This is a genomic window from Mesorhizobium sp. M1006 (assembly GCF_040318825.1).
In the GTDB taxonomy this organism is placed as follows: domain Bacteria; phylum Pseudomonadota; class Alphaproteobacteria; order Rhizobiales; family Rhizobiaceae; genus Mesorhizobium.
Genome location: NZ_JAMYMZ010000021.1, coordinates 1 through 104,005 on the forward strand (window position 1 = coordinate 1; position 104,005 = coordinate 104,005).

At 63.6% G+C, this 104,005-nt stretch carries 110 protein-coding genes and 1 pseudogene; 42 read left to right on the plus strand and 69 right to left on the minus strand.

Translation table 11 applies throughout. From position 1 onward, the window contains the following. Positions 1–154 precede the first annotated feature (154 nt). The 5 genes from NKH60_RS20215 to NKH60_RS20235 all read right to left on the minus strand — a co-directional run bounded on the left by NKH60_RS20215 (position 155) and on the right by NKH60_RS20235 (position 5,877). On the minus strand, positions 155–1,093 hold the full coding sequence (locus NKH60_RS20215; RefSeq protein WP_352470775.1) for an ABC transporter substrate-binding protein: 939 nt from the start codon (positions 1,091–1,093) through the stop codon (positions 155–157). Between the two features lie 86 nt (positions 1,094–1,179). Further along, positions 1,180–2,157 (minus strand): ABC transporter permease subunit, encoded by a 978-nt coding sequence (locus NKH60_RS20220; protein WP_502894527.1) that lies wholly within the window; start codon positions 2,155–2,157, stop codon positions 1,180–1,182. Between the two features lie 20 nt (positions 2,158–2,177). After that, positions 2,178–3,722 (minus strand): sugar ABC transporter ATP-binding protein, encoded by a 1,545-nt coding sequence (locus NKH60_RS20225; protein ID WP_352873116.1) that lies wholly within the window; start codon positions 3,720–3,722, stop codon positions 2,178–2,180. Continuing rightward, positions 3,719–5,098, minus strand: a complete 1,380-nt coding sequence (locus NKH60_RS20230; protein ID WP_352832408.1) for an FGGY-family carbohydrate kinase — start codon at positions 5,096–5,098, stop codon at positions 3,719–3,721. The genes NKH60_RS20225 and NKH60_RS20230 overlap by 4 nt, the downstream gene beginning before the upstream one ends. Then, the gene (locus NKH60_RS20235) at positions 5,095–5,877 is read right to left on the minus strand and encodes a DeoR/GlpR family DNA-binding transcription regulator (RefSeq protein WP_023680486.1); all 783 of its coding nucleotides are present in this window, start codon (positions 5,875–5,877) and stop codon (positions 5,095–5,097) included. Before NKH60_RS20235 ends, NKH60_RS20230 begins: the two co-directional genes overlap by 4 nt. A gap of 228 nt (positions 5,878–6,105) precedes the next feature. On the opposite strand from NKH60_RS20235, the gene NKH60_RS20240 reads away from it, so the two are divergent. The 3 genes from NKH60_RS20240 to NKH60_RS20250 are packed head-to-tail and all read left to right on the plus strand — an operon-like array spanning position 6,106 to position 9,285. Further along, entirely contained in the window at positions 6,106–7,149 is a 1,044-nt protein-coding gene (locus tag NKH60_RS20240) for a class II aldolase/adducin family protein (RefSeq protein ID WP_352615432.1), read from the plus strand. A gap of 1 nt (position 7,150) precedes the next feature. Then, positions 7,151–8,437: an FGGY-family carbohydrate kinase gene (locus NKH60_RS20245; RefSeq protein ID WP_352832405.1), complete on the plus strand. Its 1,287-nt coding sequence runs from the start codon at positions 7,151–7,153 to the stop codon at positions 8,435–8,437. Then, entirely contained in the window at positions 8,434–9,285 is an 852-nt protein-coding gene (locus NKH60_RS20250) for a TIGR01459 family HAD-type hydrolase (protein WP_352540845.1), read from the plus strand. The genes NKH60_RS20245 and NKH60_RS20250 overlap by 4 nt, the downstream gene beginning before the upstream one ends. A 12-nt stretch (positions 9,286–9,297) precedes the next feature. Here NKH60_RS20250 and NKH60_RS20255 read toward each other — a convergent pair whose 3' ends face one another. The 6 genes from NKH60_RS20255 to tesB form a co-directional block, all read right to left on the minus strand. Beyond that, positions 9,298–10,104, minus strand: coding sequence for an exodeoxyribonuclease III (locus tag NKH60_RS20255; protein WP_352873119.1), 807 nt, complete (start codon positions 10,102–10,104; stop codon positions 9,298–9,300). Between the two features lie 134 nt (positions 10,105–10,238). Further along, complete coding sequence (locus tag NKH60_RS20260; RefSeq protein WP_031213172.1) at positions 10,239–10,922, minus strand: outer membrane lipoprotein carrier protein LolA; 684 nt, start codon at positions 10,920–10,922, stop codon at positions 10,239–10,241. A 132-nt stretch (positions 10,923–11,054) separates the two neighbouring features. Further along, the gene (locus NKH60_RS20265) at positions 11,055–13,712 is read right to left on the minus strand and encodes an FtsK/SpoIIIE family DNA translocase (RefSeq protein ID WP_352540844.1); all 2,658 of its coding nucleotides are present in this window, start codon (positions 13,710–13,712) and stop codon (positions 11,055–11,057) included. 343 nt (positions 13,713–14,055) lie between these two features. Then, positions 14,056–15,378 (minus strand): ammonium transporter, encoded by a 1,323-nt coding sequence (locus NKH60_RS20270; protein ID WP_502893763.1) that lies wholly within the window; start codon positions 15,376–15,378, stop codon positions 14,056–14,058. 49 nt (positions 15,379–15,427) lie between these two features. Continuing rightward, a complete protein-coding gene (locus NKH60_RS20275) occupies positions 15,428–15,766 on the minus strand; it encodes a P-II family nitrogen regulator (protein ID WP_023679755.1) in 339 nt (112 codons plus the stop codon). Between the two features lie 219 nt (positions 15,767–15,985). Beyond that, complete coding sequence (gene tesB / locus NKH60_RS20280; RefSeq protein WP_031212697.1) at positions 15,986–16,861, minus strand: acyl-CoA thioesterase II; 876 nt, start codon at positions 16,859–16,861, stop codon at positions 15,986–15,988. Between the two features lie 100 nt (positions 16,862–16,961). Between tesB and NKH60_RS20285 the strand changes: the two genes are divergently transcribed. Then, positions 16,962–18,206 (plus strand): ubiquinone biosynthesis hydroxylase, encoded by a 1,245-nt coding sequence (locus tag NKH60_RS20285; protein ID WP_352818429.1) that lies wholly within the window; start codon positions 16,962–16,964, stop codon positions 18,204–18,206. Between the two features lie 136 nt (positions 18,207–18,342). Here NKH60_RS20285 and NKH60_RS20290 read toward each other — a convergent pair whose 3' ends face one another. The 3 genes from NKH60_RS20290 to NKH60_RS20300 form a co-directional block, all read right to left on the minus strand. After that, positions 18,343–18,870 carry a hypothetical protein gene (locus NKH60_RS20290; RefSeq protein WP_352818400.1) on the minus strand — a complete coding sequence of 176 codons (528 nt, stop codon included), beginning with the start codon at positions 18,868–18,870 and terminating at the stop codon, positions 18,343–18,345. A gap of 143 nt (positions 18,871–19,013) precedes the next feature. Next, on the minus strand, positions 19,014–19,370 hold the full coding sequence (locus NKH60_RS20295) for a YciI family protein (RefSeq protein WP_352470787.1): 357 nt from the start codon (positions 19,368–19,370) through the stop codon (positions 19,014–19,016). A gap of 2 nt (positions 19,371–19,372) precedes the next feature. After that, on the minus strand, positions 19,373–19,612 hold the full coding sequence (locus tag NKH60_RS20300) for a hypothetical protein (protein WP_352450153.1): 240 nt from the start codon (positions 19,610–19,612) through the stop codon (positions 19,373–19,375). Between the two features lie 222 nt (positions 19,613–19,834). On the opposite strand from NKH60_RS20300, the gene NKH60_RS20305 reads away from it, so the two are divergent. After that, positions 19,835–20,260, plus strand: a complete 426-nt coding sequence (locus NKH60_RS20305) for an OsmC family protein (RefSeq protein ID WP_352470788.1) — start codon at positions 19,835–19,837, stop codon at positions 20,258–20,260. Between the two features lie 47 nt (positions 20,261–20,307). On the opposite strand, the gene NKH60_RS20310 is transcribed toward NKH60_RS20305, so the two are convergent. The 7 genes from NKH60_RS20310 to NKH60_RS20340 form a co-directional block, all read right to left on the minus strand. Next, positions 20,308–20,949: a YceH family protein gene (locus NKH60_RS20310; RefSeq protein ID WP_352470789.1), complete on the minus strand. Its 642-nt coding sequence runs from the start codon at positions 20,947–20,949 to the stop codon at positions 20,308–20,310. Positions 20,950–21,200: 251 nt separating this feature from the next. After that, positions 21,201–21,980 carry a succinate dehydrogenase iron-sulfur subunit gene (locus tag NKH60_RS20315; protein ID WP_292663232.1) on the minus strand — a complete coding sequence of 260 codons (780 nt, stop codon included), beginning with the start codon at positions 21,978–21,980 and terminating at the stop codon, positions 21,201–21,203. Then, positions 21,980–22,420, minus strand: coding sequence for a DUF3052 family protein (locus NKH60_RS20320; RefSeq protein ID WP_352470790.1), 441 nt, complete (start codon positions 22,418–22,420; stop codon positions 21,980–21,982). The genes NKH60_RS20315 and NKH60_RS20320 overlap by 1 nt, the downstream gene beginning before the upstream one ends. Position 22,421: 1 nt before the next feature. After that, a complete protein-coding gene (gene sdhA / locus NKH60_RS20325) occupies positions 22,422–24,260 on the minus strand; it encodes a succinate dehydrogenase flavoprotein subunit (protein ID WP_352873124.1) in 1,839 nt (612 codons plus the stop codon). Between the two features lie 4 nt (positions 24,261–24,264). Further along, a complete protein-coding gene (sdhD, locus tag NKH60_RS20330) occupies positions 24,265–24,660 on the minus strand; it encodes a succinate dehydrogenase, hydrophobic membrane anchor protein (protein WP_292663226.1) in 396 nt (131 codons plus the stop codon). A 1-nt stretch (position 24,661) separates the two neighbouring features. After that, entirely contained in the window at positions 24,662–25,081 is a 420-nt protein-coding gene (gene sdhC / locus NKH60_RS20335; protein ID WP_292663224.1) for a succinate dehydrogenase, cytochrome b556 subunit, read from the minus strand. A 242-nt stretch (positions 25,082–25,323) separates the two neighbouring features. Continuing rightward, positions 25,324–25,704 (minus strand): hypothetical protein, encoded by a 381-nt coding sequence (locus NKH60_RS20340; protein ID WP_352470792.1) that lies wholly within the window; start codon positions 25,702–25,704, stop codon positions 25,324–25,326. 256 nt (positions 25,705–25,960) lie between these two features. On the opposite strand from NKH60_RS20340, the gene NKH60_RS20345 reads away from it, so the two are divergent. Next, complete coding sequence (locus NKH60_RS20345; protein ID WP_352873129.1) at positions 25,961–26,320, plus strand: hypothetical protein; 360 nt, start codon at positions 25,961–25,963, stop codon at positions 26,318–26,320. On the opposite strand, the gene NKH60_RS20350 is transcribed toward NKH60_RS20345, so the two are convergent. Together NKH60_RS20350 and NKH60_RS20355 are read right to left on the minus strand one after the other, a co-directional pair. Continuing rightward, positions 26,304–27,524: a GGDEF domain-containing protein gene (locus NKH60_RS20350; RefSeq protein WP_352470793.1), complete on the minus strand. Its 1,221-nt coding sequence runs from the start codon at positions 27,522–27,524 to the stop codon at positions 26,304–26,306. The genes NKH60_RS20345 and NKH60_RS20350 overlap by 17 nt on opposite strands. A 75-nt stretch (positions 27,525–27,599) precedes the next feature. Continuing rightward, the gene (locus NKH60_RS20355; RefSeq protein ID WP_352832390.1) at positions 27,600–28,796 is read right to left on the minus strand and encodes a GGDEF domain-containing protein; all 1,197 of its coding nucleotides are present in this window, start codon (positions 28,794–28,796) and stop codon (positions 27,600–27,602) included. 161 nt (positions 28,797–28,957) lie between these two features. Here NKH60_RS20355 and NKH60_RS20360 point away from each other — a divergent pair, with 161 nt between their 5' ends. Then, positions 28,958–29,269 (plus strand): hypothetical protein, encoded by a 312-nt coding sequence (locus NKH60_RS20360; protein WP_023679773.1) that lies wholly within the window; start codon positions 28,958–28,960, stop codon positions 29,267–29,269. 58 nt (positions 29,270–29,327) lie between these two features. Here the strand turns inward: NKH60_RS20360 and leuC are convergent, their stop codons facing one another. From leuC to rplS, 5 genes are all read right to left on the minus strand, one after another. After that, the gene (leuC, locus tag NKH60_RS20365; RefSeq protein ID WP_352470795.1) at positions 29,328–30,737 is read right to left on the minus strand and encodes a 3-isopropylmalate dehydratase large subunit; all 1,410 of its coding nucleotides are present in this window, start codon (positions 30,735–30,737) and stop codon (positions 29,328–29,330) included. 249 nt (positions 30,738–30,986) lie between these two features. Continuing rightward, entirely contained in the window at positions 30,987–31,622 is a 636-nt protein-coding gene (locus NKH60_RS20370) for a class I SAM-dependent DNA methyltransferase (RefSeq protein ID WP_352817296.1), read from the minus strand. A gap of 52 nt (positions 31,623–31,674) precedes the next feature. Further along, complete coding sequence (locus NKH60_RS20375; protein ID WP_352540836.1) at positions 31,675–32,490, minus strand: amino acid ABC transporter permease; 816 nt, start codon at positions 32,488–32,490, stop codon at positions 31,675–31,677. Between the two features lie 266 nt (positions 32,491–32,756). Next, positions 32,757–33,554: a transporter substrate-binding domain-containing protein gene (locus tag NKH60_RS20380; protein WP_031212709.1), complete on the minus strand. Its 798-nt coding sequence runs from the start codon at positions 33,552–33,554 to the stop codon at positions 32,757–32,759. Positions 33,555–33,816: 262 nt separating this feature from the next. After that, positions 33,817–34,356 carry a 50S ribosomal protein L19 gene (gene rplS, locus NKH60_RS20385; protein WP_254817835.1) on the minus strand — a complete coding sequence of 180 codons (540 nt, stop codon included), beginning with the start codon at positions 34,354–34,356 and terminating at the stop codon, positions 33,817–33,819. Between the two features lie 366 nt (positions 34,357–34,722). Here rplS and NKH60_RS20390 point away from each other — a divergent pair, with 366 nt between their 5' ends. Further along, entirely contained in the window at positions 34,723–35,475 is a 753-nt protein-coding gene (locus NKH60_RS20390; protein ID WP_023679781.1) for a sulfite exporter TauE/SafE family protein, read from the plus strand. Here NKH60_RS20390 and trmD read toward each other — a convergent pair. After that, positions 35,457–36,155 carry a tRNA (guanosine(37)-N1)-methyltransferase TrmD gene (gene trmD, locus NKH60_RS20395; protein ID WP_352540835.1) on the minus strand — a complete coding sequence of 233 codons (699 nt, stop codon included), beginning with the start codon at positions 36,153–36,155 and terminating at the stop codon, positions 35,457–35,459. The two genes, NKH60_RS20390 and trmD, sit on opposite strands and share 19 nt — an antisense overlap. Then, entirely contained in the window at positions 36,152–36,751 is a 600-nt protein-coding gene (rimM, locus tag NKH60_RS20400; protein ID WP_352540834.1) for a ribosome maturation factor RimM, read from the minus strand. The genes trmD and rimM overlap by 4 nt, the downstream gene beginning before the upstream one ends. Positions 36,752–36,866: 115 nt before the next feature. Here rimM and NKH60_RS20405 point away from each other — a divergent pair, with 115 nt between their 5' ends. Together NKH60_RS20405 and NKH60_RS20410 are read left to right on the plus strand one after the other, a co-directional pair. Then, a complete protein-coding gene (locus NKH60_RS20405; RefSeq protein ID WP_352540833.1) occupies positions 36,867–37,805 on the plus strand; it encodes a tyrosine recombinase XerC in 939 nt (312 codons plus the stop codon). 85 nt (positions 37,806–37,890) lie between these two features. Continuing rightward, positions 37,891–38,958, plus strand: coding sequence for a TraB/GumN family protein (locus NKH60_RS20410; protein WP_352832385.1), 1,068 nt, complete (start codon positions 37,891–37,893; stop codon positions 38,956–38,958). Positions 38,959–39,879: 921 nt separating this feature from the next. Here NKH60_RS20410 and lpdA read toward each other — a convergent pair. The 11 genes from lpdA to mdh form a co-directional block, all read right to left on the minus strand. After that, positions 39,880–41,286 (minus strand): dihydrolipoyl dehydrogenase, encoded by a 1,407-nt coding sequence (lpdA, locus tag NKH60_RS20415; RefSeq protein ID WP_352850294.1) that lies wholly within the window; start codon positions 41,284–41,286, stop codon positions 39,880–39,882. 19 nt (positions 41,287–41,305) lie between these two features. Next, on the minus strand, positions 41,306–42,061 hold the full coding sequence (locus tag NKH60_RS20420; RefSeq protein WP_352470803.1) for an SDR family oxidoreductase: 756 nt from the start codon (positions 42,059–42,061) through the stop codon (positions 41,306–41,308). Then, complete coding sequence (locus tag NKH60_RS20425) at positions 42,058–42,510, minus strand: hypothetical protein (protein WP_352832430.1); 453 nt, start codon at positions 42,508–42,510, stop codon at positions 42,058–42,060. Before NKH60_RS20425 ends, NKH60_RS20420 begins: the two co-directional genes overlap by 4 nt. 65 nt (positions 42,511–42,575) lie before the next feature. Continuing rightward, positions 42,576–43,157 (minus strand): hypothetical protein, encoded by a 582-nt coding sequence (locus NKH60_RS20430; protein ID WP_352832380.1) that lies wholly within the window; start codon positions 43,155–43,157, stop codon positions 42,576–42,578. Positions 43,158–43,166: 9 nt separating this feature from the next. After that, on the minus strand, positions 43,167–44,468 hold the full coding sequence (gene odhB, locus NKH60_RS20435; RefSeq protein ID WP_352470805.1) for a 2-oxoglutarate dehydrogenase complex dihydrolipoyllysine-residue succinyltransferase: 1,302 nt from the start codon (positions 44,466–44,468) through the stop codon (positions 43,167–43,169). 29 nt (positions 44,469–44,497) lie between these two features. After that, complete coding sequence (locus NKH60_RS20440; protein ID WP_352615459.1) at positions 44,498–47,485, minus strand: 2-oxoglutarate dehydrogenase E1 component; 2,988 nt, start codon at positions 47,483–47,485, stop codon at positions 44,498–44,500. Positions 47,486–47,610: 125 nt separating this feature from the next. Continuing rightward, positions 47,611–48,513: a succinate--CoA ligase subunit alpha gene (gene sucD, locus NKH60_RS20445; RefSeq protein WP_352832377.1), complete on the minus strand. Its 903-nt coding sequence runs from the start codon at positions 48,511–48,513 to the stop codon at positions 47,611–47,613. A gap of 12 nt (positions 48,514–48,525) precedes the next feature. Next, entirely contained in the window at positions 48,526–49,023 is a 498-nt protein-coding gene (locus NKH60_RS20450; protein WP_352832376.1) for a DUF1579 family protein, read from the minus strand. 2 nt (positions 49,024–49,025) lie between these two features. Next, entirely contained in the window at positions 49,026–49,397 is a 372-nt protein-coding gene (locus NKH60_RS20455) for a cupin domain-containing protein (protein ID WP_352540826.1), read from the minus strand. 261 nt (positions 49,398–49,658) lie between these two features. Continuing rightward, complete coding sequence (gene sucC, locus NKH60_RS20460; RefSeq protein ID WP_352832374.1) at positions 49,659–50,852, minus strand: ADP-forming succinate--CoA ligase subunit beta; 1,194 nt, start codon at positions 50,850–50,852, stop codon at positions 49,659–49,661. A 41-nt stretch (positions 50,853–50,893) separates the two neighbouring features. Next, positions 50,894–51,862, minus strand: coding sequence for a malate dehydrogenase (gene mdh, locus NKH60_RS20465; protein WP_352456335.1), 969 nt, complete (start codon positions 51,860–51,862; stop codon positions 50,894–50,896). A 232-nt stretch (positions 51,863–52,094) separates the two neighbouring features. Between mdh and NKH60_RS20470 the strand changes: the two genes are divergently transcribed. Beyond that, complete coding sequence (locus NKH60_RS20470) at positions 52,095–52,520, plus strand: GNAT family N-acetyltransferase (RefSeq protein ID WP_352832371.1); 426 nt, start codon at positions 52,095–52,097, stop codon at positions 52,518–52,520. Between the two features lie 34 nt (positions 52,521–52,554). Here the strand turns inward: NKH60_RS20470 and zapE are convergent, their stop codons facing one another. Together zapE and NKH60_RS20480 are read right to left on the minus strand one after the other, a co-directional pair. After that, a complete protein-coding gene (gene zapE / locus NKH60_RS20475) occupies positions 52,555–53,757 on the minus strand; it encodes a cell division protein ZapE (RefSeq protein WP_352832368.1) in 1,203 nt (400 codons plus the stop codon). 142 nt (positions 53,758–53,899) lie between these two features. After that, positions 53,900–54,439: a protease inhibitor Inh/omp19 family protein gene (locus tag NKH60_RS20480; RefSeq protein ID WP_352450179.1), complete on the minus strand. Its 540-nt coding sequence runs from the start codon at positions 54,437–54,439 to the stop codon at positions 53,900–53,902. A gap of 305 nt (positions 54,440–54,744) precedes the next feature. Here NKH60_RS20480 and NKH60_RS20485 point away from each other — a divergent pair, with 305 nt between their 5' ends. The 8 genes from NKH60_RS20485 (at position 54,745) to NKH60_RS20520 (ending at position 61,851) form a co-directional block, all read left to right on the plus strand. Continuing rightward, positions 54,745–55,755 (plus strand): MBL fold metallo-hydrolase, encoded by a 1,011-nt coding sequence (locus NKH60_RS20485; protein ID WP_352832366.1) that lies wholly within the window; start codon positions 54,745–54,747, stop codon positions 55,753–55,755. A 70-nt stretch (positions 55,756–55,825) separates the two neighbouring features. Further along, positions 55,826–55,987: a DUF1328 family protein gene (locus NKH60_RS20490; RefSeq protein WP_031195454.1), complete on the plus strand. Its 162-nt coding sequence runs from the start codon at positions 55,826–55,828 to the stop codon at positions 55,985–55,987. A gap of 74 nt (positions 55,988–56,061) precedes the next feature. Then, positions 56,062–56,946 (plus strand): diaminopimelate epimerase, encoded by an 885-nt coding sequence (gene dapF, locus NKH60_RS20495; RefSeq protein ID WP_352832365.1) that lies wholly within the window; start codon positions 56,062–56,064, stop codon positions 56,944–56,946. Further along, entirely contained in the window at positions 56,946–58,247 is a 1,302-nt protein-coding gene (mtaB, locus tag NKH60_RS20500; RefSeq protein ID WP_352850296.1) for a tRNA (N(6)-L-threonylcarbamoyladenosine(37)-C(2))-methylthiotransferase MtaB, read from the plus strand. The genes dapF and mtaB overlap by 1 nt, the downstream gene beginning before the upstream one ends. A gap of 11 nt (positions 58,248–58,258) precedes the next feature. Further along, positions 58,259–59,842, plus strand: coding sequence for a signal recognition particle-docking protein FtsY (gene ftsY / locus NKH60_RS20505; protein WP_352873138.1), 1,584 nt, complete (start codon positions 58,259–58,261; stop codon positions 59,840–59,842). Positions 59,843–59,902: 60 nt separating this feature from the next. Further along, positions 59,903–60,568 carry a septation protein A gene (locus NKH60_RS20510; protein ID WP_352493215.1) on the plus strand — a complete coding sequence of 222 codons (666 nt, stop codon included), beginning with the start codon at positions 59,903–59,905 and terminating at the stop codon, positions 60,566–60,568. 88 nt (positions 60,569–60,656) lie between these two features. After that, positions 60,657–61,277: a pyridoxamine 5'-phosphate oxidase family protein gene (locus tag NKH60_RS20515; protein WP_352685342.1), complete on the plus strand. Its 621-nt coding sequence runs from the start codon at positions 60,657–60,659 to the stop codon at positions 61,275–61,277. A 40-nt stretch (positions 61,278–61,317) separates the two neighbouring features. Continuing rightward, a complete protein-coding gene (locus tag NKH60_RS20520; protein ID WP_352767671.1) occupies positions 61,318–61,851 on the plus strand; it encodes an NADPH-dependent FMN reductase in 534 nt (177 codons plus the stop codon). A 107-nt stretch (positions 61,852–61,958) separates the two neighbouring features. Here NKH60_RS20520 and NKH60_RS20525 read toward each other — a convergent pair whose 3' ends face one another. Both NKH60_RS20525 and NKH60_RS20530 read right to left on the minus strand, forming a co-directional pair. Next, the gene (locus NKH60_RS20525; RefSeq protein ID WP_352540817.1) at positions 61,959–62,168 is read right to left on the minus strand and encodes a tautomerase family protein; all 210 of its coding nucleotides are present in this window, start codon (positions 62,166–62,168) and stop codon (positions 61,959–61,961) included. Between the two features lie 32 nt (positions 62,169–62,200). Beyond that, a complete protein-coding gene (locus NKH60_RS20530) occupies positions 62,201–63,118 on the minus strand; it encodes an SMP-30/gluconolactonase/LRE family protein (protein WP_352767356.1) in 918 nt (305 codons plus the stop codon). Positions 63,119–63,382: 264 nt separating this feature from the next. On the opposite strand from NKH60_RS20530, the gene NKH60_RS20535 reads away from it, so the two are divergent. Further along, complete coding sequence (locus NKH60_RS20535) at positions 63,383–63,550, plus strand: hypothetical protein (RefSeq protein ID WP_023721879.1); 168 nt, start codon at positions 63,383–63,385, stop codon at positions 63,548–63,550. Positions 63,551–63,566: 16 nt separating this feature from the next. Here NKH60_RS20535 and NKH60_RS20540 read toward each other — a convergent pair whose 3' ends face one another. The 6 genes from NKH60_RS20540 to ccmA form a co-directional block, all read right to left on the minus strand. Continuing rightward, positions 63,567–64,610, minus strand: a complete 1,044-nt coding sequence (locus tag NKH60_RS20540) for a DUF2332 domain-containing protein (protein ID WP_352491646.1) — start codon at positions 64,608–64,610, stop codon at positions 63,567–63,569. A 15-nt stretch (positions 64,611–64,625) separates the two neighbouring features. Continuing rightward, positions 64,626–65,201, minus strand: a complete 576-nt coding sequence (locus NKH60_RS20545; RefSeq protein ID WP_352491647.1) for a DsbE family thiol:disulfide interchange protein — start codon at positions 65,199–65,201, stop codon at positions 64,626–64,628. After that, the gene (gene ccmD / locus NKH60_RS20550; RefSeq protein WP_352456348.1) at positions 65,198–65,365 is read right to left on the minus strand and encodes a heme exporter protein CcmD; all 168 of its coding nucleotides are present in this window, start codon (positions 65,363–65,365) and stop codon (positions 65,198–65,200) included. The genes NKH60_RS20545 and ccmD overlap by 4 nt, the downstream gene beginning before the upstream one ends. A gap of 102 nt (positions 65,366–65,467) precedes the next feature. Further along, complete coding sequence (locus NKH60_RS20555; protein WP_352832358.1) at positions 65,468–65,845, minus strand: Imm50 family immunity protein; 378 nt, start codon at positions 65,843–65,845, stop codon at positions 65,468–65,470. Next, entirely contained in the window at positions 65,845–66,510 is a 666-nt protein-coding gene (ccmB, locus tag NKH60_RS20560; protein WP_352470824.1) for a heme exporter protein CcmB, read from the minus strand. The genes NKH60_RS20555 and ccmB overlap by 1 nt, the downstream gene beginning before the upstream one ends. A gap of 196 nt (positions 66,511–66,706) precedes the next feature. Continuing rightward, a complete protein-coding gene (gene ccmA / locus NKH60_RS20565) occupies positions 66,707–67,315 on the minus strand; it encodes a heme ABC exporter ATP-binding protein CcmA (RefSeq protein WP_352832355.1) in 609 nt (202 codons plus the stop codon). Positions 67,316–67,597: 282 nt separating this feature from the next. On the opposite strand from ccmA, the gene acnA reads away from it, so the two are divergent. Beyond that, positions 67,598–70,288: an aconitate hydratase AcnA gene (gene acnA, locus NKH60_RS20570; RefSeq protein ID WP_352832352.1), complete on the plus strand. Its 2,691-nt coding sequence runs from the start codon at positions 67,598–67,600 to the stop codon at positions 70,286–70,288. Positions 70,289–70,357: 69 nt separating this feature from the next. Here acnA and NKH60_RS20575 read toward each other — a convergent pair whose 3' ends face one another. Next, on the minus strand, positions 70,358–71,038 hold the full coding sequence (locus tag NKH60_RS20575) for a ceramidase domain-containing protein (RefSeq protein WP_352470827.1): 681 nt from the start codon (positions 71,036–71,038) through the stop codon (positions 70,358–70,360). A 175-nt stretch (positions 71,039–71,213) separates the two neighbouring features. Here NKH60_RS20575 and NKH60_RS20580 point away from each other — a divergent pair, with 175 nt between their 5' ends. Beyond that, positions 71,214–71,963 (plus strand): DUF1223 domain-containing protein, encoded by a 750-nt coding sequence (locus NKH60_RS20580; protein WP_352470828.1) that lies wholly within the window; start codon positions 71,214–71,216, stop codon positions 71,961–71,963. 580 nt (positions 71,964–72,543) lie between these two features. Continuing rightward, positions 72,544–72,930 carry a DUF2794 domain-containing protein gene (locus NKH60_RS20585; RefSeq protein WP_031212724.1) on the plus strand — a complete coding sequence of 129 codons (387 nt, stop codon included), beginning with the start codon at positions 72,544–72,546 and terminating at the stop codon, positions 72,928–72,930. Between the two features lie 4 nt (positions 72,931–72,934). Here the strand turns inward: NKH60_RS20585 and NKH60_RS20590 are convergent, their stop codons facing one another. From NKH60_RS20590 to NKH60_RS20605, 4 genes are all read right to left on the minus strand, one after another. Continuing rightward, a complete protein-coding gene (locus NKH60_RS20590) occupies positions 72,935–73,504 on the minus strand; it encodes a GNAT family N-acetyltransferase (RefSeq protein WP_352832349.1) in 570 nt (189 codons plus the stop codon). Between the two features lie 110 nt (positions 73,505–73,614). After that, the gene (locus tag NKH60_RS20595; protein WP_254817871.1) at positions 73,615–74,394 is read right to left on the minus strand and encodes a Bax inhibitor-1/YccA family protein; all 780 of its coding nucleotides are present in this window, start codon (positions 74,392–74,394) and stop codon (positions 73,615–73,617) included. 219 nt (positions 74,395–74,613) lie between these two features. Further along, positions 74,614–77,163, minus strand: a complete 2,550-nt coding sequence (locus NKH60_RS20600; protein WP_352832428.1) for an ABC transporter permease — start codon at positions 77,161–77,163, stop codon at positions 74,614–74,616. Further along, positions 77,163–77,873 carry an ABC transporter ATP-binding protein gene (locus tag NKH60_RS20605; RefSeq protein ID WP_352832346.1) on the minus strand — a complete coding sequence of 237 codons (711 nt, stop codon included), beginning with the start codon at positions 77,871–77,873 and terminating at the stop codon, positions 77,163–77,165. The genes NKH60_RS20600 and NKH60_RS20605 overlap by 1 nt, the downstream gene beginning before the upstream one ends. A gap of 107 nt (positions 77,874–77,980) precedes the next feature. On the opposite strand from NKH60_RS20605, the gene NKH60_RS20610 reads away from it, so the two are divergent. The 4 genes from NKH60_RS20610 (at position 77,981) to NKH60_RS20625 (ending at position 80,116) form a co-directional block, all read left to right on the plus strand. Next, the gene (locus tag NKH60_RS20610) at positions 77,981–78,625 is read left to right on the plus strand and encodes an arylesterase (RefSeq protein ID WP_352450197.1); all 645 of its coding nucleotides are present in this window, start codon (positions 77,981–77,983) and stop codon (positions 78,623–78,625) included. A gap of 136 nt (positions 78,626–78,761) precedes the next feature. Continuing rightward, positions 78,762–79,358, plus strand: a complete 597-nt coding sequence (gene thpR, locus NKH60_RS20615) for an RNA 2',3'-cyclic phosphodiesterase (RefSeq protein ID WP_352832344.1) — start codon at positions 78,762–78,764, stop codon at positions 79,356–79,358. A 6-nt stretch (positions 79,359–79,364) separates the two neighbouring features. Further along, positions 79,365–79,661: a 4a-hydroxytetrahydrobiopterin dehydratase gene (locus NKH60_RS20620; RefSeq protein WP_352470832.1), complete on the plus strand. Its 297-nt coding sequence runs from the start codon at positions 79,365–79,367 to the stop codon at positions 79,659–79,661. A gap of 92 nt (positions 79,662–79,753) precedes the next feature. Then, entirely contained in the window at positions 79,754–80,116 is a 363-nt protein-coding gene (locus NKH60_RS20625) for a YkvA family protein (RefSeq protein WP_031212728.1), read from the plus strand. 45 nt (positions 80,117–80,161) lie between these two features. Here NKH60_RS20625 and NKH60_RS20630 read toward each other — a convergent pair whose 3' ends face one another. Next, entirely contained in the window at positions 80,162–80,770 is a 609-nt protein-coding gene (locus tag NKH60_RS20630) for a methyltransferase family protein (protein WP_352832341.1), read from the minus strand. A gap of 360 nt (positions 80,771–81,130) precedes the next feature. Here NKH60_RS20630 and NKH60_RS20635 point away from each other — a divergent pair, with 360 nt between their 5' ends. From NKH60_RS20635 to NKH60_RS20650, 4 genes are all read left to right on the plus strand, one after another. Further along, the gene (locus NKH60_RS20635) at positions 81,131–81,637 is read left to right on the plus strand and encodes an invasion associated locus B family protein (RefSeq protein WP_352832338.1); all 507 of its coding nucleotides are present in this window, start codon (positions 81,131–81,133) and stop codon (positions 81,635–81,637) included. Positions 81,638–81,904: 267 nt separating this feature from the next. Further along, positions 81,905–83,137: a dual-specificity RNA methyltransferase RlmN gene (gene rlmN / locus NKH60_RS20640; protein ID WP_352767342.1), complete on the plus strand. Its 1,233-nt coding sequence runs from the start codon at positions 81,905–81,907 to the stop codon at positions 83,135–83,137. Continuing rightward, a complete protein-coding gene (locus NKH60_RS20645) occupies positions 83,134–83,559 on the plus strand; it encodes a hypothetical protein (RefSeq protein WP_352470834.1) in 426 nt (141 codons plus the stop codon). Before rlmN ends, NKH60_RS20645 begins: the two co-directional genes overlap by 4 nt. Next, positions 83,556–84,035: a hypothetical protein gene (locus NKH60_RS20650; protein ID WP_352540808.1), complete on the plus strand. Its 480-nt coding sequence runs from the start codon at positions 83,556–83,558 to the stop codon at positions 84,033–84,035. Before NKH60_RS20645 ends, NKH60_RS20650 begins: the two co-directional genes overlap by 4 nt. Here the strand turns inward: NKH60_RS20650 and NKH60_RS20655 are convergent. After that, positions 84,007–84,648, minus strand: coding sequence for a LysE family translocator (locus tag NKH60_RS20655; RefSeq protein ID WP_023679833.1), 642 nt, complete (start codon positions 84,646–84,648; stop codon positions 84,007–84,009). The genes NKH60_RS20650 and NKH60_RS20655 overlap by 29 nt on opposite strands. A gap of 168 nt (positions 84,649–84,816) precedes the next feature. Here NKH60_RS20655 and NKH60_RS20660 point away from each other — a divergent pair, with 168 nt between their 5' ends. Continuing rightward, the gene (locus tag NKH60_RS20660) at positions 84,817–86,040 is read left to right on the plus strand and encodes an argininosuccinate synthase (protein ID WP_352770308.1); all 1,224 of its coding nucleotides are present in this window, start codon (positions 84,817–84,819) and stop codon (positions 86,038–86,040) included. Positions 86,041–86,965: 925 nt separating this feature from the next. On the opposite strand, the pseudogene NKH60_RS20665 reads toward NKH60_RS20660, so the two are convergent. The 3 genes and pseudogenes from NKH60_RS20665 to NKH60_RS20675 all read right to left on the minus strand — a co-directional run bounded on the left by NKH60_RS20665 (position 86,966) and on the right by NKH60_RS20675 (position 89,134). Then, positions 86,966–87,721: pseudogene (locus NKH60_RS20665) on the minus strand (IS5 family transposase). 76 nt (positions 87,722–87,797) lie between these two features. Further along, on the minus strand, positions 87,798–88,220 hold the full coding sequence (locus NKH60_RS20670) for a DUF4279 domain-containing protein (protein ID WP_352832335.1): 423 nt from the start codon (positions 88,218–88,220) through the stop codon (positions 87,798–87,800). A gap of 113 nt (positions 88,221–88,333) precedes the next feature. Then, a complete protein-coding gene (locus tag NKH60_RS20675; RefSeq protein WP_352470839.1) occupies positions 88,334–89,134 on the minus strand; it encodes a lytic murein transglycosylase in 801 nt (266 codons plus the stop codon). Between the two features lie 185 nt (positions 89,135–89,319). On the opposite strand from NKH60_RS20675, the gene NKH60_RS20680 reads away from it, so the two are divergent. The 7 genes from NKH60_RS20680 (at position 89,320) to rpsP (ending at position 95,347) form a co-directional block, all read left to right on the plus strand. Then, on the plus strand, positions 89,320–89,556 hold the full coding sequence (locus tag NKH60_RS20680) for a hypothetical protein (protein ID WP_352832332.1): 237 nt from the start codon (positions 89,320–89,322) through the stop codon (positions 89,554–89,556). A 90-nt stretch (positions 89,557–89,646) separates the two neighbouring features. Next, positions 89,647–90,741, plus strand: a complete 1,095-nt coding sequence (locus NKH60_RS20685; protein WP_352832331.1) for a zinc-binding metallopeptidase family protein — start codon at positions 89,647–89,649, stop codon at positions 90,739–90,741. 63 nt (positions 90,742–90,804) lie between these two features. Continuing rightward, positions 90,805–91,407 carry a DUF1236 domain-containing protein gene (locus NKH60_RS20690; RefSeq protein WP_292664090.1) on the plus strand — a complete coding sequence of 201 codons (603 nt, stop codon included), beginning with the start codon at positions 90,805–90,807 and terminating at the stop codon, positions 91,405–91,407. 147 nt (positions 91,408–91,554) lie between these two features. Beyond that, positions 91,555–92,523: a CPBP family intramembrane glutamic endopeptidase gene (locus NKH60_RS20695; protein WP_352832330.1), complete on the plus strand. Its 969-nt coding sequence runs from the start codon at positions 91,555–91,557 to the stop codon at positions 92,521–92,523. Positions 92,524–92,932: 409 nt separating this feature from the next. Next, a complete protein-coding gene (gene ffh, locus NKH60_RS20700) occupies positions 92,933–94,561 on the plus strand; it encodes a signal recognition particle protein (protein WP_352541973.1) in 1,629 nt (542 codons plus the stop codon). A 7-nt stretch (positions 94,562–94,568) separates the two neighbouring features. Beyond that, positions 94,569–94,895 (plus strand): chorismate mutase, encoded by a 327-nt coding sequence (locus NKH60_RS20705; RefSeq protein WP_352450211.1) that lies wholly within the window; start codon positions 94,569–94,571, stop codon positions 94,893–94,895. Positions 94,896–94,945: 50 nt separating this feature from the next. Then, entirely contained in the window at positions 94,946–95,347 is a 402-nt protein-coding gene (gene rpsP / locus NKH60_RS20710; protein ID WP_352450212.1) for a 30S ribosomal protein S16, read from the plus strand. A 72-nt stretch (positions 95,348–95,419) separates the two neighbouring features. Here the strand turns inward: rpsP and NKH60_RS20715 are convergent, their stop codons facing one another. Next, positions 95,420–95,683: a YMGG-like glycine zipper-containing protein gene (locus NKH60_RS20715; RefSeq protein WP_023680734.1), complete on the minus strand. Its 264-nt coding sequence runs from the start codon at positions 95,681–95,683 to the stop codon at positions 95,420–95,422. A 191-nt stretch (positions 95,684–95,874) separates the two neighbouring features. Then, positions 95,875–96,285: a DoxX family protein gene (locus NKH60_RS20720; protein ID WP_023680735.1), complete on the minus strand. Its 411-nt coding sequence runs from the start codon at positions 96,283–96,285 to the stop codon at positions 95,875–95,877. A gap of 259 nt (positions 96,286–96,544) precedes the next feature. On the opposite strand from NKH60_RS20720, the gene NKH60_RS20725 reads away from it, so the two are divergent. Beyond that, a complete protein-coding gene (locus NKH60_RS20725) occupies positions 96,545–96,952 on the plus strand; it encodes an ACT domain-containing protein (protein ID WP_352817223.1) in 408 nt (135 codons plus the stop codon). Positions 96,953–97,234: 282 nt separating this feature from the next. Here NKH60_RS20725 and NKH60_RS20730 read toward each other — a convergent pair whose 3' ends face one another. Continuing rightward, positions 97,235–98,269, minus strand: coding sequence for an aspartate-semialdehyde dehydrogenase (locus tag NKH60_RS20730; protein ID WP_023680535.1), 1,035 nt, complete (start codon positions 98,267–98,269; stop codon positions 97,235–97,237). A 106-nt stretch (positions 98,270–98,375) separates the two neighbouring features. After that, positions 98,376–98,525, minus strand: coding sequence for a hypothetical protein (locus NKH60_RS20735; protein WP_352450216.1), 150 nt, complete (start codon positions 98,523–98,525; stop codon positions 98,376–98,378). Between the two features lie 202 nt (positions 98,526–98,727). Between NKH60_RS20735 and NKH60_RS20740 the strand changes: the two genes are divergently transcribed. Then, the gene (locus NKH60_RS20740; RefSeq protein WP_352832323.1) at positions 98,728–100,560 is read left to right on the plus strand and encodes a DEAD/DEAH box helicase; all 1,833 of its coding nucleotides are present in this window, start codon (positions 98,728–98,730) and stop codon (positions 100,558–100,560) included. Positions 100,561–100,648: 88 nt separating this feature from the next. After that, entirely contained in the window at positions 100,649–101,365 is a 717-nt protein-coding gene (locus NKH60_RS20745; RefSeq protein WP_352832321.1) for a DUF805 domain-containing protein, read from the plus strand. 20 nt (positions 101,366–101,385) lie between these two features. Here NKH60_RS20745 and NKH60_RS20750 read toward each other — a convergent pair whose 3' ends face one another. The 4 genes from NKH60_RS20750 to NKH60_RS20765 form a co-directional block, all read right to left on the minus strand. Beyond that, positions 101,386–101,742, minus strand: coding sequence for a hypothetical protein (locus tag NKH60_RS20750; protein ID WP_352832318.1), 357 nt, complete (start codon positions 101,740–101,742; stop codon positions 101,386–101,388). 7 nt (positions 101,743–101,749) lie between these two features. Continuing rightward, complete coding sequence (leuB, locus tag NKH60_RS20755; protein ID WP_352541965.1) at positions 101,750–102,853, minus strand: 3-isopropylmalate dehydrogenase; 1,104 nt, start codon at positions 102,851–102,853, stop codon at positions 101,750–101,752. 136 nt (positions 102,854–102,989) lie between these two features. After that, on the minus strand, positions 102,990–103,343 hold the full coding sequence (locus tag NKH60_RS20760) for a VOC family protein (RefSeq protein ID WP_352470852.1): 354 nt from the start codon (positions 103,341–103,343) through the stop codon (positions 102,990–102,992). 48 nt (positions 103,344–103,391) lie between these two features. Continuing rightward, positions 103,392–103,775, minus strand: a complete 384-nt coding sequence (locus tag NKH60_RS20765) for a RidA family protein (RefSeq protein ID WP_352450222.1) — start codon at positions 103,773–103,775, stop codon at positions 103,392–103,394. Positions 103,776–104,005 lie beyond the last annotated feature (230 nt).

Sequence of the window (104,005 nt, forward strand, 5' to 3'; positions counted from 1 at the left end):
CCGCCCCCCCACCCACATTATGTTGCTCTCCGCCCCCCCTCAATCGTCGCCTGGTTTTAACCCCCCCCCCCCAACCCCCATGGGTTTTGCCCAACCCCGCCCACCAAAAACCCGGGGGCCCCCGCCCCCCCCCCCCCCACCAGGCTTGGGAGGCTTAGCGAGCCGCGGTCCAGCCCTTGTAATCCTTCAAATTGTCGGCCGTGATCAGCTTCGGGTCGAGCAGCACCGTCGGCTCGGCCGGCTTCTTGCCGGCAAGCAGGTCAGCCGCCATCGTCAGCGACTGGCCGGCCATCACATAGGGATCCTGCGAGGCCGAGGCCTTGATCATCGACGTGCCGGAGGCGAGTTCCTTCTCGATATCGGGTGCACCGTCGACCGCGGTGAAGATGAACTCCGAGCGGTTGAGCTGCTTGGCCGCAAGCTGGGCGCCGATCGCCGTCGGATCGTTGATCGCGAAGACCGCGTCGATCTTGTCGAAACGCGTCAGCAGCGACTGGAACACTTTCAGGCCGCCGTCACGCGAGCCTTCGGCGTTCTGGTCGTCGGAAAGGATCTTGATGTCGGGGTGCTTTGCCAGCACGTCCTTGCAGCCCTTGACCCGCTCCAGGATCGACGACGAGGCCGGGCCATTGAGGATGACATAGTCGCCCTTGCCGCCGGTATTATCGACCAGATACTGGCAGGCCTCTTCGCCGGCCTTGACGTTGTTGGTCATCACGGTGACGTCGGCGCCGGGCGCCGAAACGTCGAAAGCGGCAACGACAATGCCGGCCGCCTGCGCCTTCTTCACCGCCGGCGCGATCGCCTTGGCATCGACTGCGTTGAGCATGATGACGTCGACACCGGCAGCGATGAAGGAATCGACCTGCGATACCTGCTTGTTGAGATCGTAGTCGGCCGATACCGAGGTCACCTGCACATTCGGGTTGATCTTCTTGGCCGCGTCCTCGATGCCCTTGATGGTGGCGACGAAGAACGGGTTGCCGAGCAGTCCGACCGAGATGCCGACTTTGTTCAGATCCTTTGCCGATGCCGGCGCGATGACGGCGGCCGCAAGGGCGACGCCGCAGAGCAGTTTAGCGATGGTCTTCATTGTTTTATTTTCCTCCTGATGCCCCGCGCCTCTCACCGTGCGTTACACATGAAACCGGCTCGTTGGATGCCGGCGACTAAGGGCCATCACGTTCTTGCTCCTGCCTGGAGCCGGTAACGGTCGAGGGCGACCGCCACGATGATGACCAATCCCTTGATGATGTACTGCCAGATGTCCGAAACACCGGCGAGGATGAGCCCGTTGGACAGCACGGCGATGATCAGGCCGCCGATCAGCGTGCCCCAGATCGAGCCGACACCGCCGACGAAACTGGTGCCGCCGAGGATGACTGCGGCAATGGCGTCGAGTTCGTAGGACTGGCCGAGCTGAAGCCCGTTGGCGGCATAGAGCCGGGCCGCCGACATGGCGCCGCCAAGGCCGGCCAGAAGGCCGGAAACGCCGTAGACGAAGAGCAGCACCAGCGGCACCTTGATGCCGGTCAGCCTGGCGGCCTCGGCGTTGCCGCCGACGGCGTAGATCCAGGTGCCGAGCACGGTGCGCTTGAGCACCAGCCAGGACAGGACGACGACCGCCAGCGCGATGATTACCAGCCACGGAATGCCGAACAGCGAACCGTTGCCGATGAAGTCGAACGGCAGGTCCGCGTTGAACACCGTCGTGTCCTGGCCGAGCAGGCGGGCGACGCCGCGCACGGCGGTCAGCGATCCCAGCGTGACGATGAAGGGCGGCAGCTTGATATAGGCGATCAGCAGCCCGTTGATGACGCCGAAACCGAGCCCGACGAGAATGGCCGCGGGCACCCCCAGCAGTCCCCAATCGGGCACCAGCGACACCATCACTGCCACCATCGCCGAGGCGGCAAGGATCGAGCCGACGGACAGGTCGATGCCGCCGGTCAGGATGACGAAGGTCATGCCGGCGGCCAGCACGATGTTGATCGACGATTGCTGCATGACGATCAGCAGATTGGTCTGGGTGAAAAAGCGCGGATTGATGAACTGGAAGCCGACCGCCAGCAGGATCAGGATCGGCAGCATGCCGAGTGCGGCAATGGCGGTACGCCACCTCGTACTCCTGCCGACCGCCCGGTCGTCCGCTTTCATCGTGTCGGCCACCTTGTCGGTCATCGCTGAGCCGCTCCCGTTGCAAGTTCCATGATCGCTTCCTGCCGCAGCGGCTCGCCCTCCGACGCCGTCACCTCGCCGGCAATGGTGCCGTCGCGCATCACCAGCACGCGGTCGGCGATGCCGATCACCTCCGGCAGTTCGCTGGAGATCATCAGGATGGCGATGCCTTTCTTGGCCAGGTTGTCGATCAGCCGATAGATTTCCGACTTGGCCCCGACATCGACGCCGCGGGTCGGCTCATCGAGGATGACGACCTGCGGCTCGGTTTCCAGCAGGCGGGCGAGCAGCACCTTCTGCTGGTTGCCGCCCGACAGCGAGCCGGCATTGGCCTGCACCGAGTTGGTGCGGATGGAGAGGTCTGACACCGCCTTGGCGGCGCGCTTTTCGGCAGCCGTGAAGTCGCGCAAACCGCCGGCCTTCGCGTCCTTTGCCAGCACGCCCATGCTGATATTGTCGGAGATCGACATGTCGAGAAACAGGCCAAGTTGCTTGCGGTCCTCGGTCAGGTAGGCAATGCCGGCATCGAGCGCCTCGCTCGGCGAACCGATGGATATCGGTTTGCCGCCGAGCTCCAGCGTGCCTGATGTGTGCCTGTCGGCGCCGAAGATCAGCCGTGGCAGTTCGGTGCGGCCCGAGCCGACCAGGCCGGCCAGTGCCAGCACCTCGCCCTTGTGGAGGTCGAAGGAACAATTGTTTATGAGATTGCCGCCCGACATGCCGCGCACCGACAGCGCGATGGCGCGCTTGCTGTCCGGCGGACGGTGATCCTTCTTGTAGAACGTCGACAGATCGCGCCCGACCATCATCGATACCAGGCGCGAGGCGTTCAGGTCGGCGCGGTCGAGCGTGCCGACATAGCCGCTGTCGCGTAGCACGCTGACGCGGTCGGCGAGCTGGTAGACCTCTTCCATGCGGTGGCTGATGTAGATGATGGCGATGCCTTGCGACTTCAGCGTCGCAATCACCTCGAACAGCCGGTCGGTCTCACGCGAGGTCAGCGACGTGGTCGGCTCGTCCATGACGATGATGCGCGCATTGGTCGACAGCGCGCGGGCGATTTCCACCAGCTGTCGCTCGCCGAGCGACAGGCTTGCGACCGGAGTGCGCGCCGAGAAGGTCACGCCGAGCCGCGCGATGATCTCGCTGGCGCGCCGATTGCACTGCTCGCGGTCGACAACGCCGAACCGTCGCGGCTCGTTGCCGAGAAAAATGTTCTGCGCTACCGACAGATTAGGCGCCAGCGACAGCTCCTGATAGATGACCGCAATGCCGGCGGCGCGCGCCTTGATCGGGTCGCCCGTCGCGGCCGGCACGCCGTCGATCAGGATTTCGCCGCCGGGGTCCGGCCGGTAGGCGCCGGACAGCACCTTCATCAGCGTCGACTTGCCGGCACCGTTTTCGCCCATCAGCGCGTGCAGCTCGCCGGCGTGAACGGTCAGCGACACATCGTGCAAGGCGCGGATCGCAGCGAACGTCTTGGAGATGTGGCGCATCTCCAGCACCGGCTGGCGCACCGTCTCGATCCGGGCGGCGGCGCTCATCGCGCACCTCCTGCAGCTGCGCTGGCCACAGCCCGGTCGGCGGCAAGGCCGCGCCAGTCGTTGCGATAGCCGGCAAGGCCGCTGAAACTTGCCGCATGCACCGCCTCCGGCGCTTCGGTGGCAAACTCGCGTCCGACGCTTTCGAAGGCAAGTGCGGCAGCACCGGTGGCGCTGCCCTCCAGCGTTGCGCCCTGCAGGAAAGCCTGCCCGGGCCGCAACTGCGCCAGCAACGCGGCAAGCAGCCCGCCATTGTTCAGGCCGCCGTCGACGATCACTGTGTTGTCCGAATGGATCAACTCGAGGCACAGATCGACCATCAGCGCGACATAGAGCAGCGCCATGGCCGCGCGTTCCTCGGCATTGGGCGTACGCCCGACCAGTTCGCCGCGGCGGTGCGGCATCGGGCCGCCGGGCGCGAAGCTCGGCAGCGCCATAATGCCGGCGTCGATCACCCGTTGTATCGATGACGGCGCGATTGCGCCCTGCCAGCCAGCGCTGATCGTGGCGAATTCGCGCCCACCCATGAAGCGGACGGTTGGCACCGGGCCGCCATCGACATCGACATTGACCAGCATGTCGCGCTCGCCGTCGAGTGCGTCGAGCGGGCAGTCGGGATTGAGCACGACCACCCAGGTGCCGGTCGAGACCACGGTCACCGGCCCGAGCTGCTGCCGGCGGTAGGCATGGAGCGCGGCATTGCTGTCGTGGACGCCATTATGGATGGCGACTGGCTTCGCGGCCTGGCCGAAGCGCTGCTCGCCGATCACCGCGCCGGCGCGCTCGAAGGCGGGCATCTGGCCGCGCCAGCCCTCGGCATCGACCAGCGAGCTGAAATCGCGTTTGCGCGGCGCCCATAAATGCGAGTGGCAGCCAAGATACGACACTTCCGATACCGGCCGGCCGCCAAACCGCCAGCTCCAATATTGGGGATAGCCGAGGATCGATTTCGCTGCGGCGAAGGCACCGGGCTCCACCTCCTTCAGCCACAACATGTGGCGGCCGTAGTTGAAGCCAAGCGGCAGGCGCGGCGAAAAGGTCTCGGCAAAATCCGGAATGCGGCGGTCGATCTGCGCGGCGATTTCAGCTGGCGGTTCCTGCTCGTAATCGAGGATCGGATGCGTCAGCACGGCTTCGTCGACCAACGCGAAGGTGCAGCCATGGCCGGATACCATCAGCCCTTCCACGCCATGCATGTCGACTGCATTATCGATGGCGCGAGCCGCCCAGTCGTGCAGCGCTGGCTCGTCGAGCACGCTGAAGCCGCCTTTTCGGATCCAGCTCGGCTGGCTGCGGCGCTCGTCGAGTATCTGTCCGTCCTGGCCGAAGACGAACAGCTTCGAATTGGTCTTGCCGAAATCGAGGACGGCGATGTTCACTGGGCGCCTCCCGAGGAAGCCGCGATCCGCACCATGACGCCGGCATCTTCGAGCATGCGGGCATCTGTCTCGGACAGGCCGTCATCGGTGACCAGCGTGCCGATCCGCGACAGCGGCAGTGCCACATTGCGCGCGTGGATAGACAGTTTTCGGCTGTCGGCCAGCACGACGATCTGGTCGGCGCAGAGGCTGAGCTCGACGATCGAGCGGACCAGCAGCGGGTGCGATTCCAGAAGGCCTTCCTGGCCGATGCCTTGCGCGCCGAGAAAGAACTTCGAGGCGTAGAACGGCACCGTCTGCGTCAGCGAATGGATGATGCCCGGCTCGCGGTGCAGTTCGCCGCCGGCGACGGTGAGGCTGCAATGGCCGTGGTCGCTGAGATAGGCCGCGAGCGGCATCGAGTTGGTGTAGAGCCGGATGTTGCGGTCGGCGAGCTTGACGCCGAGATGGAAGCAGGTCGAACCGCCATGCACGATGACCGCGTCACCGTCGCGCACCATGGTGGCGGCGAGAGCGGCGATCTGCCGCTTCGCCTCGACGGCGAGGTCGCGGTTCTCGTCATAGGGCCTGGCATAGGCGACGCCGGCTTGCGAAGCGCCATCGAGCGCCGAGATGCCGCCATAGACCTTGCGCGCTTCGCCGGCCTCGTCGATCTTGTCGATGTCGCGCCGCACCGTCGCCGCCGATACGCCAAGCCGCTCCTGCAGCTCGCGCACCGATGCGAAAGGCCGGTCCCGCAAAAGCTCGACAATCTGACGCTGGCGGCCGGAGTCGCTCAACCCTTACCTCCCAATGCGCTTGCCTCCCAAGCATTTTGCACGGCATTGCCGTTTTGCATGGCAATTGGTGCAACTTACTCAACGGCCCTCGGATTGCAAGCCTGATTTGACGCGATAACATCACTGTTGACGTAACTTGCTCGCATCTGCGATACCAGCATGGGTCTTCGTCCCGGCACCGGGACGTCCAAAGCCGTGGCCACGCGGCCGGATTGTAGAGGAATTTCGATGACGATCAGTGCGGATGCGCAGGAACTGGCAGCGCTGCGGTCGCTTTCGGCCGCTATCGGCAGCGACGCGCATCTGACCCAGGCCGCCGGCGGCAACACCTCGCTGAAAGCCGGCGACACGCTCTGGATCAAGGCCTCCGGCACCTGGCTGAAGGACGCGCTCATCGCCGACATCATGGTGCCGGTCGGCATCCCGCCATTGCTCGACGCCATCGAACGGCGCGACCCGGCCGCCGAACAGCCGCAGGCCTTCACTGTCGACGCCCTCAGCGCGCGCGGCTTGCGCCCGTCGATCGAGACCACCGTGCATGCGCTGATGCCGCAGCGCATCGTTCTGCATGTTCACTGCGTCGAGACCATTTCGCTGGCCGTGCAGGCCGACTGCGAGGCCGAGGCCGCCAGGCGGCTCAACGGCCATCAATGGGCGTATATTCCCTATCGCCGGCCGGGACTGCCGCTCGCGCAGGGTATCGCCGAGCGCCTTCGGCCAGGCGTGGATATCCTGATCCTCGGCAATCACGGCCTGGTCGTTGCAGCCGAGACCGTCGCCGCGGCCGACATGCTGCTGCGGCGCGTGACACGACTGTTGGCGCGGCCGCCGCGCCAGGTGGCGGAACCGGACATCGCGGCATTGACGGCGCGCGCCGGCGACAGCGACTACAGATTGCCGGCGGACGTTGAGGCGCATGCGGTGGCGATCGACCCCGAAAGCTGCCGCATGGCTTTGGGTGGCAGCCTCTACCCCGACCACGTCATCTTTCTCGGCGAAGGCTCGGTCGTGGCGAGACCGGACGAGGGTGTGAAGCGCGTCATCGAGCGCTGCGGCGCCGCACCCGTGGCGATCCTGTTTCCTGGACTCGGCGTGTTGATGCGCGGCGACGCCGGCGCCGGTGCCGACGCCATGCAGCGCTGCCTTTCCGACGTGACGGCGCGGATCGATGTCTCGGCGAAGCTGAATTATCTGACAGCGGCGGAGAATGACGAGCTGATCAACTGGGACGCCGAAAAATATCGCCAGAAACTCAATGCCGGAGGCAGCTGACATGTCGCGTTCGTCTGGCCCGCTTGCCATCGGCATCGACATCGGCACATCCGGCGCGCGCGCCGTCGCCATGCGTCCGGACTTTTCCGTTGCCGCGCATTCCGCTATTGCCCTCGAGCGATTTGGGCCGAACGGCCGTGACCCCGCAATATGGTGGGAGGCGGTCGGCGCGACTTTGGCGGAACTGCTCAAATGTATCGATCGCGCGGCAGTGCGCTCGATCGCCGTCGACGGTACGTCGGGCACGCTGCTGCCGGTCGACGGCGCCGGGCGGCCGCTGGCCGAACCGCTGATGTACAACGACAAGGTCGCTGACGACACTATTCTGACAGCAATAGCCGGCGCGGCACCGGCAACGAGCGCTGCACTCGGGGCAACCTCCGGTCTCGCCAAGGCGCTGTCTTTCCAGCACCTGCCCGGCGTCGCCACTGTGCTGCACCAGGCAGACTGGATCGCCGGACAGTTTTCCGGCCATTTCGATGTCAGCGACGAGAACAACGCCCTGAAGACCGGCTACGACGTCGAGGCCCGGCGCTGGCCGGACTGGATCGCGGCGACCGGCGTGCGCATGGAATTCCTGCCCCGCGTCGTGCGGCCGGGCGATGTCACGGACACGCTCACCGCCAGCGCCGCGAAAATGTTCGGCCTGCCGCGCGACGTGGTCGTGGTCGCCGGCACGACCGATGGCTGTGCGTCGTTCCTGGCAACCGGCGCGACGGCGGCGGGCGACGGCGTCACTGTGCTCGGCTCGTCGCTGACCATCAAGATCCTCTTCGACCGGCCGATCTCGGCGCCGCAATTCGGCATCTACAGCCATCGGCTGGGTGACACCTACCTGGCGGGCGGCGCCTCGAACTCCGGCGGCAAGGTGCTGGCCCAGCATTTCCCCGTCGCCCGCATTGTCGAACTCAGCAAAAAAATCGACCCGGCGACGAAGACCGGCCTCGATTATTACCCGCTGCCGGCGCCGGGCGAACGCTTCCCCATAGCCGATCCGGCGCTGCCGCCGCGCCTCGAGCCGCGGCCCGCCGACGACGCCGACTATCTGAAAGCGATGTTCGAGGGTATTGCGGCGATCGAAGCGCTCGGCTATCGCCGGCTTGCCGAACTCGGCGCCCCCCGACTGACATCGGTCAGGAGCGTCGGCGGCGGTGCGGCCAATCCGGCCTGGACAGCGATCCGGCAGCGCAAGCTTGGCGTCGCTCTCGTGCCGGCTCTTTCGGAGGAGGCCGCTGCCGGCACGGCGCGGCTGGCGCTGATGGGCGCAAGCGCAGCGGGGCTTTTATGACGGCCAAGGCAATTCAACACCTCGACGGCATCGCCGCGCTGACCGACCGCTATCAGGTGTTCCTGCTCGACCAATTTGGTGTGCTGCACGACGGCACCAGCGCCTATCCAGGTGCTGTCGAAGCGTTGTCGGCACTCAAGCGCGCCGGCAAGACCATCGTACTGATCTCGAATTCCGGCAAGCGGGCGCAACCCAATGAGCACCGCCTGCTGAAGCTCGGCTTCGAACCGGGAAGCTGGGACCACTTTGTCTCCTCCGGCGAGGTGGCATGGCGCTCTTTCCACCAAATGGCAGCATCCGGAGCCCTGCGCCCGCAGACAAAATGCCTGCTGATCCGCCGCGACAATGACCGTTCGGCTGTCGACGGCCTGCCCTTCGTCCTGGCCAAGGACGGCGACGATGCCGAACTGGTGCTGATTTCCGCCAGCGAGGGCGATCGCTACGACCTCGACCATTATCGCCGGCTTCTTGGTCCGGCGGCGGCGCGGCGGGTGCCATGCTTCTGCACCAATCCCGACAAGATCATGCTGACTGCCGTCGGCCCTCGCTTCGGCGCCGGCCGGCTCGCCGATCTCTATGAGAGCCTCGGCGGCAGCGTGTCGCGCATTGGCAAGCCCAATCCGCAGATATTCGAGGCAGCGCTGGCACTGGCGGGCCACCCGGAGCGCGACAGCGTGGTCTGCGTCGGCGACAGCGTCGAGCACGACATCGCCGGCGGCAACGGCGTCGGTGTCGCGACGACGCTGGTCCTGTCGGGCATATTGGCGGGGGCGCCTGACCTGGAGGACGTTTTCGCCACGCTGAATGCCCGTCCCGACTACATCGCGGATAGCTTCAGGTTTCGCTGAGGCGAGACAAAGCTAATCCAGGTTGAAACGCCCGATCACCGGCACATGGTCCGAGGGCCGTTCCCAGCCGCGCGCCGGCCGCAGGATTTCATAGCCGGCAAAATGCGGCACCAGGTTTGGCGACGACCAGACATGGTCGAGGCGGCGGCCGCGATTTGAGGCCTGCCAATCCTGGGCGCGATAGCTCCACCAGGTGTAGAGTTTCTCCTCGTAAGGCACATTGAGCCGCATCAGGTCGATCCAGTCGCCGGCGAGCCGCATTGCCTCGAAGTTTTCTGTCTCGACCGGCGTATGGCTGACGACATTGAGGAGCTGCTTGTGCGACCAGACATCGTGCTCGAGCGGCGCGATGTTGAGGTCGCCGACCAGGATCGAGCCGGAGTGCTCGTCATGCTCGGCCCGCACGGCGTTCATCTCGGCAACGAAATCGAGCTTGTGCTTGAACTTGCGGTTGACGGCCGGGTCGGGCTCGTCGCCGCCGGCCGGAACGTAGAAATTGTGCAGCAGGATCGTTTTGCCGCCGGCGTTGACGGTGACCGACAGATGCCGGCTGTCGTCGATCTCGCAGAAGCGGCGCTTTTCGACCACCTCGATCGGCCGCCGCGCTATGGTGGCAACGCCGTGATAGCCCTTCTGGCCATGGAAGGCGATGTGCTCGTAGCCGAGCTTGCGGAACGCCTTCTCCGGAAACAATTCGTCCGGAACCTTGGTTTCCTGCAGGCAGAGCACGTCCGGCGCCAGCACGACCACCAGGCGCTCGACGATCGGCATGCGCAGCCGGACGGAGTTGATGTTCCAGGTAGCGACGGAAAACGGCATGTGGGGTTCCGGACAACGCAAGATCCGCCGGATGGCTCCGACGGAAGTCAATCGCGGAAACTACTGCCAGCCGCGCACCGCAAAAACAAGCCGCCCGCACCAACGCGGAAAAACCATCCCGCAGCAGTAGGAAGTTACCGCGTCTTGGTGTTCAGCTCGCGGTTCGCCGTATAGTCGATGGCGAAGGTGTCGGGGGCGAAGCTGACGCCCTCCTTGGTGTTGAAGATCATCACCGTCGTGTCCTTGCCTTGCGCATCGGTGATGGTCCACTGCCGCAATTCATAAGATTTCGGATCGAACATCATGGTGATCTTCGAATTGCCGAACACCGATTTGTCGGCAAGCTGGATGGTGGTGAGATCGTCCTCTTCCTTGACGCTTCTGACGCGCCCGCCTGACAGATCGATCTTGTCGTCGAGCAGCAGCTTCAGCGGCGTCTTCGACAGCGGATAGAGGTCGGACGTCCGCAGCTTCTTGTTGAGGATGACCACCGACTTGCCGTCGGAAATCACCCTGAAATTCGAGGCGCCGTCATAATTGAAGCGGATCTTGCCCGGCCGTTCCAGAAAGAACTTGCCGCCGGTCTGCTCGCCCTTGGGTCCGAACTGCACGAACTCGCCGCTCATCGATTTGACCGAGGAGAAATGATCGGCGATCTTCTGCGCCGTCGCCGGAACCGCTGCTTGCGCCGACGCCAGCAGCTGGAAGCCGGGCACGAGGTTGGCGGCCGCCGCACCGGCCAGGACCAGGCCGAGGCCGAGCACCTGCCGGCGGGTTGGGGCGAAATCCCTGCTTGGGGCGAGAGTTGCGTTTTTCATGCCGGTCACCATCATCTGATTGCTTGCTCGTTATATTGGTCTGGCCCCCCAGTTGGGCTTAAGTTTGGCGGCCGCACGGCGCCCGTCGTTGCAACGCGCCAAAAGGTTCAAAGTTGCCGGCGCGGACGCGCTCTAGAACTTGTCGTCCTCCGTCGGCACCAGGATTTCGCGTTTTCCGGCATGGTTGGCCGGGCCGACAATGCCTTCCTTCTCCATCTTCTCGATGATCGAGGCGGCGCGATTGTAGCCGATGCCGAGCCGGCGCTGGATGTAGCTGGTAGAGGCCTTGCCGTCGCGCAGCACCACCGCGACCGCCTGGTCGTAGGGATCGTCGGAATCCTCGAAATTACCGCCGTCGCCGCCGCCACTGCCTTTGCCCGTCGGCTCATCGTCATCCTTGTCGTCGTCCTCGGTGATGGCGTCGAGATATTCCGGCACTCCCTGCAATTTCAGATGCGCGACAATCTTCTCCACCTCGTCGTCGGAGACGAAGGGACCGTGCACGCGCTGGATGCGGCCGCCGCCGGCCATGTAGAGCATGTCGCCCATGCCGAGCAGCTGTTCGGCGCCCTGTTCGCCCAGGATGGTGCGGCTGTCGATCTTCGATGTCACCTGGAAGGAGATGCGGGTCGGGAAATTCGCCTTGATGGTGCCGGTGATGACGTCGACCGATGGCCGCTGCGTCGCCATGATGACATGGATGCCGGCGGCGCGCGCCATCTGCGCCAGGCGCTGCACCGCGCCTTCGATGTCCTTGCCGGCGACCATCATCAGATCGGCCATCTCGTCGATGATGACGACGATGTAGGGCATCGGCTCGAGGTCGAGGTTCTCCGTCTCGTAGATCGCCTCGCCGGTTTGGCGGTCGAAGCCGGTCTGCACGGTGCGCGAGATCCTTTCGCCCTTTTTCTCAGCCTGCTGCACGCGCGCGTTGAAGCCGTCGATGTTGCGGACGCCGACCTTGGACATCTTGCGGTAGCGGTCCTCCATCTCCCGCACGGTCCATTTCAGCGCCACCACCGCCTTCTTCGGATCGGTGACGACCGGCGTCAGAAGATGCGGAATGCCGTCATAGACCGAGAGCTCCAGCATCTTTGGATCGATCATGATCAGCCGGCAGTCCTGCGGCGTCAGCCGGTAGAGCAGCGACAGGATCATGGTGTTGATGGCGACGGACTTGCCCGAGCCGGTGGTGCCGGCGACCAGCACGTGCGGCATCTTGGCGATGTCGACGATCACCGCCTCGCCATTGATGGTCTTGCCCAGCGCCAGCGCCAGCTTGGCCTTGGTGGTTTCGAAATCGCGGCTGGCCATGATCTCGCGCAAATAGACCGTCTCGCGCCTGGCGTTCGGCAATTCGATGCCGATCGCGTTGCGGCCGGGCACCACGGCGACACGGCAGGCGATGGCGCTCATCGAGCGGGCGATGTCGTCGGACAGGCCGATGACCCGCGACGATTTGATGCCGGGCGCCGGTTCCAGCTCGTAGAGCGTGACGACCGGACCCGGACGCACATGGATGATTTCGCCCTTGACGCCGAAATCCTCCAGCACGCCCTCAAGCAGGCGGGCGTTCTGCTCCAGCGCATCCTTGGACAGGCTGGCGTCGCGCACCACGTTCTTTGGTTCCGACAGGAAGTGCAGCGACGGCATCTCGAATTTTTCCGAGCCGATCAGCGAAGTCTGCGCCTCGCGCTGGACGCGGGCGCCGGGGGCCGGCCGCGGCGCCGGCGCCTCGACGCGTGTCGCCGCGTCGGAACGGAAGTTCTGCACCCTGGCCGTTGGCGCGGCGCGGCGCTGGCCGGCCGGCTCGGGCGCGAAATCCATGTCGTCGTCATTGTCGTCGTTATCGAAGACGTCGGCATCGTCAGGGTCGATCGAGGCACTGCGGTCGTTGACCATGGCGGCGAAGAATTCCGGCTCGACGCGGGCGCGCCCGCCCGGGCTCATCCGCGCCTCGGCGAACTCGGCCGATTCGACCCGTTCGGCCGCCCGCCGCCAGGCGCTGGGGCGCGGTTCCATCTCCGGCTCGAAATCGTCGCGCTCGCGCCGGCGCGCGGCGCGGCGGCGCAGATAGGCCCGCAGCGACAGCCACCAGTGGGTGATGGCGCCAAGCGCCAATATACCTTCGTCGCCCTCGTCCTCTTCATTGTCGAAAAGCAGGTCGTCCTGCGGATCGGGCACTGCGGGCTGTTCGAGGACGGCAAAGCCGTTCTTGCGCGAAATCAGCGCCGAGCCATACAAGAATACCCACAGCGCCGGCGCTGCCAGGAGCACGGCGAGCACGCTGGCGACGAGGCCGGTCGGATAGCCGCCGATGACCAGGCCCGGGATATTGAGCACCATGTCGCCGAAGACGCCGCCGAGGCCGGTCGGCAGCGGCCAGGTCTTGGGCGGCACCACGCAGCCGGCAATTGCCGCGCCAAGCAGCGAAAACCCGAACCAGGCCAGTGCCCGTTTCGGCAGCCGGTCGACGCCGCGCGCGGTAAACAGCAGAAATCCCCAGATCACCGCCGGCACCAGCGCCGCAACGGCGGCAAGTCCGAAGAACTGCATGGCAATGTCGGAAAAGACGGCGCCGGCATAACCCATTGCATTGGTGACGATATTGTCGGTGGCGTGCGAAAAGCTCGGATCGGCGACGTTCCAGGTGGCAAGGGCGGCGACGCCGAAACCAACCAGAGCAAACAGCCCGGCACCGACCAGCCGCCCGACCTGGCGCCTCGCGAACGACCGGATGCCGTGCTCCGTATCGGCCAGCGCAAGCGGTGCTGAAGCCCCTGAACGCATGCTTTTCCTCGTCTGTCGTTGCCCGGCCGGGCGCGGACGCGCAACACGGCAGATTCGGCTGTCAGACTAGCGGCGGGAAGGTTAAGGGCGCATTAACCATGGGCATTCTGCGTCACCGGAACGGGCGACCGCCACCACAGTTCGGAGCGTTGCGGCCGCTGTTTCACGCCGCCGGCGGATCGAGCCACCTTGATCAAGCGATTGTATGATCGAGCCATAACGGCCGCCTGCACACAAAAAAGAGGCCCGGAAGGTTTCCGGGCCTCAAGGCGTGAGCCCTTTCGGGAGCATCACGACGGGATCTTCCCGGCACCGGCAAAACGCCGGTGCCAGCCGATAAACCTCACGGCACCACTTCGCCGTGCTGGCTGATGTCGAGGCCTTCGACCTCTTCCTGGGTGGAAGGACGCAGGCCGACCAGCGCCTTGACGATATAGAGGATCACGAAGCTCGCGATCGCCGTCCACAGGATGGTGAAGACGATACCGTAGAGCTGCTTGCCGACAGAGGCACCCGAGCCAAGGCTGTTGATCGCCGGATCGGCGAGCACGCCGGTCAGCAATGCACCGATGATGCCGCCGATGCCGTGCACGCCGAATGCATCGAGCGAGTCGTCATAGCCGAACGCGTGCTTGAGCTTGACGGCCGAGACGTAGCAGAGCACGCCGGCGACGATGCCGACGATGAAGGCGCCGGTCGGATTGACGAAACCGGAAGCCGGCGTCACCGCGACCAGGCCGGCGACGGCGCCCGAGATGATGCCAAGCACGCTCGGCTTCTTGGCGACGATCCATTCGGCGAACATCCAGGCGAGCGCCGCAGCGGCAGCGGCAACCTGGGTGTTCAGCATCGCGGCACCGGCAAGGCCGTCGGCGGCCAGTTCCGAGCCGGCGTTGAAGCCGAACCAGCCGACCCACAGCAGCGAAGCGCCGATGACGGAGTAGACGAGGTTGTGCGGCGCCATGTTGGTGGTGCCGTAGCCTTCACGTTTGCCGAGAACCAGCGCGCAGACCAGGCCGGCAACGCCGGCGTTGATGTGAACGACCGTGCCGCCGGCGAAATCGAGAACGCCGGCTGTGCCGAGGAAGCCGCCGCCCCACACCCAGTGCGCGATCGGGGCGTAGACCACCAGCAGCCACGCGCCCATGAAGATGAGCAGCGCCGAGAACTTCATGCGTTCGGCGAAGGCGCCGGCAATCAGCGCCGGCGTAATGATGGCGAAGGTCATCTGGAACATCGAGAAGACGAACTCAGGAATGTTCGCCACGCCCGGCAGCCACAGCGAGGAGGTGGTGATGCCGTTGTGGAAGAACTTCGAGAAGCCGCCGAGATAGGCATTCATGCCGCCGCCATCCGAGAAGGCCAGCGAGTAGCCGAACATGAACCACAGCACCGTCACCAGGCAGGTGATGGCAAAGCTCTGCATGATGGTGGCGAGCACGTTCTTTTTGCGCACCATGCCGCCATAAAACAGCGCCAGGCCCGGTACGGTCATCATCAGCACCAGCGCCGTCGAGGTCAGCATCCAGGCTGTGTTGCCGGTGTCGAGCGCGGGCGCAGGGGCTGCCGGTGCCGCCGGTGCCGCTTCCTGCGCGAACGCAGCAACCGTGCCCAGTGCAGCGAGAGCGAGCGAACTTAAAACGGCCGCGCGTCCCGTTATCTTCAAGGTAGAAGGAATATTCATTGAACTCTCCATTGGAATACGTATCCGCAGCTCAAAGCGCGTCGGTGTCTGTTTCGCCGGTGCGAATGCGCACCGCCTGGTCGATGCCGAAAACGAAGATCTTGCCGTCGCCGATCTGGCCGGTCTTGGCCGCCGCGGTGATGGCTTCGACGGCCTTGTCGACCATGTCGACAGCGACCGCGACTTCGATCTTGATCTTCGGCAGGAAGCTGACCGCGTATTCCGCCCCGCGATAGATTTCCGTGTGACCCTTCTGACGTCCGTAGCCTTTTACTTCGGTGACGGTCAGGCCCTGGATGCCGACTGCGGTGAGCGCCTCGCGCACCTCGTCGAGCTTGAACGGCTTTATGATTGCCATCACGATCTTCATAAGGTTTCACCCTTTGCTGTTGCGGGTCCCCGCGTTTGCACGACTTCGCCGATCCCCATGAGAGCCGGAGAGTGCCCGCTAGGATTCAAGCTCCGTGCCAATTGCCGAAGCAGGGTGTTAAGCTGTTGTTAAACAACGAAATCGAGAAGGTCTGGCAGCTGCCTGTTCACAGGCGCGGCAGTGCATATGCTTAAAAAATAGGCAAATTTCGAAAAATGCCTACTCCGCAGGCGGCCGCTTCAGCCGGATGAGTCCTTCTTGGGCAACCGAGGCGATCAAGGTGCCGTCGCGGGCAAACAGCGAGCCGCGGGTAAAGCCACGCGATCCTTGCGTCGACGGACTGTCTTGCGTGTACAGCATCCAGTCGTCGAGCGGATGGCTGCGGTGGAACCACATGGCGTGGTCGAGGCTGGCTGCCTGGATATCACGATCGAAAATGGCGCGGCCATGAGCAAAGGTCGAGGTGTCGAGCAGCGTCATATCCGAGAGGTAAGCGAGCACGGCCGCCTGCGTGGCGCGGTCGGCCGGCACCGGGCCGGTGGTGCGGATCCAGATGTTCTGCTTCGGCTCGAGTTTTTCCCGGCTGGTATAATGCTTCAGCATCACCGGCTTCATCTCGATCGGCCGGTCGCGCTCCCAATAGCGCTTGATGCCGTCGGGCACGGCTTCGCCGAACTTGCCCAGCAATTCGCGCTGCGACAGCAACGTGTCGGGCGCCGGCACGTCCTGCGGCATCGGCACCTGATGTTCCAGGCCGACCTCATCCTGCTGGAACGAGGCTTCCAGCGAAAAGATCGCCTGGCCGTGCTGGATCGCCACGACGCGGCGCGTGGTGAAGGAGCCGCCGTCACGGATGCGGTCGACCTCGTAGATGATAGGCACCTTGGTGTCGCCCGGCCGCATGAAATAGCCATGCAGCGAATGCACGTGGCGCTCGGGCTCGACCGTTCGCTGCGCGGCGACCAGCGCCTGGGCGATGGTCTGGCCGCCGAAGATGCGCTGCCAATCGAGCTTGGGGCTGCGACCACGATACAGGTTGTGTTCCAGCTGCTCGAGGTCGAGAATGCCGAGAAGCTCGTCCATGGCTGCCGTCATCTTGACCTCGCCGCAAAATTACCATGGCGGTTTCCGACAGGAACAGCGGGCAGTCAAGGGCGGAATGCCCGGCGACAGTCAGGCTGCGAAAGGAATTGCCATGCTCGACAGCAAGAATTCGCTCGACGTTCTGGTCGCCGGCGCCGGTTATGTCGGCCTGGCCGCCGCCGTGTCGCTGAAGCAGGCGCGGCCGAGCCTCGCCGTCGCCGTCGTCGATGCAGCACCCGCCAGGGTCTGGCAGAAGGACGGCCGCGCCTCGGCGATTGCCGCCGCCGCGTGCCGCATGCTCGACCAGCTCGGCGTCTGGAACGAGATCGCGCCGGGGGCGCAGGCGATCACCGAAATGATCGTCACCGATTCGCGCACATCCGATCCGGTCCGCCCGGTGTTCCTCACCTTCGACGGCGAGGTCGCGCCCGGCGAACCCTTTGCGCATATGGTCGCCAACAAGGATTTGAACGGCGCCTTGCGCCGGCGCGCCGAACAACTCGGCATCGGCATCATCGAAGGCGTCGCCGTCAGCGCCTTCGACATCAACGGCGCCGGCATCACCGTGCATCTTGCCGACGGCGCGACGCTGAAGGCGCGGCTGCTGGTTGCCGCCGACGGCGTCAATTCGAAGCTGCGCGACATGGCCGGCATCAAGACGGTGAAATGGGAGTATGGCCAGTCCGGCATCGTCTGCACGGTGGCGCACGAGCGGCCGCACAACGGCCGCGCCGAAGAGCATTTCCTCCCCGCAGGCCCGTTTGCCACGCTGCCACTCAAGCCGGGCAAGGACGGCACCAACCGCTCGTCGATCGTCTGGGTCGAACGGTCGCAGGATGCCGAGAAACTGGTCAGTGGCGACACGCTGGTCCTGGAATATGAGCTCGAGCAGCGCTTTGGCCTGAAACTCGGCGAAATCCATCTCGCCGACAAGCCGCGTGCCTGGCCGCTCGGGCTGATCATTGCGCGCGCCTTCGTCGCGCCGCGCATCGCCTTGGCCGGCGACGCCGCCCACGGCATCCACCCGATCGCCGGCCAGGGTCTCAATCTCGGCTTCAAGGACGTGGCGGCGCTGGCCGAAGTGGTGGTCGAGGCCGACCGGCTCGGCCAGGACATCGGCGCGCTCGACGTGCTCGAGCGCTACCAGCAATGGCGGCGTTTCGACACGGTGCAGATGGGCATCACCACCGATGTGCTGAACCGGATGTTTTCCAACGATTTCGGCCCGCTGCGCACTTTGCGCGACATCGGCCTCGGCCTCGTCGAGCGCATGCCCCGGCTGAAGGGGTTTTTCATCCGCCAGGCGTCGGGTCTGTCCGGCGACACGCCGAAATTGTTGAAGGGCGAGGCGATCTAAACAGGCCCTGAAGCTTCCCCAACTTCGTCATCCCTGGGCGTAGCGACGCGAAGCGGAGAGAAGACCCAGGATGACGAAGCGATCAGGCGTCTCGGCTTAATCGCCATGCGGTCTGCCGAATTTCGTATCAGGGGACTTAGTTGACCTCGAAGCCCAGCTTCTGGCGCAGCCGCAGCATGCGCTGGTCGGGAATCTGCAGGTTTTGTCCGCCGGCTTCCGCCGCACGGCTGACCATCCGCAGCAGATCGCTCCTTTCGACCGCGTCGAGCCGTTCGCGCAGGAACGGTGCCAGCTTGTCGATGACGACCGTGGCGTCGTCGATTTGCGATGCCGCCCATTTGGCGTAGATCACCGCTTCATCGGTCTGTTTTTTGTCGGCAATCTCCGAGATCACCGATCGAATGGCAGCTTCGCGTTGCGGCAGCGCAGGACCATGTTCGGAAACGATGGCGGTGATCAGCGTCGCGGCGGCGACGACCGGATCGTCGATCGCTGTCAGCGGCGAGAGCGCCGCCTGCTTGCGCAGTTTCTTGCGGCGGACGTTGCCCTGGACGCGGCCAACCACGTCGGCAACCTCACGCGCCGCGTCGTTCATGATCTTCAGCCGGTACCACCAGAACGCCGCCGCCCCAAGCAGGCCGATTGCAGCAATCAATATATGCATGCCCAAGATCCCCCAATCTCGGGCGACGATAGGAGAAGTATTGCTTCGCTTCAACACGCAAAAGTTGCGCCGATTGAAGAAAACGACAGCCTGCGCCAGTCGTTGGTCGCCACCGCTCCGCGGAGGAACTTATCGAGACATCTCTATGACCCGGGCACCTTGTAGATCGCCCGCACCTCGATCGTGCCGATTTCGGCGAGCGGAATCTCGCCCGCGATCCCCAGCGCCTCGTCGAGGCTCTCGGCCTCGATCATGACGAAACCGAGCAACTGCTCCTTGGTTTCGGCGAAGGGGCCGTCGGTGACCAGCCGCTTGCCCTTGCGCCTGCGAACGGTTTTCGACGTTTTCACCGATTGCAGCGCCTGCGCGATGATCAGCATCCCGCGTTGGTCCAATGACCGGTCATGGGCCATCGAATCGGCGTCGAGCTTGGCCAGCCTCTCGGGGGTCATTGCGTAGAGATCTTTTTCTTCACCATAGACTAGGCAAACATACTTCATTTTTATCTCCATTCCTGGCTTGAAGCCGAAGACGAGGCTACGGAAATCTCCGCGGAGCCCTTGCCTGCCGCAGAATCGAGACCGGCCGCAGCATAGTCGAGAAGAGATACCGCAATCCCAATGATGGCAATCGCCGCAAGCAGTCGGCCGAAGCCGGAAGGCTGCAGGCGCGACCAGTCGGCTTGTTGTTCACCGGCCCTGTGGCCGGTGCTTGTCCAGTGAGCAGAAAACAGATTGTTCATGTGGTCCTCCATCCGGCCACCAAGTCCATGGCCGCCCGCAGGACGGCCGGGACAGATGGAAGTCGACATTTTTGCACGCATATTTTTTTCGAATTTTTTTCGCTCGACATGATGTGTCACGCCGCCGCCGATACGAAAGCGTGGGTGGCCTTCGCTCCCGCGCGCGCTATAGTCGACTGGATGCCGATCACGGGCTCAGCCACGACAATCAAGGAGGAATTGATGGACCGCACCGCCAACGCCGTTTGGAAAGGCAGTTTCAAGGAAGGCAAGGGCACACTCGAAACCCAGAGCGGGGTGCTGAAGGGCACACCCTATTCGGCCAAGACGCGTTTCGAGGATGAAAGCGGCAAATCCGGCACAAACCCGGAAGAGCTGATCGCCGCCGCCCATGCCGGCTGCTACGCCATGCAGCTTTCGCATTTTCTCGCCGAGAACGGCACTCCGGCTGCCGAGCTCGACGCCAAGGCCGTGGTAACGCTGGTCCCCGGCACCGGCATCACCGGCAGCGCGATCACGCTGGTCGGCAAGGTACCGGGCATTGATGCCGCCAAGTTCAAGGAATTGGCCGAGAAGGCCAAGGCCGAATGCCCGGTCTCGAAAGCGCTCGGCGCCATCAAAGTATCGCTCGACGCCAGGCTCGGGTGAGAGCTGGTCTGCGAAGCGGGCGATCCTTCGCGCCCCCTCTCGAATGATTATTGGCTTTTTTCGCCAACGAGCGCGTCGAGGCGGGCGCGCAATGCCGCGACCTCCTCCTCGAGGGCCCGCACGCGCATTTCCATATCCGACGCCGGCGAGGACGACTGCAGGGGTGCTGCGGCAGCCGACAGCTGCGGCGGCCCGCTGAGCAGATGGACGTAGCGATCCTCGCGCTGGCCTGGGCCGCGATCGATCTGCTGCACCAGCGGTGGCCGGCGGCCGATCAGCAGATCGAGATTGCCGCGAAGCTCGTCGATCGACGGCAGCCGCGCCATGCGCTCGCTTCGCGCCAGCAATTCATAGGCCGTCTGCGGGCCGCGCAGCAGCAACAGGCCGAGCAGCGCGATCTGCGCCGAGGTCAGGGAAAAGCGCTGCGCCACGATATGCTCGTAGCGCTCGACGCGCGACGCGAACACTTGCCTGACGAGGCCCTTCTGCTCCAGCTGGCCAAGCGCCCGCCTGACCTCGGCAAGCTCGACCGACATTACCGGCTCGCGCGCCGTCTTCTGGTTGGCCGCCGCATGTGCCGCATTGAGCGTCAGCGGATAGACGTCCGGCGTCAGCTCCTTCTTCTCGATCAGGCAGCCGAGCACGCGGGCTTCGATGGGAGAGAGGATGGGAAGGTCGGAATCGGTCATAAGTTTGCTATCCTTTCGAACTCGGCGGGACAGCGCCCCCCTCTGTCCTGCCGGCCAATCTCCCCCTCTAGTGGGGAGATTGGCTGTCATCACCGCTTCGCCACTTTTCAAGGCTGCAGAAAGGGCGCTGTCCTCCAAGCTGCTAATCTCCCCCCTCAAGGGGCCTCAAGGGGGGAGATGTCCGGCAGGACAGAGGGGGGCGCGAAGGATCGCTGCGGACGAGACGATCTCGGCTGCAACCCGCCCGCCGCCTAAACCCGTCGCTCCACCATCATCTTCTTGATCTCGGCGATCGCCTTGGCCGGGTTGAGCCCCTTGGGGCAAGTCTGGGCGCAGTTCATGATGGTGTGGCAGCGATAGAGCCGGAACGGGTCTTCGAGATTGTCGAGCCGCTCGCCCGTCGCCTCGTCCCTGGAATCGATCAGCCAGCGATAGGCCTGCAGCAGCGTCGCCGGGCCGAGATAGCGCTCGCCGTTCCACCAGTAGCTCGGGCAGGAGGTCGAGCAGCAGGCGCACAATATGCACTCGTAGAGCCCGTCGAGCTTTTCGCGGTCCTCATGGCTCTGCAGCCATTCCTTGGCCGGCTCGGGCGACACCGTCTTCAGCCACGGCTCGATCGAGGCGTGCTGGGCGTAGAAATTGGTGAGGTCGGGCACCAGGTCCTTGACCACGGCCATGTGCGGTAGCGGATAGACCTTGATCGCGCCGGAAATGTCGTCGCAGCCCTTGGTGCAGGCCAGCGTGTTCGACCCGTCGATGTTCATGGCGCACGAGCCGCAAATGCCTTCGCGGCAGGAGCGGCGCAGCGTCAGCGTCGGATCGATCTTGTTCTTGATCCAGAGCAGCGCGTCGAGCACCATCGGCCCGCAATCGTCCATGTCGACGAAATACGTATCCATGCGCGGGTTCTCGTCATCGTCCGGCGACCAGCGGTAGATGCGATATTCGCGCAGGTTGGTCGCGCCCTCCGGCTTCGGCCAAGTTTTTCCGGCCATGATCTTCGAGTTTTTCGGAAGCGTGAGTTCGACCATTACCTCAGGTCCTTTCGGATGACGAGCTTCAGCCCGGACCAGATCTCGTTCACGGCGGCGACCTTGACGTCGACAAGGTCGAGCTTCAGCGCCTCTGTGCGGATAACGTCCTCGGTGACGTCGGTCGGCACTTTCGATGCCTTCTTCGGCCATGACACCCAGACCATGCCGTCCCGCTTGATTGCCGCTTCGACGTCGCCAAGACGGTCCTCGATCTCGACACGCTGCCGGGTGAAAGCATGTACGGCATCGTATTTCTCATGAACGCCCGAAATCGCCGACCAGTTGGCCAGCCGATCGAGCTCGGCAAAATCCACGGCTTCGGCCAAATCCTCGAGTTCGGCCGGCAAGGCGACGAAAGCGGCAATCATCCCGTCCTTCAGGCCGAGCTTGGCCGGAAGGGGCGTGCCGGAATATCCCGCAACCGCCAGCAGCCTCATCTCAATACACCCTGGCCTTCGGCGCGATCTTGGCCGGGTTGATGCCGCCGTCTGCTTCCTTGAGCAGCGTTTCGGTGTGCACCGGCCGGTAGGTGAGCGCCACCTCGCCGGCCTCGTTGAGCCGGGCCAGCGTATGCTTGCGCCAGTTGGCGTCGTCGCGGGCCGAAAAGTCCTCCCGCGCGTGCGCGCCGCGGCTTTCCTTGCGCGCCTCGGCGCCGTAGACGGTGGTAATGGCGTTGGTCATCAGGTTTTCCAGCTCCAGCGTCTCGACCAGATCGGAGTTCCAGATCATCGAGCGGTCGAACACTTTTACGTCCTTGAGCTCGCCCCAGATCTGGGAAATGCGCCTGCAGCCGCTTTCCAGCGAGTCCTGGGTGCGGAACACCGCCGCGTCCTCCTGCATCGCCTTCTGCATCTTTTCGCGCAACACCGCGGTCGGCGTCGAGCCGTTGGCGTGACGCAGCCGGTCGAAGCGGTCCATGATCTTTTCGACGGCGGCCTCGTTGGGCGAAGGGATCGCCGATGTGCGGTCGATCACCTGGCCGGCCCGGATTGCCGCCGCACGGCCGAACACCACCAGGTCGATCAGCGAGTTGGAGCCCAGCCGGTTAGCACCGTGCACCGAGGCGCAGCCGGCTTCGCCGACCGCCATCAGCCCGGGCGACACCTGGTCCGGATTCGACGCCGTCGGGTTCAGCACCTCGCCCCAGTAATTGGTCGGCACGCCGCCCATATTGTAGTGGACCGTCGGCAGCACCGGGATCGGCTCCTTGGTCAGGTCGACGCCGGCAAAGATCTTTGCCGATTCCGAAATACCCGGAAGCCTCTCGTGCAGAACGGCCGGGTCGAGATGGTCGAGATGCAGGAAAATGTGATCCTTCTTCGGGCCGACGCCGCGGCCCTCGCGGATTTCCAGCGTCATGCAGCGCGAGACCACGTCGCGCGAAGCCAGATCCTTGGCTGACGGCGCGTAGCGCTCCATGAAGCGCTCGCCCTCGGAATTGACGAGATAGCCGCCCTCGCCGCGCGCGCCCTCGGTGATCAGGCAGCCGGCGCCGTATATGCCGGTCGGGTGGAACTGCACGAACTCCATATCCTGCAGCGGCAGGCTTGCGCGTGCGGCCATGCCGCCGCCATCGCCGGTGCAGGTATGCGCCGAGGTGGCCGAGAAATAGGCGCGGCCATAGCCGCCGGTCGCCAACACCACCATCTTGGCCGAAAAGCGGTGGATGGTGCCGTCGTCGAGGTTCCAGGCGACCACGCCGGTGCAGGTGCCGTCCGGCTCCGTGATCAGGTCGAGCGCGAAATACTCGATGAAGAACTGCGCATTGTGCTTCAGCGACTGGCCGTAGAGCGTGTGCAGCATGGCGTGGCCGGTGCGGTCGGCGGCCGCACAGGTGCGCTGCACCGGCGGCCCCTCGCCGAAATTCATCATCATGCCGCCGAACGGCCGCTGGTAGATTTTCCCGTCCTCGGTGCGGCTGAAGGGAACGCCGTAGTGCTCGAGCTCGTAGACCGCCGCCGGCGCTTCGCGCACCATGTATTCTTGAGCGTCGGTGTCGCCCAGCCAATCTGAGCCTTTGACGGTGTCGAAGAGATGCCACTGCCAGTTGTCGGGCCCCATATTGGCGAGCGAGGCGGCGATGCCGCCCTGCGCCGCAACCGTATGCGAGCGCGTCGGGAACACTTTGGTGATGCAGGCGGTGCGCAGGCCTTGCTCGGCCATGCCGAGCGCGGCGCGCAGGCCGGCGCCGCCGGCGCCGACGACCACGACGTCGAATTTGTGATCGACATAGCTATAGGCGGAAGCCGTGTTGGCGTTCTTCGCGTCCTTGGCCAAAAAATCAGCCTCCAAATGCCAGTTTAAGCAGGGCGAAGACCGAAGCGACGCCGACGACTACGGGAAAGAATGTGTTGAGGGCAAGCAGCGCCAGCCTGGTGCCTTCGCCATGCACATAGTCTTCGATGATCGCCTGCATGCCGAGCCGCATGTGGTAGAGCACCGACAACAGCACCAGCGCCAGCACCAGTGCAACGAACGGATTGGCAAGTGCGGCGCGCACCTCGAGATAGCTGGCGCCGTTGAGTGCGATCAGGAAGCCGACGAAGAACAGGACCAGCGGGATGTTGGAGATCGCCGTCAGCCGCTGGCGCCAGAAATGGCCGGTGCCCTCGCGGGCGGAACCGAGGCCGCGGACCTTGGCCAGCGGCGTGCGCATGTCGGTGTTCTTGCCGTTCATGTCAGGCTCCCCGCGCCATGTAGCCGGCGATCCAGATCAGCAGCGTCAGCGTGACCGAGCCGGCAAGCGTCGCCCAGGCGATCCTCGATGCCGTATGCTTTTCCAGCCCTGCCCCAGTGTCCCAGATAAGATGGCGCACACCGCCCAGCATGTGGTGCATCAGCGCCCAGCTGTAGCCGAACAGCACCAGCCGTCCCAGCCACGAGCCGAAGGCCCAGTTTACGGCGTTGAAGGTCGCCTCCGAGCTCGCCGCCGCCATCAGCCACAGCGCGACCAGCAGCGTGCCGAAATAGAGCGCCCCGCCGGTGATGCGGTGGACGATCGACATCGTCATGGTGATCGGCGGCCGATAGACGGTCAGATGCGGCGAAAGCGGCCGTTCACGCCTGGCAAATTCGCGGGTGGCTGGTGATTTGCTCATGGCTCCCCCAGTTCGGCGTCTCTGGAGCCTCAGGTGGGAATGCGGCATTACCGCTTCCGGTTGCGACTTCGGACAGCCGGTTTCTAATGCTCTTTTTGCACCGCGTCAAAGCCGGAAAACCGTTTCGAAAACGTAATTTAGTCTGATGAAAGCGAGGCTTTCAGCTTCAATCGATTAGGGCTGTCGCCTTGCGCCGGCACAATGTCGTCGCACTGCAAAATATGGCTGGCGCAAGGGGCGGATCAGCGCTTGCAGGCCAGCGGTGGTGCACCGCCCTTCATCACCAGCGCCTCACGCCCATCGATCACGATTGCGTCATGCGCCTCGCCGTAACGGCTGGTCTGATTGGCCGGTGAGGCCGGCAGCTCGGCGCTGGCGCCGTTCTGGCCGAGGACGCGCACCGACGTGCCGAGATTCTCGATGGTCATCACGCTGCCGTCGGCGCAGTTGTAAGTAGCTGTGCGCGGCTGCGGTGCCGTCGGTTCGCTAGCAGCCGGAGCAAGCGACACGGAAGCGGCGGCCGTGTTGCCGAGCTTGGGCGCGCTGGTCTGCGGCGCGCAGGCGGCTGCAGCCAGCAGCGGCGGAATGGCCAGCGCCATCCGAAACGTGCGGCGTAATCTCATTTGCTGCCTTCCCCACCGCGTATCGAGCCCGCCGCGATGCTCCGGCAAGCCACCGGATTTCATGCTTTTTGAGTCGCGCCCGATGCTGGGAATGGTGGGAACAAGGCGTGGCCGAATGATGGCCGGTGGGCGATCGGGTATTAACCATATTTTCCGAGACCTCGCCCGTGCTGCGGTTGCCCTCTTAACAAAGGTTAATAAAAGGTTAATTTCTGATTCGAGGAGGCTTGCCTCTCAGCAACTGGAGCAGCACGCCATGCATTCGAATTCAGCAGGATCGCGCCTTCCCTGGTTCCTATTGGCGGCGCTCGCCGTCGGCGTCGTCGCACCGGCATTCGCCGGGACGCGCCATCATGACCGCGTCTATGCCGATTCCTTCGGCAATCTCGTCATCGACAGCGCCGCCGGCTACAAGCGTATCCTCGTTGGCGAGGGCAGGCTGGCCAAGGAATTGTCCGACTACACCAGCGCCGGCCAGCCCGACGTGATCTACGAAAACGAATCGGACGATGTCCGCGGCGGCGACTGCTATAGGCCGCCGGTTTTCGTCAAGGGCCGCAGCTATATGTACGGCCTCTCCGACGGCGAAATGCCGGAGCTCAGCCCCTGCCGCTGACGGCCACGCCGCCCTTGGTTGACGGCGCCGGCAGGGCAACAGCCGGCCCCACCGAGACACGCACGCAATCGCGACCGCTGCCCTTCGCCTGATAGAGCGCTTTGTCGGCGCGCCGCAACAGGTCGGAAAAGCTTTCGCCCGGACCAAGCTCGGCAACGCCGAAGCTGGCGCTGCAGCGGTGATCCGCGGGCAGGCAGTCGATCGGCGTGGCACCGAAGGCGCTCCGCGTGCCCTCGGCAAAGAGCCGGGCGGCGGCTAGATTGGTCCCCGGCAGGAAAATCGCGAATTCCTCGCCGCCGATGCGGCCGGCGACATGATGGTCGGCCGCGGCATCGCGGAGAAAACCGGCAAAGGTCTCGATGACCCGATCGCCCGACGCGTGGCCGTAAGTATCGTTGATGCGCTTGAAATGGTCGAGATCGGCAATGACCAGTGCGGCTGGAACGGCGCGCCGCATGGCGTCACGCAGTGCGATCTCGGCATGGCGCTCGAAGCCCCCACGGTTGAGCAGCCGCGAAAGCGTGTCGGTTTCCGATTTCGACGTCGCCTCGGCGAGCACGTCGCGGACCAGGATAGCCAATGTCACCAGCGCAAGCGCCAGGCCGAACACGGTGCCGACCGACTGCGACACCAACGCATAGCTGGTCTGCGCATAAGATTGCGGGTTGGCGCCCCAGCCACCAAGCGCATGGGCGATGAAGGGTTTGCTGGCGAACTGCAAGGTGCTGGCCGCAAGGACAGCCATCAGCATATAGTCGAGCCGCTCGCGTCTTTGCCTGGACGACAAGACGATCGCCAGCCCGGTGAACTGCATGGCCGCATAGGGAAGCTGGTAGGCCGCCATTCGCACGAACGATTGGCGTGGCAGGTCCTGCACGAAGTAGACCGCGAGGGTGGCGAAGACCAGGAAGAACAGCATCGGCGGCCAAGGCGGCGAAACGCGGTATTTATGGGCAAGCCCGCCATTGAAGGCGACGGTAGCGCCAAGGAAGGCGGCAAAGGCGGCGACAACCACGGGGCGCGCATTGTCGAAGGCAGGAATGCTGAACTCGATCGCGAAATAAGCCGTGCCGAGCACATAGCCGAACGCCAGCCAGCGTGCCGACACCCGGCCGGCGTCATAGACCGCGATCGTCATGAAGGCCGCCGCCAGCAGCCCGGCAACGAACAGGTTGATCAGCAGGATGAAATTAGCGCTGCCCATGGCGTTTTGGCACTCCCCCGAACAGCAAATCACCAACGCGCGAAAAAGACGTTAATTCGAAGCCGTCGCTGACGCTCAGCCAGCACTGGTCCTATTGGGAAGGACGACCGTCTCAGGCCGCTGATAGGACAGGCATACGCTGTCGCGGCCACTCCTTTTGGCTCTGTAGAGCGCTTCGTCGGCGCGGCGCATCAGCGGGTCCAGCCCTTCGTCGCTGGCGCGGGCGGCCACGCCGAAGCTGGCGGTCACTCTTGTCTCGGGCGGAAGCCCGTCGATTCTGTCCGCCGAATAGAGCGTGCGAATGGTTTCGGCAAACAGTCTTGCCGCGCCAAGGTCGCTGAGCGGCAAAAGCACGGCGAACTCTTCGCCGCCGATGCGGCCGGCAACGCCGCGCGTACCTGCAGCCGACAGAAGCTTGGCAGCGAAGTCGGCGATGACGCGATCGCCGGCCGCGTGGCCATGTTGATCGTTGAGCGCCTTGAAATGATCGAGATCGGCAAGCACCAGAGCAACCGGCAATTGCGCCGTGGCACAGTGCTGCAGGACAAGCATGGCGCGCTCCTCGAAGCCGCGGCGGTTGAGCAGGCCCGACAGCGGGTCTGTCAGGGTTTCGGTCTTCAGGGCCTTCATCACATCGAGCGCGGCGGCGCCGAACAGGCAAAGCGCAATAAGCAGCGACAGCAATGCATGCGACAGCAGAGCCGTCGTCCAGTAGGACGAGGAGTAAAGCCCTTCATAGCTGGTGAACGGCCCATGCGCGATGACGACGGCAAGCGTCCGCCCCAGGAAGTTCAGGCCGGAAAGCAGCGACAGCACGAACAGGATCATTTCCGTCGGGCCGTTGTTGCGCACCACGCGCAACTCGGCGGCGACAGCCAGGCTGATGCCGCCGAAGCTGAAATTGATGGCAAGGATGCGCCAGGTGAGATCCGGCCGGGCAAAAAGAAACCACGAGAACGCGGCCAGGCCGCCGCAGGCCAGAATGCCGACCGCCGGGTAAGGCACGCGCCGCCCATAGCGCGCAATGACCGCGCCGGCGAGACAGCAGGTGGCGAAGGTGAAGCACAGGATCGAGATGAGCTTGGTCGGCGCCATGCCGACCGGCAGCGTGAAATACTGGAGCAGGAAGCCTGCGGCCGAGGCCGAGTAGCCCGCCGCCAGCACAGCCAGATAGGGACGGTGGCGCTGATAGAACCACAGCACGAGAAATGCCGCGCCGAGTGTGAGGGCGATGCCTGGATTGAGCAGCGCTATGAGCAGGCCGGTGTCCAAGCGCTGTAATTTCCCCTCGCTTCCCCTTGGAGGACCTTAGAGCGGAAGCCCAAACAAGCGGTTAAGCGAAAGCGAATATACGACAGGTGCGTCGACAAAGCCGCTGGGCGGAACCGCGAACGGCGAGCGGCGTTTCACGACGGCAACCAGGAGACGCTCCGATGGCCGACACGATCATGCTGACCGATCACGATGCAATTCGCTCATGGGCCGCGGCACGCGCCGGCTTTCCGGCGATCGTCGACGTGTCGCCCGAAGCCGGAACGCAGCCCATGCTGAGGCTGGTCTTCGGCCAGCATGCCTATCAGGACCAGGATGAGGCCGAACGTCCGGTCAATGCCGGCGGCTACGAACTGGTCGAATGGGATGAATGGTTCAAACTCTTCGACGAGCGCCAACTGGCGCTGGTCGTCGCAAAGGACCAACCCGGCCGTCGTGAGGGATTCCACGAATTCGTCAGGCGGCCCGACTGAAGAATGCCCGAACCGCAATGCGGCTCGGGCTCCTCATATCCGACTGCGCGCGCCTGCCCTATTTCCACTCGCGGATGTCGACGAAATGGCCGGCGATCGCCGCCGCCGCGGCCATTGCCGGCGACACCAGATGCGTCCGGCCCTTGAAGCCTTGGCGCCCTTCGAAATTGCGGTTCGAGGTCGAGGCGCAGCGCTCATGCGGCTTCAGCCGGTCGTCGTTCATGGCAAGGCACATCGAGCAGCCCGGCTCACGCCAGTCAAAGCCGGCGGCGACAAAGATCTTGTCGAGGCCTTCGGCCTCTGCCTGTTCCTTGACCAGGCCGGAGCCCGGCACGATCATCGCACTGACCCGCGGATTGACTTGTCTGCCCTCGATCACCTTGGCGGCGGCGCGCAGATCCTCGATGCGGCCATTGGTGCAGGAGCCGATGAAGACGCGATCGAGTTCGATATCGGTGATCTTGGTGCCCGGCTTCAGGCCCATATAGTCGAGTGCGCGCTGCTTGGAGGTGCGCTTGTTCTCATCAGTGATGTCGTCCGGGTTCGGCACGATGCCTTGCACCGAGACCACGTCCTCGGGCGAGGAGCCCCAGGAGACGATCGGCGGCAGCTTTGCCGCGTCGAGCACGACCACCTTGTTGAAATGCGCGCCTTCGTCGGACTGCAGCGTCTTCCAGTAGGCGAGCGCGGCGTCCCAGGCTTCGCCCTTGGGGGCGCGCGGCTTGTCCTTGACATAGGCGAAGGTGGTCTCGTCGGGCGCGATCAGGCCGGCGCGCGCGCCGGCTTCGATCGACATGTTGCAGATCGTCATGCGGCCTTCCATCGACAGCGCACGGATTGCCTCGCCCGCATATTCGATGACATAGCCGGTGCCGCCGGCCGTGCCGATCTCGCCGATGATGGCGAGGATGATGTCCTTGGCGGTGACGCCTTCCGGCAGTGCGCCGTCGACGCGCACCAGCATGTTCTTGGCCTTGCGCTGGATCAGCGTCTGCGTCGCCAGCACATGCTCGACTTCCGAGGTGCCGATGCCATGCGCCAGCGCCCCGAACGCGCCATGCGTCGAGGTGTGACTGTCGCCGCAGACGATGGTCATGCCGGGCAGCGTAAAGCCTTGCTCGGGACCGATGATGTGGACGATGCCCTGGCGGATATCCTTCTCGGAATAATATTCGATACCGAAATCCTTGGCGTTCTTGGCCAGCGCCTCGACCTGGATGCGGCTTTCCTCGTTCTTGATGCCGAACTTGCGCTCGGGCGAGGTCGACACATTGTGGTCGACCACGGCCAGCGTCTTTTCCGGATGCCGAACCTTGCGGCCGGTCATGCGCAGGCCTTCGAAAGCCTGCGGGCTGGTGACTTCGTGGACCAGATGGCGGTCGATATAGAGCAGGCAGGTGCCGTCGTCCTGGCGGTCGACGACATGGTCGTCGAAAATCTTGTCGTAGAGGGTGCGCGGTGCGCTCATTTGCTTAAATCCGTCGATTTAAAAAGGGAAAACGACGCCGGTCGGACCGGCGAAACAGCCTGGCGAGTCTGCCCTAGCTAAGTCGGCTGGTCAGCGCCCCGCAGACGCGCGCGGAAAATCGCGACGGCAGGCGTTTTCTGTCCTGCAGCACGAAACCCTTATAGGCCGGATCGCCAAAAAGCTCTTCCATGGCGCTGCTCATATCAATGTTTTGGCTTTTCAGCAATCGTGGCGGCCTTCGCAGGCGCTTCACAGCACCTCGAACACAAACGTCTTCACCAGCGCGTCGGGCTCGGCGATTGCGTAGCAGCGGAACCACGGGCTCTCCTCGACCGGCCGCCATTTTTTCGCCTGCTCCAGTTCGCCAAACACGGCTTGAAACCCGCCGCTTTCAAAAACCTGGTCGCGGACCGTGAAGATGGCGTGGCCGCCCGTCCTGGTGATGCGTACCAGTTCATGCAGGCCCGACGCCGGTGCGTGGCTGATGGTGAACACGCCGGTCGAGAAAAAGGCGCGGAAATACCCGTCCGCCCAAGGCAATGGCCCGCCGAGCATCGCCTGTTTCAGCTCGCTGTAGGCCTGCCGGCTGCCGGCGATTTTCAGCATGTCCTGCGACAGGTCGAGCCCGGCAATATCGTGGTAGCCGAGTGCCTTGAGCGACGGCCCCGACAGGCCGGTGCCGCAACCGGCGTCGAGCAGCGGCCCTTCGCCCGGCGGCACATGGCGCGCCACCCAGGCGGTGATCAGGAACGGCAGGAGATAGCCGAGCGCCGCGGTTTCGCCGTCATAGGTCGCGGCCCATTGCGCATAGGCCTTGGCGAGCGTCTCAGGCGTGTCGGCCGTATAGACCGCTTCCAGCGCCGCATTGGCCTTGTCGATGATCATGGGTCCTTCCCGGTCGCGTCCGCTCGATGGTAGCGCCGTTTTCGCCTGCCTTCTATTCCCCATGCTGGTGGCGCAGCCGCTTCTCCAGCGCCCGCAAGGCCAACGACAGGCCGACGGTCAGGATGAGATAGATATAGGCGACGATCGAATAGGTTTCGAAGAAGCGGAACGAGCCGGCGGCGTAGATCTTGCCCATCTGGGTGATGTCGGCGACGCCGAGCACCGAGACCAGCGAGGAATCCTTGACCATGGCGACGAAATCATTGCCGAGCGGCGGCAGGATGGTGCGGATCGCCTGCGGAAAGATGACCAGCCGGAAGCGCTGGGTGCGCGTCAGCCCGAGCGCCTTGGCCGCCTCGATCTGCCCCTTCTCGACCGCCTGGATGCCGGCGCGGAACACCTCCGAAATGAAGGCGGAATAGCCGATGGTCAGCGCCATGACGGCGCGCCAAAGCAACGACACGTCGCGTACCAGCAGCTCACCGAAGAGGCCGGCGCTTTGCAGCGGCGCCGTCAGCGCGTTCCATGCCGCGACGAAGGCCGGCGCGCCGGCAAAGGCGATCCAGAACAACAGCACCAGCATCGGCACGCCGCGGATGATCTCGACGTACAAGCGGGCGATCTGGCTGAGCCAGCGTGAGCCCGACAGGCCCATCAGCGCGACGCCGAGGCCGATCGCGCAAGCCAGCGCGAAGGCGACCACCGTGACGAAGATGGTGACGCCGATGCCCTTGGCGACGGTTGCGAAGACCTGGGCATAGACGTCGCTGGCAGCGATGAAGATGGCGGCGGCCAAGGCGATCGCCACGGCCACGGCAAGCCACCACGGGAAGTCGGATTTGGCTGAGGCGAGAGGCGCCGACGGCATCAAGCGGTACCGATAACAGAGTCACGAAGGCAGCGTTCTGTCACACCCCCCTCTGGCCTGCCGGCCATCTCCCCCTCAAGGGGGGAGATCGGCAGCTTTGACCTCGCGGCCCGTTCTGCAACACTGAAAATTGGCGAAAGCCGATGCGAAAGCCGATCTCCCCCCTTGAGGGGGAGATGTCCGGCAGGACAGAGGGGGGTGTACGAGCGCAGAGTCAGCGCGAGTTCCCGCGCACAATCGTCATGAAATGCGCGCAACAAGCGGGCCTACTGCCCCATCTTGTAATCAAGGAACCACTTCTTGTTGAGCGCGTCGAGCGTACCGTCGGCCTTGAGCGCAGCGATTGCCGCGTTGACCGGCTTCACCAGGTCGGAGCCCTTGGGGAAGATGAAGCCGAAATCCTCGGTGCCGAGTGGGCCGCCGATCAGCTTAAGGCCGCCATTGGACGCATCGACATAGCCCTTGCCGGCAGTGCCGTCGGTGAGCACGACGTCGACGTCGCCGGCCTTCAGCGCCTGCACCGTCGCGCCGAATGTCTCGAACAGCTTGATGCGCGGGTTCTGCTCGTTGCCGTCGAGCACGCTGTAGACGGCGGTGTAGAAGGGCGTGGTGCCGGCCTGCGCGCCGATCAGCCCGTCCTTGAAGGCGGCGAACGTCTTTGCATCGGTGAAGCGCTTCTCGTCGCCGCGCACCAGCATGAACTGTTCCGAGCGCATATACGGATCGGAGAAATCGACCTTCTGCTTGCGGTCGTCCTTGATGGTGATGCCGGTCATGCCGATGTTGTACTGATTGTCGGAAACCGCCTGGATCATCGCGTCCCAGGAGGTATTCTGGTATTCGACCTTGAAATTCAGCCGTTTGGCGATCTCGTTCATCGCGTCATATTCCCAACCGATCTGCTTGCCGGTCTTGGCATCGATGAACTGCAGCGGCGGATAGGCGTTTTCGGTCACCACCACCACTTTCTTGCCGCCGAGGTCGGGCAGCGCCTGCGCCAGAGCCGCGACAGGCACGAGAAGGCAAGCCAGCAGGCCGGCCAGCAGCAGTTTCGAATTGATCATGACGATGCTCCCCAGGAACTGAACCGCCTCGATCGGCCGAGGCATGCAGGAAATCCGGCGCCGACTTTAGCTTTCCGCCGGCGCCTTGCAAGCCGCTCCGATGCGGCGTTCGGCACGAAAATGGATTTCAATGCTTTCATCGGCGGCATTACGGAACGATCCGTATCGATTGCGGCCGATGCAGCCCGGCAAAATAGAATCCGCCTCGCGAAACAAAAAGGCGGCCGAAGCCGCCTTTCCGAAAATAAGTTCTTGAAGAGCCTTATTCGGCGGCAGCTGCTTCCGCGGCCTTGGCGGCCTCGTCGGCGGCCTTCTTCTCGGCGGCGTCCTGCGCGGCCTTCTCGGCGGCCAGCGCCTGGGCGGCGGCCACTTTCTCGGCCTCGATGCGCGCCTTCTCGGCGTTCAGCGCATCGCGCTCTTCGTCGTTCAGCTTGCGGGCGCGCACGCCGGTGTTTTCCGAAATGCGGGCCGATTTGCCGCGACGGTCACGCAAATAGTACAGCTTGGCGCGACGCACCTTGCCGCGGCGCACGATCTCGACGCCTTCGACCATCGGTGAATAGACCGGGAACACCCGCTCCACGCCTTCGCCGTAGGAGATCTTGCGGACGGTGAAGTTTTCCTGGAAGCCGGCGCCGGCGCGGGCGATGACGACGCCCTCATAGGCCTGGACGCGGGTGCGGGTGCCTTCGGTCACACGGACCTGGACGCGCACGGTATCGCCGGGCTGGAATTCGGGGAGCTTGCGCTTGGCTTCGATCTTGGCGGCCTGCTCGGCCTCGAGCTGACGGAGGATGTCCATCTCAATAATCCACTTCTTGTTCTTCCGACAGTCAGAGCGTCCGACACTCGCCTTGCAGTCGCATCGACCGCTCGGCTATGCCCTTCGTTCGAGAACTTCTGTTCGAGAACATCGGGCAGGGGCGACTACACCGTCATTGTTGACGGGCCAGAAGATCGCTCTTGGCATATTTTCTTCCGGTTCGGCGCGCACATACAGCTATTTCGGCGCTTTGTCACGCCTTCGCTGTTTCTTTTTTGGCGCTGTTTCTTTTTGGCTGAGGCCGCTGTGGCAATCCCGTGATCGCTTGTGGTCCAGGGGGTTGCGCCCGCGCGTCAAGCTTCCTAAGCCGGAAGATAAGCATTTTCCTCCAGCGACGACACCCTCATGCCAATCTTGGACGCGGTCCTGCTCTTTCTCGCCGGCTTTCTATCAGGCGCGGTCAATGCCGTTGCCGGCGGCGGCACGTTCATAACCTTTGGCGCCATGACCCTGGCCGGCCTGCCGCCGATCGTCGCCAATGCGACATCGTCGGTGACGCAATTTCCTGGCTACATCACCTCGACGCTCGCCTATTGGCACGACATCAAGCATTTCTGGCGTGGCGCACTGCTGCTCAGCCTCATTTCGGCTCTCGGTGCGCTGTCTGGCGCGCTCATCCTTCTAGGGCTCGACAACCCGTCGTTCCGCGCCTTGGTGCCGTGGCTGCTGCTGGCGGCAACCGCATTGTTCGCTGCCGGGCCATGGCTGAAGCCGGCGCCCAAGCCGGAGCATGAGGCCGCGGTAGGTTCGCTGGTCGGGTCGCTGGCGCAGTTCGCCACCGCCGTCTATGGCGGCTTCTTCGGCGCCGGCATGGGCGTCATGATGCTGGCGACGCTCGGTCTCACCCAGTCCGGCGACTATCACCGGCTGAACGCATTGAAGAACATGCTGGCCGTGGTCATTGCTGCGGTTGCCATCCTCGTCTTCGTCTCGGGCGGCGTCATTGCCTGGCTGCAGGCGATCATCATGATCCCGGGTGGCGCGCTGGGTGGCTATGCCGGCGTCTGGATCGCCAGGCGCGTGCCGCAGAACGCGGTGCGCGGCTTCGTCATCGCCGTCGGCCTGTTCCTGGCTTTCTACTATTTCGATAAGGGCTGAGCGGCTGACAGATCCGGGCGTCGCTCCTTCGTCAGCCTCTCCGCTTCGGCCCGCCGCCACGCCGCGATCTTCCTGTGATTGCCCGAAATCAGCACTTCGGGGATCGGCCGCCCCTCGAATTCCTGCGGCCGTGTGTAATGCGGATGTTCGAGCAGGCCGTTTTCAAAGCTCTCTTCCTCGCCCGATTCCGCATTGCCCATGACGCCGGGCAACAGCCGCACCACCGCATCGAGCAGCACAAGTGCTGCCGGCTCGCCGCCGGACAGGATGAAGTCGCCGATCGACACTTCTTCGAGCCCCCGCGCTTCGATGACCCGCTGGTCGACGCCTTCGAAGCGACCGCAGACGATCACCGCACCCGGCCCAGCGGCGAGCTCGCGCACTCGCGCCTGTGTCAGCGGTTTTCCACGCGGACTCATTAGCAGTTTTGGACGCCGATCGCCCGGCGGCGAGGCATGGTCGATGGCGCTGGCCAGCACGTCCGCCCGCATCACCATGCCGGCGCCGCCGCCGGCCGGCGTGTCGTCGACGGTACGATGGCGATCGCTGGCGAAGTCGCGGATCTGGATTGCTTCGAGCGACCAGATGCCGGTCTCCAGCGCGCGTCCGGCCAGCGACAGCCCAAGCACGCCGGGAAACATCTCGGGATAGAGCGTCAGCACCGAAGCGGAAAAGCTCACCGGTTGCCTCCGGCGTCCTTCGGCCCGCGCGGCCTGCCCTTGGGGTCGAAGCTGTCGCGGTCGGCAGACGCTCCGTCGTCGTCCTCGACCAGCCCTGCCGCGGCCGGATCGACGCGGACAAAGCCACTGGCGATCGACACTTCCGGAACGGCGGCCTGCGTAAACGGAATAAGCACGCCTTTGCGCCCCGCCAGCGTCACGTCGAGAATGTCGCCGCCGCCGAAATTGTGCACGGCGACGACCTCGCCGATGGCGGCACCCGTGTCATCCCTGACCTCCAGCCCGACGAGGTCGGCATGATAGAATTCGTTCTCTTCGCCCTCGTCCGGCAACACCGAACGGTCGACGAACAATTCGGTGCCGGCGAGCGCCTCGGCGGCATTACGATCGCTGATGCCTTTGAAGCGCACCACCACCACGGTGTTGGCGGGCCTGATGTCGACGATCTGGAAGGCGCGGCCGTCCCTGGCATAGAGCGGACCGTAATCGGCCAGCGCCAGCGGATCGCCGGTAAAGCTCTTGACGCGCAACTCGCCCTTGATGCCATGCGCGGCACCGATCACGGCCATCTGGACGGGGTTTTGCGGCTTGCTCATCTGCGGAAAATCCTTTGCCTTGCTCTAACCCCAGCCCGTCGTCATTTCAATGACGCCGCTCTTCACCGCTTCCTAACCCGAGTGCCGGAAGATGGTAGGGAATTGGAAGAGCGCAATGCAGGAATTCCTCATCCCGGCAAAACCCGACCTTCAGGCGGCGCGCGAGGCCTGGCTGAAGATGCTGGCGCGAGAACGCCGGCTGTCGCCCGAAACCGTCGAGGCCTATGAGCGCGACACGCGCCAGTTCCTGCATTTCCTCACCGGCCATTGCGGCGGCTCGCCCGGCATTTCCGACATCGCCGATCTGCGCCCCGCCGATCTGCGCGGCTTTCTCGCTGCTCGCCGTGCCGGAGGCGCCGGCCCGCGTACGCTCGGGCGGGGGCTGGCCGGCATCCGCTCGCTGCTGCGTTTCCTGGAACGGCGCGGCCTCGCCAATGCGGCGGGTGCGGCGGCCTTGCGGGCGCCGCGGCAGCCGAAATCACTGCCCAAGCCGCTGACGGCAAGCGATGCAAAACACGTCGTCTCGGTGGAAGGCCAGGTGGCGGAGGAGCCGTGGATCGCCGCCCGCAACGCTGCCGTGCTGACATTGCTTTACGGTTCGGGCCTGCGCATTTCCGAGGCGCTCGGCCTGTCGAGCGCCGATCTGTCCTCGCCTGGTGATACCGTGCTGCGCGTCACCGGCAAGGGTGGCAAGACCCGGCTGGTGCCGGTTCTGCCGGTGGCGCTGCGGGCGATTGCTGAATACCGCCGCCTCTGCCCCTGGTATCTCGATCCCAAGGGCCTGCTGTTTCGCGGTGCCCGCGGCGGCCCGCTCAACCCGGCGATCGTCCAGCGCGACATGGCCAAGCTGCGCTCGGCGCTCAACCTGCCCGACACGGCGACGCCGCATGCGCTGCGCCATTCCTTCGCCACGCATCTGCTAGGGCGCGGCGGCGACCTGCGCACCATCCAGGAGTTGCTCGGCCACGCCAGCCTGTCGACAACCCAGATATACACCGGCGTCGACACCGCCAGGCTGCTCGAGATTTACGAAGCAGCTCATCCTCGTGCGTGATCGATGCATGTGTCGGTGGCCATCTCGCAACAATTTTGATGCGCCGGTTAACCGTTTTGCCGCTTTTTGCGCCTAGAACCGCAGCATGAAACGCCTCATCGCCATCGCCGACCGCGCGACCCATGTGTCGCTGAAGCTGCTCGTCGCGCTGAACGCCCTGTTTTTCCTCTCTTTCCTCATCGTCGCGCTGCTCGCGGCGGGCAAGGCACGCGCCGAGACTTCGGCCTGCACCGGTAGCGATATGCTGAGCGCGCTGCAAAAGGACGACCCGGCTGCCTACCGCAAGATCGAGGCGGAGGCGGCAGCGACGCCGAACGGCAAGGGCCTGCTGTGGAAGCTCGAAAAATCGGGCGAAAAACCGTCCTTCCTGTTCGGCACCATGCACGTTACCGACCCGCGCGTCACCACGCTGCCACCCGCCGCACAGAAGGCATTCGATGCGGCTGGCACCGTCATCATCGAGACCACCGAAGTGCTCGACAAGCAGAAGATGATGGCAGCAATGCTGAAAGAGCCGGATCTGATGATGTTCACCGACAAGACGACGCTTTCGTCGCTGCTGTCGCCGGAGGATGCGGCGGTGGTCAACAAGGCGCTCGATGCGCGTGGCATCCCGCCAGCGACCGTCGCCAAGATGAAACCTTGGTTGCTGTCGGCGATGGTGGCGCTACCTGCATGCGAAGTCGCCCGCCAGGCTGGCGGTGCGCCAGTGCTCGACGTCAAGCTTGCCAAGGACGCCGAGGCTTCGGGCAAATCGGTCGAGGGGCTGGAGACAATCGCCGACCAGCTGCGCGCCATGGCTTCGCTGCCGATCGCCTTTCACCTGAAGGGACTGGTCGATACGCTGAAGCTTGGCGACAAGGTGAACGACGTCAACGAAACCATGATCGTGCTTTACCGGCGTGGCGACACTGGCATGTATGTACCGCTGTTTCGGGCTATCGTCCCCGAACAGGTAGACGACCAATCGGGTTACGCCGAATTCGAGCAGACCATGATCACCAGCCGCAACAAGGTGATGGTCGATCGTGCAGCGCCGATCCTCGCCCACGGCAATGTCTTCATGGCGGTCGGCGCCATGCACCTTCCCGGAGCGCAAGGCTTGGTCGAGGGTTTCCGCAAGACCGGCTATACGGTGACCGCCGTCAACTGAACGACACGGCGGAGTTGCGCACCGAATCATTGCCGAGGCGGGACCAGCCCTTACGCGTGGCGCGACGGCGGACCAGCCGCGCTTCGTACCAAGAAACCGAAAAAGGTTCGGTTTGGCTCGATCGAACCCATTTTGCGGTGGAAATGCATGCCTGCGAGCGATTCCGGATCAGAATTGCCCTGTTTTCGGCGTTTTCAACGCCTAATGTGAAACCGATTCAACGATTGTACGTTGATGGCTATTACTTGATGTTTTTCATCCACGGAGGACACTTTTATGGCGAACACACCCAATCCGAACGACCCATTCACCTCGCCGGGCTCCGCACGGCCAAGCGGCGGCGGCAGCGGCTGGCTGATTGCCCTGGTCGTCGTTATCCTGGCAATTGTCGCCTATTATGTTTTTGGAAGACGTAGCGAGGCACCTGCGCCTGCCGAACCGCCCGCAGCCAGCACACCAGCTCCGGCCCCAGCGCCGGCCGAGCCGATGAAACCAGCCGAACCGGCTCCTGCGCCAGCTCCGGCAACACCCGCTCCGGCTCCGGCCCCGGCAACACCGGCTCCGGCTCCGGCCCCTGCGCCAGCCCCGGCACCAGCACCAGCGCCGGCACCGGCTCAGTAATCAGACTGCTGATTTAATATATGAACGGTCCGCTGAAAGGCGGGCCGTTTTTTTGGGGAGCAGCCGTCGATGCTCTGAGCTGCGATTAGCCATGGGCCAACTTCATCTTCGTCATCCAGCGCGGAGCAGGAGCGAAGCGACATCGCGGAGACCCTGGAATCCATCTGCGGTTGAGAATGGAAGCCGTCTGTGGTGATCCTTCGCGCCCCTCTCTGTCCTGCCGGACATCTCCCCACTTGGGGCCACTTGGGGGAGATTGGCTATTTCGCCAATCGCCACCGTCGCCTGCGATTCAACCGCTCAGATATGGATCGGCTTGAAGAACGTCGCCAATGCCGCCTCCTTTACCGCTTCCGACATTGTCGGATGGGCGTGACAGGTGCGGGCTAGGTCTTCCGACGAGCCGCCAAATTCCATCAGCACGGCCGCCTCGTGGATCATCTCGCCGGCGCCGAAGCCGACGATGTGGACGCCGAGTACACGGTCGCTGGCCTTGTCGGCCAGGATTTTCACAAAGCCGTCGGTGTGCAGCATGGCGCGCGCGCGGCCATTGGCGCTGAACGGGAATTTTCCGGCCTTGTAGTCGATGCCGGCCTTCTTCAATTCTTCTTCGGTCTTGCCGATCGTGGCGATTTCCGGCGTGGTGTAGACGACGCTCGGAATCACGTCATAGTTCACATGACCGGCCTGGCCGGCGATGGTCTCGGCCACCGCCACGCCCTCGTCTTCGGCCTTGTGGGCAAGCATCGGCCCGGCGATGACATCGCCGATGGCGTAGATGCCGGGCACGTTGGTCCTGAGATGGCCGTCGGTCTTGACCCGGCCGCGCTCGTCGACGTCGACGCCGGCCTCCTTCAGCCCGAGAGCGTCCGAATAGGCCCGTCGTCCCGTCGCAATCAGCACCGCGTCCGCCTCGATCGTCTCGGCCGCACCGCCCTTGACCGGCTCGAAGGTAACCGTCGCCCCCTTCTTGGCCTTGGCGACGCCGGTCACCTTGGCGCCCAGCCTGAATTCAAAGCCCTGCTTCGACAGCAGGCGCTGGAACTGCTTGGAGACCTCGCCATCCATGCCGCCCAGGATGGTATCGAGGAACTCGACCACGGTGACCTTGGCGCCGAGCCGCGCCCATACCGAGCCGAGCTCCAGACCGATGACACCACCGCCGACCACCACCAGATGGCCCGGCACCTTGTCCAGCGACAGCGCGCCGGTCGACGAGACGATCACCTTCTCATCGAAATCGACCTCGACGCCGGGAATGCCGGCGACGTCGGAGCCGGTGGCGATGACGATGTTCTTGGTCTCGATCTCCTCGACCTTGCCGTCATCGGAGGTCACCGACACCTTGCCGGCCGCAACCACCTTGCCGGTGCCACGAAAACTGTCGATCTTGTTCTTCTTGAACAGGAAGGCGACGCCATTGACGTTGGCCGTCACCGTCGCATCCTTGTGTGCCATCATCTTCCCAAGGTTGAGCTTGGGCGCGCCGATCTCGACGCCGAGCGCCTCGAAGGAATGGCCGGCCTCGGCAAACATCTCGGACGCATGCAGCAGCGCCTTTGACGGGATGCAGCCGATGTTGAGGCAGGTGCCGCCGAAGGTCGGGTTCTTTTCGACCACCGCCGTCTTCAGACCGAGCTGCGCCGCCTTGACGGCGCAGACATAGCCGCCTGGTCCCGATCCGATGATAACGACGTCATAGGCCATGATACTGTCCCCTTTTGCTTTAGCGGCCGCCGCCGATTTCCAGATTGGCGCCGGTTGTGTAGGACGCCTCGTCCGACAGCAGCCAGAGAATTGCGGCTGCGACTTCCTCGGCGGTGCCGACGCGCTGCATAGGCACCACCTTGCGCATTCTCTCGGCCCGATCCGGCTGACCGCCGGAGGCATGAATTTCGGTGTCGATGATGCCCGGGCTGACCGCGTTGACACGAATGCCTTCGCCGGCCACTTCGCGGGCAAGCCCGACGGTGAAGGAATCGACCGCGCCCTTGGAGGCGGCGTAGTCGACATATTGACCCGGCCCGCCAAGCCTTGCCGCGATCGAAGAAACATTGGCGATGGCACCGCCCTTGCCGCCATGCCTGGTCGACATCCGCTTCACCGCCTCGCGGGCGCAAAGCATCGGCGCGATCACATTGATGCGCATCATGCGCTCCAGCCTCGCAGCGCTCAGCTCGTCGACGCGCGCGCTCTGGTCGACCACGCCGGCATTGTTGACGAGCGCGTCGAGCCGACCGAAACGGGCATCGACAGCCTCGAACATGGCCAACACGTCCGTCTCGCTGCCGACATCGCCCTTGACCGCAAAGGCTTCTCCGCCAGCAGCCTCGATGTCGGCGACCACCGTTTCGGCGGCTTTTGCATTCGACATGTAATTGACCGCAATACGATAGCCGGCCCTGGCGGCAAGCCTGCATGTAGCGGCGCCGATGCCGCGGCTGCCGCCGGTCACCAGCAGGATCTTTCCGCTCGCGCTCATTCCTGACATCCTTTCAGGGCAAAGACGTCCCAGGGCACCTTGGAAAAGCCGTTGGCGCCGTAGGCCGCCGACATCTGCAACGACGCTCCCAGATCGGGCAGGATCAGCTTCTTCGGCGCATCCTTTCCTTCGCCCGGCAGCAACGCGATATTGCCCTGGTCGTCGGCAGTGTAGATGACGCCCTCCCACACGGTGCAGGCGGCGAGCTCGTCGCCGGTGACGTCGCCGGCCGGGCATTTGTACATCAGCGAGCCATGCGGCCGCGCCGCGCTCTCGGTCCACATGACGATGCCGTCGAGCACGACGCCCTTGTCGAGCACCATCTTGAAGCTGTTGGTGACGGCGGCCGACTCGCCGGTCGGCCTGAAATCGATCTCGGCGGCGTTTTCAGGATCGCCATAGACGGCGAGCTCGAGCGGGCAGGCGGCGTGCGCGACCGCCGGGATCATCGCCGCGCCGACCGCTATCGATGCGGTCGACAGGCTTTCGGACAAGAAAGAACGGATCGTCACTGCTATCCGCCTTGAACAGCTTGATCGAGGATGAAGACCGTCGAAAGAAAATAGTCTATCTCAAACGCTACGTTTTCATTCCTGTCGACCGGAACCGCGTTCACCTCGTATTTGAGGGTCAAGATGCGAGAACTCTCCGCCAGCTCAATATAGACGTCGCGCTCACGACCGCCGCCGATTGCCCACTTGAACTCGCTCTTGTTCAGGAACTGCAGTGCCTTGGGCAAGGTATGTATGGCAATCGGTTTTGTGCCTGCAAAAGTCACGGGATGCCGGCCCACATCGACGTTAAGATGGCCGTACCAAGTCGCCATCGTTCCACCCGATTCCAGTCTTCCGAAGACAGGCTCGACACTAATCGACCTCAGACGAAAATCGGGACTGAAGAAGAACTCGCAATTGGCACCATAGATGCACCACGCCGATCCGGCGTCCCCGTGGCGATAATGATTGTCCGCCCGCAGATCCTCCGGATCTATCAAGCTGCGAACCGTCTCGCGGTCGCTCTTGCCGAGCTCGATTGGGCCAGCACGGCCTGTCGACAATAGTTCGAACAGATCTATCGGGTCGATCGGCTCAGCCACCGGAGCCCCCTAGAGGTCGAGCACCAGCCGCTCGGGATCCTCCAGGCTTTCCTTGACCCGGACCAGGAAAGTCACCGCTTCCTTGCCGTCGACGATGCGGTGGTCGTAGGACAGCGCCAGATACATCATCGGCCGGATCACGATCTGGCCGCCGACCACCACCGGCCGCTCCTGGATCTTGTGCATGCCCAAAATGCCCGACTGCGGCGCATTGAGGATCGGCGTCGACATCAGCGACCCGTAAACGCCACCGTTGGAAATCGTGAACGTGCCGCCTTGCATATCGGCGACGGAGAGCTTGCCGTCGCGCGCCGCAAGCCCCAGCCTGCCGATGTCCTTCTCGATTTCGGCGATGGACATCTGGTCGGCATTGCGCACAACCGGCACGACAAGGCCTTTCTCTGTACCGACGGCAACGCCGATATGAGCGTAGTTCTTGAAGATGATGTCGGTGCCGTCGATCTCGGCATTGACCGACGGGATCTCCTTCAGCGCATGGGTGACGGCCTTGGTGAAGAAGCCCATGAAGCCGAGCTTCACGCCGTGCTTCTTCTCGAACACGTCCTTGTATTTGCCCCTCAGCGCCATCACCGCGCTCATGTCGACCTCGTTGAAGGTGGTCAGCATGGCGGCGGTCGATTGCGCTTCCTTGAGGCGGCGCGCGATCGTCTGGCGCAGCTTGGTCATGCGCACGCGCTCCTCGCGCGACGCATCGTCGGCCGGGGACGGCGCGCGCGCGGCAACGGGTGCCGGTACAGGCGCTGCCTTCGGCATTTCGGCCGGCTGCGACGGCGCGCCCCTGGCGATAAGGTCGAGCACGTCGCCTTTCAGCACCTGGCCGCGCTTGCCCGAGCCCGACACCTGGTCGACCGCGAGATTGTGCTCGGCCAGCAGCTTTGCCGCCGACGGCGCCGGCGGCATTGTGCGCGTCTCGATCGCGCCGGCGTCGCCGGCGATCTTGGCCGTCTCGGCAGCGGCCTGCTTGACGCTCGAGGCTGCGGTGGGAGCCGAAGCCTGCGATACCGCATCCTGTTTGTCCGCCGGAGCGGCGGCGGCATTGGCTGCCGCGCCGGCGCCCGCCGAAATCGTGCCGAGCAGTGCGCCGACGCCGACCGTCTCGCCTTCCTTGACGGCGATCTCGGCGAGCGTGCCCGCGGCGGCGGCCGGCACTTCCACCGTCACCTTGTCGGTTTCGAGCTCAACCAGCGGCTCATCGGCGGCGATCGCGTCGCCGACCTTCTTGAACCATTTGCCGATGGTCGCCTCGGTGACGGATTCACCAAGTGTCGGGACGCGGATTTCGGTTGCCATTGTGCCTGTCCGTTTCTTTCGGTTCTGTTCTATTCACCAAGCGCGTCGTCGAGCAAGGCGGCAAGCTGGGCGAGATGCTTCGACATCAATCCGGTCGCCGGCGAGGCGGCGGCTGGCCGGCCTGTATAGCGCACCCGCTGATGCTTGGCGTCGATATGCGCCAGCACCCATTCGAGATACGGGTCGATGAACGACCATGCGCCCATGTTCTTGGGCTCCTCCTGGCACCACACCATCTCGGCATTGCGAAAGCGCGACAGTTCGGTGATCAGCGCCTTGGCCGGGAACGGATAGAGCTGCTCGACGCGCAGCAAATAGATGTCGTTGATGCCGCGCTTCTCGCGCTCTTCGTAGAGGTCGTAATAGACCTTGCCCGAACAGAGCACGACACGGCGGATTTTCGAATCCTTGGTGAGCTTGATGGCCTGGCCTGACAGCAGCTGGGCATCGTCCCACAACAGCCGGTGAAAGGCGCTTTCGCCCGACATTTCCGGCAGCGTCGATACCGCCCGCTTGTGGCGCAGCAGCGACTTCGGCGTCATCAGGATCAGCGGCTTACGGAAGTCCCGCTTCAATTGCCGGCGCAAGATGTGGAAGTAATTGGCCGGCGTCGTGACGTTGGCGACCTGCATATTGTCTTCGGCGCAAAGCTGCAGGAAGCGCTCGAGCCGGGCCGACGAGTGCTCCGGCCCCTGGCCTTCATAGCCATGCGGCAGCAGGCAGACGAGGCCCGACATTCTGAGCCATTTGCGCTCGCCCGACGAGATGAACTGGTCGAACACCACCTGGGCGCCGTTGGCGAAGTCGCCGAACTGCGCTTCCCACAGCGTCAGCGCCTTCGGCTCGGCCAGCGAGTAGCCATATTCAAAGCCGAGCACGGCCTCTTCCGACAGCATCGAGTTGATGACCTCGAAGCCGGCCTGCGCCGCCGACAGATTGTTGAGCGGAATGTAGCGTGTCTCGTCGCGCTGGTCGTAGAGCACGGAATGGCGCTGCGAGAAGGTGCCGCGCTCCGAATCCTGTCCGGACAGCCGGATCGGATTGCCGTCGAGCAGGATGGCGCCGAAGGCCAGCGCCTCGGCCGTCGACCAGTCGATGCCTTCGCCGGACTCGATCGCCTGGCGGCGGTTGTCGAGGAAGCGGATGATCGTCCTGTGCGCCTCGAAATCCTTCGGCACCTCGGTCAGTTTCTTGCCGATCTCCTTCAGCATCTTGACCGGCACGGCGGTCTTGCCGCGCCGCTGTTCGTCCTGGTTGTCGGCCGAGCGCAGGCCGGACCACGCGCCGTCCAGCCAGTCCGCCTTGTTCGGCTTGTAATGCTGGCCCACCTCGAATTCCTGCTCGAGATGCGCCCGCCAATCGGCCTTCATCTTTTCGAACTCGGCCTGGGTGATGTGGCCTTCGGAAATCAGCCGGTCGGCATAGATCTGCACCGTCGTCTTCTGGTTGCGGATCTTGCGATACATGATCGGTTGGGTGAAGGCGGGCTCGTCGCCCTCATTGTGGCCGAAGCGGCGGTAGCAGAACATGTCCACCACGACAGGCTTGTGGAACTTCATGCGGAATTCGATCGCCACCTTGGTGGCATGGACCACGGCTTCCGGATCGTCGCCATTGACGTGGAAGATCGGCGCCTCGATCATCTTGGCCACGTCGGACGGATAGGGCGACGAGCGCGAGAAGCGCGGGTTGGTGGTGAAGCCGATCTGGTTGTTGATGATGAAATGCAGCGTGCCGGCGACGCGGTGGCCGCGCAGGCCCGACAGGCCGAGGATTTCGGCAATCACGCCCTGACCGGCAAAGGCGGCGTCGCCATGCAACAGCAGCGGCAGCACCTTGGCGCGCTCTTCCAGCGGCACGATCTCCTCGCGGCTGCGGCCGAACAGATAGTCCTGCTTGGCGCGCGCCTTGCCCATCACCACCGGGTCGACGATTTCCAGATGCGAGGGATTGGCGGTCAGCGACAGATGCACCTTGTTGCCGTCGAACTCGCGATCCGACGAGGCACCGAGATGGTACTTCACATCGCCCGAGCCCTCGACCTCGTCGGGCGCAGCCGAGCCGCCCTTGAACTCATGGAAAATGGCGCGGTGCGGCTTGGCCATCACCTGCGACAGCACGTTCAGCCGGCCGCGATGCGCCATGCCGAGCACGATCTCCTTCATGCCGAGCTGGCCGCCGCGCTTGATGATCTGCTCCAGCGCCGGGATCAGCGACTCGCCGCCATCGAGGCCGAAGCGCTTGGTGCCCTTGTACTTGACATCGATGAATTGCTCGAAGCCTTCCGCCTCGACAAGCTTCTGCAGGATCGCCTTCTTGCCGGCGGCGGTGAAGGAGATCTCCTTGTCGGTGCCCTCGATGCGCGCCTGGATCCAGGCCTTCTCCTCGGGATCGGAAATATGCATGAATTCGACGCCGAGCGTCGAGCAATAGGTCCGGGTCAGGATATCGAGCATCTGCCGGATGGTGCCGAATTCCAGCCCGAGCACATTGTCGAGGAAGATCGGCCGGTCGTAATCGGCTTCGGTGAAGCCGTAATTCTCCGGCGACAGCTCGTTATAATCCTCGAGCGGCTTGGCAATGCCCAGCGGATCGAGATTGGCGTGCAAATGGCCGCGCATGCGGAAGGCGCGGATCATCATGATGGCGCGGACGGAATCGCGCGTCGCCTGATGCACGTCGGCGTCGGAAAGCGCTGCGCCGTTGCCGACCGCCCTGTCCTTGACCTTCTTTTCGATGTGCTTTTCGACCAGGCCCCAATTGCCGTCCAGCGCCGAGACCAGCTCGCCATTGGCCTGCATCGGCCAGGAGGGCTTGGCCCAAGAGGCGCCCTTGGCGTTCCTGCGCACGTCGCCGGCGTCATCCTTCAGCGCCGCGAAGAAGTCCTGCCATTCGGGATCGACCGACGCGGGATCGTCCTCATAGGCGGCATAGAGCGCGTCGATATAATCGGCATTGCCGCCATAGAGGAAAGAGGTAAGCGAAAACTGGTCGTTGGCCTGATCTTGTCTTGCCATGTCACTGTCGAAGCCTTTGCTTCGTCTCCTTTGTTGGAGGGGAGTAAGGGAATAGGGGAGTAAGGGAGTAGGGCAATGCCCTCGTCTTGTTCCCTACTCCCCTATTCCCGTACTCCCTTACTCCCCTAACCCTTGATCGCCTCGACCAGCGTCGTGCCGAGCCGGGCCGGCGAGGGCGAAACCTTGATGCCGGCCGATTCCATCGCCGCGATCTTGTCTTCCGCGCCGCCCTTGCCGCCGGAGATGACCGCGCCCGCATGGCCCATAGTGCGGCCCGCCGGTGCGGTGCGCCCGGCGATGAAGCCGGCCATCGGCTTGCTGCGGCCGCGCTTTGCCTCGTCCTTGAGGAATTGCGCGGCGTCTTCCTCGGCCGAACCGCCGATTTCACCGATCATGATGATCGACTTGGTCTCGTCGTCGGCGAGGAACATCTCCAGCACATCGATGAACTCCGTGCCTTTGACCGGGTCGCCGCCGATGCCGACAGCGGTGGTCTGGCCGAGGCCGACATTCGTGGTCTGGAACACCGCCTCATAGGTAAGCGTTCCCGAGCGGGAAACAACGCCGACCGAGCCCTTGCGGAAGATGCTGCCGGGCATGATGCCTATCTTGCATTCGTCGGGGGTCAGCACGCCGGGGCAGTTCGGCCCGATCAGCCGCGACGTCGAACGGTCGAGCCTCGCCTTGACCTTGATCATGTCCATCACCGGTATGCCCTCGGTGATGCAGACGATCAGCGGGATCTCGGCCTCGATCGCTTCCAGGATCGCTTCGGCAGCACCCGCCGGCGGCACGTAGACGACCGAAGCGTTGGCGCCGGTCCTGGCCTTGCCTTCGGCTACGGTGGCGAAGATCGGAAGCGCCTCGCCTTTGGCGCCGGTCCAGGTTTCGCCGCCCTTCTTGGGGTGGATGCCGCCGACCATCTTTGTGCCGTGATAGGCGAGCGCCTGTTCGGTATGGAACGTGCCGGTCTTGCCGGTCAGGCCCTGCACCAGCACCTTGGTGTTCTTGTCGACGAGAATGGACATCGGAGCCCTTTTCTAAAAACCGTTGATCGAGGAAGGCGAGACGCGCCGATAGACGCCGCTCACCATGTCTTGCCAGCCATCGCCGCCGGCAGGTTTGAAATGCAGTCGCATGCGGAAGGCATCGGCATTGTCGAAAATATAAGTCACACGCGCGGAGCCGCGCTGCGACGACCGCTCCAGAGCCAGCTCCGTGCCGTTCCAGCTGCCTTTGGCCGGCGACATCGGCACGAAACCCATCGAATCGAACTGGTGCATGGTGACGATTTTGTTTTGCTGGTCGAAGCCGAACACGCTGTACGCGCCGAACGAAACCGTGCCGTCGCGGCGCTGGCGATAGCGCTGCACTACGAACAGGCCGCCGAACTGTGCCTCTGCCAGTATTTCCGAACTCGCTGTTCCGCCATCGGCCCATTTCGTGGCCGACACCTCTTCCTCGCCGCGCCACGCTCCGACCAGCGCCCGCAGGCGCTGGTGATCGGCCGAGAGTGAGGAGAAGGGCGCAGCGTTCATGGTCAGAGCCGCTTGAGATCGGCGACGGTGAGGTCGCTCTTAGCGTTGCCGGTGTTGAGCGTCGTCGCCGGCTCGAACATCAGCACGACAGGCTCCTCGCTCAGTGAGCGCGGACGGTGCTCGACGGCGCGCGGCACAACGATGAACTCGCCGCTGCCAAGCTCAACCGTGCCGTCGCGGAAATCGATGGCGATGCGGCCGCGCAGCACCAGGAATGCTTCGTCTTCATTGTCATGCGCGTGCCAGTCGAAGACATCGCCGAACTTGGCGATCTTGACCTGGCTGTCGTTCACGTCGCCGGCGATATGCGGATCGAAGACCTTCTTGATCTTCTGATCCGCCGCCTCGACGAGGTTTATCTTGTGCGGAGGCATCGCCTATCGACCTCTGACTCGCTCTGTTCTCACTGGATAATCCGAAACAGCAACAGGAGGCCCACCAAGAAGAGCATGACGCTCACGCCAAGATGCACCCCAAGGTCAAGCGATCTTGGAAGAACAATTCTGAACGAGGTGTGGCGGCGCATCTTTTCCGACATCTTTCTCCGCTCGGGAAAGGCCCACAGTCCGCCGATACCCATGGCAATCATAAATATTGACCATATTGGATGGGCAAACGGAGCGTTTTCCAAATGCTCAGCCCTTCACCGCCGCGACAATCTTCTTGGCTGCGTCATCGAGGTCATCGGCCGACACCACGTTCAGCCCGCTGTCGTTGATGATCTTCTTGCCGAGCTCGGCATTGGTGCCTTCCAGCCGCACCACCAGCGGCACTTGCAGGCCGACCTCCTTGACCGCGGCGATGACGCCCTCGGCGATGATGTCGCACTTCATGATGCCGCCGAAGATGTTGATCAGGATGCCTTTGACCGCCGGATCCTTGGTGATGATCTTGAACGCCGCCGTCACCTTTTCTTTCGACGCGCCGCCGCCGACATCGAGGAAGTTGGCCGGCTCGGCGCCATAGAGCTTGATGATGTCCATCGTTGCCATGGCAAGGCCGGCGCCGTTGACCATGCAGCCGATATTGCCGTCGAGCGCGACATAGGCGAGGTCGTATTTCGACGCCTCGATCTCCTTCTCGTCCTCTTCGGTGGTGTCGCGCAATTCGAGCACGTCGGGGTGGCGGAACAGCGCATTGTTGTCGAACGACACTTTGGCGTCGAGCACGCGCAGCCGGCCGTTCTTCATGACGATCAAAGGGTTGACCTCGAGCAGGCTCATGTCCTTCTCGACAAACGCCTTGTAGAGGATCGGAAACAGGGTCGCGCCATCCCTGGCGGCGTCGCCGTCGAGCTTCAGCGCCGCGTTGAGTTTCTTCACATCGTCGGCCGTCACGCCCTTTTCCGGGTCGATGGCGACGGTAATGATCTTTTCCGGCGTGTCGTGGGCGACCGCCTCGATGTCCATGCCGCCCTCGGTCGAGACGACGAAGGCGACGCGCCCGACCGAGCGGTCGACCAGGATCGACAGATAGAGCTCGCGGTCGATGTCGGCGCCGTCCTCGACGTAGAGCCGGTTGACCTGCTTGCCGGCCGGGCCGGTCTGCTTGGTGACCAGCGTATGGCCGAGCATCTCCTCGGCGTTGGCGACGACCTCGGCCACCGACTTCGCCAGCCTGACGCCGCCCTTGGCATCGGGCCCGAGCTCCCTGAACTTGCCCTTGCCGCGGCCGCCGGCATGGATCTGGCTCTTGACCACATAGAGTGGGCCGGGCAGCGCCTTGGCGGCAGCTTCCGCCTCGCTCGCCTTGAACACCGGCACGCCCTCGGCCACGGGTGCGCCAAAGCCTTTCAGCAGCGCCTTGCCCTGATACTCATGGATGTTCATGCGCTATGTCTCCAGCTTGCTTGGCGGGCTTGGTTACCGGCTTACTTGGCCGCGAGATGCGGAGCGATCTTGACGCAGGCGTCGCACAGGCCCTGCACCGCCGCGACCGAATTGTCGAACATCTTCTGCTCGCTCTTCGCGAGCTCGATCTCGATGATCCGCTCGACGCCGCCGGCGCCGATTACCACGGGAACGCCGACATAGGTGTTCTTGACGCCATATTGGCCGGAGAGGTACGCCGCACAGGGCAGCACCCGCTTCTTGTCCTTGAGATAGGCTTCGGCCATGGCGATGGCCGAGGCGGCCGGCGCATAAAAGGCAGAGCCGGTCTTGAGCAGGCCGACGATCTCGGCGCCGCCGTCGCGGGTGCGCTGCACGATCTGGTCGAGCCGCTCTTTCGAGGTCCAGCCCATCTTGATGAGGTCGGGCAGCGGGATGCCGGCAACCGTCGAATAGCGGATCATCGGCACCATGGAATCGCCATGGCCGCCGAGCACGAAGGCGGTGACGTCCTCGACCGAGACCTTGAATTCCTCGGCCAGGAAATAACGAAAGCGCGAACTGTCGAGCACGCCGGCCATGCCGACGACATGGCTCTTGGGCAGGCCGGAAAACTTCTGCAGCGCCCAGACCATGGCGTCGAGCGGATTGGTGATGCAGATGACGAAGGCTTTCGGCGCGTATTTCTTGAGGCCGGCGCCGACCTGCTCCATCACCTTCAGATTGATGCCTAGAAGATCGTCGCGGCTCATGCCGGGCTTACGCGGCACGCCGGCGGTGACGATGCAGACATCGGCGCCCTCGATGCCGGCATAGTCGTTGACGCCGGTCAGCCTCGAGTCGAACCCATCGACCGGCGACGACTGCGCGATGTCCAGTCCCTTGCCTTGGGGGATGCCTTCGGCGATATCGAACAGCACGACGTCGCCGAGATCCTTGAGGCCGACCATGTGGGCGAGGGTGCCGCCGATCATGCCCGAGCCGATGAGCGCTATCTTGTTGCGTGCCATGTCAGGATGTTTTCCCTTTGACTATGACGGCGCCCAAATCCTTGACGATTTGATGACGGCGTCGGAGGAAGAGGCCGGAATGCTGCGGAACCGCGAAATTCGCCGCACGCAATAGCCCCGGCCGCACAAAAATTCAAACGATTATTTTGGAGTGAGTAATTTCAATCGGTTAGAAACAATGGGACTTACGTAAACGTCAAAATTCTGAAGCCGACTAGAGGAATTCTACACAATGGCACTGGAAATCAGAAGGCTGTTTCCTGGCGATGACGCCCTTGTGATGCGGGTTGCCGACGAAGTCTTCGACGAGCCGGTCAGGCCGGATCGGCTCTCCGCCTATCTCGCGGAGCCCGGTCATTTCATGGTCGTGGCCCTCGCCGACGGCATCGTCGTTGGCCAATGCGCAGCCGTCATCCACCGCCACCCGGACAAGGTGAGCGAACTCTACGTAGACGAGGTCGGCGTGGCGCCGGCCTTTCAACGCCAGGGCATTGCGACGAGGATGCTCGGCGCCATGTTCGCACTCGGTCGCGAGCATTGTGAGGAGGCGTGGGTCGGCACCGAGCCGGACAATGTTGCTGCTCGCGCACTTTACGAGTCGCGAAAAGAGCCGCATGGGCCGGCGGAGGGGTTCGTCATGTATGTTTATCGATTATAGGCGCCGGCGGCAGCGCCCCCTTCGGTACTATCCCTCACGCCTGTGCCTGCCGTGCCTCCGTCGATGATCCCTGCGCCCTCTGCCTCTTCGCCCAGTCCTCCAGCCAGTCGTGGCTCTGCATCTCGATCAGCCGCGATGCGGTGCGCTCGAACTCGAAGACTTCGTTGCCGCGCTTGGCCGTATAGAGCTGCGCCGGCGGTGCCGCGGCGCTCATCACCAGCCGTACATGATGATCGTAGAGCGTATCGACCAGCAGGATGAAGCGCTTGGCTTCGTTGCGCTTGCCTTCGCCGAGCACCGGCACATGGTCGATGAAGATGGTCGAGAAGCGGGCGGCAATGGCAAGATAGTCGCGGGCGCCGAGCGGCCTCTCGCAGAGATCGGCGAAGGAAAACCGCGCAGCCTCCCCTGCAGCCCGCGGCACCATGACGTGCCGGCCCTTCACCGTCAGCATCGTCTCGGCCGTCGGCCTGCCATGTGTCATCACCGCCCACGCGTCGTCGAGCGCATGGTCGGCGGCGGCATCGGCCGGGGTGACGTAGACCGGCATGCGGCTGAGCTTGTCGAGGCGGTAATCCTTGTCGGCGTCAAGCGCCAGCACCTGCGCGTGGCGCTCCAGGATAGCGACAAACGGCAAAAACAACTGACGGTTCAGGCCGTCGCGGTAGAGATCCTGCGGCGCAACATTGGAAGTGGCAACCAGCACCACGCCATTGGCAAACAACGCCGAAAACAACCTTGACAGGATCATCGCATCGGCGATGTCGGTGACGGAGAACTCGTCGAAGCATAGCACCCAGGCTTCCTCGGCCAGCGCGCGCGCCACCGGCGGGATCGGATCGTCCTCCTTGGCCGTGCCGTTCTTGCGAGCCTGTCGGTGCTTCTGGATGCGGTCCTGCACGTCGGCCATGAAGTCGTTGAAATGCACCCGGCGCTTGCGCCGCACCGGCAGCAGCTCGAAAAACATGTCCATCAGCATGGTCTTGCCGCGGCCGACGCCGCCATGGATATAAAGGCCCTTGACCGCCTCGTGCACCTCGCGCTTGCGGGCGAACAACCACCCCAGCGCGCTTGATTTCTGCGCCAGCCGCTTTGCCGATATCTCTTCGATCAGCCGGTCGAGCGCAGCGGCGATCCGCTCCTGCGCCGGATCGCGCCCGATGGCGCCCGTCTCGACCAGATGGTCACAGCGCTGCTTGACGGTCGCATGGGTCTGGAGGCCGTCACGCAGATGCATTGGTCACGTCGTTCCGGAGCAATTCCAAGAAAAGTGTGCAGCGGTTTTCTGTCCGGAATTGCGTAAAAACAAAAGAGGCAATTCCAGGAAAAGTGTGTAACGGTTTTCCGTCCGGAATTGCGTAACAATGGGGGCCGTTCTCTTACCTTGTAAGCGAGATCGGCAGGCCGTTGGAAGTCTGGCCGTCGAATTTCTCGCCGCCCGAAGAATAGAGCCGTGCCAGCGTGCCGCCATTCTCGTCAAAGAGCGTCAGCTGTTTGCCGGCGACGTTCCACGATTTGATGCCATCGAGCGGCGCCGGGCAATGCAGCGGTCCGGCGCGGTAGCCCGAACCGAATTTGGTCTGCGGCGTCGCCACCTGACAGCTCTGGCCGGACACGCTTGCCTTCCACACGCCGGCGACGCTGGACGCGGTAAGGTCGGCCGCACCGGCAGGCGCCGTCCCGTCCGGCGGCAGCGAGGCGACCTGGGTGTTCTGCGGCGCGGTAGGAAATTTCGACGGATCGGCCGGGCCGGGTGTCGCCGGCGGCGGCAGCTGGTTTGCGGTCACCTTGCCGGCGGGCGCAGCTTCCAGCGGCGCCGGCTGCTGCTCGTCCATCGATGTGAACCGTGAGGTTGAACAGCCGCTCGCAACGAGCGCGGCCAGCGATACGGCCAGCAGGCCGGTTTTCGAAAATTTCATTCTTCAACCTCCGTCGGATCGGGCTGGGGGTGCCGTCCGCGCAATGTCCCCCTCACCAAGATGGAGAAGGTGGCGAAATTTCAACCCGATATGGTTAAAATACGGTTTGCGCCGGTAATGTTGCAAATTTGTCGCAAAATGCACATTGTCTGAAATTGCGTTACGCCTTGGCCGTTTGGCCGACACCTCCGGTTGATTCGATACGGCGCGCTGGCGCCAAATCCCTGGCGTTCACCTCAAATGCTTGTGCGGGCCGGCGCCGGCATTATCTCTTGGCGATCAGCAAACTGCAGGGAGCCGATTTCTTGGCCGCGAGAAAGAGAGCCGCCAACCGCTATTACAGCGGGCCGCCCAGCGATCATTTCGACGGCACCTTGTTCTTCAATCCCGACGGACGGCCGCCGGGTCGCTTTGCCGATCTGTTGAAATGGCAATTGAGCCGCGAGCGCTCGAAATGGCCGGCGGCGGATCCGAGCCCGTTTCCACCGGCAAGACCGGTCGAGCGCATCGATGGTTCTGCGCTGCGCCTCACCATGGTCGGTCATTCCTCGCTGCTCGTCCAGACAGCCGGCCTGAACATCCTGACCGACCCAGTCTGGTCGCGACGCGTCTCGCCGCTCTCCTTCGCCGGTCCGAAACGCGTCAATCCGCCGGGCATCGCGTTTTCGCATTTGCCGCCGATCGACCTCGTGCTGGTCAGCCACAACCATTACGACCATCTCGACCTCGCCACGCTGAAGCGCCTGACGACAAGACACGACCCGCTGCTGCTGACGCCGCTCGGCAACGACACGATCATCGGCGCTGCCGTGCCCCGTATGAGGCTTTCCGCGCATGACTGGGGCGACCGGGTCGATATCGGCGATGGCGTCGCCGTCCATGTCGAGCCGGTGCACCACTGGTCGGCCCGCGGTACTCGCGACCGGCGCATGGCGCTGTGGGCGGGTTTCGTCGTCGAGACGCCCGACGCAAAGATCTATTTCGCCGGTGATACCGGCTTCCACGGTGGCATCAATTACCGGCTGATGGCGCAAAAGCACGGCGGCTTCCGCCTCGCCATCCTGCCGATCGGCGCCTACGAGCCGCGCTGGTTCATGGCGCCACATCACCAGGATCCGGAGGAGGCGGTGCAAGGCATGCTTTTGTGCAACGCCGCCTATGCAGCCGGCTGTCACTGGGGCACGTTCCGGCTCACCAACGAGCCGATCGACGAGCCGCCCAGAAAGCTCGGCGAAGCGCTCGATGCTGCCGGCCTGCCGCGGCAACGTTTTCGCGCCTTGCGGCCGGGCGAAGTCTGGGACGTGCCGGCGGTCTAGCGCGGCGGAACCTAAGGCATCACATAGACGTTTGTAGGTGTTCAAACCTGTCGGCTGCGAGGTGTCTCTCATGATCAGGTGGATCATCATTCTTTTGATTATCGCGGCCGCGGCGAGCCTGCTCGGCATGCCGGCACTGGCCGGAGCCGCCGCCACCGGCGCGCGCATCCTCATCGGCATCGTGCTGATCATCTTCCTGCTGATCGTGCTTGGCGTCTTCGCGGTGACTTGAAAATCACGCCGCGCTGGTAATTTCTGCCGCTATCCGCCATATAGGCGCCAAACCGGCAAGAGACCTTTCGATCGATGGCAAGCGCGGCCCCTTTCGCCAAGATGAACGGCATCGGCAACGAAATCATCGTTGCCGATATGCGTGGCCGTGCCGATCGCGTGGCGCCTGCGGCAGCCGTCGCGCTTAATGCCGATGCGGCGACCAGGTTCGACCAGATCATGGCGATCCACGACCCCAGGACGCCGGGCACCGCCTTTTTCATCGACATCTTGAATTCCGACGGAACCAGGGCGCAAGCCTGCGGCAACGGCATGCGTTGTGTCGTCCAGGCGCTCGCCGCCGAGACCGGCCAGAAGACATTTGCCTTTGAAACAGTCGCCGGCATCCTCAATGCCGAGGAACATGCCGACGGAATGATCTCGGTCGACATGGGCAGGCCGCGCTTTGGCTGGCAGGACATCCCGCTGGCCGAGGAATTCCGCGACACCCGCATGATCGAGCTGCAGATCGGCCCGATCGATGCCCCGGTGCTGCATTCGCCGTCGGTCGTCTCGATGGGCAATCCGCACGCCATCTTCTGGGTCGACCGCGAAGTCTGGTCGTACGAGCTCGAGCGCTTCGGCCCGCTGCTCGAAAACCATCCGATCTTCCCCGAGCGCGCCAACATCACCATCGCGCAGGTGACCTCGCCGGAGACCATGGCCATCCGCACCTGGGAGCGTGGCGCCGGCCTGACCAAGGCCTGCGGCACGGCTGCTTGCGCCGCTGTGGTCGCCGCGTCCCGCACCCGGCGTACCGGCCGCGGCGTCACGCTGATGACGCCCGGCGGCGGCTCGCTGCATGTTTTGTGGCGCGACGACGACCACGTCATCCTCACCGGTGCCGCCGAATGGGAATTTTCCGGCAGCTTCGATCCGTCGACCGGGGCGTGGGCGCGCGACACCGAAAGCGCCGCCTGATGGCTCCTCTTGGCAACAAGGGTATCGAGGTCGTCACCTTCGGCTGCCGGCTGAACACCTATGAATCCGAGGTGATGCGGCGTGAAGCCGAAAGTGCGGGCCTCGGCGGCCTCGAAGGCGGTGCCATCATCTTCAACACCTGCGCCGTCACCGGCGAGGCTGTACGCCAGGCCAAGCAGTCGATCAGAAAAGCCCGCCGTGAGAACCCGGCCGCCCGCATCATCGTCACCGGCTGCGCCGCGCAGACCGGCCCGCAGGATTTCGTCGCCATGGACGAGGTCGATCTCGTCCTCGGCAATGAGGAAAAGCTGAAGGCGCATTCCTATCGCGCGCTGCCGGATTTCGGCATCAACGACACTGAGAAGGCGCGCGTCAACGATATCTTTTCGGTGCGCGAGACGGCCGCCCACATGGTCGACGCCATCGAGGGCCGGGCGCGCGCTTTTGTCCAGGTGCAGAACGGCTGCGACCACCGCTGCACCTTCTGCATCATTCCGTACGGTCGCGGCAATTCGCGCTCGGTGCCGATGGGCGCCGTGGTCGAGCAGATCAAGCGACTCGTCGGCAATGGTTATGCCGAGATCGTGCTGACGGGCGTCGACATGACCAGTTTTGGCGCCGATCTGCCGGGCGCACCGAAGCTCGGCAAATTGGTCAAGACCATCCTGAAGCAGGTGCCAGACGTGAAACGCCTGCGGCTTTCCTCGATCGACTCGATCGAAGCCGACGACGATCTGCTGGACGCCATCGCCACCGAGCCGAGGCTGATGCCGCATCTGCATCTGTCGCTGCAATCGGGTGACGACATGATCCTGAAGCGGATGAAGCGCCGGCACAGCCGCGACCAGTCGATCCGCTTTTGCGAGGATGTGCGCAAACTGCGCCCCGGCATTGTTTTCGGCGCCGACATCATCGCCGGCTTCCCGACCGAGACGGACGCCATGTTCGAAAACTCGCTGGAGATCGTCGAGGAATGCGGCCTGACGCATCTCCACGTCTTCCCGTTTTCGCCGCGCCAGGGCACGCCCGCCGCGCGCATGCCGCAGCTCCGCCGCGTCGTCGTCAAGCAACGCGCGGCACGCCTGCGCGCCGCCGGCGAGGCCGCCTATCGCCGCCATCTTGCCTCGCTCGCTGGAACGCATCAGTCGATCCTGATCGAGCGTGACGGCCTTGGCCGCACCGAAGGGTTTACGCTGGCCGCGGTCTCTGCCGGCGCTCCGGGCGACATTGTCGAGGCTGATATCGCCGGCCATGACGGTATCCGACTGATCGCCGCGCCGCTTGCCGCCCGCGCCGCCTGAGAGCGCAAGACATGGCTGGGTTTTTCAAGAAGATATTTTCGTTCGGCAAGAAGGAAGTCGTCGAGGAGCGGCCAGACGAGGCCGCGCCGCTGCCGCCGATCAAATGGGACGAACTGGAGGCGCTGAAACCGGCCGCCGAGCAGGCCGTCCCGGAGTTTTTGAAACGCGAAGAATCGCGGCCCGAAGTCGAAGCCGTACCTCCACCGCCAGTCGAACCAGAGTTGCCTCCGGCACCGCAACCGGCGCCGGAAGAGCAGAAGCCTGAGCCGCCGCCGACCATTCCACCCGAGCCGGAAACGCCTGCTGAGGAACCGGAGGAGATCCGGGCCGAGCCGCAGCAGCCAGAAATCGTCCCCTCCCAGCCGGAACCTGCACCCGTCGAAGTGCCGGTAGTGCCCACCGAGGCTCCCTCACCAGCGCCAGTGCACGAAGTCCCGCCCGCCGAAATACCGCCCCCGATCCGCCAGCCAGCGCCGGCCGAGACGAAACCGATCTTGACCGAGATCGCGCCCGAACCGGAGGTCGTGCCGGCGCCCCACCCTCCCATCGAGGGGGAGGTAAAGCCCGAGCCGGAAGCCGTTCCGCAACCTGAGCCAAAGCCCGCCCCCGGCAAAGTCACCGTAACCAAGAAGGTCGAGCAGAAAGCCGAGCCGCAGAAGGCGCCCGAACCGGCGCCGAGGCGCTCCTGGTTCCAGCGCATGCGAGACGGGCTTGCCCGCTCTTCCAAGGAGTTGTCGGGCAACATCGCCGGCGTCTTCACCAAGCGGAAGCTTGACGAGGACACGCTGCAGGACCTGGAGGATGTGCTGATCCGCGCCGATCTCGGCATGGAGACGGCTTTGCGCGTTACCGACGCGCTCTCCGCCAGCCGCTACGGCAAGGACGTCTCCGACACCGAAGTCCGCGCCATCATGGCGGCCGAGGTGGAGAAGGTACTAACCCATGTCGCCATGCCGCTAGAACTCGATCTCAGCCACAAGCCGCATGTCATCCTGGTCGTCGGTGTCAACGGAACCGGCAAGACCACAACCATCGGCAAGCTGGCGGCAAAGCTGACCGATGGCGGCCTCTCGGTGATGCTCGCCGCCGGCGACACTTTTCGCGCCGCCGCGATCGAGCAGCTGAAGATCTGGGGCGAGCGTACCAACTCGCCGGTCATTGCCTCGAAGCTCGGCGCCGATGCCGCCGGCCTCGCCTACGATGCATTCGAGCGCGCGAAGGAGGCCGGCTCCGACGTGCTGATCATCGACACCGCCGGGCGGCTGCAGAACAAGACCGAACTGATGGCGGAACTGGAAAAGATCGTCCGGGTGCTGGGCAAGCTCGATCCGGAAGCGCCGCACACCGTGCTGCAGACGGTCGATGCCACCACCGGCCAGAATGCGCTCAACCAGGTCGAGATCTTCCGCAATGTCGCCGGCGTCAACGGCCTGGTAATGACCAAGCTGGACGGCACGGCGCGCGGCGGTATTCTGGTGGCGATCGCGGCAAAGCACAAATTGCCGGTCTATTTCATCGGCGTCGGCGAACAGGTCGACGACCTCGAACCCTTTTCCGCAAGCGAATTCGCCAGGGCGATCGCTGGAGTGGCTTGACGAGCATGATTCCGAAAAGTTGCAGGCTCTTTGGATTGGATCATGCGTAAGAAGGACGCTATGAACCCACCCATCCTCGAAGGCGACCCGTCCGATCCGCGACGCAGGGCGTTGAACCCCGGCCTGAAATTCCTGCTCGAACTCGGGCCTGGCCTGGTGTTCTTTTTCACCACCATCCGCGGCGCGTGGCTTGTCGGGAAGTTTCCGATCCTCGGCCATATCGGCGAGCCTATCCTGATTGCCACAGCGTTCTTTATGGTGGCGACGGCGCTATCGCTCAGCGTTTCGTGGATTTTGACGCGAAGCTGGCCGATCATGCCGTTGGTCTCGGCCATCGTGGTGTTTGTGTTTGGCGCGCTGGCGCTGTGGCTGCAGGACAAGACCTTCGCTTTCATGAAGCCGACAATCATCAACAGCCTGTTCGGCATCACGTTGCTTGGCGGGTTGGCGTTTGGCAGATCGCTGTTGGGCTATGTCTTTGATTCCGCCTTCAATCTCGACGCCGAAGGCTGGCGCAAGCTCACTTTCCGATGGGGACTCTTCTTCCTTTTTCTGGCTGCGCTGAACGAGATCGTGTGGCGCAACTTTTCTGAGGAAGCCTGGCTTTATTTCAAGGTCTGGGGCACGATTCCCATTACCCTTGTCTTCACGTTAAGCCAAATGCCGTTGATCCTGCGCCATTCGCTCGAGGACAAGGCCGGCAAGGAAGAGAAGGCCGGCAAATAGAGCAATTCCAGGAAAGTGTGTAGCGGTTTTCCCGGGAAAGCGCGTAGCGTTTTCCCTAGGGAATTGCATCAGAATAAGGGGAGAGGGCATGGAATTCATCACCACTCGCGACGAGTTGAGGACGATCTACAAGACGCCTCGGCTGACCGACGGCTCGATCCGCAAGGAATTGAAGACATTGGACGGCCACTGCCGTTCATTCATCGGCAAGAGCCCGTTCGTGCTGATCGGCTCGTCCGACGGCGCCGGCAATGCCGATGTGACGCCCAAGGGCGACAGGCCGGGTTTTGTGGCAGTGCTCGACGAGAAGACCATCGCCATCCCCGACCGGCCGGGCAACAACCGGCTCGACACGCTGGAGAACATCCTTCTCAATCGCTCGGTCGGGCTGCTCTTCCTCATTCCCGGCATGAACGAGACGCTGCGTGTCAACGGCGATGCCCGCATCACCGTCGATGCGGCGTTACGCGAGCGGCTGGCGGTCGACGGCAAGGCGCCGCAAAGCGTCGTCGTGGTGACGGTCAAGGCCGCCTATATGCATTGCGCCAAGGCCTTCATGCGCTCCGAACTGTGGAAGCCGGAGAGCTGGTACGACCGCGCGACGCTGCCGACGCTCGGCCAGATCCTGCGCGACCAGCTGGCGCTCGCCGATTCGGCCGAGGCGACCGACCGCTGGCTGGATGAGGAATACAGGGAGACCATGTGGTAGCGTGCCCGGCAACGAATCGCCCAAGCCGGTCTCCATTCCTTTGCTGAACATCCTCGCCATCTCCGGCAGCCTGCGCGCCGCCTCGACCAATTCGGCCCTGGTCGCGGCACTCGCGCAAAACGCGCCGCCGGACTGTCACGTCTTCGTCTACGATGGACTTGGCCGGCTGCCGATCTTCAACCCCGACGACGAAGGCGAGCGGACGCCGCCGCAAGCAGCAGTGCTGATCGATGCGGTCACCGCCGCTGACGGCGTCATCGTCTCCTGCCCGGAATATGCCCACGGTGTGCCAGGCGGCCTGAAGAACGCGCTTGACTGGCTGGTGTCGCGCGATGCCGCCGTTGGCAAGCCAGCCATGCTGGTGCATGCCTCGCCGCGCTCGCTGTTTGCCCGCGCCGCACTGGTCGAGATCATGCGGACAATGTCTTTTGCGCTCCATGAGGAAGCAGCGCTCGAAATAGCGCTGCTCGGCAAGAAGCCGCCGGAGGTGGAGGATATCTTGTCGCAGCCGGAAAACCGGCTGACGATGCGCGATGCCCTATCCGCCTTCGCGGAGTTCATCCGCTCGCGGTGAACGCCGGACCGTGCTTTCGCCATCCCAGGGTCTCCGCGACGGAGTTTCGCTCCTGCTCCGCCCCCGGGATGACGACGCTAGGAGCTGCGGCCAATCTGTGCCGGGAACTATCCCTTGCTCCTCCGCGTCTCGACGTCGGTCCCGCCGACGAACCAGTCGCGTGCAGCGACCTCCTCGAAAACCACCCAGACATCGTTGTTGGTCAGGCCGGTGACGCCGGTGATGGCCGCCGTCACCTGGGCGGCGATCGCGGCCTTTTTGCCGGCCGGGTCGTCGGCAATCACCTCCTTGACCAGGCGGATATTCACGAATGGCATGGTTCCCTCCCTTGCATATGCTTGGCGGCCGCTCAGTAGGTTTTGGCGCCGTTGACCATGAGCCGGACCATGTAGAGCGAGGTCGTGCCGGCGATGTAGAGGCAGTTCAGCTTGTTGCCGCCGAACACGCAATTAGCAACGACTTCCGGTACCTTGACCTTGCCGATCAGCGTCCCGTCTGGATCGTAGCAATGGACCCCGTCGGCGGCACTGGTCCAGATGCGGCCGTCCGCATCCAGCCTGAAACCGTCGAACAGGCCGGCGGTGCAGTCGGCAAAGACCTTTTCGCCTGAGACCGTCTTGCCGCCCTGGCCGACATTGAACACCCGGATGTGTGCCGGATTTTGCGCACCATGCGTGCGGCCGGTATCCGCGACATAGAGTTGGCGCTCGTCGAGCGAGAAGGCGAGCCCGTTGGGCCTGACCATGTCGGTGATCACCGCCTCGGTCTCGCCGGTGCCGGGATCGACCCGGTAGACATGGCAGGCGCCGATTTCGCTTTCGGCCTTGTCGCCCTCGTAATCGGTATCGATGCCGTAGCTCGGATCGGTGAACCAGATCGAGCCATCGGACTTGACCACCGCGTCATTGGGCGAGTTCAGCCGCTTGCCGCGCCATTTGTCGGTGATGGTGATGACCGAGCCGTCATGCTCGGTGCGGCTGACGCGGCGGCCGGAATGCTCGCAAGTAACCAGCCGGCCTTGCCGGTCGACGGTGTTGCCGTTGGAATTGCCGGACGGCTGACGGAACACGCTGACGCTGCCGTCGGTCTCGTCGTAACGCAGCATGCGATTGTTCGGGATGTCGGACCAAACCACATAGCGCCCGGCTGCAAACCAGGCCGGTCCTTCCGCCCATCGGCAGCCGGTAAACAGCCTGTCCACCTGTGCATTGCCGTTGAAAAGCCGCGAAAAGCGCGGATCGAGAACTTCGTAGAATTCGCTGGCCATGGTTCCTCCCGGTAGCAGTCGCTTGGCAAGGGCGCGATCAAGCCAGCCTGCGATCGATATGGCAAGATCGATGATGCGTCAGAGCATTATGGAATGCGAATGCTGGCCCGGACGGCAGGTCACATCCCGTTAACCGGCTATGCGCCCAGCGCAATGGTGCATTGCAACATCTTATTTTTGCAATGCACCATAACTATGTCATGCTCCGTATCGATCAAGGGAGGAACAACTGGCCGCGAAATGCGGCGCAAAAGGAAACTCGCTATGATCATCGACAGCCTCATGAGCCGCGCTCGCGCCAGCATCGCCAAGCGCCGGCATTACAACCGCCTCGTCGCCGAAATCGACAGCTTCAGCAGCCGCGACCTCGCCGACATGCGCGCCGACCGCTCAGAAATGCTCTACCAGGTCCACAAGCAGATCTACGGCTGAGTGAATGGGATCGGGCTTAGCCCACCCATTCGATCCAGCGGCCGTGGTAATCGCAATGGGCCAGGCGGTGCGTCTCGCCGCCCGGCCATAAAGTCAGGCTGAGTACCGCCCAATTGTTTGTGGGATCGCGCGGCTCCATCCTCAGCCTTGCGATAGGCGCAGCGGCCGTGGCCTGTCTGCCCGCCTGCTCCAGGGCGACGATGATCGCGTCCTTGGTCGCCCGCGGCAGGTATTGCCACATGATCGAATGATAGAGCACAAAAGCGCCACCCTCCTGCCGCGCGGCCAGCGCCTTCCCGACAAAATCCGCCGCGTCCGCTTTGACAAGTGGCGGTCGAAACTTTTCGGCAAGTGACAGCGCAGCGTCGAGCCGGGCCAGCCGCGTAGCCTGATCGGCCCAGACGTAAGACCGAAGCCGTAACCGTGTGGCTGCGTCGGCGACATCTACCGGCGCGATGTCACAGCCGGCGCGGTGGCGGACGTCGATCGCTCCACCAAGCGGAACAGCGAGTCCGCGCACCTCCGGCGCCAACCGAACGGTGGAGGTCCGGTCGCCCCACTCGGCATCGCCGTAGCGGTAGTGAAAGCTGTCGAACAGGAGATTGAGCCCAGCGCTGGCGCCAATCTCGCACAAGTCCAGCGGCAGGCCGGTTTCCCGCGCGACTGTCAGAAATCCAGGCAGCAGCATCGCCGACCGGGCGATTTCATTGGTCTGCGGCGCACCGGCGAGGCCGGCGACGATCCGCTCGTCGGATCGCGCAATTGCCTCCGGCAGCACCGCCGCGATCTCGGATTCGCTTGTCTGGTTGGGCGGATAGATCAGTGCCAATCGCTCATTGGCACCCGTCAGGACCAACCCATGCAGCGCGCCGCAAAGCCGCAATGCGAGGGCGTCGGCGCGCGCGTCGCCCGGCCAACCGAGCACCGCCTGCCCGGTCCTGGTGTTTGCGTCGAGAACCTTAGCGAGCGCACGGCATAAATTCGCGGTGAAAGGCGAGCCAAGTCCATCGCAGGCTTTCGCCTGTGCCAGAAAATGATCGCGGATGTCTCGTTCGTCCATCGCGTTTCAGGTGTCTCAGCCCGGAGCCGCGAGCGCCTTCTCGATTTCGGGTAACAGCAGCGTCCGCGCCGAGTCCGGCGTCAGCGGCCCTACATGCTTATAGGCGATCTTGCCATCCTTGCCGATGACGAAGGTTTCCGGCACGCCGTAGACACCCCAGTCGATCGCCGTGCGTCCGGCTTGGTCGACGCCGATCGCCTGGAATGGATTGCCGAGATCGCCAAGGAACCGACGGGCGTTTTCCGGCTGGTCCTTGTAGTTCAGCGCCGCCATGACGAAGCGTCTGTCCTGCGACAGCGCCAGCAGCACCGGATGCTCTTCGCGGCACGGCGCGCACCAGGACGCGAAGACGTTGACCAGCGTCACCTTGCCGGCGAACTGTTTTGAATCGAGGCCCGGCAAATTGGTGCCTTCGAGCGCCGGCAGGTTGGTCTGCGGCGCCGGCAGGCCGATCAGCGCTGACGGCACTTCCGACACGTCGCGCCCGGACAAAAGCTGCGCCAGGAACAATCCCGCCAGCCCGAGAAAGACCACCAGCGGCAGCAGCACGATCAGGCGGCGGCGCGCCGGTGTTTGGGTTTCCGTGCTCATGATTTTACTGCCTTATCGGAGCGCCGGCGCACGCCGGATGCCTCCAGCTCGGCAAGCTCTCGCTTGCGGCCGCGCTGGTCGAGCAGAATCCAGCCGATCAGCCCACCCAGCACCACGGCCGTGATCGCATAGGCGGCGGTGACATAAAGGGCGTGAACGCTCATTTTCCCGATCCAAGGCTTCTCACGGCGGAATTCATAGCCTCACCGGCTGTTTGTCGCAATGAACGGGTCTGCGGCAGATTTGCGGTTATCGCAAGCCGAAGGTCACTGCGAACGCAAAACACCTGATATGTTTTTGATACGCATGTATTGGCACGTCAGAGACAGCCTGACAGCCCCTTCGCAGGTAAGCAGGATTCTACCGGCGTCATCCCACATCCTGATTGCACTCCAGCCATGGCTCCGGAACTTGCGAAGGCTAATCGATTCGACCGCGATGAACTCAAGCCCGAAAGACACGGCATTGAACGCCGCCCATTTGGCGGGGGGCCGGTAGGGGAGGACGGTCGAGATGAAGGAAAGGTACATGCTAGGCCCTTCACGATTGATTTCGGCCTTGGTTACCTGGACGGAAGACAGGTCCGGATAGTTGCCGTAGATTGTCTGGAGAAAGATCGGGTTCTCTATGCGCAGCGGCCACATCAATCCGTTCCGTGCCGAAGCGCCAGCGCCGCCGCCACCGGCCCGAGCACGGCAAGGAACAGGGTCAGCGCGGCGAGAATGAGGAAGGGCTGCAGAAAAGGATCGGGGTTCGCCACCGCGCCATAGCTTGCTGATACGCCGAAGATCAGCACGGGAATGGTTAGCGGCAGCACCAGCACCGAGATCAGCAGGCCCCCGCGCGGCAGCGCCACCGCCACCGCGGCACCGGCGGCACCGATGAAGGTGATCGCCGGCGTACCGACCAGAAGCGTCAGCGCCGTCGCACCGATGCCGATGGGCTCCATGTTCATGAACAGGCCGAGCAAGGGAGCGGCGATGACCAGCGGCAGCACGCTTCCCGCCCAATGCGCCAGGCATTTCGTCAGAACGGTCAAGGCCAGCATGTGCCGGTCGTTGCCAAGCACCAGAAGATCGAGCGAGCCGTCCTCGCGGTCGGCCTGGAACAGCCGGTCGAGGCCGAGCAGGCAGGCCAGCAATGCGGCGATCCACAGGATCGCCGGGCCGATGCGGGCCAGCAGCTTCAGCTCGGGACCGACGCCGAAGGGGATGGTCGCGATAACGGCGAGAAAGAAAATCACGCCGGTAAGCGCCCCGCCGCCGGCGCGGATACTCAGGCGGATGTCGCGCAGGAAGAGGGCTAGCATGATGTGAGATGCTTTCGCCTGGGCACCCCCCTCTGTCCTGCCGGACATCTCCCCCTCAAGGGCGGAGATTGGCTGTCACGACTGCCTTCGCCAATCTCGATCGTTGAGAGTTGAGCGCAGCGACGAAGCTGCCAATCTCCCCCCTCGTGGGGGAGATGTCCGGCAGGACAGAGGGGGGCGCCGTAGAGCACCAACATCAAACGGCCTCGCCCATCACCAGCCCTTGTGCCCCCTCGATCCCCAGCGGCAAATGCGTCGCCGCAACCACGATCCCGCCCCTCTCGAGGTGCTTCCCCATCAATTCGCCGAATCTCTCCTCGGAAGCCTTGTCCAGTCCTGCCGTCGGCTCATCGAGCAGCCACAATGGCCGGTGGCTTACCAGCAGTTTTGCAATCGCCGCGCGGCGGCGTTGCCCGGTCGAGAGATAGCCGAACGGCAGATGGCCGATGCCGCCCAGCCCGACGGTTTCCAGCGCCTCTTCAACAGCCGCGGAACCGGCGCCCGAAAAATCGCGCCAGAAGCACAGGTTTTCCGTAACGCTCAGCGCCGTCTTCATCGCGTTGAGGTGGCCGAGATAGTGACAGGCCGAGGCGGCCGACGGAAAGTCCTCGCCACCACCTTCGAACCGCACACGGCCTGCCGCCACTGGCAATAGTCCGGCGACGATCCTGAGCAGCGTCGATTTGCCGGCGCCGTTCGGCCCGGTGACGACCAGCGCCTGGCCATCCCCCAGCGCGAATTCGATGCCGGAAAATACCGTCTCGCCGCCGCGTTCGCCGCCCAGATTTTCGGCGATCAGCCGCATCCGTCCCCCTTCGCCGAAAGTTCAGGCGCGGCTTCGGTGCGCCGCACCAAAAATGGCGATTCCGTGTCTAGAACTATTCCAGAAAATTCTCTATATCCGCATCATCCGTGCCAGCGGTCGGCACGGGAACCGAATTTGCGCCGAACCAGCGCGCGTGCCGCCTTGAACGGCCCGGACGCTTGGGAACGGATAGCGGAAATGGCCGTACCCGCACCTTTGCGCGTGATTTGCATGCCCACTGGCGTCCGTTCCCTTCCGGCAACCGACAGTTAGGGATCGCACGTGTCCAAATCACTCGACAGCTTCAATTGCCGCCGCACGCTGACCGCCAGCGGCACCGAGTACATCTACTATGACCTTGTCGAGGCCGAAAAGAACGGCCTCACCGGTATTGCCCAATTGCCCTATTCGATGAAGGTGCTGCTGGAGAATCTGCTGCGCAACGAGGACGGCCGTTCCGTTACCAAGGAGAGCATCCAGGCGGTCGCCGGCTGGCTGACTGACCGGGGCACCGCCGGCGTCGAGATCGCCTATCGCCCGGCTCGCGTGCTGATGCAGGATTTCACCGGCGTTCCAGCCGTGGTCGACCTTGCCGCTATGCGCGACGCCATGGCCTCGCTCGGCGGCGATCCGCAAAGCATCAATCCGCTGGTGCCGGTCGATCTGGTCATCGACCACTCGGTCATCGTCGACGAATTCGGCACGCCACTGGCTTTCGCCCGCAATGTCGAGCTTGAATATGAGCGCAACGAGGAACGCTACAAGTTCCTGAAATGGGGCCAGCAGGCGTTCCGCAATTTCCGCGTCGTGCCGCCCGGCACCGGCATCTGCCATCAGGTCAATCTCGAATATCTCGGTCAGGTCGTGTGGACCAACAGCGAAGACGGCGAGACCACCGCCTATCCCGACACCTGCGTCGGCACCGATTCACATACCACGATGATCAACGGCCTCGGCGTGCTCGGCTGGGGTGTCGGCGGCATCGAGGCGGAGGCCGCGATGCTTGGCCAGCCGGTCTCCATGCTGCTGCCTGAAGTCATCGGCTTCCGGCTCACCGGCAGGCTGAGGGAAGGCGTCACCGCCACCGACCTGGTGCTCACCGTCACCCAGATGCTGCGCAAGAAGGGCGTCGTCGGCAAGTTCGTCGAATTCTTCGGGCCGGGCCTGTCCAACATGACGCTGGCCGACCGCGCCACCATCGGCAACATGGCGCCGGAATATGGCGCCACCTGCGGCTTCTTCCCGGTCGACAGCGAAACCATCCGCTATCTGACAATGTCCGGTCGCGACGAAAGCCGCATCGCCCTGGTCGAGGCTTATTCGAAGGCGCAAGGCTTGTGGCGCGATGCCGGCTCGGCCGATCCGGTCTTCACCGACCTGCTGGAGCTCGATCTCGGCAGTGTCGTCCCGTCGATGGCCGGCCCGAAGCGGCCGGAAGGCCGGGTCGCACTTGAAGACATTCCGGCTGGCTTCGCCAAGGCCATGGAGTCCGAATACAGGAAGGCCGCCGAAATCGACAAGCGCTATGCCGTCGAGGGCACGAGCTACGATCTTGGCCATGGCGATGTGGTCATCGCCGCCATCACCTCCTGCACCAACACCTCGAACCCGAGCGTGCTGATCGGCGCCGGGCTGTTGGCGCGCAATGCCAACCGGCTCGGCCTCAAGCAGAAGCCGTGGGTCAAGACCTCATTGGCGCCGGGCAGCCAGGTCGTCGCCGAATATCTCGAGAAATCCGGCCTGCAGAAGGAGCTCGACCAGATCGGCTTCAACCTGGTCGGCTTCGGCTGCACCACCTGCATCGGCAATTCCGGCCCATTGCCGGCGCCGATCTCCAAGACCATCAACGATAAGGGCTTGATTGCTGCGGCAGTCTTGTCCGGCAACCGCAATTTCGAAGGCCGCGTCTCGCCCGACGTGCAAGCGAACTATCTCGCCTCGCCGCCACTGGTCGTCGCCCACGCGCTGGCCGGGACAGTGACCAAGGATCTGACCACCGAGCCGCTCGGCGAGGATCGCAACGGCAATCCGGTCTATCTCAAGGATATCTGGCCGAGTTCGGTCGAGATCCAGGAATTCATCGAGAAGAACGTCACGCGCGAATTGTTCGCCCGCAAGTATGCCGACGTCTTCAAGGGCGACGAGTACTGGCAGAACGTCAAGGCGCCGGAAGGCCAGACCTATGCCTGGGACGACAATTCCACCTATGTGCAGAACCCGCCCTATTTCGCCGGCATGACGTCGGGCTTCGGCAAGATCGGCGATATCAAGGGCGCGCGTGTGCTCGGTCTGTTCGGCGACAAGATCACCACCGACCACATTTCGCCGGCCGGTTCGATCAAGGCGGCCTCGCCGGCCGGCAAGTATCTCACCGACCACGGCGTCGGCGTCGCCGATTTCAACCAGTACGGCACACGCCGCGGCAATCATGAGGTAATGATGCGCGGCACCTTCGCCAATATCCGCATCCGCAACCATATGCTGGGCGAGAACGGCCGCGAGGGCGGCTACACCATCCATTACCCGTCGAAAGAAGAGGAATCGATCTACGACGCCGCCATGCGGTACAAGAAGGAAGGCGTGCCGCTGGTCATCTTCGCCGGCGTCGAATATGGCAACGGCTCGTCGCGCGACTGGGCGGCCAAGGGCACCAATTTGCTGGGCGTCCGCGCGGTCATCGCCCAGTCCTTCGAGCGCATCCACCGCTCCAATTTGGTAGGCATGGGCGTGATCCCCTTCGTCTTCGAGGAAGGCACCTCATGGGCCTCGCTCAACCTCAAGGGCGACGAACTGGTCGAGATCGACGGACTGGGCAACATCAAGCCGCGGCAGAAGATGATCGCCAGGATCACCTACGGCGACGGCAGCGTCAAAGAGGTTCCGATCATCTGCCGCATCGATACGCTGGACGAGCTCGACTACTTCAAGAATGGCGGCATCCTGCAATACGTGCTGCGCGATCTGGCCGCTTAAGGGAGTAGGGCAATAAGGGAGTAGGGCAGTAGGGTGAAGCAAGGAGAAGCGACTTATTCCCCTACTGCCCTACTGCCCTACTGCCCTAATTCCCGGCTTTCCAAACCGCGCTGTCGCCGCCAGCAGCACGCCGAGCATCAGCCCGTTGAATATGTGCCACAGGAAATGCGTGCCGAGCGGAAAGCCGCCGCAGACCAGCGGATCGATCATCCGGCAGATGACCGACACGACGAAGATCGCCGAGCCCGCCAGATTGTACCAGCCGGCACGGTTGCCGCTGGCCGCCACCATGGCGCCGAAGAAGGCGAGCGCCAGGAAGGGCGGCAGATAGCCGGTCGTCCCGTTCGACGCCTGGCGCAGCCAGTCGGGCACGGCAAAGGTCACCAGCCCGGCGACGGCATAGAAGGCGACGAAAATGGCGATCGCCTTGCCCCATTTCATGCCGAGAAAACGCCGCAGGTTGAACAGCGTGTAGGCCAGCGTGAACCCGGCGATCGGCAGCACGTCGGCCCAGACCGTGCCACGGTTGGCAAAGGTGTGGAACAGCGACGAGCCGACGCCGATCGCCACCACCCACCAGGCCAGCACTTCGGCGAAGGTGCCGGTGCCGCGCTTGCGCACCTGCCAGACACCCCATAGCCCGGCGGCAAAAAAAGCCAGATTGCTCAGCGCATTTAGCGGTTCGGCCCAGAATTCCGGCCCCGTCCGTTCGCAATAGAGGTCGACCGGCGCCAGGAGAGATTGCCACATGCTGATTGCCGCCCGAATCGCTTCCATCGTAAAGTGCAAGTCCACCTATTGCGCCCTTGCCAGCGGTTGCAACGGCAAAATTTCACCGCAACGTGACTTCCCGTTGACTGCCGCTTCTGCCACATATTTCGACAACCAGAACAAAGCCGGCGTCACCGGCGGGATCGGAACGGCTATGCCATCTCGAAGACCATTGCGGCTTGCGGCCCTTGCGCTGGCCCTCTCGGCGTTTGCCGGCAGGGCCCTTGCCGAGCCAACCGACAAGCCATTAGGCGTCGTCGAGCTCTTCACCAGCCAGGGATGCAACTCCTGTCCGCCGGCAGATGAATTCTTCGCCGAGCTCGCCGCCAAAGAGGACATCGTCGCGCTCGCCTATCATGTCGATTATTGGGATTACCTCGGCTGGCAGGACACGCTGAGCCGCAAGGAAAATACCGAGCGGCAATACGAGTATATGCGCGCCTTCGGCAGTCGTTCCGTCTACACCCCGCAAGCCGTCATAAACGGCCGCAGCCATGTCAACGGCGCCAGCCGCAAGGAAGTCGACGGCGCGCTGGCCCGCATGGAGAGGGTCGGCGAAGGCATGCGCGTCGGCATCAAGGTCAGCCGGACCAGCGATCGCGTCATGATCGATGCCGGCGACGCTGTGACCGGCCCAACCGACGCGCATGTCGTCATCGTCTATTTCAATCCGCCGCAGACGATAAAGATCGGCAAGGGCGAAAACAGCGGCCGCAGCATGACCTACTGGAACGCCGTCTCCAGCATCCAGACCGCCGGCATGTGGCACGGCAAGGCGCAGCGCTACGAACTGCCGATGAGCGAGATCGCCAAGAAGGGCGGCTGCGCCGTGCTGCTGCAGTCGGTCGGCAAGGACGGCATGCCCGGGCCGATCCTGGGCGCGGCCTTTATCCGCAAGCCTTAAGCGGGGACCTCTCCTTCTCCCCTTGTGGGAGAAGGTGGATCGGCGCGCAGCGCCGAGACGGTTGAGGGGTGCTGGAAGAATTGAGGCGGCGGCGATTTCAAGGAAATTGCCAAGCTGGAACACCCCTCATCCGTCGCCTTCGGCGATAACCGCGCTCAAGCCTCCGACGACAGCCTATCTGGATGGATCGCATCGCCACGGCTAATAAAGAACCGGCGTCAGCTTGCTTCTGACGCCGGTCATTTAGGTTTTGGGATCGTCGCACCCGATCTTTCCAAGGAAAAACCGAGGTTGGTTCGATCCGACGCAGACCCGTGGGCGGGGGGCTTGGGGTTTACGAGCCGGTGCCGGACCGAACCGTCTCAGGCAACGCCGGTAAATTCGTCGGACATTGGGGCATGAGCACGGATAAAAAAAGGCAGGATTGTGGCAAAGCATCACCAATTTCAACAGGCGTTTCGCAAACGTGACTGGACGCTGGAGAAACCGCGCGGTGCTGCCGTTGCCCGGCCGGGCCTTGCAATTCGGCAACGAAAGCGCCAACTTTGGTCGGCGTACGATTCATTGCGAGGATCCAGGCATGACTGATCGCAGCAGCGGGACGGAGGATGGGGACGCATCCGCAATATTGATCCCGCTGCATGAGGCAAGACGCGAACGCCTCGACCAGCCGGTGCGGTTCGACCGGCGCGAACTGGACCAGATCCTCAGGCTCTACGGCCGTATGGTTGCCGCCAATGAGTGGCGCGACTATGCCATCGACCATCTCGCCGACCGCGCCGTTTTTTCCGTCTTCCGCCGCACCAGCGAAGTGCCGCTTTTCCAGATCGTCAAGGATCCGAAGCTGGCGCGCCGGCAAGGCGCGTTCGCCGTCATCGCCGCCGGCGGGCGCATCCTCAAGCGCGGCCAGGAACTCGGCCGGGTGCTTGGCGTGTTCGACCGAACACTGAAGCTGGTCGAGGCGTAACCCTTTATTTTTGCAGGCGGAACTTGCGCTCGGGCAGCGATTGCGGATCAGGCGGGATGGACGCCCCGCCGTTGATCGGCAGCTGCATGAAAACCGTGTCCAGCCAGCGTCCGTGCTTATAGCCTGAGCCTTCCAGGCGGCCGGAATGACGAAAGCCGAGCTTCTCGTGCAACCGTACCGAGGCGCTGTCGGGCCGGCCGTCGCCGATCACCGCGATGATCTGGCGAAAACCCGCCGCCTTGGCCGCTTCGATCAGCCCTTGCATCAAGAGCAGCCCGACGCCTTGCCCTTTGGCCTCGGGCGCGACATAGACGGAATCCTCGACGACGAAGCGGTAGGCCGGGCGCGGCCGGAACGCCCCGGCATAGGCATAGCCGAGCACGCCGCCGGCCTTTTCCGCAACGAGATAGGGAAAGCCGCCCGCCATCAGAGTGTCGAAGCGCGTGCCCATCTCGGCGCGGCTCGGCGGTTCGAGTTCATAGCTCGCCGTGCCATTCGTCACCGCGTCGGCATAGATTTCCGTGATCCGGTCGAGATCGGCCGACGTCGCGGCCCGCAAGGTGATGCAGCTCATAATTTAGGCACGTCGTTCATCTGCCCTATATCACAGCAAAAGCCGGTACAAAAGAAAAGGGCGGCCATTGGGCCGCCCTTTTCGAACTCGCTGGTCCAGGAAAACCGTATTTAGCGACGGTCGCCCATGAACTGCAGCAGAAACATAAACAGGTTGATGAAGTCGAGATAGAGCCTCAATGCGCCCATAATCGCCTTGCGGCCGGCGACATCAGTCTCGTCGCCCTCGAAGTACATCTCCTTGATGTTCTGCGTGTCGTAGGCGGTGAGGCCCGCGAAGATCAGCACGCCGATCGCCGAAACGGCGAAGGAAAGCGCCGATGACTGCAGGAAGATGTTGATTACCATCGCGATGATCAGGCCGACCAGGCCCATGACCAGGAACGACCCGAACGCCGAGAGATCGCGCTTGGTCGTGTAGCCGTAGAGCGACAGCCCGCCAAAGGCGGCGGCGGTGGCGAAGAAGGTCTGCGAGATGCTGGCGGTGGTGTAGACCAGGAAGATCGACGACAGCGACAGGCCGACGAGGCCGGCGTAGACCCAGAATGTCGTCTGCGCGGCCGAAACGCTCATCGACTGGACGCGGAACGACAGGAACATCACCGCTGCCAGCGGGGCGAAGATCACCAGCCATTTCAGTGGCGAGCCGAAGATCGCGTAGCCGAACGAGGTCAGCATCTCGCCGCTTGGCAACGTCGCGACCGCCGAGGCGGGATCGCTGGTAGTGGCCAGCATGATTGTGCCGACCGCGGCAAGACCGGTGATGAGGAGGCCAAGCCCCATCAGATTGTAGACCTTGATCATGTAGGCCCGCAGGCCCTGGTCGATGGCAGCATCGACGCCGGCGCCGGGCACGGCGCGCGTCTGATAATTGCGAACGGGATCAGCCATGGAAATCCTCATATTGCTTCTGCCCCGTCCGGTGTCAGGTCCTTTTGAACCCAGGCGCCGCTGGCGGGGCTCCAGCATGCCTGCGCCGAAATATGATGGTTCTTGGCGTAAAGGACAAGACCGTAACCAAGCGTAATGCTCCGTGAAGTGCCGGAGATACGGTTTTATTGGCCTTCCCGCCCGGAACATTACCGAGATTTAATCGAAACCGGCTCTGGCTCAAAGATTCCGCAGCACCGGCGCCGCCTTGTGGCCCAGCACCCGCCACGTGCCGGCAAGGCCGATGCCGACCGTGACCACCAGCGAAAAGCCGATGGTCGCCACCGCCACCTCGGGCATGAAGTGCGATGGCAGCGTCATGATGCGCGCGACGACGAACCATGCCGCCACAGCGCCCGCCGCCAGCGCGAAGATCGCGGTAGCAAGGCCGATCAGCATATATTCCAGCGAAAACGCGGCGATCAGCGTTTTTCTGGTCGCACCCAGGGTCTTCAGCACCACCGCGTCGTGAATGCGAGCCCGGTTGCCGGCGGCGAGCGCCCCGGCCAGCACCAGCACCGAGGCGATCAATGCCACCCCCGCTGCTGCCCTGATTGCTGTGCCGAGTTGCGCCACCAGCCGGTTGATGATTTCGAGCGCGTCCTTGACCCTGACCGTCGTCACTGCGGGAAAGGCACGCGTGACGGCGTTGAGAAGATGCGCATCGTCGGCTGCCGACGCATTCGTCTCGGTCAGCGTCGCCAACCAGCCATGCGGCGCACCGGCGAACGTGTTGGGCGAGAACACCATGACGAAATTGATGCCCATGGTTTCCCATTCGACCTGGCGGAAATTGGCGATCTTGGCCGTGATGTTGCGGCCGAGCACGTTGACGGTGATGGTGTCGCCGAGCTTCAGCCCGATCTCTTTGCCTTCCTCGGCGGAAAACGAGACCAGCGGCTCGCCGGCATAGTTCTCCGGCCACCAGCTGCCCTCGGTCAGCGTCGCATTCTCCGGCAGCTTTGCGTCATAGGTCAGGCCGCGATCGCCGCGCAGTACCCAGGCGCCTTCGGCCGGAACCTTGACCTTGTCGACATCGACGCCGTTGAGCGCCATCACCCGGCCGCGCAGCATCGGCACCTTGATCAGCCTGCCTTGCGGTGCCTCTTTGCCGACCAGCGCGGAGAAGGCATCGACGTCACTGCTCTGGATATCGACGAAGAAGAAGTTCGGTGCCCTTTCCGGCAGGCTGCCCGAGATCTGCCGCCTGAGATTGCCGTCGATCAGCGCCAGCGTCACCAGCAGCGTCAGCCCGAGTCCCAACGACAGCACCACGGACGGCGTCAAGGCGCCAGGCCGATGGATGTTGCCGATGGCGAGCCTGAGCGCGGTCGAGCGCACGCGCGGGCTTTTCTTCGCCGCCCACTGCACCAGCGAGCCGACCACACGCAGCACCAGGAACGAAAAGATCGTGGCGCCAACGAAGATCGAGGCAATACGGCGGTCGCCGGAAAACAGGATCGCCAGTACCGCGAGCAGCAGCGCGATGCCCAATGCCGCGGCGATATAGAGCGGGCGGGGAAAACCGCGGCCCTCGAATCCCATTTCGCGAAACAGCGCCGTTGCCGGCACGTCGCGGGCGCGGCCGAGCGGCAGCAAGGCGAAAGCCAGCGTCACCAGCAGCCCGAACAGCGCTGCCATGCCGAGGGCGCCGGGATAGAACCCACCTTCCGCCGGCACTGGAATGACCGATTGGAGTGCCGCGCTGGCCGCGAACGGCATCAGCGCGCCAAGCACAAGGCCTAGCGTGATGCCGAGGGCGGCGATCATCAGGATCTGCACCAGATAGACGGCAAAGACGAAGCCGCCCGAAGCCCCCAGGCTCTTGAAGGTGGCGATGACGCCGCGCTTGCCGTCGAGATAGGCACGCACCGCATTGGCCACGCCGACGCCGCCGACCACCAGCGCCGTCAACCCAACCAGCGTCAGGAATTGCGAAAACCGTTCGATATTCGAGGACAGCGCCGGTGCTGCGTTGCTGCGGGTGCGGATCGACCAGCCGGCCTGCGGGAACTCTTTTGCCGCCTGGTCCTGGATCGCCTTGATCAGTGCCTCGCCGGTGCCGCCGGGCAGGCGGACCTTATAGGCGTTCTCGACCAGGCTGCCCGGCTGGATCAGGCCGGAAGCGGCAAGCCCGTCGGTCGACACCATCAGCCGCGGCGCAAAACCGAAGCCATCCGACACTGCATCCGGCTCGTTGACCAGCCTGGCACGCAGCTCGAACGTCGCGCTGCCGAGCTTCAGCCGGTCACCGATGCCAAGGTTCAGCCGCTCGAACAAGAGGTCCGGCGCGGCGGCGCCGAAGACCCCGGATTTTTCGCCGAACAGATCTTCTCGCGACAGCACCGGCTCGGTCTCCAGCGCGCCGTAGAGCGGATAGGCGCCGTCGACCGCCTTGGCCTCGACCAGCGCCTGGTCGGAGCCGTCCTCGAGCCTCGCCATCGAGCGCATATTGGCACTGTGCGAAACCGTGCCAAGCTGGTCGAGGAAGCTGCGTTCCGATCTGGTCGGATCGCGCTGGTTGAGCTGGAAGCGGAGATCGCCGCCGAGCAGCGTCTGGCCCTGGTCGGCAACACCGGCGGAAATCGCTTGCGCCACCGAATTGACGCCGCCGATCGCAGCGACGCCGAGCGCGATGCAGGCAAGGAAGATCAGGAAGCCGGACAGCCCGCCACGCATTTCTCGCAGCGAAAACCGAAAGGCGAGCCTCAGCGTGCGCGCCAGCGGCATCATGCGGTCACCCTGCCAGCCCTGGTGGCCGGCTTAGGCGCGTCTTCGATCCGCCCCGACCGCATCGACACCTGGCGCGAGCAGCGCGCCGCGAGTACCGGGTCATGCGTGACCAGCACCAGCGTCATGCCGCGTTCGGCCGCCTTGGCAAACAGCAGGTCGGCGACGTGCCGCCCCGTTGCCTGGTCGAGATTGCCGGTCGGCTCGTCGGCGATCAGGATGCGCGGCGACGGCGCCAGCGCCCGGGCGATCGCCACGCGCTGCTGCTCGCCGCCAGACAATTCGCCGGGGTAATGGGTGACGCGATCGCTCAAGCCCACCGCCGCCAGCTCGCGTGCCGCCACGCCGAATGGATCGACATGGCCGGCAAGCTCCAGCGGGACGGCAACGTTTTCCAGCGCCGTCATATTGGGGATGAGATGGAACGACTGGAACACGATGCCGATGTTTCGTCCTCGAAACGATGCGATCTCGTCTTCGCTTTTGCCGTTGAGCTGCTCGCCGGCAATTCGGACCGTACCCGAATCGACCCTTTCAAGTCCGGCCAAAACCATCAGCAATGTCGACTTTCCCGAACCTGAAGGTCCAACGATGCCGGTCGCTTCGCCGCCCGCAACATCGAGGCTGACGCCCTTCAGCACATGGACCGAGGATGCACCTTCGCCGAGCGTCAGCGATACGTCTTTCAGCGAAATGACGGCTTCTTCCAAAATCAAATCGTCCTATATGGGGGATGAAGGCTAGTGCATCCGATGCTCGACAAAGACGAAAACCTGCCTTCGCCAACAGATGTTCCTGGTCATATGGGGCCTGCCGCATGGCTTTCAAACATACCTTTGCCGCAGCGTTCGCCCTTTTCCTCGCCATTTGCGGCGCCATTTCGTCGGCGCGTGCTGAACCATTCACCATTGTCGGTTTCGGCGACAGCCTGATGGCGGGTTATGGCCTCGGGCCAGGTCAGGGCTTCACCGAGAAGCTGCAGGCGGCGCTGCGCGCCAAGGGCTACGATGTCACGGTCGCCAACGCCGGCGTCTCCGGCGATACGACGAGCGGCGGTCTGTCGCGGCTCGACTGGTCGGTGCCGGACGGCACGCAACTGGTCATCCTGGAGCTCGGCGCCAACGACATGCTGCGCGGCGTTTCGCCCGCCATAGCGGAAAAGAACCTGGACGCCATGCTGGCAAAGCTGAAGCAGCGCAAGATCGCCGTTTTGCTTGCCGGAATGCGCGCGGCGCCCAATCTCGGCGCCGACTACCAGAACGCCTTCGACGCGACCTTTCCGCGACTGGCTGAAAAATATGGCGTGCCGCTCTATCCTTTCTTTCTCGAGGGCATCGCCGGTCAATCCGTCCTGCAACTCGAGGACGGCCTTCATCCAAACGCCCGAGGCGTCGACCGCATCGTCGAGGGTATCCTGCCCAGTGTGGAGAAGACCATTGAAGCGGTCCGGGGCAATTCCTGAAGGCGAGGGTTCGCCGTCGCAACACCTTCCGAGGGGAAGCTTTTAGGCAGGCCTGCGACCAACAAACCCCTTGCCCCGTTTGGATATCGATGATTCGCTAGGGGCAAGAGTTCGATTCGAGGACAGGAGGCTTCCCATGCCGCGTCTTTTTACCGCCCTCGAGATACCGCGTGATGCCGCTCTTTCGCTGTCCCTGCTCAGGGGCGGCCTGCCGGGAGCCCGCTGGATCGACGTCGAAAACTATCATCTGACGCTGCGCTTCATCGGCGATGTCGAGGGCCATGTCGCCGACGACATCGCCAATGCGCTTGACCGTGTTCACCGCCCGTCCTTCCCGCTGACGCTGTCCGGCGTCGGCGCCTTCGGCCAGAAGAAGCCGCATGCGGTGTGGGCCGGGGTCGCCGCTTCGCCCGATCTTTCCGCATTGCAGGCCGAGATCGAGCGCATCTGCCAGCGGCTCGGCATCCCGGCCGACCCGCGCAAGTTCATGCCGCATGTGACGCTGGCCCGCCTGCGCAATTCGAGCCCACTCGATGTCGCCCAGTATCTGTCGGCGCGCGGCAATTTTTCGACGCTGCCGTTCCGGGTCGGCCGCTTCGTGCTGATGTCGTCGCGCGATTCGGTCGGCGGCGGCCCTTACGTCGTCGAGGAGGCCTGGCGGCTTTCAGGTGCTGACAACCGCGTCGCCAGCCGTTTGGTCGGCGCCGCCGACGCTTCGCGGATCATGCGGTAGACGGACATGGCCAGGGAGAAACTAGCAAAAGAGGCGATCCGCGCCGAACTTGCCGGCCTCGACGGCTGGTCGCTGGCCAAGGATGGCGGCTCGATCACCCGCACCTTCACCTTCAAGAATTTCTCCGAAGCCTTTGCCTTCATGGCCCGCGTCGCCCTGGCCGCGGAGAAGATGGACCACCATCCCGACTGGTCGAACGTCTATAAGACGGTAAACGTGACGCTCAGCACGCACGACGCCGGCGGCCTGACCGCGCTGGATTTCGATCTGGCCAGGAAAATGAACCGCTATTTCGGCGGCTGAGCCTGTCTGCACCTTGCAGCGAGGTTCGGCTTTCACCACATTTTGCCTCGCGGTCACGCGTGAAGCCACGCGACGGCCGCAAGGAGAGGTTGATGGCGCAAAAATCCGGTTTTGATTTCTTCGGCCTCGGCAGCAAGCCGGGCAACGAGAGCGAAGTGCGCGAAAAGTTCTGGCGTACGGCGAAGAAGGCCGCCCGGCAGATCCCGTTCATGGAAGAGGTGGTCGCCGCCTATTACTGTGCCATGGACAAGAAGACGCCGCTTCGCGCCAAGGGCACCTTGCTTGCTGCGCTCGGCTATTTCGTGCTGCCGACGGACGTCATCCCCGATTTCATCCTTGGGCTAGGCTTCACCGACGACATCGCCGTGCTGACCGCCGCGATTACCGCCGTCAGCGCCCACATCACGCCGGCGCACCGGCTCGCCGCCAGGCAGGCCATCGCCGACAAGAGCTGAGCCGGTGCGGCGCAAAAAATCGCGTGAGAACCGATTTTCCGGCCGTCAAACCCACCGCCGCACCCGCGCCTTGTAGGCGCGATAGGCATCTCCGAACTTCCGCTCGAGATAGCGCTCTTCCGGCGCGATAACGCCGGTATTGATCACCCACAGCAGCGGGACGACGAGCGCAATAGCCCAAAGACTTCCGGCCGCGACGCCGAGGCCCAAATAGATGAGGGTCGTTCCCAGATAGAACGGATTCCTAGTGCGCCGATAGATACCGTCGACGACCAGCGCCGTCGTCGGCAAGGTCGGTGGTATGTTGGTTCCAGCGGCCTGAAAGCGGCCCGCTGCCATAAAGATGAACACGAAGCCGCACACCGCGAGCACGGCGCCGGTCAGATAGCGGGCGAACGCCTGCCCGGCCATAACCGGGAGCGGCACGAGCACCTCGAGCACGGTTGCCGCCACCAGGAAGCCGAGGAAGATCAAAGGTGGCAACGCAATGACCCCGGCCAAGTCGGGGGCGCCCGATCCGCCCGCCGCCTCCCCGCCATCCGACCGGGGCACCGCGCCACCGGCCGCCACGCGGACGGCGACACGAACGCCGAACACGATCGCCAGGACGAATGTGCCGCCCGCCAGGATCAGAACTGTCTCGGAAATGGCCATGGCCAAATCTCCCGTGAGCCGCCGGGGAGGGCACCCCGGCCGAGCGCCGTGGCGGCGAACGCAGACATGGTACCGCCTGCAGGGAAATTCGTCACGCACCTCAAAAAGCGAGAATCGCCGCAAGACCTAGCTGCTTGAAAAGTCAAACTCTTGCCGTTTTCGTGGCCTCCAAGTCGCGGCAGGGACATTGCGCCAGCCGCTTTTTCCAGCGGCAGCGCGAAGACGGCGGCGGTTTCCTGGCGTGAACATCCTTTTCTAAGGAGAAATTCACCGTTTGGTAACCCAGATTAAATCAAAATGAAGCGACGGGCAGGACGCCGAGCCGGCCTGCCGCCGCACCAGTGGAATACGGGAAAAGCGATGCGCGGATTGATTGCTATAGTTTCCAGCCTGGCCCTGGTGGCCTTGACGGCGCCCGCGCTGGCGCAGTCGGCAACCAAGATCGGCCAGCATAATGCCTGGGGCACCTACAGTTATCAGGCGTCGGGCGGCGGCAAGGTCTGCTATGTCCTGACGGTGCCAACCGACAAGCAGCCGCCGACGCTCGATCACGGCGACATGTTCTTCTTCGTCAGCCAGCGGCCGGGGCAGCAAGTGTCCTACGAGCCGCAATTCATCGCCGGCTATACCTTCAAGGAAGGTTCCAAGGCCACCGTCACCATCGACAAGAAGTCTTTTTCGATGTTCACGCGCGGCAAGTCGGCCTGGGTCGAGAACGCCGCCGAGGAGCCGGTGCTGATCGCCGCGATGAAGACCGGCACCGACATGAAGGTGTCGGCCAAGTCCGGCCGCGGCAACACCACCACCTACGTCTTCTCGCTGAAGGGCATCTCGGCGGCGCTGGCCTCGATCGCGAAGTGCAAGTAGGCGGTTAGGCGCGGTCTTCCCTTCTCCCCTTGTGGGAGAAGGTGGATCGGCGCGCAGCGCCGAGACGGAAGAGGGGTGTTGGACGGAACGCCGTCGGCGCCAAGCTGGAACACCCCTCATCCGACCGAGCTTCGCTCGGCCACCTTCTCCCACAAGGGGAGAAGGAAGAACCCCGGCATGACTCCGCCGCTAACCTGTGCTATGCGCCGCGCTTCATTTCGGGCACGATGCTGTATTCGGCCGCAAATCGCTTATATTGGCGCAACAATGACCCTTTCATTCGATCTTACCGCCGAAGGCGCGCGTGACGCGTTGCGCACCCGCACGACGCCTGAAAAACCGTCGCTGATCGGCTTGACGCGCGCCGAACTCGGGGCCGCCCTCGTCGCCGCCGGCATCGTGCCGGAGCGCCAGGCGAAAATGCGCGCCCAACAGCTCTGGCATTGGATCTATGTGCGCGGCGTTTCCGACTTCGCCGGCATGTTCAACATCTCCAAGGATCTGCGCGCCGCGCTCGACAGGCATTTCACCGTCGCCAGGCCCGAGATCGTCGAGGAGCAGATTTCCTCCGACGGAACCCGCAAATGGCTGTTCCGCTTTCCGCCGCGCGGCGCCGGCCGGCCGGTCGAGATCGAGACCGTCTACATTCCCGAAGAAGGCCGCGGCACGCTCTGCATCTCTTCGCAAGTCGGCTGCACCCTGACCTGCTCCTTCTGCCACACCGGCACGCAGAAACTGGTGCGCAACCTGACCGCCGAGGAAATCCTCGCCCAGCTCTTGACCGCCCGGGACCGGCTTGGCGATTTCCCCGACCGCGACACGCCCGACGGCGCCATCGTGCCGGCCGAGGGGCGGAAAGTGTCCAACGTCGTCATGATGGGCATGGGCGAGCCGCTCTACAATTTCGAGGCGGTGAAGAAGGCCCTGCTTATCGCATCCGACGGCGACGGGCTTTCCCTGTCGAAGAGGCGGATCACGCTCTCGACGTCCGGCGTGGTGCCCGAGATCTTCCGCACCGGTGAGGAGATCGGCGTCATGCTGGCGATCTCGCTGCACGCCACCAACGACGATCTGCGCGACCTTTTGGTGCCTATCAACAAGAAGTATCCGCTGAACGAACTGATCGCTGCCTGCCGTGCCTATCCCGGCCTGTCCAACGCCAAGCGGATCACCTTCGAATATGTCATGCTGAAGGACGTCAACGATTCGATCGAGGACGCCAAGGCGCTGGTCAAGCTGCTCAAGGGCATCCCCGCCAAGATCAATCTGATCCCGTTCAATCCGTGGCCGGGCACCAACTACCAGTGCTCGGACTGGGAGACGATCGAGAAATTCGCCGACTACATCAACAATGCCGGCTATGCCTCGCCGATCCGCACGCCGCGCGGCCGCGACATCCTGGCCGCCTGCGGCCAGCTCAAGTCGGACTCCGAGCGCATGCGCAAGGTCGACCGGCTGGCGCTGGAAGCGATGATGATCGCGGGGCATGGCGAGGCGTGAAATACCTCAGGCGATTGGCAGTGACTTTGCTCTGCTACGCCCTGGCTGCCTTCACCATGTCTCTGGTCTTTTTCCTGCTCGATGCACTGATGTGGTGGCGTGTTCCCGCTTTCCTGTCCACTCGAGATAGTTGGTCGCTGTTGCTGCTTGGAGCGATGATCGCAGGCATCTTTGGCGCACCGCTGGCAATCCCGATGGTCATTGCTTCCCAAGTTCTCGAGGCGAGACGCTGGATTCTTTTTGTCGTCGGGGGAGCTTTCGTTGGGACGTGCGTATTTGCGGTCTGGAAACTGCATCCGTCGGCACAGAGGCCACCGGACGTTGACGTGTTGGTGGCCCTAATCATTGCGGGAAGCTTGGCAGGAGCCGTCTATCGCCTGGTCGAGAGCCGGTTCCTGCAAATGCCCGGACAATTCGCGTGAACCGCCTCGTCGCCTATCTGATCCGCTTCGCCGTCATCCTTGTCGGCTACGGCGTTGCTTCGCTGGCGGCAAGCGCCTTCCTTAACGTCATGTTCCTGGCGTCTCTTGGGCTGATAACGGACGAGACGCAACCGGCGGCGCAGGCGTCGCTGTGGTTTTCAATCCCCTTCGTCGCGCTGTTCGTCGCCTATTTCGCCTTCATGCCGGCCGCCATCGCCATCCTCGTCTCCGAGATCCTTGGCCGGCGTGACTGGCTGTTCTATGCGCTGGCGGGCGCAGCGGTGGCGGCGGTCTTCCTTGGCTTCGTCCACCAGACGGCCGATGCCAATTTCGAGGTTACCAATACCAGCGTCATGCTGGCGGTGATCGGCTGCGGCATGGTCGGCGGTATTTTCTACTGGCTGAGCGCCGGCCGCTCGGCCGGAAGCTGGCGTCAGATCGGACGCCCTATTTCGCCTGGGCCGTCAGGATCTTGAGCGCGAAGGCCGAAAAAACTCCGGCAAACAGATAGTCGACGACGCGGGTCACACGCGGGCTGGATTTCATCGCGGCCGAGAATTTTTCCGCCGCCAGCACCATCGGCGCCGTCACCGGGATCGCCAGCACGACGAACATCGCGCCGAGGAAGAACAGCTTTCCCGGCGCGTCGGGATCATGCGCGGAGACGAATTGCGGCAGGAAGGTCATGAAGAACAGGATGATCTTCGGGTTGAGCAGATTGACCCCGAGCCCCGCCGCCCAGCTGCGGAACAGCGAGATCTGCGGCCCGCTCTTCTTCTCCGGTGAAAACGCCGACCCTTTTGTGATCGCCTGCCATGCCAGGAAGACCAGATAGCCGGCGCCGAAAATCTTCAGCACGAAGAACGCCATCGGCGAGGCGACGATCAGCGCCGAGACGCCGACCACCACCAGCGTGGTGTGGATCAGCGTGCCGCACAAGGCGCCGGCCATCGAGGCAAAGCCGGTGGCACGGCCCTGGCTCAGCGTGCGCGACACGAACAGCGTCATGTCAGGCCCGGGCGTGATCGCCAGGATGAAGGTGGCGATGGAGAACTGGATAAGCGTCGTACTGTCGGGGATGAAGGACATGGCTCGTCTCGTAGCGGCAAAAGACGGCGCAGCCATAGCGCAAGAGCCGTGTCCTCGCCAGCCTCTTGGAGATGAAGCATCTGGTCCAGGCATCGTTCGTCCCTTGCGCTGGCCTAAAACGCCGTGATACCTCGCCCGCGAAGAACCCCTGTCGCGGAACTGCCCACCATGTCGAAAGCAAAAGCCGTCAAGAAAGTCGTGCTCGCCTATTCCGGCGGCCTTGATACCTCGATCATCCTGAAATGGCTGCAGACCGAGCTCGGCGCCGAGGTCGTGACCTTCACCGCCGATCTCGGCCAGGGTGGCGAACTGGAGCCGGCCAGGCGCAAGGCCGAGATGATGGGCATCAAGGACATCCGCATCGTCGATGTCCGCGAGGAGTTCGTATCCGATTTCGTCTTTCCGATGTTCCGCGCCAACGCTGTCTATGAAGGCACATATCTGCTCGGCACCTCGATCGCCCGGCCACTGATCTCGAAACATCTTGTCGAGATCGCCAGGGAGACCGGCGCCGATGCGATCGCGCATGGCGCCACCGGCAAAGGCAACGACCAGGTGCGTTTCGAGCTGTCGGCCTATGCGCTCAACCCCGACATCAAGGTGATCGCGCCGTGGCGCGATTGGTCGTTCAAGTCGCGGACCGATCTCATCAACTTCGCCGAGCAGCACCAGATCCCGGTGCCGAAGGACAAGAAGGGCGATGCGCCTTTCTCGGTCGACGCTAACCTGCTGCATTCGTCTTCCGAGGGCAAGGTGCTGGAGGACCCGTGGACGGAACCGCCGGAATTCGTCCACCAGCGCACCATCTCGCCGATGGACGCGCCGGACAAGGTCACCGAGATCGAGATCGAATTCCTCAAGGGCGATCCGATCGCGCTCAACGGCAAGAAGCTGTCGCCGGCGACGATGTTGGCGGCGCTGAACGATCTCGGCCGTGACAATGGCATCGGCCGGCTCGACCTGGTCGAGAACCGTTTCGTCGGCATGAAATCGCGCGGTGTCTACGAGACCCCCGGCGGCACCATCCTGATCGCCGCCCACCGGGCGATCGAATCGATCACGCTCGACCGCGGTGCCGCCCATCTCAAGGACGAGTTCATGCCGCGCTATGCCGAGCTCATCTACAATGGCTTCTGGTTCGCGCCCGAGCGGCTGATGTTGCAGGCGATGATCGACAAGAGCCAGGAAGACGTCGAAGGCACCGTGCGGCTGAAGCTCTACAAGGGCAACGTCATGGTCAGCGGCCGCAAGTCGAGGAAGACGCTCTATTCCGACGCGCTGGTCACCTTCGAGGACGACCGCGGCGCCTACGACCAGAAGGATGCAGAAGGTTTCATCCGCCTCAACGCGCTGAGGCTGCGGACACTGGCGGCGCGCAATCGCAAGGGTTGATATTCCCAACAGGCCCAATGCTTAGATGAGTTAGGAACCCGGTGAGGACACCGGGTTTTATTTGGCGTCTCTAATATAATAGAAGCCGCGATTTCAGATCGTTTCCTGTTTGACCTTTCCGTGATTTGATCTTACTTCTCGTGCGGGTCGGAGGGCTTTGACAGTGAAAAACAGACTTTTTCTTCTGCTTGCGGCGGTGGCCGTCTTTACCGCGGGTCAGTCCACGCAAGTCCCGGCGGGGCAAACATCCAAGGTCCATACTTGCAAAAGTTTTGACGGCCCCTTCCAGATTCCCGCTTCCCAGAAATGCCCGTTGAGCGGCTACGCGCAGGGTCCCAGAGTCCCGACGGTCATCGGGGACAAGCCAAAAGCGGCTACCCCGGCGCCGCGGAATTCCAAATTCCGTACCTGCAAAAGTTTTGACGGCCCCTTCCAGATTCCCATTTCCCAGAAATGCCCGTTGAGCGGCTACGTGCATTATTGAGCGTGATGTGCCCAGGCGCTTGGCCACGCTTGGAGCTGGTTTCCTGCCCGCGTTGGCTGTCCTGGCGAACTTGGCCGTCGCCAAAGCCAACGATGACCCCCCTCCCTCGACCTTCCCGCGCTGGTCGAGTGCGGGGCTGACGTTCCGACATATAGTGGTTTTGCCCTTTGGCTGACCGACCGCCCCGATGCGCCCGCAAAGCTCGGCTGGAACGACGTTTCTTCCGGCAATCCTTTCCTCAAGCAATATGAATTGCCGGCCCCGCTTCGCGTATTCGGGCGCGAAACGGCGTCCGTCGTCCTTACCGCGACCGGGCCGATGGCGGTGTTTGACGAAGTTTCCACGCCCGGGGCTTGGCCGGACTTTCGGTCGAATAGCGCAATTCCAGGAAAAGCGTGAAACGGTTTTCCGTCCGGGATTGCGTTAAAACAAAGCTCTAGACTAGGACGTAGACTCGTTACCGCGTAGCCAGATACGGACGGAGACGAGTTTGAGGGCAGCGAGGTAGTTTTGTCATATCGAGTTGCGATGCGACGGAACTGCTTGGCCTGGTTGAAGAAGCGTTCGACGAGGTTGCGGGCCTTGTAGAGGAAGGGGCTGAAGCACATCGGGTCCTTGCGGTTGGCCTTGGGCGGGATGTTGGCCCATGCCTTTTGCTCGGTGACGGCATTGCGCAACGCGTTGGCATCATAGCCCTTGTCGGCGAGCAGCATGGCACCCTCGGGCAAATCCTTGATAAGTCCGCTGCGTAGGCGATGTCACTCATTTGACCTGCCGTGAGCGTCAGCTTGATCGGCCTGCCTTCGGCGTCGACAAGAGCATGGATTTTGGTCGTCAGCCCGCCTCGGGAACGACCGAGACAATGATCTCGATTCCCCTTTTTGCCGTCGCACCCTGCTGATGGACGCGAACAATAGAGGTGTCGATCATCTGCACCGTGCCGTCATGGGCCTCGGTAATGGCGTCCATCAGCCGATCCCAGACACCTGCTATCCGCCATCGAACGAAGCGGTTGTAGCCAGTGGTGCGAGGCCCGTAGCGCTCGGGCAGATCGCGCCATGGCGCACCCGATCGCAGCACCCAGAAGATGCCGTTCAGCACCCGGCGGTCGTCTACGCGCGGCACGCCTCGCGGCTTGTTGGGCAACAGCGGCTCGATCGCCCGCCATTCGAAGTCGGTCAGATCGTATCGGCTCATGCCCTTATGAATCAGACCCCGCTCAAGTTTGGAACCAGCCAGTCGGCAAACGACCCAATGCGGACAGGACGGCTGCTCACACCTCACTTCCATGTTGGTGAGCTTCGTCCTCAACGAAAAGGTCGAGGCCCCAGCCAACACCGCAATCCGCGAGCACCCTCATCGCGGACGGCTCAAGCCAAATGCCGCACTGTACGTCGTAGGGCTGATAGAACCCGCCGTAGATAGTTATCTGCTTTGGCCGCACTTCCTGCCACAGCCGTGCGAAGGCCTCCTCCCGACCTCGCATCTGCTCGATCAGGTAGTTGACCGCATTCTCGTGCTCGGCCCCACTCCGGAGCCTTTGCCGCGGACCATCGAGGCTCCATCCATTCTTCTTGCGCGGGGAACCGTTACGCATCGGGTCGCCCTTGCGGACTATGCGTGTCGGTTCGAGGCTTAGGATCGCAGTCACCCCCTCGGGGTCCGCATCGAAATCAACGATCGAGAGCGAGATCATCGCCTGTCCTAGCTAGGTTCCAAAGGGCAAGGCAAGCCCTGCGCTGTTGCGAGACTCTTCATGCTCGCCTCGCGCTTCCAACCGAGCCCAGTCATTTTTGCGTTTATATCCTGTCAGTCGGCATCGATCGCCGTGGCCATGCGGGCGATGGCCTGTTGATAGACGCTCGCGGAATTCCAGCCAGCGATTGCGCCCATATTCGCCTGCGCACTCGCGCCGGCCCGCCAACCATGACTCTTGAGGAAGTTGGCGGTGGAAGCCAACGCAGTGCTCTTGTCGCGCAGATTTTTGTTTCCGACACCATACGTCAAAACATTTCCGGGCAGGAACTGCGTGTGGCCAATCTCGCCGTGCGCGGCACCGACCGACGAGGCGCTCAACGCTCCGCGATCAACCAGCTTCAGGGCCGCAATGGCATGCGGGTAGAAGAACTCCGGACGGCGACAGTCATAGGCCAGCGTTAAAATGGCGGAGACCGTATTCTGGTTGCCCATGGCGGAACCGAAGCCGGTCTCCATGCCCCAGATGGCGAGCAACACGCCCGGCGACACGCCGTAATTCCGTTCGATCTTGTCGAACAGCGCAGCATTGGCCTTCTTCAGCGCACGGCCCCTGGCAATGATCGCGGACGCGCCACGGCGCTTCATGAAAGCTTCCACCGAGCCGCTGAAAGCCTTATGGATGGCGCGGTCGACGGAGATCGTCTTTGTCGCGTAGGTTGCGCGAGCCAGAGCGGCCAGACCCTTCGAGCCGACACCGTCGGCCTTCGCCTCCGCGGCGAACTCCGGTTTCCATGCCTCGAAGCCGGCGCCGCTCTTGCCACAGCTGGCCGCCGCCTGCGCGCCCGTCGCCAGCGCAAGCACCGCCACCACCGTGGCCACTACAAACATCTTCCCCTTGGCAAGAAATGCCATGCTGCTCTCCTGGTTGCCTGAATCACGTTCCCTATTGCGAACTTGCCTGCGAAACACCTGCTTGTCACTGCCCCGGCGCCACGCCGATGCACTCAATACAGCAGGAACCTCAAATCCACCACACTGGCGGACGCCCGGGAATTTGCCTACGATCAAGTAATTATTGTGGCGGGGACAGAATAAGCATGGAAGACGTTGATGTCGTGATCATCGGCGGGGCGCTGAGCGGTTTGTGTGCTATGCGGCGGCGGCGGCCCGGCCGCTCGCAAGTGCGCGCCACGCTGATGCAGCCCGTGGCGGAAAAGATCTTCTTCGCCGGCGAGCATTTGGCCGGTCCGCTGATGCAGACCTGCGGCGGCGCCAGATTGTCGGGCGAGGCAGTGGCCAAGGAGGAGGTCGTCGCCCAGCTTGCGGCAAAATAGCATCAGCCGGCAGGAACGTCGGCAGCTGACAGGCGTTTGGCGTTCTCCTGCTCGTATCGTCCTCCGCATTTCGAATGATTTGAGACGCCAATGAAGCTTTTCGACTGCCCGCATTGCGACCACCGTCTCTATTTCGAGAACGCGCAATGCCTGAACTGCGCCAGCCTCGTGCTCTACGATCCCGAGCATGCGCGCTTCGCGCTGTCCGGCGCCGAGGTCTTCTATTGCACCAATGCCGACGAATGCGCCTGCAACTGGATGGCGGAGCCCGGCCACGCCTTCTGCCGCGCCTGTGCGCTGAACCAGCTGATCCCGGATCTGTCGGTCGACGGCAACCGCCGCCGCTGGATCCGTGTCGAGGCGGCAAAGAAGCGTGCCGTCTATTCGCTGCTCGCCTTCGGCCTGCCGGTCGCACCCAAGCAGGACGTTGGCGACGAGATCGGTCTCGCTTTCGATTTTCTTGCCGATCCGATCGGCGGCGGTCCGGGCGGCGAACGTATCCTGACCGGTCATGACAACGGCCGGATCACGCTCAACGTCGCCGAGGCGGATTCGGCAGAGCGCGAACGGCGGCGCGTCGAGATGGGCGAGAACTACCGCACGCTGCTCGGCCATTTCCGCCATGAGCTCGGCCATTATTACTGGGACCGCCTGATCCGCGACGATTCGCAAAAGCTTGCCGGTTTTCGCGCTTTGTTCGGCGACGAGCGCGCCGGCTACGAACAGGCGCTGAAGACCTATTATGCCGATGGCGCGCCGCCCGACTGGCAGCAGCGCCATATCTCGGCCTATGCGACGTCGCACCCATGGGAGGACTGGGCCGAGACATGGGCGCATCACATGCACATCACCGACACACTGGAGATGGTGCATGCCCTGAATTTCCCGCTCGGCCGGCTGGAAACCGTTGAAGCCAACGAGCTGCCGCGCGCCGATACCGGCGGCAAGTTGCAGCCGGCACCATCGGAACCCGCCGCCAGCCCAGAGCCCTTCGAAAGGATTCTCGACCGCTGGCTGGTGCTGTCGGAGGCGTCCAACTCGATCAACCGCTGCATGGGCCTGCCCGATCTCTATCCCTTCGTCATCTCGGACGTGGCGGCGCAAAAACTTGCTTTTGTTCACGAGCTTTTGACCGACCTGCCGAAAACGACTGGAACAAATCGTGAGCCGGCCGAAGCCTTTTAGCCGGAACGCATGCGGCTTTGCTTCGTTTTCCGTGCCAAGGGACTGTGAAACGGAGAGAAGACCATGAAACGCATATTGTTTCCGGCGGTGGCCGGAGCGCTCATAGCGATGTCGGGCTCTGCTTTGGCCGACACCGCCGTCTCGGCCATCACTGATCTCAATGTACGCGCCGGCCCCGGCCCGCAATATCCGGTGATCGGCGTGCTTGCGGCCGGCCAGTCGGCGACGCTCGACGGCTGCATCGCCAACAGCAAATGGTGCACCATCGCCGAGGCCAACGGCCAGGGCTGGGTCTATTCCGACTATGTGACGGCCGATTTCGGCGGCAGCCGTGTGGTCCTGACACAGCGTCCGGCCAGCGCCGACATTGCCGTCGTGACGCCGCCCGCCGATAGCGTCGAGTATTCCGACAGCTATACCGGAGCAATCGTCGCCGGCGAGGCGATCGAGCCTATCCGGAGACCGCCGGCCGAGATCCGTACCTATGTACGTACGCATCGGCTCGATCCGGTCTATCTCGAGGGTGAGGTGGTGACGGGCGCGACGTTGCCTGACACCGTCGAGCTGCGCGAGATTCCGGACTATGATTACCGTTACGTCTATGTGAACGGCCAGCCGGCACTGGTCGATCCGGGCAGCCGGCGTATCGTGTACGTCGTGCGCTGACGATACAAACAGGGCGGTCGCCCTGTAATGGCGGCCGCTCGCACTCCCGACATTGCCACAAGCCGGCATTGCCGCTGCAATACCGGTTTCCACATTGGGGCCGATGTTCTAGACCTTGCGAGCCGAAGCACCAGCCAGCGAGCCCGCGTGACGATCGACCCAACCGCCTTCCAACAGTACCGGCACACCGCCAACAACAAGACCACTTTGCCGCGGCTTCTGCTTGGAGCGGTGGTCGTCATCCTGTTCTGGCTCGGAACCACTGCCGCCGTGCTGTTCGGCGGCACCTATGCCTTTGCCGTTTGGCAGGCATCGTCTGGCACCGCCCCGCCAGGTGGGGGAGCGGTGCAGGATTTCATGGCCTCTCCTGCAGGCATCCTTGCGGCGCTGGCTTCATTTGCCGGAATCTGGCTCGGCCTTTGGGCTGCCATGCGCTGGATCCATCAAGAGAAGCTGACAGCCCTGATTGGCGTCAGCCGGCGCATTTCTTGGTCGGGGTTCCTGAAAGGACTGACCGCGGTGCTGATCACCTCGCTGCTTTCCGAGATCCTGCTTTATGGTTTGCAGCCCGACATCGCGCGCGGCGCGATCGGCCTGTCCGCGTGGCTTTTGTTCCTGATCCCGATCGCCGCCCTGACCTTTCTGCAGACCTCGTCGGAGGAGATGCTGTTTCGCGGTTATCTGCTCAGGGGCCTGGCGAGCCGGTTCCGGAACTCTTTCATCTGGGCGCTGCTGCCGGGATTGCTGTTCACCTCCCTGCACTGGAGCCCAGGTTCAAGCGCTGCCATCAATGCCTGCGTGCTGGCCTCGATCGCTGCCTTTGCGCTGCTGCTGACGCTTCTGGTCTATGCAACCGGCAATCTCGGTGCCGGCTTTGGCGCCCATCTCGGCAACAATCTGACCGGCTTCCTGCTGATTTCGCACCAGCAAAGCTATAATTCCTTCGCCCTGTTCAACGCCAAGCCGCTCGAAGCCGCGGGCTGGACGACTTCAGACGCCGTCCTCATCGCTTCGATCGGCATCGTCAGCAGCCTGTTGACCGTTCTGCTGCTTTTACATCCGCGCTCACCGCTGAAGGTCGAGCCGGATATGGCGCGCGCCGGCAGCGTGCGCTGATGTGCATTGCCTGGTCGTCCTGAGCTATTTGACGCAAAGCTTGACCAAAGCTTGACTCTGCGGCCGATTTCCTGTCTACACGCCGCGAATTCCGCGACGAGTATTCCTCCGAGCAAACCGACCGGGACGCCGAAACCTCTTTGAGGTGAAGTGCCGTAAATCGATCCCGGAGGCCAACACCCGGCAGCGCTGTGCGCCCCCGGGTGCTTTTTGGCTTTGGGCTTTGCCCGGACCGGCTTTTGCTTGGACAGTTGGCGCGAACGCATTACCTCTCGGGCATCATCCGGGTGCCAGGGAAAAGGAAAAAGAATGTTTGAATCGCTACAGGAACGCACAAGAGGCGTGGAGGGCCTTCGGCCCGACAGGGGTCAAAATGAATCCAAGGCGCTGTCGCGCGGCGGGTTGACCAATGTTTGAGTCCCTGCAAGAGCGCCTTGGTTCGATCCTGAACGGCCTCACCGGCCGCGGCGCCTTGTCGGAGGCTGATGTCTCGGCGGCGCTGCGCGAGGTGCGCCGTGCGTTGCTCGAGGCCGACGTGGCGCTGGAAGTGGTGCGTTCCTTCACCGACAAGGTGCGCGAGAAGGCCGTCGGCGCCGCCGTGGTCAAGTCGATCAAGCCCGGCCAGATGGTCGTCAAGATCGTCCATGACGAGCTGGTCGAGATGCTCGGCGCCGAGGGCGTCGCCATCGACCTCAATGCACCGGCTCCGGTCGTCATCATGATGGTCGGCTTGCAGGGTTCCGGCAAGACGACGACCTCGGCCAAGATCGCCAGGCGCCTCGCCGACCGTCAAAACAAGAAAGTCTTGATGGCCTCGCTCGACACGCGGCGTCCCGCCGCGCAAGAGCAGCTCCGCCAGCTCGGCGAGCAGGTCAAGGTCGCCACATTGCCGATCGTCGCCGGCCAGACGCCGGTCGATATCGCCCGCCGCGCCGTGCAGGCGGCCAAGCTCGGCGGCCATGACGTCGTCATCCTCGACACCGCCGGCCGCACCCATATCGACGAGCCGTTGATGGTCGAGATGGCCGACATCAAGAAGATGTCGTCGCCGCACGAGATCCTGCTGGTCGCCGATTCGCTGACCGGCCAGGACGCCGTCAATCTGGCAAAAAGCTTCGACGAGCGCGTCGGCATCACCGGCCTCGTGCTGACCCGCATGGACGGCGACGGCCGCGGTGGTGCGGCGCTCTCGATGCGCGCCGTCACCGGTAAGCCGATCAAGCTGATCGGCACCGGCGAAAAAATGGACGCGCTGGAGGAATTCCACCCCAAGCGCATCGCCGACCGCATCCTCGGCATGGGCGACATCGTCAGCCTCGTCGAAAAAGCGGCCGAGAACATCGACGCCGAACAGGCCGCGGCGATGGCCAGGAAGATGCAGTCGGGCAAGTTCGACCTGAACGACCTCGCCGGCCAGCTTCAGCAAATGTCGAAAATGGGTGGCATGGGTGGCATCATGGGCATGATGCCCGGCATGGGCAAGATGAAGGACCAGATGGCCGCCGCCGGGCTCGACGACAAGATGTTCGGTCGCCAGCTCGCCATCATCTCGTCGATGACCAAGGCCGAGCGTGCCAACCCCGATATTCTGAAGCACTCGCGCAAGAAGCGCATCGCCGCCGGCTCGGGTACCGACGCGGCCGAAATCAACAAACTGTTGAAGATGCATCGCGGCATGGCCGACATGATGAAGGCGATGGGCGGCAAGGGCAAAGGCGGCGGCCTGATGCGCGGCATGATGGGCGGCCTCGCTTCCAAGATGGGGCTCGGCGGCATGATGCCTGGCGGCCCAGGCGGTCCCGGAGGCGGCATGATGGGCGGCGGCATGCCGGACCTCTCCAAGATGGACCCCAAGCAGCTCGAAGCCTTGCAGAAGCAGGCGCAGGCGGCCGGGCTCGGCGGCATGAAGGGCCTGCCCGGTGGTCTTCCCGGTGGCGGTGGCCTGCCTGGGCTGCCCGGCGGCATGAAACTTCCCGGCCTGCCGGGCGGTGGCGGGCTGCCAATGCTTGGCAAGAATGGCCTCGGCAAGAAGAAGTGAGGGCGCCATGAACGAAGAGAAGGACATGGCGGACGCGCGTGCGGCGCTGGCCAATTATCGCGCCTCGATCGACAATATCGACGCGGCGCTGATCCACATGCTGGCCGAGCGCTTCCGCTGCACCAAGGCAGTCGGCGTGCTGAAGGCGGAACATGGCCTGCCGCCTGCCGACCCGGCGCGCGAGCAGGAGCAGATCGCCCGTCTTCGCCAACTGGCGAAGGACGCCCATCTCGACCCGGATTTCGCGGAGAAATTCCTGAACTTCGTCGTCCGCGAAGTGATCCGCCATCACGAGCAGATCGCCGCATCCAACGGCGTAGCGAAAACCGGCTGAGGATTAGCCACCAACCGATCAACCAAATCAGAGCTTTTAGGAGAAAAGAAATGCCACTGAAAATCCGATTGGCCCGTGCGGGCTCGAAGAAGCGTCCCTATTACCATGTCGTCGTCGCCGACGCGCGTTCGCCGCGCGACGGCCGTTTCATCGAGTCGCTCGGCTCGTGGAATCCGCTGCTGCCCAAGGACGGCGAACGCGTCAAGGTCGACGCCGAGCGCGTCAAGCATTGGCTGTCGCATGGCGCCCAGCCGACCGACCGCGTGCTGCGCTTCCTCGATGAAGCCGGCATCGCCAAGCGCGAAGCGCGCGCCAACCCGAAAAAGGCCGAGCCCGGCAAGAAGGCGCAGGAGCGCGCAGCCTTGCTGAAGAAGGCGCAGGAAGATGCCGCCGCGGCCGTTGCCGCCGCCGCAGCCGCGCCGGCCGAGGCGGAAGCCGCCAGCGCCGAATAAATCATCTCCACAACCGCGAAACGGCGGGCCCTGCCCGCCGTTTTGCTATTGCATCCATATGATGCGGCCCGATCAATAGCCTTCCGGGCAACTCGCAACGTAGACACGACCGTTACGATCGCGATAACGGCATTGGCCGCTTTCGCTGGCACGGCCGATCAGTGCACCGGCCAAAGCGCCGGCCGCACCGCCGATCACCGCGCCCTTGGTCGGGTTGCCGGCCACAGCAGCGCCGACCGCCGCACCGCCCAGGCCACCAACTGCCGCGCCTTGCTCAGTACGGGAGCAGGCACCGAGCGGGACCAGCAAGGCCATCAAGATCATCACCTTTTTCATTGTCGTTCCTCTCCAACAGGGTGCCGTCCTCGCCGCTGCACCCCCTAACTCGCAACCAGGCGATTTGATCCAAAGAAGAAGATCGGCTGCCGCCCGGCGGCGCTCAATTTGATCCAAAGAGTAGAAAGGCGGCGGCAGACCGCGCCCGCTCTGGCAGCGTGGCCACCATCGAACGGCTTTCGATGTCGCCGCTATTGGCTAAACGGGAACAACGCGCGCACCCTTGGATCGCGCAGATACAGGCCACCCCAGAGGACGGCGCCGAGATAGACGCCGAACAGTATGTGCGAGAACAAAGGGCTGCCGATACGCACATGCGTGGCGACGGCGCCGCCGAGATAAGCGGTGAGCAGGATGGCGCCGAGCACCGAGGTGCGTGGCAGCGCGTAAAGCGCTGTCGAGACCAATCCAATGGTGCCGAGCATGCGCGAGACATTGGCATCGGCCGGCCAGCCGAGCTGCACCATGGTCTGGGTGACGATTTCGAGCGGCGGTAGCTTGATGACGCCGTCGAAGATCATGAACAGCACGATGACGGCGCTGAGCACGCGGCCGGCCCACAGGGCACGCGGTGAGACGGGTGCTGCCTGAGACATGGTCATTATGTTCCCTCCGGTCGTTGTGAGCACTGGCTCCTTCGCCAGCTCGAACCAAGGACGCGGCCCATGACGGCGATCCGACACGCCTCCAGCTCTTTTTCACTCCGGGGGACGGCGACCTCGGATGTACAAGTTCAGCCGGCAACGAACCTGGTCAAGTCCACCTTGCGAGGTGAGATGGAGGGCGTTATTGAAAATCCGTAGGGGTGTCTGCCGACGCTCGACGGCAGCCGCCGCCTGATCGCACAACGAAAAGCAACCGATGGCCGGAGAGACCGACCTGAAACAGTTGCTGGCGGCAATGACGCCGGAATTGCTTGCCGGCGTTCATGTCTTCACCACGTTGCCACCCGATGCGCCCGCTCCCGACAGGCTCCACCCGGTGATGCTATTTCGCGAGCGCGAGGGCACGACGCTGATCGTGCTTGAAGACCATGCCAAGGCCGCTGGACTGAAAAACGTGTTCCGCTGCCGGATGCTGACGCTGAACATCCATTCGTCGCTGGAAGCGGTCGGCTTCCTCGCCGCCATCACCGCGCGGCTGGCCACCGCCGGCATCGGCGTCAATCCGGTCTCGGCCTTCTACCACGATCATCTGTTCGTGCCCGCCGACCGGGCGGCGGAGGCGCTGGAGTTGCTGTTGGACCTAGCGGAGGAGAACCGGCTGTGACGCCGGCGCCTTGCTGCCTATTTGAGACGCCTGCGCTGCCCCTCATACGCCTGCCGGAACCTTCCCCCCGTGAACGGCGAGAAGGGCGCAAAACGGCCGAAGGCCGAGCCTGCGACCGCAGGCCGCCGGTCGTCCGGCGCCCCCGCGGAGGCCAGCCGCGTAGCGGCGATACGGCCGTGAGCGAAACAACCGCCGAAGGCCGAGCCCGCGACTGCGGGCCGCCGGTCGTCCGGCGCCCCCGCGGAGGCCAGCCGCGCTAGCGGCGATAGGGCCGTGAGCGAACTATGCCGCCTTCTTCTTCGGCTGGATCAGCCCGCGCTCGACCAGCAGCTCGGCGATCTGCACCGCATTGAGTGCCGCGCCCTTGCGCAGATTGTCGGAGACGATCCACATCGACAGGCCGTTGTCGATGGTCGAGTCCTCGCGGATGCGCGAGATGAAGGTGGCGTCCTCGCCGGCCGATTCCAGCGGCGTGATGTAGCCGCCGTCCTCGCGCTTGTCGATGACCTGGCAGCCCGGCGCCTCGCGCAGGATCTCGCGCGCCTCATCGGCGGTGATCGGCTTCTCGAACTCGATGTTGACCGCTTCCGAATGGCCGATGAACACCGGCACGCGCACGCAGGTCGCCGTCAGCTTGATCTTCGGGTCGAGCATCTTCTTGGTCTCGGCCACCATCTTCCACTCTTCCTTGGTGAAGCCGTCGTCGAGGAAGACGTCGATATGCGGGATGACGTTGAAGGCGATACGCTTGGTGAATTTCTTGACGTCGACCTGGTCTGCGACAAACACCGCGCGCGTCTGCGTGAACAATTCGTCCATGCCTTCCTTGCCGGCGCCGGAGACCGACTGGTAGGTGGCGACGACGACGCGCTTGATGGTGGCCGCGTCATGCAGCGGCTTCAGCGCCACGACCAGCTGCGCCGTCGAGCAGTTCGGGTTGGCAATGATGTTCTTGCGCGTGAACAGCGAGATCGCATCCGGGTTCACTTCCGGAACGATCAGCGGCACGTCCTGGTCGTAGCGGAAGGCCGACGAATTGTCGATGACGACGCAGCCCTGCTTGCCGATCTTCGGCGACCATTCCTTGGAGACGTTGCCGCCGGCCGACATGATGCAGATGTCGGTGTCGGAAAAATCATATTGGTCGAGCGCCCTGACCTTCAGCGTGCGGTCGCCGAACGACACTTCCGTGCCCTGGCTGCGCCGCGAGGCCAGCGCCACCACCTCGCTCACCGGAAAGCCGCGTTCCTCCAATATGTTGAGCATTTCCCGGCCCACATTGCCCGTGGCGCCGACGATCGCAACCTTGAAACTCATCGAAATCTCCTGTCCCTCTCCGCTCGGTTTCTGGAGAAAACCCGCCGGCCGATGCGGGTTTCAACCCCCGGGCCGGACCCGGGAGAGGGTGGTTAGGCCAAGGGAATCAGACCGTTTTGGTGGTCGTTTTGCCGGTTTTTTTGAGCAAGAACGTGATTTTGCTGGAACGAGGAGACGCAGCGACGCGCCCGGCCCAATGGTTCGCATTGGGGCCGGGGATGTCGAAGGCAGAAAGCGCCATCAAAAGGCCGCGCATCGAAAACTATCCCGTTCGGTGCCGGCTTTTACGCGGTTTACGTCTAGAGTCAATCGCAAGCAGGCCGACCCGCCCGCCCTGTACAATGACGGCGGCACCAAGTACGAACGAGCATCGTCTGGCTCGTGGCGCCCGTCTGTGGGCGCTTGCCGACATTTGACCCGTCGCCGGGTATTCAGAATCCGAATTTCGAAAGAGCAAGATGTCCAACTTCGAAGCTATTGTTCCCGCGCTGGCAAAGGCGCTGGAAAAACGCGGCTATGTCGAGCTGACGCCGGTGCAGAACGCCGTTCTCGAGCTTGGCCAGGCCGATGCGCTGGTTTCGGCCCAGACCGGCTCCGGCAAGACCGTCGCCTTCGGTCTGGCTTTGGCGCCGACCCTTCTCGATGGCGCGGAGCGCTTTTCCCACGCGGCGGCACCCCTGGCGCTGGCCGTGGCGCCGACGCGGGAGTTGGCCCTGCAGGTAACGCGCGAGCTGGAATGGCTCTACGAACTGACCGGCGCCACGGTGGCGTCCTGCGTCGGCGGCATGGACATGCGCACCGAACGGCGCGCACTGGAGCGCGGCGCCCATATCGTCGTGGGCACGCCCGGCCGCCTGCGCGATCACATCACCCGCAATTCGCTCGACATGTCGGCGCTCAAGGCAGTGGTGCTCGACGAGGCCGACGAGATGCTCGATCTCGGCTTTCGCGAGGATCTGGAATTCATCCTCGATGCCGCGCCCGCCGACCGCCGCACGCTGATGTTTTCCGCGACCGTGCCGCGCTCCATCGCCACGCTGGCCAAGGGCTACCAGCGCGATGCTGTGCGCATCTCGGCCTCCGGCGAGGAAAAGCAGCATCTCGACATCGAATACCGGGCGCTGAGCGTCGCCCAGGCGGACCGCGAAAACGCCATCATCAACGTGCTGCGCTATTACGAGGCCAAGAACGCGCTGGTGTTCTGCAACACGCGCGCCGCCGTCAACCATCTGACGGCACGCTTCAACAACCGCAACTTTTCCGTCGTGGCGCTGTCCGGCGAGCTTAGCCAGAACGAGCGCAGCCACGCGCTGCAGGCGATGCGCGACGGCCGCGCCAAGGTCTGCATCGCCACCGACGTCGCGGCACGCGGCATCGACCTGCCCAATCTCGAGCTGGTGATCCATGCCGACCTGCCGACCAACCCGGAAACGCTCCTGCACCGAAGCGGACGCACGGGTCGTGCGGGACGCAAGGGCGTCAGCGCGCTGATCGTGCCCAATAGTGCCCGCAGGCGCACCGAGCGGCTGCTGCAAAGTGCCGGCCTTGCGGCAACCTGGGCGAGCCCGCCGTCGGCCGACGACGTGATACGGCGCGACGATGAGCGCATTCTCGCTGATCCGGTCTTCAGCGAGCCTATGAAGGATGAGGAGCGCGGCTTCGTCGAGGCGCTTCTCGATCAGCACGGGCCCGAACGGGTTGCCGCCGCCTTCGTGCGGATGTGCCGCTCCAGCCACTCGGCGCCGGAAGATCTTCTCGACGTGGCACCGTTCACGCCGTCGGGCGAAAAATTTGCCCGCCGGGACGAGGCACCGAGCCGCCGCGACGATTTCGGCGACAGCGTCTGGTTCTCGCTGTCGGTCGGACGCCTGCAGAATGCGGAGCCACGCTGGCTGATCCCGATGCTGTGCCGGACAGGCGGCATTTCCAAGCGCGAGATCGGCGCCATCAAGATGCAGCAGGAGGAAACCTTCGTGCAGATCGCGGCGGACTGGGCCGAGCGTTTCCTCGCTGCGATCGGCCCCGACCGGAAGCTGCAGGGCAACATTGCGGTCAAGCGGTTGGACGGCACGCCGGATTTGTCGCGGGCCGGCTATCAGGAACCACGACCCGACAAGAAGCCGCACCGCGGCAAGCGCACCTTCGATCAGAACACGCCCAAATTCGAGAAGCGCGCACCGGCCGACCAGCGCCCGGCATTCGAGGCGAAGCCCTGGGGCGGGAAACCGGCCAAGGCGAAGTTCGAAGGCGGACCTGCGAAACACAAGAAATCGAAGAAACGGCCGGGGTAAATAGCCAGAACTCTCCATTTCCGCACGCCTCTTGCGGTCTGCCGGAACTTTGCACAGTCTGGGGCGGGGAAATGGGGGTGGGCAGGACATGCGCGGCGAAGTTCTTCATTACGACGAAGACCAGGGTTTCGGCTTCATCACCGGAGCCGACGGCAACCGCTACACTTTGGCGCGCGAAGATTTGCGCCGCGAAGCATCGGTTGCCGGAGGTACGACCGTCGAATTCCAGCCGGCTGGCGGACGGGCACGCGATGTTTTTTCGATCCGCGCCCAACCTGCCAGTGCGCCCGCCGACGCCTCCACTGCAACCGCCGCCCCAACTCAGGCCGGCAATGCGCCCGCGGCACGTCAGCCGCAACATTTCGGCCGTTCCGCTGAACAAAGTCCGGCTGAATCGGCTGGCCTGTGGAGCTACTTCTGGTGGGGTCTGACCGAGAATTACTTCAACTTCGCCGGCCGTGCCCGCCGCAAGGAGTATTGGGGCTATTGTCTGTTCTGGACGATCGCGCTGATCGTGGTCATAGGACTCGGCGTCTTTATCGACGACGCCATGGGCAATCTCGACAACAGTGAATTGCCGGCAGTGACGGTCGGCCTTTCCGGTCTCTTCCTGCTGGCGACAGCCCTGCCGTGGTTCGGGCTCAACGTGCGTCGCCTGCACGATACCGGCCTGACCGGCTGGCTCTTCCTGCTTTTCCTGATCCCGACCTTCGGCACCGTGATCATCCTGATCTTTGCGCTGATCCCGACGCAGCCGCGCGTAAACCAGTGGGGTCCGGTGCCGGAGGGGATCAAGACCGCATAACCTCACCTGAGTTGGTTCTGCTAAAGCTGCTTGTGTTCGCTCAAGGCGATGCGTTCGATGATCTTGAAGTCCTTCGCGGAATGACCACGAAGGGTCTTCTTGTGGGTCTGGATCGTTTCCGTCCCGACAACCTCGAATGTGGACCCTTCATAGGCGATTTCGCAGTCGACCACCCTATCCGGCCAAAGCCAGATCAAGAGACACAACTCGTATTGATCGGGAATGGCTTCTAGCAGGTAGAAATCGCTCTTTTCGACCTGATATCGGTCGCAGATGAACTGCAGCAATGGCGCGAGGTGTTGATCGCCGCGAAACTCAGCCTGGCGTTGGTGCTCGCCGAGAAGATCCCTTTCAATGGCGCGCTGCACCTCACCCATACACCTGTCACCCCAAAAATTTGGCGATGATCGCGTCGCCCATCTCGGTCGTGCCGACCTCGGTCATCCCCGGCGAATGAATATCCCTGGTACGCAAGCCCTGATCGAGCACGGCGGCGATCGCGCCTTCCAGCCGGTCGGCCTCTTCAACCATGCCAAAGGAATAGCGCATGCACATGGCGAAGGAGGCGATCATGGCGATCGGATTGGCGATGCCCTTGCCGGCGATGTCGGGCGCCGAGCCGTGCACCGGCTCGTAGAGCGCCTTGCGCTTCTTGGTCTTGACATCAGGTGCGCCGAGCGAGGCCGACGGCAGCATGCCGATCGAGCCGGTCAGCATGGCGGCGATGTCGGACAGCATGTCGCCGAACAGATTGTCGGTGACGATGACGTCGAACTGCTTCGGCCAGCGCACCAACTGCATGCCGCCGGCATCGGCCAACATGTGATCGAGCTTGACGTCGGCATACCTGGCCTTGTGCGTCTGGGTGACGACCTCGTTCCACAGCACGCCAGATTTCATCACATTGCGCTTTTCCATCGAGGTGACGTGGTTCTTGCGCGTGCGTGCCAACTCGAAGGCAACGCCCGAAATGCGCTCGATCTCGAATGTGTCGTAGACCTGGGTGTCGATGCCGCGCTTCTGGCCGTTGCCGAGATCGATGATCTGCTTCGGCTCGCCGAAATAGACGCCGCCGGTGAGCTCGCGCACGATGAGGATATCGAGACCTTCGACCACCTCCTGCTTGAGCGAGGAGGACGCCGCCAGTGCCGGATAGCAGATTGCCGGCCTGAGATTGGCAAACAGCTCCATGTCCTTGCGCAGCCGCAGCAGACCCGCCTCCGGGCGCACCTCGTAAGGCACGGCATCCCATTTCGGCCCGCCGACGGCGCCGAACAGCACCGCGTCAGCCGCCATTGCCTTGGCCATGTCGGCATCGGAAATTGCCGCGCCATGTGCGTCGTAAGCGCAACCGCCGACAAGGCCCTCGTCGGTGGCGAAATCGCTGCCGAGGCTGTCGTTCATGCCGGCGATCAATTTCTTCACCTCGGCCATCGCCTCGGGGCCGATACCGTCGCCGGCAAGCAGGAGAAGATTTTTCGAAGCCATGAGAACCGTCCTGATTGTGTCGTGAGCCGCGGCCTTGCTAAACGCCAAGCGGCCGGCGCGCAAGCCTGCGGTTCAGAGCATCGGACCCAAAAGTGGAAACCGGTTTTGGGAAAATCCGATGCTCAAGACAAAATGCCTAGAGATGCGAAAGGATATTGACCAGCCTGCCGAACGGGTCGCGTACGAAGAAGCGACGCACGCCCCAGGGTTCGTCCGCCGGACCGTATTCGATGGCAAAGCCGGCCGTCCTCATGCTTTCAAGCGCGGCATCGACGTCGTCGACTTCGATAGAGATGTCCGGCACCGGCGTTCCTGATCCCCCTTCGGCCATGAAACTGACCTGCACGGACATCGTCTCTTGCGAGCCGTAGGTAGCGATCCAGCCCATATCCATCTTGAGATCGAGGCCGAGCACATCCTGATAGAAGGGTTTTGCCGCCGCGATATCCTGCGTGTCTATGTTTGCAACGATGCGCCTGACCTTCGCCATGGGCCGATCCTCGTGCTAACCGTGTCGTTGTCGCAACCGTGACAGGCATCAGGCTGTGCGCCGCAGCGCCGTCACCTCGATCTCGATCTTCATCTCCGGCTTGTTGAGCTGACACACGATCATCGTTGCCGCCGGCCTGATCTCGCCAAAGACCTCGCCGAGGATCGGGAACACCACATCCACGAAAGCCGCATCGGTAATATAGTAATGTGCCCGCACCACATCGGCCATCTCGAAGCCGCCGTCCCCGAGCGCCTTGGCGATCGTCGCCAAGCAATTGCGCGTTTGTGCCTCTACGGTCTCCGGCATCGACATGGTCGCATAATCGTAGCCGGTCGTTCCGGACACGAAACACCAGTCGCCCTGCACCACGGCGCGCGAATAGCCGGCGGTCTTCTCGAAGGGCGAACCGGTGGAGATCAGTTTTCGCATGGCTTCCTCGCAGTGGTTGCGGCCATCCTGAAGGTATAGGGTCCACCCGGCCATGGGCCAGAGGCAACCGATTGTTGTTACGACGTGGAAAGCGCAGACCTCGGAGATTGGCCAGAACATCTCTCCAGCCGTCATCCTGGGGCGAAGCAAGGAGCGAAGCGACGCGGCGCAGACCCCAGGATCCATATGTGGACGGCGCCCTGCCTGCAACGGTTGTTTTGCGTCGTTTT

Excerpts from the sequence above, each read along its gene's own strand:
- tesB (WP_031212697.1), bottom strand. The coding sequence starts at position 16,861 with ATGACGGCAGCCATGGACGAGCTTCTCGGCATTCTCGACCTCGAGCAG.
- NKH60_RS20585 (WP_031212724.1), top strand. The coding sequence starts at position 72,544 with ATGACTGATCGCAGCAGCGGGACGGAGGATGGGGACGCATCCGCAATA.
- NKH60_RS20720 (WP_023680735.1), bottom strand. The coding sequence starts at position 96,285 with ATGACCATGTCTCAGGCAGCACCCGTCTCACCGCGTGCCCTGTGGGCC.
- sdhC (WP_292663224.1), bottom strand. The coding sequence starts at position 25,081 with ATGAGCAAATCACCAGCCACCCGCGAATTTGCCAGGCGTGAACGGCCG.
- NKH60_RS20735 (WP_352450216.1), bottom strand. The coding sequence starts at position 98,525 with ATGCGCGGCCTTTTGATGGCGCTTTCTGCCTTCGACATCCCCGGCCCC.
- NKH60_RS20515 (WP_352685342.1), top strand. The coding sequence starts at position 60,657 with ATGGAATTCATCACCACTCGCGACGAGTTGAGGACGATCTACAAGACG.
- NKH60_RS20340 (WP_352470792.1), bottom strand. The coding sequence starts at position 25,704 with ATGAGATTACGCCGCACGTTTCGGATGGCGCTGGCCATTCCGCCGCTG.
- NKH60_RS20610 (WP_352450197.1), top strand. The coding sequence starts at position 77,981 with ATGGCTTTCAAACATACCTTTGCCGCAGCGTTCGCCCTTTTCCTCGCC.
- NKH60_RS20305 (WP_352470788.1), top strand. The coding sequence starts at position 19,835 with ATGGACCGCACCGCCAACGCCGTTTGGAAAGGCAGTTTCAAGGAAGGC.
- NKH60_RS20245 (WP_352832405.1), top strand. The coding sequence starts at position 7,151 with ATGTCGCGTTCGTCTGGCCCGCTTGCCATCGGCATCGACATCGGCACA.
- NKH60_RS20315 (WP_292663232.1), bottom strand. The coding sequence starts at position 21,980 with ATGGTCGAACTCACGCTTCCGAAAAACTCGAAGATCATGGCCGGAAAA.
- NKH60_RS20620 (WP_352470832.1), top strand. The coding sequence starts at position 79,365 with ATGGCCAGGGAGAAACTAGCAAAAGAGGCGATCCGCGCCGAACTTGCC.
- NKH60_RS20740 (WP_352832323.1), top strand. The coding sequence starts at position 98,728 with ATGTCCAACTTCGAAGCTATTGTTCCCGCGCTGGCAAAGGCGCTGGAA.
- NKH60_RS20255 (WP_352873119.1), bottom strand. The coding sequence starts at position 10,104 with ATGCCGTTTTCCGTCGCTACCTGGAACATCAACTCCGTCCGGCTGCGC.
- NKH60_RS20480 (WP_352450179.1), bottom strand. The coding sequence starts at position 54,439 with ATGAAATTTTCGAAAACCGGCCTGCTGGCCGTATCGCTGGCCGCGCTC.
- NKH60_RS20225 (WP_352873116.1), bottom strand. The coding sequence starts at position 3,722 with ATGAGCGCCGCCGCCCGGATCGAGACGGTGCGCCAGCCGGTGCTGGAG.
- ccmD (WP_352456348.1), bottom strand. The coding sequence starts at position 65,365 with ATGAGCGTTCACGCCCTTTATGTCACCGCCGCCTATGCGATCACGGCC.
- dapF (WP_352832365.1), top strand. The coding sequence starts at position 56,062 with ATGGCAAGCGCGGCCCCTTTCGCCAAGATGAACGGCATCGGCAACGAA.
- leuB (WP_352541965.1), bottom strand. The coding sequence starts at position 102,853 with ATGGCTTCGAAAAATCTTCTCCTGCTTGCCGGCGACGGTATCGGCCCC.
- ccmA (WP_352832355.1), bottom strand. The coding sequence starts at position 67,315 with ATGCGGCTGATCGCCGAAAATCTGGGCGGCGAACGCGGCGGCGAGACG.
- NKH60_RS20510 (WP_352493215.1), top strand. The coding sequence starts at position 59,903 with ATGAACCCACCCATCCTCGAAGGCGACCCGTCCGATCCGCGACGCAGG.
- ccmB (WP_352470824.1), bottom strand. The coding sequence starts at position 66,510 with ATGCTAGCCCTCTTCCTGCGCGACATCCGCCTGAGTATCCGCGCCGGC.
- rimM (WP_352540834.1), bottom strand. The coding sequence starts at position 36,751 with ATGAGCAAGCCGCAAAACCCCGTCCAGATGGCCGTGATCGGTGCCGCG.
- NKH60_RS20725 (WP_352817223.1), top strand. The coding sequence starts at position 96,545 with ATGGCCGGAGAGACCGACCTGAAACAGTTGCTGGCGGCAATGACGCCG.
- NKH60_RS20470 (WP_352832371.1), top strand. The coding sequence starts at position 52,095 with ATGGCACTGGAAATCAGAAGGCTGTTTCCTGGCGATGACGCCCTTGTG.
- NKH60_RS20380 (WP_031212709.1), bottom strand. The coding sequence starts at position 33,554 with ATGATCAATTCGAAACTGCTGCTGGCCGGCCTGCTGGCTTGCCTTCTC.
- odhB (WP_352470805.1), bottom strand. The coding sequence starts at position 44,468 with ATGGCAACCGAAATCCGCGTCCCGACACTTGGTGAATCCGTCACCGAG.
- NKH60_RS20655 (WP_023679833.1), bottom strand. The coding sequence starts at position 84,648 with ATGTCCTTCATCCCCGACAGTACGACGCTTATCCAGTTCTCCATCGCC.
- mdh (WP_352456335.1), bottom strand. The coding sequence starts at position 51,862 with ATGGCACGCAACAAGATAGCGCTCATCGGCTCGGGCATGATCGGCGGC.
- ffh (WP_352541973.1), top strand. The coding sequence starts at position 92,933 with ATGTTTGAGTCCCTGCAAGAGCGCCTTGGTTCGATCCTGAACGGCCTC.
- NKH60_RS20715 (WP_023680734.1), bottom strand. The coding sequence starts at position 95,683 with ATGAAAAAGGTGATGATCTTGATGGCCTTGCTGGTCCCGCTCGGTGCC.
- NKH60_RS20625 (WP_031212728.1), top strand. The coding sequence starts at position 79,754 with ATGGCGCAAAAATCCGGTTTTGATTTCTTCGGCCTCGGCAGCAAGCCG.
- NKH60_RS20420 (WP_352470803.1), bottom strand. The coding sequence starts at position 42,061 with ATGAGCGCGAGCGGAAAGATCCTGCTGGTGACCGGCGGCAGCCGCGGC.
- thpR (WP_352832344.1), top strand. The coding sequence starts at position 78,762 with ATGCCGCGTCTTTTTACCGCCCTCGAGATACCGCGTGATGCCGCTCTT.
- NKH60_RS20600 (WP_352832428.1), bottom strand. The coding sequence starts at position 77,163 with ATGCCGCTGGCGCGCACGCTGAGGCTCGCCTTTCGGTTTTCGCTGCGA.
- NKH60_RS20580 (WP_352470828.1), top strand. The coding sequence starts at position 71,214 with ATGCCATCTCGAAGACCATTGCGGCTTGCGGCCCTTGCGCTGGCCCTC.
- NKH60_RS20450 (WP_352832376.1), bottom strand. The coding sequence starts at position 49,023 with ATGAACGCTGCGCCCTTCTCCTCACTCTCGGCCGATCACCAGCGCCTG.
- NKH60_RS20285 (WP_352818429.1), top strand. The coding sequence starts at position 16,962 with ATGCTCGACAGCAAGAATTCGCTCGACGTTCTGGTCGCCGGCGCCGGT.
- NKH60_RS20260 (WP_031213172.1), bottom strand. The coding sequence starts at position 10,922 with ATGAAAAACGCAACTCTCGCCCCAAGCAGGGATTTCGCCCCAACCCGC.
- NKH60_RS20750 (WP_352832318.1), bottom strand. The coding sequence starts at position 101,742 with ATGGGTGAGGTGCAGCGCGCCATTGAAAGGGATCTTCTCGGCGAGCAC.
- NKH60_RS20530 (WP_352767356.1), bottom strand. The coding sequence starts at position 63,118 with ATGGCCAGCGAATTCTACGAAGTTCTCGATCCGCGCTTTTCGCGGCTT.
- NKH60_RS20300 (WP_352450153.1), bottom strand. The coding sequence starts at position 19,612 with ATGAACAATCTGTTTTCTGCTCACTGGACAAGCACCGGCCACAGGGCC.
- NKH60_RS20540 (WP_352491646.1), bottom strand. The coding sequence starts at position 64,610 with ATGGACGAACGAGACATCCGCGATCATTTTCTGGCACAGGCGAAAGCC.
- NKH60_RS20265 (WP_352540844.1), bottom strand. The coding sequence starts at position 13,712 with ATGCGTTCAGGGGCTTCAGCACCGCTTGCGCTGGCCGATACGGAGCAC.
- NKH60_RS20680 (WP_352832332.1), top strand. The coding sequence starts at position 89,320 with ATGGAAGACGTTGATGTCGTGATCATCGGCGGGGCGCTGAGCGGTTTG.
- NKH60_RS20745 (WP_352832321.1), top strand. The coding sequence starts at position 100,649 with ATGCGCGGCGAAGTTCTTCATTACGACGAAGACCAGGGTTTCGGCTTC.
- NKH60_RS20765 (WP_352450222.1), bottom strand. The coding sequence starts at position 103,775 with ATGCGAAAACTGATCTCCACCGGTTCGCCCTTCGAGAAGACCGCCGGC.
- NKH60_RS20440 (WP_352615459.1), bottom strand. The coding sequence starts at position 47,485 with ATGGCAAGACAAGATCAGGCCAACGACCAGTTTTCGCTTACCTCTTTC.
- NKH60_RS20425 (WP_352832430.1), bottom strand. The coding sequence starts at position 42,510 with ATGATCCCGGCGGTCGCGCACGCCGCCTGCCCGCTCGAGCTCGCCGTC.
- NKH60_RS20320 (WP_352470790.1), bottom strand. The coding sequence starts at position 22,420 with ATGAGGCTGCTGGCGGTTGCGGGATATTCCGGCACGCCCCTTCCGGCC.
- NKH60_RS20575 (WP_352470827.1), bottom strand. The coding sequence starts at position 71,038 with ATGTGGCAATCTCTCCTGGCGCCGGTCGACCTCTATTGCGAACGGACG.
- NKH60_RS20350 (WP_352470793.1), bottom strand. The coding sequence starts at position 27,524 with ATGGGCAGCGCTAATTTCATCCTGCTGATCAACCTGTTCGTTGCCGGG.
- NKH60_RS20690 (WP_292664090.1), top strand. The coding sequence starts at position 90,805 with ATGAAACGCATATTGTTTCCGGCGGTGGCCGGAGCGCTCATAGCGATG.
- NKH60_RS20295 (WP_352470787.1), bottom strand. The coding sequence starts at position 19,370 with ATGAAGTATGTTTGCCTAGTCTATGGTGAAGAAAAAGATCTCTACGCA.
- sdhD (WP_292663226.1), bottom strand. The coding sequence starts at position 24,660 with ATGAACGGCAAGAACACCGACATGCGCACGCCGCTGGCCAAGGTCCGC.
- NKH60_RS20390 (WP_023679781.1), top strand. The coding sequence starts at position 34,723 with ATGCCAATCTTGGACGCGGTCCTGCTCTTTCTCGCCGGCTTTCTATCA.
- leuC (WP_352470795.1), bottom strand. The coding sequence starts at position 30,737 with ATGAGCGCACCGCGCACCCTCTACGACAAGATTTTCGACGACCATGTC.
- NKH60_RS20310 (WP_352470789.1), bottom strand. The coding sequence starts at position 20,949 with ATGACCGATTCCGACCTTCCCATCCTCTCTCCCATCGAAGCCCGCGTG.
- NKH60_RS20405 (WP_352540833.1), top strand. The coding sequence starts at position 36,867 with ATGCAGGAATTCCTCATCCCGGCAAAACCCGACCTTCAGGCGGCGCGC.
- NKH60_RS20275 (WP_023679755.1), bottom strand. The coding sequence starts at position 15,766 with ATGAAGATCGTGATGGCAATCATAAAGCCGTTCAAGCTCGACGAGGTG.
- NKH60_RS20670 (WP_352832335.1), bottom strand. The coding sequence starts at position 88,220 with ATGATCTCGCTCTCGATCGTTGATTTCGATGCGGACCCCGAGGGGGTG.
- NKH60_RS20555 (WP_352832358.1), bottom strand. The coding sequence starts at position 65,845 with ATGTGGCCGCTGCGCATAGAGAACCCGATCTTTCTCCAGACAATCTAC.
- NKH60_RS20590 (WP_352832349.1), bottom strand. The coding sequence starts at position 73,504 with ATGAGCTGCATCACCTTGCGGGCCGCGACGTCGGCCGATCTCGACCGG.
- zapE (WP_352832368.1), bottom strand. The coding sequence starts at position 53,757 with ATGCATCTGCGTGACGGCCTCCAGACCCATGCGACCGTCAAGCAGCGC.
- NKH60_RS20685 (WP_352832331.1), top strand. The coding sequence starts at position 89,647 with ATGAAGCTTTTCGACTGCCCGCATTGCGACCACCGTCTCTATTTCGAG.
- NKH60_RS20360 (WP_023679773.1), top strand. The coding sequence starts at position 28,958 with ATGGCCGACACGATCATGCTGACCGATCACGATGCAATTCGCTCATGG.
- NKH60_RS20675 (WP_352470839.1), bottom strand. The coding sequence starts at position 89,134 with ATGGCATTTCTTGCCAAGGGGAAGATGTTTGTAGTGGCCACGGTGGTG.
- lpdA (WP_352850294.1), bottom strand. The coding sequence starts at position 41,286 with ATGGCCTATGACGTCGTTATCATCGGATCGGGACCAGGCGGCTATGTC.
- NKH60_RS20345 (WP_352873129.1), top strand. The coding sequence starts at position 25,961 with ATGCATTCGAATTCAGCAGGATCGCGCCTTCCCTGGTTCCTATTGGCG.
- NKH60_RS20635 (WP_352832338.1), top strand. The coding sequence starts at position 81,131 with ATGCGCGGATTGATTGCTATAGTTTCCAGCCTGGCCCTGGTGGCCTTG.
- NKH60_RS20250 (WP_352540845.1), top strand. The coding sequence starts at position 8,434 with ATGACGGCCAAGGCAATTCAACACCTCGACGGCATCGCCGCGCTGACC.
- rpsP (WP_352450212.1), top strand. The coding sequence starts at position 94,946 with ATGCCACTGAAAATCCGATTGGCCCGTGCGGGCTCGAAGAAGCGTCCC.
- mtaB (WP_352850296.1), top strand. The coding sequence starts at position 56,946 with ATGGCTCCTCTTGGCAACAAGGGTATCGAGGTCGTCACCTTCGGCTGC.
- NKH60_RS20215 (WP_352470775.1), bottom strand. The coding sequence starts at position 1,093 with ATGAAGACCATCGCTAAACTGCTCTGCGGCGTCGCCCTTGCGGCCGCC.
- NKH60_RS20630 (WP_352832341.1), bottom strand. The coding sequence starts at position 80,770 with ATGGCCATTTCCGAGACAGTTCTGATCCTGGCGGGCGGCACATTCGTC.
- NKH60_RS20525 (WP_352540817.1), bottom strand. The coding sequence starts at position 62,168 with ATGCCATTCGTGAATATCCGCCTGGTCAAGGAGGTGATTGCCGACGAC.
- sucD (WP_352832377.1), bottom strand. The coding sequence starts at position 48,513 with ATGTCCATTCTCGTCGACAAGAACACCAAGGTGCTGGTGCAGGGCCTG.
- NKH60_RS20545 (WP_352491647.1), bottom strand. The coding sequence starts at position 65,201 with ATGAGCACGGAAACCCAAACACCGGCGCGCCGCCGCCTGATCGTGCTG.
- rplS (WP_254817835.1), bottom strand. The coding sequence starts at position 34,356 with ATGGACATCCTCCGTCAGCTCGAGGCCGAGCAGGCCGCCAAGATCGAA.
- NKH60_RS20290 (WP_352818400.1), bottom strand. The coding sequence starts at position 18,870 with ATGCATATATTGATTGCTGCAATCGGCCTGCTTGGGGCGGCGGCGTTC.
- rlmN (WP_352767342.1), top strand. The coding sequence starts at position 81,905 with ATGACCCTTTCATTCGATCTTACCGCCGAAGGCGCGCGTGACGCGTTG.
- NKH60_RS20535 (WP_023721879.1), top strand. The coding sequence starts at position 63,383 with ATGATCATCGACAGCCTCATGAGCCGCGCTCGCGCCAGCATCGCCAAG.
- NKH60_RS20760 (WP_352470852.1), bottom strand. The coding sequence starts at position 103,343 with ATGGCGAAGGTCAGGCGCATCGTTGCAAACATAGACACGCAGGATATC.
- sucC (WP_352832374.1), bottom strand. The coding sequence starts at position 50,852 with ATGAACATCCATGAGTATCAGGGCAAGGCGCTGCTGAAAGGCTTTGGC.
- NKH60_RS20240 (WP_352615432.1), top strand. The coding sequence starts at position 6,106 with ATGACGATCAGTGCGGATGCGCAGGAACTGGCAGCGCTGCGGTCGCTT.
- NKH60_RS20705 (WP_352450211.1), top strand. The coding sequence starts at position 94,569 with ATGAACGAAGAGAAGGACATGGCGGACGCGCGTGCGGCGCTGGCCAAT.
- NKH60_RS20375 (WP_352540836.1), bottom strand. The coding sequence starts at position 32,490 with ATGCCGTCGGCGCCTCTCGCCTCAGCCAAATCCGACTTCCCGTGGTGG.
- NKH60_RS20490 (WP_031195454.1), top strand. The coding sequence starts at position 55,826 with ATGATCAGGTGGATCATCATTCTTTTGATTATCGCGGCCGCGGCGAGC.
- ftsY (WP_352873138.1), top strand. The coding sequence starts at position 58,259 with ATGGCTGGGTTTTTCAAGAAGATATTTTCGTTCGGCAAGAAGGAAGTC.
- NKH60_RS20370 (WP_352817296.1), bottom strand. The coding sequence starts at position 31,622 with ATGATCATCGACAAGGCCAATGCGGCGCTGGAAGCGGTCTATACGGCC.
- NKH60_RS20410 (WP_352832385.1), top strand. The coding sequence starts at position 37,891 with ATGAAACGCCTCATCGCCATCGCCGACCGCGCGACCCATGTGTCGCTG.
- NKH60_RS20220 (WP_502894527.1), bottom strand. The coding sequence starts at position 2,157 with ATGAAAGCGGACGACCGGGCGGTCGGCAGGAGTACGAGGTGGCGTACC.
- NKH60_RS20455 (WP_352540826.1), bottom strand. The coding sequence starts at position 49,397 with ATGCCTCCGCACAAGATAAACCTCGTCGAGGCGGCGGATCAGAAGATC.
- NKH60_RS20660 (WP_352770308.1), top strand. The coding sequence starts at position 84,817 with ATGTCGAAAGCAAAAGCCGTCAAGAAAGTCGTGCTCGCCTATTCCGGC.
- NKH60_RS20595 (WP_254817871.1), bottom strand. The coding sequence starts at position 74,394 with ATGGCTGATCCCGTTCGCAATTATCAGACGCGCGCCGTGCCCGGCGCC.
- NKH60_RS20730 (WP_023680535.1), bottom strand. The coding sequence starts at position 98,269 with ATGAGTTTCAAGGTTGCGATCGTCGGCGCCACGGGCAATGTGGGCCGG.